This is a genomic window from Streptantibioticus rubrisoli, assembly GCF_024436055.1.
GTDB classification, from domain to species: domain Bacteria; phylum Actinomycetota; class Actinomycetes; order Streptomycetales; family Streptomycetaceae; genus Streptantibioticus_A; species Streptantibioticus_A rubrisoli.
In genome coordinates this window covers 56,311-169,641 of sequence record NZ_JANFNH010000004.1, presented here as the reverse complement: position 1 = coordinate 169,641, position 113,331 = coordinate 56,311, and the positions used below count along the sequence as shown (strand labels likewise).

Genomic DNA, 113,331 nt, shown 5'->3' with positions numbered 1-113,331 from the left:
GAAGTGGGCAGAACGATGACGACGCGGTCCGATTCCTCGATCCCGCACGTCTTGAGTCCGGCCACGGTCTGCCCGACGAGGTGGCACACGTCCGCGTAACTGAGTGCGAACTCCTCCCCGGACCGCTCGATCACACGGAACGCCAACCGGTCCGGAGCACGGCTCACGCTGTCGAGCAACGCATCGATGATGGTCTGCGATCGATGGGCCTCCGTCATCGAGCGTACACTTTCGTGAACTGCAGGTCGGTGCGCCTGGAGGACCGCGAGAGCCAGGTACGGAGCTCGCCGTAGCGCGAGTCGAAGTCGGCCTTCAACAAGTCCTCCTTCAGCGTCCCGGACGCCGTGTAATAGGGCCTCTCCAACTCCTCCAGGAAGCGGATGTGCCGCTCCATGCCGGCTCGGCCGCGTTCGACACTGCGTGAGTACGCCTTGAGGCGGGCCCGCCGCTGCGGTCGCTGCTCGATCTCGAACGCCCGCTTGAAGAAGATCCCGTAGCTGTCGAGGATGCCGCGTTGCAGTTCGCTGGGCCGCATGTGGCGCGGGAAGATACCGACGAACGAGTAGTGCTGATAAGTGGGCACTTCCATGATGATGCGGTGGTCTTCGACATCCTGGCGGGCCCCGTACAGCAGATCCTGGAACGGGTATTCCGCGAGGCACACGAAAACCGGGTGCATGATCCGTGCCTCGGCGCACCAGTACGCGGTGGCCTCGATCGCCCGGCGGTCCTGGACTTCCAGCCCGAAGATGATCGCCGAGTGGATGGCTATGTCGTTCTCCGCGAAGCGCAGCAGGCGCCGGGTCTGCTCTGAGGGATCGACGCGCTTGTTGAACGCCCGAAGGACACTGGGATCCTCCGACTCCACGCCCAGGCAGTACTCCTCGAACCCGGACCGCTTGAGGTCGAGGACCAACTCCATGTCATCGGCATGGTTGATCCGACTCATCGCGATGAACTTGTAGTCGCGGTCACGGAACGTCTCGGCGATCTCACGGCAATAGCTCTTGCGCGTGGTGAAGTTCAGATCCGTGACATAGAACCGGTTGCAGCCGGTCTGCTGGTAGATGGCGTCCAACTCGTCGCGCACGTCCTGTGCGGTCTTGGTCCGGAACCGCCGCCCGAGCAGCCGGACCGCGTAACAGAACGAGCAGTCGAACGGGCAGCCACGCGACATCGAGACCGTTGCCCAATGGAGCTGCGGCGCCCGCGCCAAGAACTTCGGGTTGATCGCGTTGGCGATATTGCCATAGCGGGCGACGTTGTTCAGCCTCAGCTCGCCGTTGGCGCCGATGTAGGCCAGGTTGTCGACATCGGTGACGGGCTCCCCAGCCTCCAGTGCCCTGATCAGTTGGACGGACGGGATCTCTCCTTCGGCGATCACCGCGTAGTCGGCGTAGCGTAGCGCCTCGTAGGGCGCGAACGCGGCATGCGGGCCGCCCGTGATCACCACACAGCCGGGACGCTTGTTGCGTTGGATCAGCTCCAGCGTCTCGATGTTCGACCAGAAGTGTGTGGCGAGTGCCGAGATCAGGATGTAGTCGTAGCTTGCCAGGGGAAAGTCCTCGGGCTTCTCGCCCCAGAGCATCTGGCACATCTCGACTCTCGCGTCCGGATACTCCTGCTGGACGAACGAGGCGACGTAGTAGATGCCGTCGTTGTAGGTGGTCGCCAACGTCGATGCGTCGGGGTAGGCCTCGTGGAACCCGAGCTGAACGCAGAGAATGTTGAGACTCTTCACGATCGGACTCCCCCTCGACCAACTCCCCCTTTCGGCCCGGTGATCATACGGTCGCGTCGGCCTGCGCCGACGATCCGGACGGGTGGAACTGCGCCGCATTGCGCCGGTGCGCGAGCTGCTTGCGCACCTTCTCCTTCATCTCCTGCTTGAGTTTGGCGGCAATGCGGGTCGGATCGTTGACCCGGCGCTGCCCCCAGGCGAGCAGATCCCGCGCTTCACTGCGGTTCATCTTCGGGTGCTTCCACACCAGATTGTAGAGATCATGCTTGCTGAGATCCGGCTCGTCGATCAGATGCTCCATCTGCCGGTAGAGACGGGTGCGGTGAAATGGCGTCAGTAGTGTCAACTGGCAGGCGAACAGCCCTTCCTGGTTGAGCTGCTCGATGTCGAACTGCATGTCCTCGATGCTGTCCTCAGCGAACCCGACCATGAACGTGCCGAGCGCCCGGCGTCCGTTGTCGATGAGCTCGCGGACCGTCTGCCTGACGTTGTAGACATCATCGCGCTTCTTCACATCGGCGACGTTCTTGTCACGGTAGGACTCGATGCCGACGATCGCACCGTCCATATAGCGGTCAGTGAGCTCGGGGATCCGGCCGCGGATCAGATCCGCGCGGGTCAGGCAGATCCACGGCAGTTCGCGCTCCGCCAGGGCGTCCACGACCTGCTCGGCCAAGTGGTTGGTGAGGAAGAAGCTCTCGTCGTAGATGATGACGTGTGCGACCTTCGCATCCCGGTACGCGTCGAGTGCCGCGTACGTGTCCTCCATGAAGATGGCTTCTTCTTTGGGGTTGAAGATCGGCGTCGAGCAAAAAGTGCAACCGATGTTGCAGCCGCGTTTGGAGTACAGGTATCCGACCGGAGAGCTGACACCACGGAAGCCGCTCACCCCCATCATCGCCGGGTGCCGTACCCGTGGCAGCGGCTTGCCGTAGACGTACTGGTGGAGCGGGGACTCCCCGGCGCCTTTCACCAGTCTGGTGAAGTGACGATCGATGCCGGGTGTGAGGACACCGTAGTTGCCGCCCCAGATCTCCTTTACGCCAGCCTCTCGTGCGGCTTTTGCCATCTCGACCGCGACCGGCGTGGACCAGGTGTAGAAGCTGATGCCCACCATGTCCCATGCTTCGGCCCGCAGTGCCGTCAGATATTCCTGCCAGGTCGGGTACTCAAGAATCTCAATGTCCGGCACATTGTGCTTGAGGAAGCGGAGACCAGTCGGTGGGCAGGTCACGGACAACCGGTCCTCGATATCGACCGCGCACGTCCACGCCATGTACGTATCGGTCCGGTCGTACCAGTTTCCGCCGACGCCGTTCGGCTCGACTAACGCCTCTTTTGGCGCCGTTGTCAAGAGCACTTTCTTCATCGCCGTCCCCCTCAGCTTCGGCGGAGTCGCCCTCTGCGAACAAGCAACCCACAAAGTCGCGCGTCGATCATGTTGGTAAGGGCCTGTTCGAATCTATGAGTGGCTCATCTTTTGTGTCAACCCACTTGCCCTGCTTTTGGCATGGCGGCCTCCGCACCACACCGCGTGCGCACCCGGGGGTCGGCAAGATCATTCCGTTCCGAGCAGCAGGTCTGCCCAATGATCGAACGCCGATAGAGTTGGCCGGAATTGGCCTGGCGGACCGCCCTGCTCCGCGACAGGCGACAGCACGCGGACCGCGGGACCGCCCGGTCTCCGGGCGGTCCCGCGGTCCGCGTGGTCGAACACTCACCTCAAGAGGGCAGTTTCCAGGACTGGTTGGCGCCTCCGGTGCAGTCCCAGATCTGCACCTGTGTGCCCGGGGTGGTGGACCAGTTGGTGTCGTCCAGGCACTTGTTGGACTGCGGGTTGTACAACGCCCCGTTGGCCTGCGGTATCCACACCTGGGATCCGGTGTTGTTGCAGTCGTACAGGTCCACCGGTGTGCCGTTGGCGGTGCCTGCCGCGCGGACGTCCAGGCACTTGCCCAGTACGTGCAGCGTGGTGCCCGCCTGCACGAAGGTCCACTGCTGGGCGCTGCTGCCGTTGCACGTGTAGACCTGAACAGGGTTGTAGTTGGCGGTACTGGCGGAGCGGTCGTCAAGGCACAGCCCGCCATAGCCGGTGATCTGGCCGCCCGAACTCCCGCCACTGGAGCTGCCGTTCGTCGTGTAGGCCGCGACGTAGCCGACGCTCATCGTCCCGCCGGGGCTGGTGGAACCGCTCGGTGTGGTGCAGCCGCACTGGCCGTTGGGGAATCCACCGCCCATGGCGAGGTCGAAGATGATCGACATGTTGTGGTCGAACGCCTGCTGCCAGGTGGCGGTGCCGACCTGGCTCTCGCTGACGCTGAAGTACTGGGAGCCGTCGAGGTAGAAGGTGATGGACTCGTTGGCGGTATTCGTCCGGTCCAGGATCATCGAGTACGTGTGGTAGCCGGTCTGGCAACCCGGGCAGGCGCGCAGGCCGCTGCCGATGCCGTTGCCCTCGTTGCACGGGCCGCCCGGGTCGGTACCGCAGTGGATGGTCCCGGCGACGTCGGAGAGCGCGTTGACGTCCTCCATGATGTCGATCTCGCCGTTCTCCGGCCACTGACCGGGGCCCAGCATCCAGAACGCGGGCCAGTAGCCGGAGCCGTTGGCCGGGGACGGCTGCTGGATCGACGCGGTGACCTCCAGCTTGCCTCCGGCGGGGGCGCCGACGTTGGGGCTCGTGGTCTGTATTCGTCCGGAGGTCCAGTTGCCGCCGTTGTTCAGCGCGGTGATGTCCAGATGCCCGTTGCCGTCGAGGTGGACGTTGTCGGGCGAGTTGGTCATGGTCTCGATCTCGCCGGTGCCGAAGTTTGAGCCCGGGCCGGTGTCGTACTTCCAGTTCGCCGACGGGCCGCTGCCCGCCGCGCCCGAGAAGTCGTCGCTGAACACGGTGGTCCACCCGGGGGGCGCCCCGGGCACCGGCACGGCGTCCGCCGCGGTCGGAAAGGCCGCGAACACGGCGAGCAGGCCCACCCCCAGCAGCGCCGCCTCCCGGCAGCAGTGTCTAAGCAGTGAACGTACGCGCCAACGGGCGCGCGGTACGGCGGTGTTCGATGTCATCTGCGGCTCCCAAAGATCCTCGACCGCCACACCTGGTCACCGGTGACCGCCGCCTAGGGCGGAGTTTCGCCGCATTCGGGCAGCACGACGCCCGCGCCAGGCATCGTCGTCGGGGTAGTGGGGTTCACCGGCAGCCGGGCGGGCGGAGCCCGGTAGTGCAGCGCGTTGAGTACACGAAGTGAAGCCCGGCGAACCGAGCTTCCGGCTCCGCTTCGGCAGTATGTGGTCTATGCCAATCGAGGGTCAAGGGGCGTGACACAGCGGCGAGTTGAGGATCATTCCGCGAACGCTGAGGCCAGCGCACCGTCTTGACTGCCCCGGAGTCGCGGGCAAGCGGAGTCGACCGTTCCCAAAGTGGTCAGGAGGTCATCGACTCTTGAACATATGCCGTGGCGGCTCGGCTCTGCGCGATGCCGCTGGCCAGAGCGCCTTTGCTCCGCACCGCGATTGACGGCGAGACCGGTGCCGCGGCCACGACTTGCGGCCAGCACCGAGACGGCAGCGACTGCAAGACCGCGCGAGCATCTTCCTCCCGCTCACGCCCCGGGCGCACCGGCGCGTAGCCCGTCCATGACGATGTCCAGCAGCCGCCCGGCGCGGGTGTGCCAGTCGCCCTGCGGATCTATCTGCCAGAGCCCGGCGATGGCGAGTACGAAGTCATCGGGGGTCACGCCCGGGCGGATGGTGCCCGCCTCCTCGTTCGCGTTGAGCAGCAGCGCCACGGCCTGGGTGACTGGGCCGTGTCCCAGTCGGGCGAGAGTGCCGTGCGCGCTGGTGGCCTTACGCATCGCGTCGGCCAGTCCGGCCTTGGCCATGGCGTACTGGGCGAGCCGGTCCATCCACTCCCGTAGCGCCTGGTCGGGGGCGCGGGTGGCGAGCAGTTGTGCGGCGGCGTCGGAGACCTGCTGGACCTCGTAGCGGTAGACCTCCAGCACGAGTGACTCACGGTTGGGGAAGTTGCGGTAGAACGTGCCCTGCCCGACGCCCGCCTTCTTCGCGATCGAGCTGAGCGGCGCGTCGGCGCAGCGGGTCAGCTCCTCCAGCGCGACTTCCAGGATCCGCTCGCGATTGCGTTGTGCGTCCGAGCGCAGTGGCGCGTCGTTCCTCTGCCGCAACTCGTCACTCCTTCCGGGAATCCCGGCCGGGCGGGTCTTGCTAACCGGACAACTGTCCGGTAGCTTCGCGACTACCGGACAGTTGTCCGGATAGGCCCCACCATAGCGACAGACGCCCGCCGCGCAACACCTACGCGAAGGAAGGCTGATCATGTCCCAATCGACGGCCAGCGTCATCACCCTGAACATCAACGGCGAGAAGCACACGCTGCCCGTCGACCATCGCACCACCCTGCTCGACGCGCTACGCGAGCGCCTGGACCTGACCGGCACCAAGAAGGGCTGCGACCAAGGCCAGTGCGGTGCTTGCACGGTGCTGCTCGACGGCCGCCGTGCCGTCTCCTGTCTACAGCTCGCCGTGGCCGCCGAAGGGCGGGAGATCACCACCATCGAGGGCGTGGCGGACGGCGAGCAACTCCACCCGGTGCAGCAGGCGTTCCTCGATCTCGACGGCTACCAGTGCGGCTTCTGCACCCCGGGGCAGATCTGCTCGGCCATAGCCATGATCGAGGAGCACGCGGCGGGCTGGCCCAGCGCCGTCACCGCCGACGTGCGCCCGGAGGCGGAGGCGGCACCGCTGACCGCCGAGGAGATCCGGGAGCGGATGAGCGGCAACCTGTGCCGTTGCGGCGCCTATGTGTCGATCGTGCGAGCGGTCGCCCGGGCGGCGCAGGCCGATGACGCCCAACAACCCCCTGTTTCCGATGAGTTGGCCCGCCTCGCGGGCTCCGAGCAGAAGGAGGGCGTGGCATGAGGGAGTTCGGCTATCAGCGCGTCTTCGACGTACCCGGCGCGGTCGCCTTGGGCGCCGATCCCGAGGCGCGCTATCTCGGCGGCGGCACCAATCTGGTGGACCTGATGAAGGCCAGCGTGGAGCGGCCCGCGTTACTGATCGACGTACGCGAACTCCCCCTCGACCGGATCGAGTCCACGGACGACGGCGGGCTCCACATCGGCGCGACCGTCACCAACAGCGATCTGGCGGCCCATCCGGAAGTGCGCCGCCGCTACCCGGCGTTGGCGCAGGCCGTACTGGCCGGAGCCTCCGGCCAGTTGCGCAACATGGCCACGGTGGGCGGGAACCTGCTCCAGCGCACGCGCTGCGCCTACTTCACCGACCCGGCACGGCCGTGCAACAAGCGCAATCCAGGAAGTGGCTGCGCGGCCGTCAAGGGCGAGCACCGCAACCACGCGATCCTCGGCGCCACCGAACACTGTGTGGCCGTCCATCCCTCGGACATGTCAGTGGCGCTCGCCGCCTTCGACGCCCGCGTCACCTATGAAACGGCCACCGGGCCGGGCGAGTTGCCGCTCACGGAGTTCTATCTGCCGGTGGGCGACACCCCGCACCTGGAGACCGCGCTACCGCCCGGCGCGCTGATCACCGGCATTACCCTGCCACCCGCTCCGGTGGCCGCCACCTCCCGCTACCGAAAGGTCCGCGAGCGTGCCTCCTACGCGTTCGCCATCGGTTCCGTCGCCGCCGCACTCGACGTCCAGGAGGGAGCCGTCCGCGAAGTCCGCCTGGCCTTCGGGGCGGTCGCGTCCCGGCCGTGGCGCGCCCGAGCGGCCGAGCGGGCGCTGACCGGCGCGCCCGCGACGGCCGAAGCGTTCGCGGCCGCCGCGGACGCCGAACTGGCCGCCGCCAAGGCGCTGCCGCACAACGGATACAAGGTGACGCTGATCCGCAACCTCGTCGTCGCCGTCCTGACCGAGCTCACCGAGGAGGCCGCCCGATGACCACGATGACGGGACCCACCCCGGTCACGGGGTCCGTCGGCACCGCGCACACCCGTGTGGAGGGCCGGGAGAAGGTCACCGGGGCGGCGCGCTATGCGGGCGACATCCCGTACGCCGAACTCGCCCATGGCTGGCTGGTGTTGTCGACCATCGCCCGCGGCCGGATCCGTTCGGTGGAGGCCGACCCCGTACTGGCGATGCCGGGCGTGCTCGCCGTCCTGCACCATGGCAACGCCCCACGTGTCAACGCCGACTACACCGGCCTGCTGGGTCGGCCCGACCCGACCGTCGCCGTCTTCCAGCACGACCGCGTGCCCTTCGCGGGCTGGCCGGTGGCGCTGGTCGTGGCCGAGACCTCCGAGCAGGCCAGGGAGGCCGCCGACGCGCTGGTGGTCAGGTACGACGAGGAACCGCACGACGTGGCGTTCTTCGCCGGGCACCCCGGTAGCTACACACCGGAGAACGGCAGGGCGCAGCCGGAGACCAGCAAGGGCGACATCGAAGCCGAACTCGCCGCGTCCGCCGTGGTGGTGGACGCGGAGTACACCACACCGCAAGAGCACCACAGTGCGTTGGAGCCGCATGCGGCGATGGCGCGCTGGGACAGCGGTCGGCTTGAGGTGGTCGACTCCAACCAGGGCAGCACCTGGGTAGCGGAGGAGCTCGCCAAGCTGTTCTCCCTCGACCCGTCCTCGGTGCGGGTGCGCTCCGAGCACGTGGGCGGTGCCTTCGGCTCCAAGGGGGTACGGCCGCACCAGGTGCTCGCCGTGATGGCGACGACGGTTCTGCACCGCCCCGTCCGGGTGGTGCTGACTCGGCGTCAATTGTTCTCGCTGGTCGGCTACCGCAGTCCCACAGCGCAGCGGGTGAGGCTGGGCGCCGATGCGGACGGGCGGCTGCGCGCACTGGACCACGAGGCGCTGAGCCTCACGTCGAAGGTGTACGAATTCCTCGAGCCCAGTGCCGCGGTGGGGCGGGTGATGTACGACGCCGACGCGCACCACACGGTCAACCGGGTCGTGGCTCTCGATGTGCCGACCCCGACCTGGATGCGCGCCCCGGGTGCGGCGCCCGGCTCGTTCGCGCTGGAGTGTGCGCTGGACGAACTCGCGGAGAAGTGCGGCATGGATCCGATCGCGTTGCGCGCCAGGAACGAGCCCAATGCCGGTCCGGTCTCCGGAGCGCCGTTCAGCAGCCGCAATGTGCTCGCCTGCTTCCAGGAGGGCGCCCGCAGGTTCGGCTGGGCCGACCGTGATCCGCGCCCGGGTCTGCGCCGGGAGGGGCGCTGGCTGCTCGGCACCGGTACCGCGGCGGCGACGCACCCCTCGGGCGTCGCCCCGTCCACGGCGTCCGTCACGGCGGAGTGCGACGGCACCTTCACCGTACGGATCACCGCGGCGGACATCGGCACCGGGGCGCGCACCGCGTTGACCCTGATCGCCGCCGAGGCACTGGAAGTTGAGCCGGAGCGCGTGCGGGTGCGGATCGCGGACAGCGACTTCGGCCCGGCGATGGTCGCGGGCGGCTCCATGGGCACCCGCTCCTGGGCCTGGGCGGTCACCAGCGCGGTGCGCGAGCTGCGCGAGCGGCTGGTCCCGGGCGGCGGCATTCCGCCGGAGGGCATCACGGCACGGTCGAACACCACCGAGGCCGTCGGCGCGCTGCCGATGCTCGAACGGCATAGCTTCGGGGCGCAGTTCGCCGAGGTCGCCGTGGACGAAACCACCGGCGAGGTACGGGTACGGCGGATGCTCGGCATCTTCGCCGCGGGCCGGATCGTCAACCCGCTCACCGCTCGCAGCCAGCTCGTCGGCGGCATGATCTGGGGGCTTTCCATGGCGCTGCACGAGGAGGCGGTGCGGGACCAGGCGTCGGGTGCCCTGGTCGGGGCCGACCTGGCCGGCTACCACTTCGCCGCGAACGCCGACGTACCGCTGGTCGAGGCGGACTGGGTGGACGACCCGGACGAGGAGGATCCGGTGGGCGGCATCAAGGGCATAGGCGAGGTCAGCATCGTGGGAGCGGCGGCGGCGATCGCCAACGCGGTCTGGCACGCGACCGGTGTACGCCACCGCCATCTGCCGATACGCCCCGACCGGGTCCTGCTGGCGGGGGCCGCGACCGCCTGAGCGGCCCTTGTGCCGGGGCAAGTCCCCCAGATGCTCAGGGACTTGCCCCGGCAGGACCAGTGCGCCCTACGCGTTGAAGCCCACATGAACATGGTCGTGGTGCGTGTCATCGCTGAAGAACTGGTTGGCGGTGGCTCCACCCGACAGCTGTACGGGCCCACCGACGTTGTACGAACCGGCCGCCGCGGCATCGCGCATGAAGGATTCGATCAGTCCGCGTGGGGTGGCCGGGTCAACCACCCTACGCCCGTTGATCCGCCACACGTCGAAGGCCCGGCTGAGCGGATGGTCGCTCGGCCGGTTGGTGCCGAACACGTACAGCGGATGGCCGGAGCGCACCACGCTGATGTCCATCCGATAGCTGCCCGCGAGGTCGAGCATGGCCCGCAGCGCGCTTTGGTGGATGGCGCCGCTGCGGATGTCCGCGGCCCCGGCGGGCGGCAGGGTGATGCGGGAGTCGGCCAGCACCCGGCGGGCCTCCTGCGGCAGCGTGGTCGCCGCCGCGCCCGGCTGAGCGGGATGCAGTGCCGTGACGTCCCACCGTGGCCGCGCCCGGCTCAGCCGTACGTCAACGGTCGTACCGCCCGCGGTGACGCCGCCGCCGCTGCGGGTCCACTGTCGGCAGACGACCAGCACACTGCCGGAGTCCGGCAGGATCCCGCCGTACTGCGCCTCGATCACCTGCAGTGCCGCCTCGTCGGCGTCGGGCAGCAGCGATCCGGCCTGGTCGGCCAGCGCGGGCGGCAGCCCGAGCGCTGAGACACGGTCCCGAGCCCGGGCCGCCCCGTTGCCGCCGGGTGGCCAGGCGCCCAGCGCCTCGATGAGCTGGGCGGCGCGCAGCTTGACGTCGGGGTCGATGTCGGCGGGACTCGGCCGCCACGGCGTGGTGCGCGGCAGCCCGGCGCCGGGCGGTGAGGCGGTGGTTCTCGGCGTCGGCCGGTGCGTCGCCGTCCCGGAGCATCCGGCGGCCAGCACGGCAGCGGCGGCACCGAGCAGGACGGTGCGGCGGCCGGTGCGGTCGGAGGGTTGGTGAGGGGCCATCATGAGCTCCGTGAGCCGGGACGGTGCCCGTCCAGTGTGCCCCGGACCGGGCACCGGCGCGCGGTGACACGGGTTCCGCGCGGTGGGTATCCACGGCGCGCCCGCAAGCACCCCGGCGCGGGCGCCAGTTGACGGACCTGGCATGTCGTCATGCGGCGACGGGGCTGGTTGTCAGTGCTCGCGGCTACCTTGGTTCACATGTCCCCGACGTCCCCGCCGCAGGCGACGCCTGTGCCCGCTTCCGTGCGTCTGGCACAGGCTCAGGCCGCCATTCGCGCGCTGACGACGCGCGGTGCCCTGACGCCCGAGGAGCGGCTGGAGTTGGCCCACTGGCAGCGGGAGTGGCTCGCCGCCTGGGGCGAGAACCGATACGTCATCACCGCTTGAGACCACGGCCGCGCGAAGCGGCACGCGAACGAGGAACGCCACGTGAAGGAAAGGAAGGAGGAGGCCACCTGGCTTCCGGACCGCGGCCCCGGTACTGGACGATCCCCCGCGTCGCCCAGTACCAAGGCGCGCCCGCCACCTCCAACCCGCTACCGCCCGGGTGCAGGAGGTACTGCGCTGAGTATATTGGCTCGGAGCCAGTCAACGCAGGAGTTACAGCATGTCCCCGCGAAGCGCATCGGTCAATGAAGAATTGCGGCGCCGTTCCCGCGAGCGGCTGCTGCAGGCGACCATCGAGCTGGTCGACGAGCGCGGCTACGAGGCCACTACCTTGGCGGACATCGCGGACCGGGCTGGTGCGGCACGCGGACTGGTCTCCTACTACTTCCCCGGAAAGCGCCCCCTGGTGCAGTCGGCGGTGCACCGGCTGATGCACCTGACGCTGGCCGAGGCACTGGAGCGCGAACCGCGCACCGAGGACGGCCAGGAGCGCATGGCCAGGGCGATCGACGCGATCTTGGGTCTCACCCGCACCCACACCACACTGATGCGCACACACATGGCCTCGATCCTGCAGAACGAGGGGTTCATCCAGTGCCCGGAGCAGCAGAGATTAGCCGCTTTGCTGGAGGACACGGTGACCCGCTGGGGCGCCGAGAATCCGCCGGAGGACTACCGCATGCTGCGCGCGCTCCTCATGGGCGCCGTCGTCGCGCTGCTGCTCCCGGGTGCGCCGATGCCGTTGGAGAGCCTGCGCGCGGAGTTGTTCCAGCGCTACGGGCTGGACTGGAAGCTCGGCGACCCCCCGGAGAACCCTCCGCCGCCGCACATCTGAGGTCCGACACAGCGGCGACGACGATCTGACACACCAGCGACGACGCACCGTCCCACCTACGGCTTGACAGTGCGATCCTTTAAGTGACCGGCAAGTGACCCACGGGTACGCGACCGGGCCGGTGCGCGACCGGCGGGCCTTGCGGTGGCTGACGGGAAGGAGCCGCAGGTGCTTCGAGTGGCAGTCGTGGGGTCGGGTCCCAGCGGGGTCTACACCGCGGAATCGCTGACCCGCCAGACCGCGCTGCCCGATGTGGCGGTGGACGTGCTCGACCGGCTGCCGTGCCCGTACGGCCTGGTGCGCTACGGGGTGGCGCCGGACCACGAGAAGATCAAGTCCCTGCAGGGTGCGCTGCGCAGGGTGCTCGAACAGCCCGGTGTGCGGTTCCTGGGCAATGTGCCGGTGGGCGACCCCGGGGTGTCCCCCGCCCGGTTGCTGTCGCTCTACCACGCCGTCGTCTACTGCGTCGGCACCTCCACCGACCGGCACCTGGGCATCCCCGGTGAGGAGTTGCCCGGCAGCGTCTCCGCCACCCGCTTCGTGTCCTGGTACAGCGCCCACCCGGACATCCCGCCGGACGGCTTCGCCCTGGACGCCCGGTCCGCCGTGGTGATCGGCGTGGGCAATGTCGCGGTGGACGTCACTCGCGTACTGGCGCGCGGCGCGGGCGAGTTGCGGCACACCGACGTACCTCAGACGGCGTTGCGCGCGCTGGACGCGAGCCGGGTGCGCGAGGTGCACATGGTGGGGCGACGCGGTCCGACACAGGCGAAGTTCACCACCAAGGAGCTGCGCGAGCTGGGCCAACTGCCCGGTGCCGATGTCCTGGTACGCCCGGACGAGCTGGCGATGGACCCGGGTGCGGCCGACCCCGCCGCACTGCCCGCGGTCGCGCGGCGCAATCTGGAGGTGCTGCGCGGCTGGTCGGAGCACACAACGGGGGATCTGCCGCGCCGCATCCAACTGCGCTTCTTCCTCAGGCCGGTGGCACTGCTCGGCACCGACCGGGTGGCGGCGGTGCGGCTGGAGCGAACGGTTCCGGACGGTCGCGGCGGTGTGCTGGGCACCGGCCGGTTCGAGGAGATCGAGGCCCAGTTGGTGCTGCGCTCGGTGGGCTACCGGGGCGTACCGCTGCCGGGGCTGCCGTTCGACGCGGAACGCGGCGTCGTGCCCAACGCCGCGGGACGGGTGCTACGGGACGGCGAGCCGTCGCCGGGTGAGTATGTGGCCGGGTGGATCAAGCGCGGTCCGACCGGGGTGATCGGCACCAACCGCCCCTGCGCCAAGGAGACCGTCAACTCGCTGCTGGAGGACGGCGACCGGCTGGCGGCCCGCTCGCTGCCACGCGAACCGCTGGACGGGCTGCGGGAGTCGGGGATCGACCCGGTGCCGTGGTCGGGCTGGCTGGGCATCGAGGCGGCCGAGGCGGCGCTGGGCCGGACGCTGGACCGCGGCCCGGTGAAGATCCCGGACTGGGCCGGGCTGCTGGCCGCCGCTCGGGGGGCGCACTGAGCCGGTCCGGGCGTCAGTGGGCGGCGGCGAGCCGCCGTTCCTCGCCTTCCGCGGCGGCGAGGACGCTGTCCAGCAGCCCCGGGAAGACCGCGTCGAGGTCGGCGCGCCGCAATCCGTTCATCTTCGATGTGCCACGGTAGGTCTGGCTGATGACCCCGGCCTCGCGCAGCACCCGGAAGTGATGGGTGCAGGTGGACTTGCTGACGTCCAACTCCACGTCCGAGCAGGCCATTTCGGACCCATGGGCGGCCAGCGTCCGCACCACGCGCAGCCGCATGGGGTCGGAGAGCGCGTGCAGCACCGCTTCGAGCCGGATCGCCGAACGGTCCGGGTGCTCCAGGACGCGGCTGGAGGAGGCCACGCTGGCGCTGGCACTGGGCTGTGACGACATGCCTCCATAATACGAGCGGCCTCGTAGTTTGACAGTTACCGTACTACGACGATTATCGTCGTAACCATGCCGGGGGAAGCCCCGCGCACCGGCTGAGCCCGACGACGAGGAGTGTGCCGTGAGCGCCCTGTTCGAGCCCTACACCCTGCGATCGCTGACCATCCCCAACCGGGTCTGGATGGCGCCGATGTGCCAGTACAGCGCGGCGACGGACGGGCCGGACACCGGCGCCCCCAACGACTGGCACTTCGCGCACCTGGCGGCGCGCGCGGTCGGCGGTACGGGGCTGATCATCACCGAGGCCACCGCCGTCAGCCCCGAGGGCCGGATCAGCCCGGCCGACCTCGGCCTGTGGGACGACCGGCAGCAGGAGGCTTTCGGCCGGATCACCCGCTTCCTCAAGGAGCACGGTTCGGTTCCGGGCATCCAGCTCGCGCACAGCGGCCGCAAGGCCTCCACCGATGCGCCATGGCTCGGCGGCGCACCGATCCCGCCGCAGCGGGGCGGCTGGCAACCGTACGGGCCCAGCGCGGTGCGGTTCGCCGACGACCACCCGACCCCCACCGAGCTGACCAACGCTCAGATCACTGGCATTGTCGAACAGTTCGCGGCCGCCGCACGACGCGCGCTGAAGGCGGGCTTCGAAGTGGCCGAGATCCACGGCGCCCACGGGTACCTGATCCACGAGTTCCTCTCGCCGTACAGCAACCGCCGCACGGACGCGTACGGCGGCAGCTTCGAGAACCGGATCCGCTTCGCCCTTGAGGTGGTTGACGCGGTGCGCGCGGTCTGGCCGGACGAACTCCCGGTCTTCTTCCGGGTGTCGGCCACCGACTGGCTGGAGGAGAACGGCCAGGGCCAGGGCTGGACCGCCGAGGAGACGGTACGGCTGGCGAAGGAACTGCAGGCGCACGGGGTGGACCTGCTGGACGTCTCCACGGGCGGCAACGTGGCCAAGGTCCACATTCCGGCCGCGCCGGGCTTCCAGGTTCCCTTCGCCACCCGTGTGCGGCAGCAGACCGGTCTGCCGGTCGCGGCGGTCGGCCTGATCACCGAGCCGGAGCAGGCCGAGCGGATCGTGTCGGACGGCCAGGCCGACGCGGTACTCCTCGGCCGTGAGCTCCTGCGCAACCCGCACTGGGCGCGCCACGCGGCCCGCACACTCGGCGCGGAGCCCCGAATCCCCAACCAGTACGCCCGCGCGTAGCAGCCCATCGCACCCCCGCCCGTCTTCGGGCACCGAGCCGCGGCGCCGAAATCCTCGCCCCCCGGACCGGCCCCGCGCAACGGCGCCCGAAGACGGGCGGCCAGCGAGTGGGCGGCCAGCGAGTGGGCGGGCAGGCAAAAGCCCCACCCAGCAGCGCGAGCGCCCCCGCAAACGAGTGGCCAGCCCCAAAATTCCCTACCCTCTGTGATACAGAACACATCCCGCACCGCAGAGGGAACCACCCATGGAAACCGTCCTCCTGGCAGTCGGCACCAAAAAGGGCCTCTTCCTCGCACACCGCCGCCGCTCGCGGCCAACCGCCGAGTGGGACCTGACCGGCCCCCACTTCCCCATGCAGGCCGTCTACTCCCTCTGCATCGACACCAGAGGCCCCCGCCCGCGCCTCCTGGCGGGGGCGGACAGCCCGCACTGGGGTCCGTCGGTCTTCCGCTCCGACGACCTCGGAGCGACCTGGCACGAAGCCAGCCGCCCGGCGGTGAAGTTCCCCGAGTACACCGACACCTCACTGGTGCGGGTCTGGCAGCTGCACCCGGCCGGACCCGCCGCGCCCGCCGTGGTGTACGCCGGGACCGAACCCGGCGCACTGTTCCGCTCCGACGACGGCGGTGAGACCTTCGACCTGGTCCGCAGCCTGTGGGATCACCCGCAACGCCCGCACTGGGGCGCCGGTTACGGCGGCCAGGCGGTACACACCGTCGTCACCGACCCGCGCAGCGCGGACACGCTGATGGTCGCGGTGTCCTCCGGCGGCGCGTACCGCTCGTCGGACGGCGGAGCGAGCTGGCAGCCGTGCAACTCCGGTATCAAGGTCGAGTTCATGCCGGACCCCTATCCGGAGTTCGGCCAGTGCGTACACAAGATCGCTCAGGACCCGACCGCCCCCGACCGGCTCTACCTGCAGAACCACGGCGGCGTCTACCGCAGCGACGACGGCGGAGCCCAGTGGTCCGAGATCGGCAAGGGCCTGCCCGCCGACTTCGGCTTCCCGATCGCCACGCATCCGCGCCGCGGCTCCGTCGCCTACGTCTTCCCGGTCAACGACGGCTCCGACCGCTACGCACCCGAGTACCTCTGCCGCGTCTACCGCACCGAAGACGCCGGAGCGAGCTGGACCCCCCTCAGCGGCGGGCTGCCCACCGAGCGCCACTACGGGATCGTGCTCCGCGACGCCCTGCGCACCGATGACAACGACCCGGCCGGGGTCTACTTCGGCACCCGCAACGGCGAGGTGTACGCGAGCGCCGACGAGGGCGACAGTTGGCGGCTGGTCGCCTCGCACCTTCCGGACGTGCTGTGTGTCCGGGCGGCGGTGGTCGCCTGAGCCCGATTGGGGTCGTCACGCTTTGAGCCACTAGAGTGACTGCCCGTGGCACGACCTTTGCACGAGATCGTTGAGGCGGGCTGGGCGAAGGCCCTTGAACCGGTGGCCGGACGGATCGCCGCGATGGGCGACTTCCTGCGCGCCGAGATCGCCGCGGGACGCACCTACCTGCCGTCGGGGCAGAACGTGCTGCGCGCCTTCCAGCAGCCGTTCGACGACGTCAAGGTACTGATCGTCGGGCAGGACCCGTACCCCACACCGGGGCACGCGGTGGGTCTGAGCTTCTCGGTCGCCCCTGAGGTGCGCCCGCTGCCGGGCAGCCTGCTGAACATCTACCGCGAGTACGGCACCGACCTCGGCCTCCCGCATCCCTCCAACGGCGACCTGACGCCGTGGACCCGCAACGGCGTACTGCTGCTGAACAGGGCGCTCACCACGGCCCCGCGCAAACCGGCCGCGCACCGCGGCAAGGGCTGGGAGGAGGTCACCGAGCAGGCCATCCGGGCGCTGGCGGCCCGCGGCAAGCCCCTGGTGTCGATCCTTTGGGGGCGCGACGCCCGCAACCTCCGTCCGCTGCTGGGCAGTTTGCCCGCGATCGAGTCGGCGCACCCCTCCCCCATGTCGGCCGACCGTGGCTTCTTCGGCTCGCGCCCGTTCAGCCGGGCCAACGAGCTGCTGGCGAGGCAGGGTGCGGAACCGGTGAACTGGCAACTGCCCTGACGGGTCCTCCGCGATAGTCTTGCCCGCCGTGACCACGCAATCGAATGTCCCCGCGGGCTGGTACGCGGATCCCCAGGGCACCCCGAACGTGCTGCGATGGTGGGATGGTTCGCGGTGGACGGAGCACACCCACGCCGATCCCCGCGCCGCCCAGCAGCAACAGGCCCCGCAGCCGCAACCCCATCTGCCCCCGCAGCAGGCCCACCCGGCACCGCAGCCGCAGCACGCCATGCCGCCCCAGCACACCGTGCCGCCCCAGCCGCCGAACGGCTCGCAGGGCGCCAACGGGTTCCACGATCCATCCAAGATCCAGCGCCAGGTCCAGCACCAGGCGGGCGTCGGCCCGACCGCGGGCGGCGGTGGCACGCTGTTCACCGAGCCGATCCTGGTGGTCAACCAGAAGGCCAAGCTGATCGAGATGGTCGACGAGTACAGCGTCTACGACCAGGCGGGCACCCAGATCGGCTCGGTGGCCGAGATCGGCCAGAGCGCCGCGAAGAAGGCAGTGCGCGCCCTGACCAAGTACGGCCAGTTCATGACGCACCGGTTGGAGGTGCGCGACGCACACGGTCAACCCTTGCTGTATCTGACCCGGCCCGCGAAGCTCCTCAAGTCGAAGATGATCGTGCAGCGGCCCGACGGCGCCCAGATCGGCGAGATCGTCCAGCAGAACGCCATCGGACGGATCCACTTCGCCTTCATGGTGGGCGACCAGAAGATCGGCGCGATCAAGGCTGAGAACTTCCGCGCCTGGAACTTCGCGATCGTCGACCACACCGACACCGAGGTCGCCCGGATCACCAAGACCTGGCAGGGGCTGACCAAGGCCATGTTCACCCATGCCGACAACTACGTCCTGCAGATCCACCAGCCGTTGCCCGACCCGTTGCTGAGCATGGTCGTCGGTTCGGCGCTCACCGTGGACGTCGCACTGAAGCAGGGCACCAACTGACCGCGCGGCGGCGGCCGTCGGCCGCGGAACAGTGGGTGCTGGGCGTCGACTCCGGCGGCTCAGGTGTGCGCTTCGCGCTGACGCGCGTCGCCGACGACGGTCGGCCGTGCCCGCCGGAGTTCAGCCACTCGGCCAAGGAGCCGGTGCGCACCGGCTCTGACGGGATCGACGCGGACCACCTGCTCGCCCAACTGACGCCCTTCATGGGGGACTTCGCGGGACGCGGCGAGGTCGTGGCCGCCTGCGTGGGTGCGGCCGGGATGGTGTCGCTCGGCGGGAATCTGCGCGACCGGCTGCCTGGCGCACTGCGCGCCGCGTTCGGGGTGCCACGGCTGGCGCTGGCCGCGGACGCGGTCACGGCCTACGCGGGCGCGCTGGGCATGCGGGCGGGCGCGGTGGTCGCCGCGGGCACCGGACTGATCGCACTGGGCACCGCGCTCGGCGACTCCGGTTGGCGGCGCGCTGACGGCTGGGGGCACCTGCTCGGTGACTGCGGTGGCGGTGCGTGGATCGGCCGGGCCGGACTTGAGGCGGCGCTGCGCGCGTACGACGGCCGCACGGGTGGTTCGGCCGCGCTGCTGGCCCGGGCGGAGGCGGTGTTCGGCCCCGTGGCGGGGCTTGCGGGACGGCTGTATCCGCGCGACGACCGGGCAGCGGTACTGGCCTCGTTCGCACCGCAGGTGGCCCTGTGCGCACAGGACGACGTGGTGGCGGCGGGCATCCTGCGGGCGGCCGCCCGGCACATCCTGGAGGCGGCCGCCGCCGTACTGCCCGACCCGCACGGCGGTGAAGTGGCCCTGACCGGCGGCCTGTTCAAGGTCGGCGAGCCGCTGCTGGGACCGTTGCGGGCCCAGGCACCCCAACTCCTGCCCGGCGCCCGGCTGTTGGCGGCCGAGGTCGACCCGCTGCACGGGGCGCTACGGATCGCGGCGGCCCTGTCGCGCGGCGAACTGCCACTGCCCGTCGACGGGACACTGCTCGCCATCGACTGAACCGGCTCATTAAGTGCCGCGTCCCCATTAACCGCTGTGAAGCGCCTCAAACCTCTCTTCCGGTTAACGGCATTTCCCCAGATCGACGAGGCAACTCCGCCAAACAGACATACCGTGACGGGAGGGTCGATGAGGTCACCCGGCCGAGCGGCGCTGCCCGGTGAACCGTTAGCATGCGACGCCATGAGCTCAGCCACTGGCCCCGCACCCGGTCTGCCCGTACGAATGCCGCGTCCACGTCAGCCCGGTCGGCACCGCAGGCCCGAGACCCTGTCCGTCCCGCAGGACGCGCCGCCGCTGGTCCTGGCCGTCCCCGGCGCGCCCACCGCCGCCGTTCGCGCCATCGTGGACGAGATCGTCAGCATCGCCCGTTGGGAGCTTTCGGGGCTCAACCCGCTGGTCGGCTACATAGAAAGCGGCGCGGAGGACGCCGACTTCCCGTCGCTGGCCGAGGTACTGGCGAAGTTCCGCGGCGAGGGGGCGGCCGAGGACCAGGTCGCCGCCGTGGTGGTACCGCTGCTGGCCGGTCCTGACGAGGCCGTGCTGGGGCGCATACGCCAGGCCGTCGCGGACAGCGGTGTCCGCGTTGACCTCACCGACGCCCTGGGCCCGCACCCGCTGCTCGCCGAAGCCCTGCACGTACGGCTGTCGGAGGCCGGTCTGGCGCGCGCCGACCGCGCCCGGCTGTTCACCGTGGCCACCGCGGCCGACGGCATTATCCTGGCCACCGTGGGCGGCGAGGAGGCGGTTCAGGCCGCGGGCGTCACGGGACTGCTGCTGGCCGCCCGGCTCGCGGTGCCGGTGATGGCGGCGGGCCTTGACATGGACGACGCGATCGCGCGCACCGCTGAGCAGCTGCGCGCCTCCGGCTCGTCCCGACTGGCCATCGCGCCCTGTCTGGTCGGCCCCGAACTGCCCTCCGGCCTGCTGGACAAGGCGACCGAGGCCGCGGACTGCTCGGCCGCCGAGGCGCTCGGGCCGTACCCGGCGGTCGGCAAGCTCGTGCTCGCCAAGTACACGACCGCCATTGGCATCGCCCCGCAGCAGCCCCAGGGCGCACCGCTGCGCTGACGCGTCGTCCGCTGGGTGGGGTCGCGGGGTTTGAGCCCGTCGGCCCCCACCGGCGTCTCAGCCGAACACGACACAGGAAGCGGCGGGAACCGGGAGCGAGCCGGTGCGCCGCGGGTGGCCGGTGGTCGGGTCCAGCTCGAACCAAGTGACGTCGCCCGAGCGCTCGTTGGCCGCGTAGAGGCGGCGCCCCGCGGGGTCAAGGGTGAGATGGCGGGGCCAGTGGCCGCCGCAGGAGTGGGTGCCGAGCAGTTCCAGTCGGTCGCCGTCCGCGTCAAGGGACAGTACGGCGATGCTGTCGTGGCCCCGGTTGGCGACCCAGGCGAACCGCGCGTCCGGCGAGATGACCACCTCGGAGGGATAGTTGGACTGATCCGCCGCCTCCTTGGGCAGCGTCGCCGCCGAGCCGAGCGGCGTCAGCACGCCCGCCGCCGCGTCCCAGGCCAGGACCGTGACCGAGGACTCCAACTCGTTGACCACGTAGGCCCGGTGGCCGCGCGGATGGAAGGCGAGATGACGCGGCCCGCTGCCCGCGCGCAGCACCGTCTCGTGGTGTATGCCCAGTTGGCCGCTGTCGCCGTCGAGCGCGCAGACCCGTACCGCGTCCGTCCCGAGGTCGACGGAGAGCACCCAGCGCCCACTGGGATCGGGCAGCACCGCATGGGCGTGCGGCGCTTCCTGGCGCTCCGGGTTCGGCCCGCTGCCGGTGTGCTGGAGTACGTGGCGCGGTGCGCCGAGCGTGCCGTCCGGGGCTACGGGGAGCACGCTGACGCTGCCGGAGGCGTAGTTGGCGGTGAGGAGGTGGCCTGCGGCCAGGCACAGGTGCGTCGGGGCGCCGCCGCCCACCGGTACGGTCGCGCCCAGCGGCGCGGGGGCGTTCGGCTCCCGCAGCGACAGCGCGGCGGCGCCGCCCTCGGGACGCTCGCTGACCGCGTAGAGCACGGCGCCGTCCGCCGCCACCGCCAGGAACGACGGGTCCGCCACGGCGTCCGTACGGCCGAGTTCGGTGAGCTTTCCGGTGTCGGGGTCCACGGCGGCGGTGATGACGCCGTGCCCGCCCGCCGAGGTGAACGACCCGATGTACGCCCGCTGCATCACCACTCCGTCCGCCGCCACGTCACAACGCGGACAACGCTATAGCGGCGTCACGGCGAACGGGGGTTACGGTGAGTCCGGCGGCGCCGAACCAGCCGCGGCCCCTTACGCCGCAACCCCCCGCAGCGGAGCCTCAAGCTGCGCCAACGACCGCTCCAGCCCGTGCAGATGGGCCAGCGCCTGCTCCGCCACGGAGCCGTCACCGGACGGGACCGTCTCCGGCACCGCCAGCGGTTCCGCACCGCGAAGCGTCAACCGCCGTACCGCCGCTTCGACGCGCGCGCACGCCGCGAGCAGCCGCTCGTCGTGCGAGGCGTGCGGATGCGCCACCACCTCCGCCAGCCCCCGTACCTGCCGTACGCAGTCATCCAGCAGCGCCAGCACCTGCCGGGCCCGCGCCTTGCGCGCCCGCAACGGATTGAGCGGGTGGACCAGCGGCGCCACGGACACCCGCACCCGCCCGAGGAGCGCGTCGAGTTCCTCGACGTGCCGCTCCAGGGACTGCTCCGCACCTCCGATGTGCCGCGCCGCCGCCCCGGTGGCGTTCCGCACCGCGAGCAGCGCGCGCTGGATCCACGCGTCGGTGGTCGCGTGCGTGGTCACCGGCAGCACCAGCAGCACCGCGAGCAGCGCGCCCGCCGCCCCGATCGCCGTCTCCTCAAGCCGCAGTACCAGCAGCGCGGGGTTCAGCACCCCCAGCAGCCCGTAGAGCAGTCCGGCCAGGACCGTCACGAAGAACATCATCCAGCTGTACGAGACGGCCGCCGTGTAGAAGATCCCGAAGACGCACGCGCCGACCAGCACCGCCGTGGGCACCGGCGCGCCGTTGACCGGCACCGCGATGCCGAGCCCGGCCACGATGCCGATGACGGTGCCCAGCACCCGCCGGAAGCCGCGCACCAGCGTCTCACCGCGCGACGCGGTGTTGACGAAGATCCACCAGGCCGCGGCGACCGCCCAGTACCAGCGGGCCTGAGACAGCAGTTCGCCGCCGACCACCGCGAACGAGGCCGCGGCCAACGCCTGGAACGCCTGCCGCGTGGTGGGCCTGCGCAGCCCGCCGGGCTGCTCGGGCGGCGTGACGGCGTGCGGCAGCGGCGCACGCCGCTCGTAGCACCACAGACCGAACCGGACGAGCGCCGCGCAGCCGAGCCCGATGGTGAGCGCCGCGTACAGCTCGGGTAGCAGCCCCGGCCCGGCGCGCAGGAACTGGGCGGTGAAGAACATCATGAACGCGAACACACCGAGCGCGTGCCCGCGCGCTCCCCAGCGGCGCGCGTAGACCCCGGCGAAGACCACGGCGAGGAAGGCCACGTCCCGTGCGACCACGTACGGATGCAGCCAGGCCGCCAGGGCCAGTACGGGGTAGCCGACCACCGGAAGCAGCGCGGTGGTCACGGCCTGCTGCGGAACGCGGGGATCGGCGACGGTGAACAGTGCCAGCATCGCGGCCAGCCCGCCCGCGATCATCGGGAGCAGCGGCAGCCCCGCGAACCCGATCGCTGTGACGGCGACCCCGACCCCCACGACCGCCCGCGCGGCGAAACGCAGCCGCGCCAGGCCCGGGTCGGGTGCGACGAACATCCTCTTCACCGGTGGCTTCCCCCAAGGTCGTCAGTGCACCGCCGAACAGGTTCGGCCGCACGACGGCGGCCGGATCCGCGCGCCGGTGCGCGGACCTCACGGCGAGGGCAGAAGGCATGAATCAGGGCGGTGCGGGGGAGACAGCGGCCTCGTCGCCGTACTGTCGCTGCCCAGCGCAACGCCATCGATGCGGCCAGGAAAGCATCCCGTGCCCTGACGGCTCAAGTGATCCCTTCGGGACTGTGCCATTGGTACAGTCGAGGCACTGTTTTGCCGACCGTGAGGAGGCCGCTGGCCCATGCCCGTGGACGCGTTGGACGCCCGGATCCTGCGGTTGCTGCTGGAGCAGCCGCGCACCAGCGTGCGCGAGTACGCCCGGATCCTGGGTATCGCCCGTGGGACGCTCCAGGCTCGTCTCGACCGGCTGGAGCGGGACGGGGTGATCACCGGGTACGGCCCCCGGCTCTCACTGGCCGCGCTCGGCCACCCGGTGCTGGCGTTCGTGCACATCGAGGTCACCCAGGGCCATCTCGAAGATGTCGGCACGCGACTGGCGGACATCCCGGAGATCATCGAGGTGTTCTCGATCACCGGCGGCGGTGATCTGCTGACCCGGGTCGCGGCCCGCGACAACGCGCATCTGGAAGACGTGATCCAGCAGGTGATCCGCATGCCGGGAGTGGTCCGTACGCGCACCGAGGTGGTACTGCGCGAACGTGTTCCGCAACGAACGCTGCCCCTGGTGGAGTCCGTCGGCCGAGGCGCCAGCGGCACCCCATGACAGCCATCCGCTTCAACGGCCCCACCCGCGCCGGGCATTGACCTCCGCCACCCGGGCCCGCAGTTCGTCCAGCGGGCTGGCGGGACGCACCGCGTCCCGCCGCACGTTCCACGGCTCCCCGCCGCCTGCGGGCCGCAGGCTTACGGTCCGGGCGTTGCTGCCCAGTACGACGCCCACCCGGTCCGTCCCCGTGTCCAGCACCACCGCACCCATCTGCGGCCAGTCCTCGGTCGCCATTCGCCAGTCGCCTTCCGTGACGTTTCGTGTTCCTAGCGTTGCGACCTGGCGGTACGGTGGGCAGGGGGAGCCGCCGGACAAGCTCCGTGTCCAGTGAGGGAGTTGTACGTGACCCAGCCCAAGTCGTTGGACGGTTCAGCGAACCCCCGTGCCTTCTTCGGAGCGGAGCTGCGGCGGCTACGGACCGCGGCGGAACTGACACAGGAACGGCTGGGCTCGCTGGTGTACCTGTCGGGCGACACGATCGCCAAGGTGGAGAAGGCGGTGCGGGTTCCTACGGAGGAACTGGCCCAGCGGTTGGACGCCGCGCTGGGGACGGATGGGCATTTTGATCGCCTGTTCAGGCTTGCGGAGAAGAGCAGCAAGCATCCGCAGTTCTTCGCGCTTCACGCCGAGTTGGAGCGTACGGCTCAGAGGATCGAGGAGTTCTCCCCGTATTTGGTGCCCGGATTGATCCAGACCGAGGGCTACGCGCGTGAGATCTTCCGTGCCTTCTGGCCGTACCTGCCAGATGAACAGGTCAACCAGAAAGTCAAGGCTCGCCTCGACCGAGCAGCCTTGCTAGACAAGGACGTTGAGTACTGGGCGGTACTGGATGAGATGGTGCTCAAAGAGCCAGGGCTGCCACCTAGTGTCATGCGGGAGCAGGTGCAGCACATCGTCGCCCTGATCAAAGATCATCGCGCCATCGTGCAGGTCCTGTCACGCTCTGCGGGCATGCATGCGCTGCGCAGCGGCCCGCTCACGATCCTGACCCTTCAGGACAGCACGCCCGTGGCATACGTAGAGGCCCCGCACACGGGCCAACTCCTCGACAGCGCAGAGCAGGTACATGCCTGCCGACTGTCTTACGATCTCGTACGGGCCGCCGCGCTGCCGCCTCCGGCGTCCCTGGAACTGATCGAGTCGACCTTGGAGGAATACGGCACATGAGCGACACCCGCGCTGCGCGCAAAAGCAGCCACAGCAGCGGTGACGGCGGCAACTGCGTCGAGGTCTATGGAGGTTGGCGCAAGTCAACCTACAGCGGCGGCGAGGGCGGCAACTGCATAGAAATAGCGGACGGCATACCCAACCTGATCCCCGTCCGGGACAGCAAGGACCCCCACGGCCCAACCCTGACCTTCGGCGCCGACGCGTGGGCCGCCTTCGTCGCCGGGATCAAAGCCGGGGAATTCAACTAGACCCCACCCCGTCACGTCCAAGATCCCGATCGAAGGCGAATGCGACTTACGTCGCATTTTCTGGCGAACTCTTCCACCGCTCCGCGGTGATTTGTTACACACGTCAGATTGATCCGCCCACGCGATCGGGAATCTCACCATGCATGACCGCGCCCCCAACGAAGACCTGCACGTGCTGGAAATAGACCTCACCCACGATGAGGCACGGCGCCGGGCCGCGGTCCTCGCCGCGCTGGGCGACAGCTGGGACCCGATCGCGGCGATGGAGGGCGAGGACGAGGCGCACCGCCTCCTCTACTCCGGCCTGGACGAGGAGCAGCAGGCGATATACCGCCAGCTCCAGGAGGCCGGTGTGCTGCCTCCCCAGGAGGGGGACGGGAATGCTGCCGATTGATCCCAGCGCCGACATAGGCCGCAGGGCGTGGGTTCCGTGCCCGCACTGCCAGGACCACCAGGAGTGCGACGCTTGCGCGGCCGGACGCGACTGCGCCGACCACTGGCGCTACCTGCTGTCCAACCAGGGCCGTCTGCTGCACCTGCAGTGCCCGAACTGCACCCACGTGTGGTCCTGGGACTCCGGGTTCGGCGCCCAACCGCCCACCCCGCACCACTGACACCGCCCGTCACTCACGGTTCAGCCAGGCTCACCGCCAGCACCGCGATGTCGTCCTGCCGTTTGCCCTCGGCATGCCGGGCCACATCGCCCAGCAGGGTGTCCACCAACTCGTCCGGCGAACCGAACCGCACTCCGGTGAGCCGCTCGACGGGGTCGTAGAAGTCGCCGGTACGGTCCCGGGCCTCGGTGATCCCGTCGGTCATGAACAGGAGCGTGCTACCGGGCGCCATCTTGACCGCTTCCGCCGGGAAGCCGCTTTCCCGCAGGTTGCCGAGGCCGAACGGCACATCCGGTTCCGCGGGCTCCAGTGCCCGTACGGTGCCGTCCCGCAGCAGGAGCGGTGCGGGGTGGCCGCGGTTCATGATCCGTACCAGGCCGTCGCCGGGGTGGATCTCCGCGACGACGGCCGTGACGAAATCTTCCAGCGGCAGCTCCCCGGACCGGCGGCGGGCCTCGCGCATCGCGGAGCCCTCAAGGCGCGCCACCATCCGCTCCAGCACCGGTTCGGTGTCGGCCAGTTCGCGGAACGCCCCCACGACGACGGCGACCGCGCTGACCGCGCCCATGCCCTTGCCGCGTACGTCGGCGACGACCAGCCGGACCCCGTACGGCGTCTCCTGCACCGCGTAAACATCGCCGCCGATCTGCGCCTTCAACTGGGCCGCCGCATAGCGCGCCGCCAACCGTAGCGGCCCCAGCCGAGTGGGCGGGTGCGGGAGCACTGCGCGCTGTGCGGCGACGGCCATGTCGCTCATCGTCACCAACAGCCGTCCCTGGCTGCGCAGTACGTGGTTGAGGTACACCGCGACGACGGCGATGATCACTACGTTGGCGATGTCGATCGGATGGTTGGCCAGTGGGTGGCCGACGGGCGTCATCCCCAGGATCACGTCCACCACCACGGCCACACAGCCGACAAGCACCGTTCCGCGTTGGGTCAGCAGTGCCGCCGCCACCGCCGGGGCCGCCGCGAGCAGCGGCGAGGAGGAGTACTGGGGCGGTGTGGCCACGTCGAAGATCACGCTGATGACGATCAGCGCCGCCGGGAGCCATCGCAGCTGGCGGACTCCACACGGCCCAGCCGTCGCGTCCGCCGCTCTCTTCATCCCGCCGGTGGACCCCATCGCCTCCAGCCTGCCGGAGACCGACAGGCGGTGCACGCCGAGTCACCGTCTCATCACTACGCTGAGCGACGATCGATGACTTAGCGCTGCTACGCGATGAACCGCCTGCGCACGACCCCACGGCCTTCAGACCATCCCCTTGACTGGCCGCTGACCAGCCTGCTGTCGGCGGAGCGGCGGGACGAACTGCACTCGCTCACCGATGTGCTGCTGCGCGTGGTCGACCCTCCTGAACAGGCGGCGATCCGGATCCAGCCCCTCCATCAACTGCAGGGAGAATCAACCGAGTTGCGCCGCCGCGCCTCCGGTGACGATCCGACCAGTGCCCTGATCGCGGTCCGCGACGAGGACGGCACGCGGCTGAGCGAGTCCGAACTCCTCGGCACCGTAGGCTCGGCCCTCAGCGGTCCATCGGGCGCCGCGCGGTCTCCGGAAGCACCAGGTAGCAGACCGCCGAGACCAGGCACAGCACGGACACGTACCACGGGAACCAACTCGCGTGCCCGGCCTGCTTGAACCAGGTGCCGACATAGGGCGCCGTGCCGCCGAACAGCGCCACGGTCAGCGAGTACGGGAAGCCGATCCCGGCCGCCCGCACCCTGGCCGGGAAGACCTCGGCGTTCACCGCCGCCGCGATCGCCGTGTATCCGGTGAGCAGCACCATGCCCGCGCACTGCACCAGCAGCAGCGAGAGGAAGGCGGACGTGACGCAGTGCAGCAGCGGCACGGCGAGCAGCGCGAAGCCCACCGAGAACCCGATCAGCAGGGGTTTGCGGCCGATCCGGTCGGAGAGTGCGCCGCCGAGCGGCTGGAGAACGGCGAAGAACGCCAGCGAGATCGTGCCCACCGTCAGCGCGTCGCCCTTGTTGAAACCCGCGTTCACCGTCGCGTAGGTGGGCAGATATGTGGTCCAGGTGTAGTAGGCGATCGTGCCGCCCACGGTGATGCCGCAGATCAGCAGTGAGGGGCGCGGATACCGGCGAAGCGCCTCGAACAGCGCTGGGCGCGGAGCCGCGCGCTGCTCCTCGCTCCTGGTCTCGACCGCGCCGCGCCGGATCCAAAAGCCCACCAGGCTGATCACGGCACCGAACAGGAACGGCACCCGCCAGCCCCAGTGCGCCATCTGGCCGTCATTGAGCAGGTGGGCCAGGAGCGCGGCGATTCCGGAGGCCACCAACTGCCCGATGGTGGTGGACACATACTGGAAGCTGGAGAACAGCCCCCGGCTGCCCGGCCCGGCCGACTCCACCAGGAACGTGCTGGAGGCCGCGAACTCCCCGCCCACCGAGAGCCCCTGCACCAGCCGGGCGACCACCAGCACGGTGGGGGCCAGCAGTCCGCTGGCCGGGTAAGTGGGCGTCAGCGCGACCAGCAGGCTGCCGCCGCCCATCAGCAGGATGGTGACGGTCAGCGCGGCGCGCCGACCGCGCCGGTCGGCGACCGCGCCCATCAACAGCCCGCCGACCGGCCGCATGAAGAAGCCGACCGCGAACACCGCGAAGGTGGACAGCAGCGGCACAAGGGAGTTGCCCGAGCCCTTGGGGAAGACCTGGTCGGCGAAGTAGACGGCGAGGAAGGAGTAGGCGTACCAGTCGTACCACTCGGCCGCGTTGCCGATGCAGGCGGCGACGAGCTGCCGTACGGGCGCGCGGCGCGGCAGCGGGATGCGCGCCGCCGCGATGGTGCCTGGATCGGTCATGTCGTACGCGTTCCTTCGTGCGGGCTCGTCGGCCAGGGCCTGGCAAGGTTGATCAACCGACTCTGCCCTTGACCTATGCCCGTCACACGCGTTGAAACATGGAATTCATGATCCGGCATTCATCGGATGTCTGCTTCACTCGGGTTGCCCGTTAGGGCACTATGGGCACGATCAACCGGCAGGCGAGCGCACCGGAGGCGGCACGTGCGGGTAGCCCTGTTCATCACGTGCGTCAATGACGCGTTGTACCCGGGAACCGGCCGAGCGGTGGTGACGCTCCTGCGGCGACTGGGTGTCGAGGTCGACTTCCCCGCCGAGCAGACCTGCTGCGGCCAGGTGCAGTACAACACCGGTTACCGCCGTCAGACCGAGCCGCTGGTGAGACGGTTCGCAACCGTCTTCACCGAGTACGACGCCGTGGTGACCCCGTCCGGATCCTGCGCCGCCATGGTGCGCGAACACTATCCGCGGATCGCGCGGCGCGCCGCGGACGAGGACCGGGACGGCGAACTGGCCGAGCTGACCGGCCGGATCGTGCCCAAGGTTTATGAACTGTCCGAGTTCCTGCTGGATGTGCTGCGCGTCGAGGACGTGGGCGGGTACTTCCCGTACACCGTCGCCTACCACCCGACCTGTCATTCGCTGCGCCTGCTGGGAGTCGGCGACCGGCCGACCCGACTGCTGCGCGCGGTCAAGGGACTTGACCTCGTGGAGTTGCCGGGCGCCGAGGAATGCTGCGGGTTCGGCGGCACGTTCAGCGTCAAGAATCCCGACGTTTCCGCCGCCATGGGCGCCGACAAGGCGCGGGCCGCCGTGGACAGCGGTGCGCAGGTGCTGTGCGCCGCCGACAACTCGTGTCTGATGCACATCGGCGGCACACTGTCGCGGCGCGGCGGCGGTCCCCGGGTGCTGCACCTGGCGGAGATCCTGGCCAGCACGGAGGAGAACGTCTCATGAGCGACGCCGCATCGTTTCCCCAGGCGGCCCGGATCTCCGTCCGGAACGCCCAACTGCGCGGCAACCTACGGCACGCCACCCGCACCATCCGGTCCAAGCGAGCCAGGGCAGTGGCCGAACTCGCCGACTGGGACCGGCTGCGCGCCGCTGGTGCCGCCATCAAGGACCGCACCCTGCGCCATCTCGACCAGTACCTGGAGCAGTTGGAGGCCGCGGTCACCGCGGCGGGCGGCACGGTGCACTGGGCGGTCGACGCCGACGAGGCCAACCGCATCGTCACCCGACTGGTGAAGGCCACCGGCGAGAAGGAGGTGGTCAAGGTCAAGTCCATGGCCACCCAGGAGATCGGTCTCAACGAGGCGCTGGCGGCGGCCGGTATCCGTGCCTACGAGACCGACTTGGCGGAACTGATCGTGCAGCTCGGCGCGGACCGCCCGTCGCACATCCTGGTACCGGCCATCCACCGCAACCGTACCGAGATCCGCGATATCTTCCGCCGCCAGATGGGAGCTTGGGGCCGACCGGCGCCCGAGGACCTGTCCGACTCCCCCGCCGAACTGGCCGAGGCGGCCCGGCTGCACCTGCGGGAGAAGTTCCTGCGCGCCAAGGTGGCGATCTCCGGGGCGAACTTCATGGTCGCCGAAACCGGCACCCTGGTGGTCGTCGAGTCGGAGGGCAACGGCCGTATGTGCCTGACCCTGCCGCAGACCCTCATCTCGGTGGTCGGCATCGAGAAGACCGTCCCCACCTGGCGGGACCTGGAGGTCTTCCTGCAGCTCCTGCCGCGCTCCTCGACCGCCGAGCGGATGAACCCGTACACCTCCACCTGGACCGGCACCACGGACGGCGACGGCCCCAGCGAGTTCCACCTGGTGCTGCTGGACAACGGGCGCACCGACACACTGGCCGACCAGGTGGGCCGCCAGGCGCTGCGCTGCATCCGCTGCTCGGCGTGTCTGAACGTCTGCCCGGTCTACGAGCGGGCGGGCGGCCATGCGTACGGCTCGGCGTACCCCGGGCCGATCGGCGCCATCCTCACCCCGCAACTGCGCGGAACGGCAAGCGCGTTGGACGCCTCACTGCCGTACGCGTCCTCGCTGTGCGGGGCGTGCTACGAGGTGTGCCCGGTGGCCATCGACATCCCCGAGGTGCTGGTACACCTACGGGAGCGGGTCGCGGAGGGCGGTTCCGTGACCCGTAACGGCGCCCGGGTCACCATCAGACCGGCGAAGGGCCATGCCGCCGAGCGGGTCGCGATGCGAGCCGCTCGCTGGGCGTTCGAGCATCCCCGGGCGCTGCGCGCGGGCGAGCGGCTGGCGGCGCGCACCCGTCGGGCGCATCCGGCACGGCTGCCGGGAGAGCCATGGAGCGCGAGCCGCGATCTTCCGGTGGTGCCGCCCGAGCCGTTCCGGGACTGGTGGCAACGCACCCACGGCGGCAAGGAGGCCAAGTGAGCAGCCGGGAGACCGTCTTGAACCGCATCCGGCGCGCGCTGGCCGACGTACCGGTCACCGAAGTCCCCCGTGACGTGCCCGTCGACCGCTGCTATCTGCGCCGCCACGGCGAACGCACTGATGAACAGAGCGCCGAACTGCTCGCCGAGAACCTGGCCGACTACCGAGCGGTGGTACACCGCTGCACCGATGCGGAACTGCCGTCCCGGATCGCCTCGTTGCTCGCCGCACACGGATCCCGCACGGTGGTCGCGCCAGCGGGCGCACCGGCGCGCTGGCTGTCCGAGAGCACGGGCGTCGAACGCGTTCCGGAGGACGTGACCGCTCACCAACTCGACACGGTGGACAGCGTACTGACAGGTTGCGCGGTCGCGATCGCCGAAACAGGCACCGTCGTCCTGGACGCCTCCCCGGACCAGGGCCGTCGCCGCATCACCCTGGTCCCCGACCACCACATCTGTGTGGTCCGCGTCCCTGAACAGGTCGTCGACTCCGTCCCCGAAGCCCTGGAACGCCTCTCCCCACAGCGGCCGTTGACCTGGATATCCGGGCCTTCGGCCACCAGCGACATCGAACTGGACCGGGTGGAGGGGGTCCATGGACCGAGGGAGCTCGAGGTGGTGCTGGTCACGTCCTAGCGGGTGGTCCGGGGTTCCGGAGGCGGTCCGACGAACGGCGGCAGGGCGGCGAAGGCTGGATCGGTCCGCACCGTGCTGGCCAGGCGTCCCAGCAGCCGCCTGGCCCTGGACAGCGGATGCTGCGGGAAGCGGGCGTCGTAGCAGGGGTCATCGGCCCGGTTGAACGGCAGCGGGCCACGCAGCTCGGGGGCGAACGGGTGCGGCAGGAAGGCCTGCTCGAAGCCCACTTCAAGGGCCACGGTGGACTCACGGATCCCGGTGGTGCCGAGTTCGACGGACTGCACCTTGACCACCACACTGCACGTCGCACGAGGGACCGTGAAACTGCCGAGGAAGATCAACCCGGTCTGCTGGTCGGGATTGCGGAACTTGTTGATCTGCACGAGCGCGGGAAGCCCACCGAACCACTGGACGTTGGCCTCCACCAACGTGCCACCGGCGCGGGCCGTGCCATGCGCCATCTCCCAACGCAGCCGGGGAAGGTCCTCAAGCGGTGCGGGAAGGTCAGGGGGCAGGCCGAAGTAGGAGACGGTGACCGCGTCCCCCTGGTCGTTCACCCATGTGCACGCGTCCAGCTGCCGGAAGTCCGGCAGGTCCACCCCGTGTATCGGTCCCATGGGCGATGATCTTGCCCCATGCCGCCGCATATCCGGGGGTTGGGGCTGGACACTCCACCGGTCGGCGTGAAGTCCGCTGCGGTTCGGTAGCGCCCCGAAGGGGCGCGAAGAACTGCGCGACCAGCCGCAGTGGGGCCGCAGACGATCGACGACGGCACATCGCCGAACCCCCCAGCGGAGCGCCTAGCACTCCACCATGGCCGCGCTGGTCGCCCCGGCTCCAGGGAGACCGCCAACACCCGGGTTCCCAGGGGGTGTTGGTCCTCGATGACGCGCTGCAGGGTCATGAGCACCCCTGTGGGGCGGCCGCATTCGATGATGCGGGTGCCGTGGCAGCCGAAGCGTTCACGGAAGCGGCGCTCCAGGGCCGGGGTTTCGGTGTGCAGGGCGACGCGGTCGATGCGCGACCAGGCGGTGCCAGCCTCCCGCAGGGCGCGGCCGATCAGCCGGTCCAGCTCCCGGTCGTCGGTGTCGCGGCCGGTGACCACGGAGCGGACGCGGTTGTGCGGCCAGTTCTGTTCGGCGAGGAGCACGGCGGCGGTGCCGCCGGTGGTGGGCGCCATCACCAGGCCCTGCCGCAGGGTGGCGTCGGTGATCAGGTGACCGGCCACCCTGGCCAGCAGGGCCAGCGCACTGGCGCCGCCCTCCGCCACCCGGTACGAGCAGGCGCGGCCGACACCCAGTGCGTCCAGGCCCTGGCGCGCGGCGAGTTGGGCCTGCGCTCCGCCGTCGTACCGCGTGCCACAGACCAGGTAGTAGGGCAGCACCAGTTCCGCCGCCGCCATAGAGGCCCGTGCCAGTGCGTCTTCGGTTGCCGCGCCCAGTCCGCTGGAGCTGCCCACCGAACGGATGCCTATCGCCGCTGCCTTCACGCCGCCCGCTCCTTTCCGCCTTGTTCACTTGGTGCGCGATGTTGTCGCTTGGTGCGCGATGCGGTCCGCTGTGGACCGCCGCGTATGTCAACCTATGCGGCGTGAAAGGGCATCTTGGGCATGTCGCGCCCGTATTGACTGGCCTCTGGCGTCCGAAAGGGCCATCTTGGCGGGGCGTTGATGTCGCGGCTTTGTTGATGCTCCTGTTCAGGCTTCGGGTACCGGCCGTGGCTCAGGGCCGACATAGCGGGCGTCCGGGCGGATGATCTTGCCGTCCTCCGCCTGTTCCAGGATGTTGGCGCTCCAGCCCACCACACGGGCGCAGGCGAAGGTCGGGGTGAACATCTCTCGTGGCAGACCGCACAGTTCCATGACCACACCGGCGTAGAACTCGACGTTGATGTGGAGTTCGCGGCCGGGCTTCAACTCGGCGAGTATCTCCTCGACGCGCCGCTCGACCTCGATGGCGAACTTTACGCGGGATCCGCCGAACTGCCGCGCGATCCCCTTGAGCAGCCGCGAGCGCGGATCCTCGGTGCGGTAGACGGCGTGCCCGAAGCCCATGATGCGCTCACCCGCCAGGACCCGTTCGCGGATCCACGGGGTGATGCGGTCCGGGCTGCCGATGGCGTCAAGGGTGTCCAGGGCGCGACTGGGCGCGCCGCCGTGCAGCGGGCCGGACAGCGCTCCGATCGCCCCGGTCAGGCAGCCGGCGAGGTCGGCGCCGGTGGAGGCGATGACCCGGGCGGTGAACGTTGACGCGTTGAAGCCGTGGTCAATGGTGGAGATCAGGTACTGCTCAATGGCGCGGGACTTGGCGGCGTCCGGCTCCTGGCCGGTGAGCATGTACAGGTAGTTCGCCGCGTACGGCAGATCGGCGCGCGGTTCAAGGGGCGCAAGGCCACGACCGAGCCGGTGCAGCGCGGTGACGAGGGTCGGCACCCAGGCGCAGGCGGCGAGCGCGTCCTCGGCACGCTGGGCGGGGGTGAGGTCGTACAGCGGCCGGAACCCGGCGGCCGCCCCGGCCAGCGAGAGGGCGGTGCGCAGTGCGGTGAGCGGTCCGGCGTCGGCGCACCCGCTGGCGATGGCGGGCAGGGCGGCGCGCACGGCGTCGGGCAGCGGGCGCAGGGCGGCGGTGCGGGCGGTGAAGGCGGCGCGCTGGTCGGCGGTCGGCAGCTCGCCGTGGAGCATCAGGTACCACCCGTCCTCGAAGGCGCGGGTGCGGGCCAACTCCACGGCTGGGTACTGCCGGTAGTGGTAGAAGCCCTCACGGCCACGGACCGCGCCCAGGGCGGTGTCGGTGACCACGACTCCCTTGAGACCGCGGGGCACGTCGACCAGGGTGTCGGCCGGGGCGGAAGCGGATGTGTCGTGGTGGGCGGTGCTGGTCGGCATGGTGTCGTCGTCCTCCGTCGGCCGTCTCTCAGCGCTTGGCGTCGCTCAGCGTTGGCGCCACTCAGCTTTTGGCGCCGCTCAACATCGCGTCGTACGCAACATTGATTTCAATGTCTATGGTTGACTAGTTGATGTCAATGTTGATTGAATCAATGTGAATGAAAAACGGGACGCCACGATGCGATGGGATGGGCCGCATGACGGAACGGGCGGCACAGCGGCGGAGACTGACCACCAAGGAGGCGGCGCAACGCCTCGGCGTCAAACCCGAGACGCTCTACTCCTATGTCAGCCGCGGACTGCTGAGCAGTGAGCGCGTCTCCGGCGGCCGGGGCAGCACCTTCGACGCGGCCGAGGTGGACGACCTGGCGCGACGCGGCCGTCGTGTACGCCCCACAGCGCCGGAGGAGCCGCAGGCCACCGCACACACCATGCCGGTGACCACCGGCATCACCCTCATCGAGGACGACCGCTACTACTTCCGCGGTGTCGACGCGGTCGAGTTGGCCACCCGGTTCGGCTACGAGGAGGTAGCCCAGTGGCTGTGGACCGGGACCCTGCGGCCGGGCACCCGTTTCAGCGCGCCCGGGGAGGCGCTGGCCGCCGCCGAGCGCGCGGTCGCCGCCCTGCCCGCGCACAGTGGCCTCACCGACCGGCTGCGCGCCGCGACCGTGGCCGCTGCCGTCGCGGATCCGCTGCGCTTCGACCTCACACCGAAGACGGTGATCGCCGCGGCCCGCGGCCTGATCGCCACCCTGGTCGACTCGCTCCCCCTGGCAGGCGACCGGTTCCACCGGCCAGGCGGCTCGATCGCCCACCGTCTGTGGTCCCGCCTGACCCCCAGCGAGGCCGACGCGGCGTCAATTAACGTCCTGCAAGCGGCACTTGTGCTGCTGATCGACCATGATCTGGCCGCCTCCACGGTCGCCGCCCGGGTCGCCGCATCGTCTCGCGCACACCCGTACGCGGTGGTCTCGGCAGGGCTCGGCGCCCTCGACGGCCCCCTGCACGGCGCCGCCAGCGGGCTGGCGCACCGGATGCTGACCGAGGTGCTGGAGCGCGGCAGCGCGGCAGCCGTCGTCTCCGACCATCTGCGCACCGGACGCACCGTGCCCGGACTTGGCCACCGGCTCTACCGGGGCGAGGACCCACGGGCCCGGGCACTGTTCGAGCTGCTGGCCCAAGTGCCGTCGGCCGAGCGGACGTTGGACGCCGCGCGGGCCGTGGTGCGAGCCGCCGCCCGGGACGCACCGGTGCATGCCAACGTCGACCTGGCGCTCGGGGTCCTGTCGGTGTCCGCCGGGATGCCGAGCGAGGCGGGCGAGGCGGTGTTCGCGGTGGCCAGGACGGCGGGGTGGATCGCGCACGCGCTGGAGGAGTACGGCGAGCGGCCGTTGCGGATGCGCCCGCGCGGCCAGTACACCGGCCCGCGTCCGCCCCAGCCACTGCCCTGAAGTCAGCCCGCGGCGTCCAGCGCCGCCAACTCCTGCTTCGGCGCGGCCGGTTCGGCATCCTGGGGTGCCAACCGCGCGTCGCGCCGGACCAGTTCGGCGTACCGGCCCCCCATGGCCAGCAGTTCGTCGTGCTTGCCGCGTTCCACGATCCGGCCGTGGTCCAGCACCACGATCTGGTCGGCGTCGCGGACCGTGGACAACCGGTGCGCGATGGTGATCGTGGTACGCCCGGCGGCGAGCGCGTCGATGGCGTCCTGCACGGCGTGTTCGGTGCGGGTGTCCAGGGCGCTGGTCGCCTCGTCCAGGATGAGCACCGGCGGATCGCGCAGGATGGTGCGGGCGATGGCCAGCCGCTGCTTCTCACCTCCGGAGAAGCGGTAGCCGCGCTCGCCGACCACCGTGTCGTAGCCGTCCGGCAGTGCGGCGATGTGGTCGTGGATCTGCGCGGCCCGGGCAGCGGCGGCCAACTCCTCGTCCGTCGCGTCCGGTTTGGCGAACCGCAGGTTCTCCGCGACCGAGGCGTGGAAGAGGTAGGTCTCCTGGGAAACCACCCCGACGGCGCGGGAGAGCGTGTCGAAGGACAGGTCCCGTACGTCTACGCCGTCGATGGTGACCCGGCCCGCGGTCACGTCGTACAGCCGCGGCACCAGATAGCTCAGCGTGCTCTTACCGGATCCGGTGGCGCCGACGATCGCGAGACTGCCGCCCGCCGGTACCGTCACGTCGACGCTGGACAGGTTGGGCTCGGACGCGTCGGCGTCGTAGCGGAAGTCGACGTTCTCGAAGCGCACATCGCCGCGCACCTCCTCCAGCCGTATCGGGTCGGGGCGTTCGGTGATCTCCACCGGCAGGTCCAGGTACTCGAAGATCCGCTGGAACAGCGCTATGGACGTCTGCACCTGCACCCCCGTCTGCAACAGGCTGACCGTGGGCCGGAACAGGCCCTGCTGCAGCGAGACGAACGCCACCAGCGTGCCTATGGAGATGGTGGGTCCGCCGAAGTGCAGCGCGATCCCGGCCGCCCAGTAGATCAGGGCGGGCATGGCCGCCATCACGATGCTGATGGTCGACATCCGCCAGCGTCCGGCCATGTCGGAGCGCACCTCAAGGCTGACGAGCTGCTCCGACTCGGCCTCGAAGGCGCGGGTGAGCGAGTCGGCGCGGCCCATGGTGCGGCCCAGCAGGATGCCGCTGACCGACAGCGACTCGGTCACTATCGCGGACATCGCGGCCATCTGCTTCTGCCGCTGGGCGGTAATCTTCCGGCGTTCGCGGCCCACTCGGCGGCTGATCGAGACGAAGACCGGCAGCAGCAGGAGGGAAGCGACGGTCAGGCGCCAGTCGAGGGCGAGCATCGCCACGATGGAGGCGATCACGCTGGTGGTGTTGGAGACGATCGAGGTGGCCGTGTTGGTGACGGTGGCCTGCATCCCGCCGATGTCGTTGGCGATGCGGGACTGCACCTCGCCGGTGCGGGTGCGGGTGAAGAACGACAGCGACATGCGCTGCAACTGCGCGTAGACGGCGGCCCGCAGATCGTGCATGACGCGCTGGCCGACGGTGGTGGAGATCAGCGTCTGGAGCACCCCGAAGACGCTGGTGATCACAGCGGTGGCGATCATGCCGAGGGCGAGCAGGCTGAGCAATCCGGTGCGGCCGTGCGGAATGGCCGTGTCCAAGATCGCCCGCAGCAGGAACGGCGAGGCGATGGAAACCAGCGAGGACGCCGCGACCAGCAGCAGGACGACGGTCAGCCGCCAGCGGTAGGGGCGGAACAGCCGGAGGATGCGCCGCACGTCGGCGGGCCGTTCGGGGTCCTTCGGCGGCGGGGTCCAGTCGATGTCACGTGAGTGCGGATTCATGTGCTCCTACGGAGTAGTTCGGAGACGGGTGCCCGGGCTGAGGGCACACCGCGCCACACCTCGGCACGGTGCCGTCGTATGCGAGGGTAGTTCATTGTTACCTATATTCACAATGAGTTTAGTCCTGATAGCCTGTGACCCATGACCACCGAGACCGGGGAAGCCACCGGAAACCTCGCCGACCAGTTGCTACGGCTGACCCGGCGGCTGCACCGCACGCAGAAGGAGCATCTGCGGCCACTGGGCATCACCCCCGCCATGGCACGGCTGCTGCGTACGGCAGCGCACAGCCCCGAGCCGCTGCGCATGGTGGACCTCGCCCAGCGCCTCGACGTGGTGCCGCGCGCGGTCACCTCACTGGTCGACGGGCTGGAGGCGTACGGGATGGTGCGCCGGGTGCCCGACCCGGCGAACCGGCGGGTGGTACGCGTGGAGCTCACCGACGACGGCCGGGCCGCGCTGGAACAACTGCGCGCCGCCCGCCGTGCCGCCGCCGAGGAACTCCTCGCCCCGCTCGGCCCGGAGCAACGCCGGCAGCTCGGCGATCTGCTCACCGCCCTGGTCGCCGACCCGGGCAGCGGCCGCGCGAACTGCGCGTGACCGTGGGCGCGTCAGCCGCCGACCAGGCCCAGCGCGGCGACGCAGCTCACTCCGCCGATGCCCATGAACAGCGGCATCAGCACCTTCATCTCCACCCAGCCACCGGCCTTGAAGCGCATGAAGTGCGGCGTGCCGATCGGGTACCAGCGCTTGCGGGCGATGGGCAGCGGCCACAGGATCGGGCAGCCGGAGACGGTCAGCGCGTCGCCGAGGCAGTGCACCAGAGCACCGAGGGCCACCGGCACCCCGATCCACAGGTAGTGCTGGTCGGGCTGGGTGAACAGCCAGGCCTTGCCCATCCCCGGATCGTCCAGGATCCCGGCGAGCAGCCACGACCCGGCGGCCCCGAGCAGCCAGACCAGCAGATGGTGGCCGCCCTTGACCTCCTTCCACAGCAACCCGTCCACGGCCAGCACCAGATGGACGAAGAGCACCGCGAGCACCCCCCAGCGGCCGCCGTAGGTGGCGATCGCCGACGCGCCCGCGCCGCAGCCCACCGCCCACACGAGGGTGTGGGTCAGCGTGCGGTGCCCCCCGTTGCGGTGCGGGTCGCCCTTCCCGCGGGTGGCGTTGTAGACGCCGAGGGACAGCTTCTCGACGATCTCGCACAGGCCGCGGGAGAGCGGCCCGAAGGCGCGGGATATCGTCGCGGGCTTGTGGTCCAGGTCCGGCGCGAGCGCGGCGCCCGCACAGATCAGGGCACCGGCGACCAGGGTCGGCCAGGGCATCGGATGGTGCACACCGGCGGCCACGGCGCCCACCGCCAGCCATGCCGCCGCTCCGGACAGTGAATGCGCCGGTCCCATCATGGTTGCTGCCCCGCCCCCTTCGGCCCGCCCACGGACGGGAGTTGATGCTTCTGCGGCCGCACAGCCTATCGGTACGTGATCTTCGTTCTGACGACCGGTTCCCGGTTGGGCGGCAAAGGCAGGCAAGATGGGTGGGTGACCCTCATCGATCAGCTCCCCGCGTCCCCCGATCCCGACAACCTCTTCGAGGCGTTCTCGTCGTGGACCCAGGAGCGGGGCATCGCCTTGTACCCGGCTCAGGAAGAGGCGCTGATCGAAGTGGTCTCCGGGGCGAACGTGATCCTTTCCACCCCGACCGGCTCCGGTAAGAGCCTGGTCGCGGCCGGAGCGCACTTCACCGCTCTCGCCAACGACCAGGTCACCTTCTACACCGCGCCGATCAAGGCGCTGGTCTCGGAGAAGTTCTTCGACCTGTGCAAGATCTTCGGCACCGAGAACGTCGGCATGCTCACCGGCGACGCGTCCGTCAACCCGGACGCCCCGGTGATCTGCTGCACCGCCGAAGTGCTGGCGTCCATCGCGCTGCGGGACGGCCGGGACGCCGACGTCGGCCAGGTGGTGATGGATGAGTTCCACTTCTACGCGGAGCCGGACCGCGGTTGGGCCTGGCAGATCCCGCTGCTGGAGCTGCCGCAGGCGCAGTTCCTGCTGATGTCGGCGACGCTCGGCGATGTGTCGAGGTTCGAGCAGGACCTGACCCGGCGCACCGGGCGGCCGACGGCCGTGGTCCGCTCGGCGACCCGACCGGTGCCGCTGAGCTACGAGTACCGGTCGACGCCGATGACCGAGACGCTCACCGAACTGCTGGAGACCCACCAAGCCCCTGTCTACATCGTGCACTTCACGCAGGCGGCGGCGGTGGAGCGGGCCCAGGCGCTGATGAGCATCAACATGTGCACCCGGGCCGAGAAGGACGCGATCGCCGAACTCATCGGCAACTTCCGCTTCACCACCAAGTTCGGCCGGAACCTGTCCCGGTTCGTGCGGCACGGGATCGGGGTGCACCACGCCGGGATGCTCCCCAAGTACCGGCGGCTGGTGGAGCGGTTGGCGCAGGCCGGGCTGCTGAAGGTCATCTGCGGCACCGACACCCTCGGCGTGGGCGTCAACGTGCCCATCCGCACGGTGCTGTTCACCGCGCTCACCAAGTACGACGGCTCGCGGGTGCGGGTGCTGCGGGCCCGGGAGTTCCACCAGATCGCGGGCCGCGCCGGGCGGGCCGGGTTCGACACCTCGGGCCTGGTGGTGGCGCAGGCGCCCGAGCACGTCATCGAGAACGAGAAGGCGCTGGCGAAGGCCGGTGACGACCCGAAGAAGCGCCGCAAGGTGGTGCGCAAGAAGGCGCCGGAGGGCTTCGTCAACTGGTCCCAGCAGACCTACGAGAAGCTGATCGCCGCCGAACCCGAGCCGCTGACCTCCCGTTTCCGGGTCACGCACGCGATGCTGCTGTCGGTGATCGCCCGGCCTGGCAACGCCTTCGAGGCACTGCGCCGCCTGCTGGAGGACAACCACGAACCGCGCGCGGCCCAGTTGCGGCACATCCGCCGCGCCATCGCGATCTACCGCTCGCTGCTGGACGGCGGAGTCGTCGAGCGCCTGCCGGAGCCGGACGCCGAGGGCCGTATCGTCCGGCTCACCGTGGACCTGCAGTCGGACTTCGCGCTCAACCAGCCGTTGTCCACCTTCGCGTTGGCCGCCTTCGACCTGCTGGACCCGGAGTCCCCCTCGTACGCGCTCGACATGCTCTCGGTGGTCGAGTCCACGCTGGACGACCCGCGCCAGATCCTCGCCGCGCAGCAGAACAAGGCACGTGCCGAGGCGGTCGCCCAGATGAAGGCCGACGGGGTGGAGTACGAGGAGCGCATGGAGCTGCTCCAGGACGTGAGCTACCCCAAGCCGCTTGAGGACCTGCTCTTCCACGCCTACGGCGTCTACCGCAAGAGCCACCCCTGGGTCGGTGACCACCCGCTGTCGCCGAAGTCCGTGGTGCGGGACATGTACGAGCGGGCGATGGCCTTCACCGAGTTCACCTCCCACTACGAGCTCGCCCGTGCCGAAGGCATCGTGCTGCGCTACCTGGCGAGCGCGTACAAGGCGCTTGAGCACACCGTGCCGGAGGACCTCAAGTCCGAGGACCTCCAGGATCTGATCGCATGGCTGGGCGAGATGGTGCGCCAGGTGGACTCCAGCCTGCTTGACGAGTGGGAGCAGCTGGCCAACCCGCAGGAGGAAACGGCGGACGAGGCGGCCGAGCGCGCCGACCAGGTCAAGCCGGTGACCTCCAACGCCCGCGCCTTCCGGGTGCTGGTCCGCAACGCGATGTTCCGCCGGGTGGAGCTCGCGGCGCTGGAGAAGTACGAGGAACTGGGCGAGCTGGACGCCGAATCCGGCTGGGACGCCGACGCCTGGGCGGACGCGATGGACGCGTACTGGGACGAGTACGAGGAGCTGGGCACCGGCCCCGACGCGCGCGGGCCGAAGCTGCTGCAGATCGAGGAGCAGCCGCAGCACGGACTGTGGAAGGTCCGCCAGGTCTTCGCCGATCCCGAGGGCGACCACGACTGGGGTATCAGCGCCGAGGTCGACCTTGCCGCGTCCGACGAGGAGGGCCGTGCCGTGGTGCGGCTCACGGATGTGGGCCAGTGGTAAGAAGCGGTGAAGGTACGCTGACGCCGCCCGAGTTCGCCCCGAGGGAGACCCGATGACCAATCCCGCAGAACGGCTGGTCGACCTGCTCGATCTGGAGAAGATCGAGGAGAACATCTTCCGCGGCCGCAGCCCGCAGGAGCGGTTGCAGCGGGTGTTCGGCGGCCAGGTGGCGGGGCAGGCGCTGGTGGCCGCGGGACGCACCACGGACGGGCAGCGTCCTGTGCACTCGCTGCACGCGTACTTCCTGCGGCCGGGGCGGCCCGGTGTGCCGATCGTGTACCAGGTGGAACGGGTGCGGGACGGACGGTCCTTCACCACCCGGCGGGTGGTGGCCGTCCAGGAGGGGCGCACCATCTTCAATTTGACCGCCTCCTTCCACCTTCCCGAACCCGGCTTCGAACACCAGCTACCGATGCCCTCGGTGCCGGATCCCGATCAACTGCCAAAGCTCCCGGACGAGTTGCGCTCCCACCTGGGCACCCTCCCCGAACCGCTGGAGAGGATGGCCCGGCGAATGGCCTTCGACATCCGGTACGTCGACCGGCTGCGCTGGACGGCGGAGGAGATCGAGGGCGCCGAACCGCGCAGTGCGGTGTGGATGCGGGCCGTTGGCCCGCTCGGCGACGATCCGCTGGTACACACCTGCGCCGTGACCTACGCGAGCGACATGATGCTGCTCGACGCCGTACGGGTCCCGGTGGAGCCGTTGTGGGGTCCTCGCGGCTTCGACATGGCCTCCTTGGACCACGCGATGTGGTTCCACCGCCCGTTCCGCGCCGACGAGTGGTTCCTGTACCAGCAGGAGTCGCCGATCGCCACCGGCGCCAGGGGCCTGGCCAGGGGCCAGATCTACGACCGCGAGGGCAGGCTCCTGGTCTCCGTCATGCAGGAGGGACTGTTCCGCAAGGTGGGCAACTGAACCGCCCTGCCTGGCGCAGCCCGACGCGCTGACTCAGCGCACGGCGATGGAGAAGGTCCGCGAGACCGTGTGCACCTTGGGGTGCTTGTCCTTCGGGGACGATCCCTCGACCAGCGCGCCGCGGAACTGCACGACGCCCCTGTGCTGGGCCCGTACGGTCATGTTCAGCCCTCCCCCGCCGTTGTAGTCGCCGTGTGAACACTTCAGCGTCCGCCAGCCACCGTGGCCGGAACGCTCCTGTATGCAGAACCTGTTGAACGTCGAGTTGTCGTCGTCGCCGTTGCCGGTGAGGTGGATCAGCCTGCCCATGCGTACGTCGTGCGGGCCCGCCGCGAAGTATATGTCGGACTTCGCCCAGGCCGAGGTGCTGGCCAGACCGATCGCGGAGACGCCAACGGCGGCGATGACAGCGGCACGCATGGTGCCGCGGTTACGGTTGAACATCAGCTTTCCCTTCGCTGAAACAGGTGGTCAAACGGACTGGGTAACGGCCAAGGCGTCATCCCCGTTGGCCAAGGCCCGCACCCGTGTGGTCTAGTCCGTGTAGCTACACAGACAGCGGAATCACAGCCTCCGTTGCGCTTCCTTCTGTCACCGTTCCGCAACAGGCCCCAGCGGTTCCTTACTTCGCCGCGTCCGCACGCGTCTGTCGCCGGTTCCATGCAACAGCCGCAGCCACGGCCGACGGGTCCGGTTCCGCCCCGGCGAAGCCGCGGGCTCCGGTGGCGCTGGCAGGTCCGGCGCCCAGGGCAGCGGGCGTAGGGTGCGCGCCCTTTCCAGCGCATGCCCCAGGCAGAGCGCGGCGAACATGATCTCGTCGGCGTCGTCGGCCAGCAGGTGGGCCTCGACCACCGCGCGCGGGGCGTAGATACCCGGCTTGCCGGGGGAGAGAGCCGGTAGCAGTTGGTGAAGGTGATCCCGCTCCCGCCGGTCCGGTGCCACCCGCGCCGTCTCCCGCGGGCCGAGCAGGGCCGCCCACACCGCCGCCTCCTGCCAGGCGTCGGTGGCGTCGGCGACCAGCCGCTCAACGCACCGGGACCGCCAACCGCGCGCCCGTAGATCACCGCCCGACTCGATGCGCGCCCGCAGCCCACTCGGCAGTCGCCGCGCCAGCAGATGGGGGTTGAGCGCGCCGAACTCCCGTACCTCGCGGGCGAGATAGAGCCACACCACGGCCTGGTACCGGTTGACGTACCAGCGTGCCGGGCGGAAACAACCCGCTCTGGCCAACGTGCCGAACCGGTCCCGGCTGACGCCTAGCGCCTCCGCGCCCGCCACCGTGCCCACCAGACGGATCCGGTCACGCAACGTACCGGGAAAACCGTCCTCGGCCCGCAGCCGCTCCACCTCCGCGCGAGCCACCATTCGATGCTCACCCACCGCACCGCGGAGCTCGCCCGGTACGGTACGCACCTCTCCAAGCTGCACCGCCAGCTCGAACTCCCGCTGCTCTAGCCCGAGTTCGGCCCGTGCCGCCGACAGACCGCAGGCTACCTGCGGCCACTCCTGCGTGATCCCGATCTGCCGCCCCATGACGCCCATGACGACTCCCCCTTCTAGTCCGGCCACTTCCGACCGACCCGTCGATCACTGTCAGTAATCACGATAGACCGACGTACGGACAGTGGAGTGAGCCTGTGGATAACTCGGATCCGGCGCGACCCGAAGGGGGAGACGCTTGCGAACGGGCAGGCGACAGCTTCGCTGACACGGCCGAACGCCCTGCGCCTAAAGAGACTTCAACCCGTCGATGACATGCCGCAGCACGCCGACGTCCGGCGCCTCGCCCGAGACAGCCGGTGACACCACGTGGATGCGCCCCGCATCCAGCAGGTCGCCGAGCAGGACGCGGACCACGGCCACCGGAAGGTCCGTCTGCGAAGCCAGTTCGGCGACCGAGCGCGGATGGCCCTCGCAGCGCCGCAGCAAGGCGAGATGGTCCTCGCCGAGGGCGTCGCCACACGTCTCGGGATCGGCGCCCGGCTCGGCGGCGAGGACCGTGATCAGTTCGATGTCGACCGCGGCGGCGTCGGGCCGGGTGCGCCCGCGGGTGACGGTGTAGGGGCGGACCATCGGCCCGGCCTCGTCGTCGTACCAGAGCGCGCCCGATTCACCCGGCAGCCGGTCCACCTGCGGTCACGTCCCGGCGGGGTCGTCGGTGGCTCGGGGAGCGACGCCGAGATGCTCGCCGACGCGGTGCACCAGCAGCGTCATCTCGTAGGCGATCTGCCCCACGTCGGCCCCGGCACCGGTCAGTACCGACAGGCAGCTTCCGTCGCCCGCGGCGGTGACGAACAGGAATCCACCATCGAACTCGACCATCGTCTGACGCACCACCCCGGCCCCGAAGTGCAGCCCGGCGCCCTTGGCCAGGCTGTGGAACCCAGACGAGACCGCGGCCAGGTGCTCCGCGTCCGCTGCCTCCAAGTCGCGGCTGGCGCCCGTCACCAGCCCGTCGCTAGACAGGACCAGGGCGTGCTTGACGGACTCGACGCGATCGGTCAAGTCGTCCAGCAGCCAACCGAGTCCGGCCCGGTCCCCCGAGGTGGTGGCACTGTTCACGGTGATCCCCCGTCTTCCTCTCTCGACTTCTGTGCGGCGGCCAGCCCCGAGCGCCCACGGGCCAGGCCTCGTGCGTAGGCCGCGTAAGTGGAACGGGCCGCCTCTGGCGATCGTTCCCTGTCCGTCCCGACTGTCACGTCTTTCCCGTCCACCCCAACTGTCCTGTCTGTACCGTGCCCTTGGGACGCCTCGTCGGCCGTCCCAAGGTGGTCGTGCACGGTTCGCTCATGGGTGGGCGGCTCGTCGTGCAGTCGCCGTGCCGGGCCGCGCTTGGGGGCCCGCCCCCTGGGTACCCGTAGCGGAAGCCCGGCCGCGGTGGTGGTGCGGGTGTCCGGTGCACTGGCCCGGGGCGCGGTCGGCACGGCCACCGGCTGACGCTCCCCGCCCTTGCGTGCGCCGTTCCTGACGCGGCTCGTGCGATCACCCTCCCCACCGACGCGTTCGCCCTCCCCTACGACAACTTCCCCCGCGCCACGCTCTTTCACACGACCCGCGCGCACACCGACCGTTTCCAGCCGCTGCGGCGGACCGTCCGGTTCCTCCCGGTGCTCCTCGACCGGACCGAGCAGTTCCACGGGCAGCAGGACGACGGCGGCGGTGCCCTGCCCGTCGGCGCGGTGCAGAGCGACCCGCACGCCGTGGCGGGCCGCGAGCCGTCCGACGGTGAACAGGCCGAGCCGGTCGGTCTCCGGGAGGTCAACTGTGTCGGCGGCGACGCGCAGTTCGCGGTTGGCCTCGGCGATGCGCTCCTCGCTCATGCCCAGGCCGTGGTCCTCGATCCGGATGGCGAGCCCGTCGGGCACCTCCTCGCAGCCGACCTCGACGCTGGTGTCCGGTGGTGAGAACGCGGTGGCGTTCTCCATCAACTCGGCCAGCAGATGGAGCACATCGGCGACCGCGCCGCCCGCCAGCGCCACCCTGGGCAGCCGGTGCACCACGATCCGCCGGTAGTCCTCCACCTCGCCGACCGCCGCCTGGACGACCTCCACCAGCCGCACCGGACGCCGCCACGCCCGCCCGGGGGCGTCGCCGGAGAGGATCAGCAGGCCCTCGGCGTGCCGCCGCATGCGGGTCGTCATATGGTCGAGCCTGAACAGGTCGGCCAGTTCCGCCGGATCCTCGGTACGCCGCTCCATGGCGTCCAGCAGCGTCAACTGCCGGTGCAGCAGCACCTGGCTGCGCCGGGCCAGGGTGGTGAAGACCGCGGACACCCCGCGGCGCAGCCGGGCCTGTTCGACCGCCGCGCGCACCGCCGCCCGCTGTGCCACCCCGAACGCCCGTCCCACCTGGCCGATCTCGTCATCGCCGAGTTCGTCGTCGGTGAACTGCCCGGTGTCCGCGAAGCCGGTCACGTCATCGACGGGGACGCCCTCCCGCAACCGCCGCATGACCTCCGGCAGCCGCTTGCCCGACAACTCCTCGGCCGCGTCCCGCAACGCGGTGAGCCGCCCGGCGATCTGGCGGCTGATCCGCAGCGAGATCAGCAGTGAGCCGATGACCGCGCCCAGCCCGGCGAGGCTGACGCCCGCGGCCTTGGCCAGCACGGTCATGCCCTGGGTGTGGGCCTCGTCGCCGACGTGCCGGGCGGCCTGGTCGTCGATGGTCTCCAGCTGCGCCAGGGCGGCGTTGGCGGTCTGCCGCCACTGCTGGACACCGAACCCGGTGGCGACGGTCAACGGGGTCGCGGTGCGGGCCGACTCCTCAAGGGAGTACAGGGACCAGCCGACGCTGCCGTTCTCGAACTCCTGGAGCTTCGCACTGTCGGCGGGCGGCAGTTCCGGTGCGTAGATCTCGTGCAGCAGTTGGCGGCCGTCGATGGTGCCGATCAGGTCGCGGTACTGCCCCTCGGTCATGCCGTTGGCGGCACGACCGCCGGCCACCATGGCGTCCTCGCGGGAGAGCAGTTCGCGGGCCCTGGCGAGTTCGACCACCACCGCGCCCATCCGGGCCACCTCCCCGGTCTGGAGTTCGGTCAGCGAACCGCACAGCCGGAAGGCGGGGGCGATCACCGCCGAGTAACGATCAAGGATCTGCGACCAGTTGGTGCGCCGGACGGTGACCTGTTCACGTAACCGGTCCAGTCCGTCCACGCCCTTGAGCAGGTCGTCGACGCGCGCCTTCTGGTCGGCGGTCAGGGTGGGGCTGTGACGGCGCCACCGGGTGTGGTCGCGCAGCACGGCGAGGCGCTGGTCGGTCACCCGTTGCGCCGCGGCCAGTTCCGGGCGGCCCCTGGTACCGCCGGAGGCCACGTATTCCACGGCGGTGCGACGCTCCTGTTCAAGTCCCTCGACGAGTTCGGCGGTCGGCGTGCCGTAGTAGCGGTACGCCGCGGAGACCCGGATGAGCGCCCAGGCGCCGCGGACGGTGGTGAAGGAGCTGTACGTCCACAGGGCGGCGAGCGAGACCATGGGCACGAGGAGCAGTACCAGGAGCTGCGTGCGGATGGTGCGGGGGCGCAGGCGCATGGTCGGGAGGATCCTCGGTCGCTGATGGCACGCGGAACGAGCGGAGCCGCCGCCCCACGGGTTCTTCGCGGGTTCATCACAGACCCGACACAGGCCGGGGTACCGCGTGCGGCACCGGGTCCGGTGCGGGACCCGCACAGTCTGGTACGCGCTCCCCCGGCGGACCCGGCGACTGTGACATGTCACAACTGAGCGTCTCGTCGGCAGGACCCGTCACACCCGCCCGAACGTGTTCGGGTGGCGCGTGATCATGACAGCATGAGGCCCGCCGCCGACCGTGAGGAGCCGACCGCCATGCCGCACGACATGAACAACGACCCGGCGAGCGTTCGGGCATTCTTCGGCGGCAAAGCCGACACCTGGGACAGCAAGTACCCGGACGACACACCCGCTTACCAGGCGGGCGTCGCCGAACTCGGGTTGCGCGCCGGTCAGTCGGCGCTCGACGCGGGCTGCGGGACCGGCCGCGCGCTGCCCGCCCTGCGCGCCGCCGTCGGCCCGCACGGCACGGTCATCGGCGCCGACCTCACCCCCGAGATGCTCCGCGCCGCCGTACGGGCCGGGCGCGACAGCGCCGCGCTGCTGGTGGAGGCGGACGCGGCCCGGCTGCCACTGCGCGACGGCTGCCTGGACGCGGTCTTCGCCGCCGGGCTCGTGCACCATCTGCCCGATCCGGCCGCCGGGCTGCGGGAGTTCGCCCGGGTCTGCCGCCCCGGCGCCCGGCTCGCCCTCTTCCATCCCATCGGCCGCGCCCCTCTGGCCGCCCGCCGCGGACACCGCCTGTCCGACGACGACGTACGCGCGGAACCCAACCTGCGCCCGCTGCTGGCCGCCACGGGCTGGCGGCTGACCGAGTACGACGACGCCGAGGAGCGCTACCTCGCGCTGGCCGTCCGGCTGGGCGAGTGACGCCTCACGGCTCCCGGCAGGCCAGGGCCCGGGCCACCGGCGTACCGGTGGCGGCGGCGTGGGCGAGCCGGACACGCACCTCGCGCGGGGTGCGCGGACGGTAGCCGGGGCCGCTCCCGAGGCAGTCCGAGGTATGGAAGCGCAGGCCCGCTTGGAGTACGGCGGCCAGCGCCCGCCAGGCGGCGGCGTCCGAGCGGCGCGGCGAACGCGGTGCCCGCGTCGATCAGTTCGGCGCCGCAACGCGGACAGCCGCCGTGGCGCGCCCACCCGCGGTCGGGTGCCTTCTTGACACAGACCCGGCACGGCAGGCAGACGAAGTGGCTACGGCGCGGCATGACCGGCAGGGTAGCCGTGGCGGGACACGAGGGGCGAACGGTTTCCCTGGGGGCGCGTAAGGCGGCGCATTAACCCTCGACTCCGCCGTTACCTGCTGGTTAAGGTGCGCGCACGACTCTGGCGGACGGACCACGACCGGGAGACTCAGGTGTCCGGAGACGACGACGCGCTCTATGTGCTGACGGCCGTGCTGTTGACGCCCGCGCAGTTCCCCGGCGCGCTTGGCGACGACTACCCGGCGGCCTGCGCGGCGCTGGATCTGCGGCCGGTCACCCGAGGCTACGGGCTCGTGCTGGGCCAGGACGGCAACGGTGCGCGGTGGACGGTCGTGACCCGGGACACCGCGCTGGTCGCGCTGGCCATCGCCACCTGGGACTGCGGACTGCCGTACGACCTGTCGCCCGGCGAACGGGACATCATCGACTCGCTGCCCGGTTGGCCGCTCGCGCTGGCCGTCGCGGCGCCCGGACTGCCCGAGCCGCACGACCCACCGGAGGAGGAGGGCGGCCGTCCGCCGCTCACGCCGCCGGACACCGAGCGGTGGGGGCCCGCCCAACGCCGTCTGGGCGCCGACGAGGTCGCACTGCAGTGGCGCACCTGGCGGGCACAGGTGGACGACGCGAAGGACTTCGCGGCACCGGGCGAGGGCGACGGCCATCCCGCGGTACGCCGGGTGCTCGCGGAGGCCGAGGCGTACACGGACGACCCACCACCGCCAGGACGCATCCGGTCCTCCTACGCGGAGGGCGGGGCGCGGTCGCTGCGCGTGGACGGGCCGGGTTGGAGCATGGTCGCCAGGACGGACGACATCGCCTTCGTGCTGCTGGACGAGGAGCCGGGCGAGGTACTGCCGATCGGGCGGGGGCCCGAACTGCCCGCGCTGCTGGAGGCGTTGGACAAGCTGGCGGTACGGCTCGACTGACCCCGGAGCCTCCCTCCGATCTTCCGTTCAGACCACATGAGGGCCGCATGGCGAACTCCGCCTGGATCGCGGCCTGTTCAAGGCGCCGGACCCCGTCACCGGAGTAAGCGCTGGCGAGAAGCCGCCCTTCGACACAGCCCACATGGCTGACGCGCATCACCCAACCACGCGCAAGATCAGCCGCGCCGATACCTGACCCGATGTCCGAATCGGTGTACGTTCGCCACGGCTCAAGCGGAGCCGTTCGATCCGGCTTACCGTCAGGCCACCTGCCGGACACCTGGTCAACACGGTTCCGCCACATGTCGACCACGCCGCAGAGTTGTCAGGTAAACGTCAAGTGAATCCTCCCGCGAGACACTTTCACGTCACGCATACGCCACACCACACTGGCCATATGCGAATGCCTCTACGCGCGTTGCTTTCTCGTGGTTCCGCGATGATCCTCGCCGGAACGATCATTATCGGCCCCGCCACCGCGCTGGCCGGACCCGCGCAGGCCGCCACCGCCGCGCCCGCCGCCTCGGCCCTGGCCGTACAGCCCTTCGACGTCGGCACCGTGTGCCAGTCCGCCCTGCCCAGCCAGGCCGACGACACGCTCAACCTGATCGCCCAGGGCGGGCCGTTCCCGTTCTCCAAGGACGGTGAGGTCTTCGACAACCGGGAGGGCGTCCTCCCGTCGGAGTCGTACGGCTACTACCACGCGTACACCGTCATCACCCCCGGCGTGAGCACCCGTGGCGCCCGCCGCATCGTCACCGGTGACGACGGCACGGACTACTACACCGCCGACCACTACTCCTCGTTCAGCCAGATCGACCCGAGCTGCTGAACCCCCTGTCCCCCCACACGCCCGAACGGGTCCGCCAACCTGATGGAGATCAGGCGAACGGACCCGTTCCGATGAGCGGCCTCACTTGTCGGCGGTGAGCTTCCCACCCGAGCCCCAGCTGTCGGCCGGGGTCTCCTGGATCCAGACAGACACGGTGTCGACCGGAATCTGGTAGGCGTCGACGAACGCGTCGGTGATCCGGCGGACCAGGTCGCGCTTGAGCTCGACGCTGCGGGGACCCTGCTGCACGATGACGTTGGGCATGACGCACTCCTTCAACTCCCCGGCGGGGTCCGGCCGTTCCGGACCGCTCACCGGCATGTCCCCAGTTCACCGCGGCGGGCGACCCGCACCAAGGCGCATCCGCCACTCACTGCGATCAGCGAACGTGATCGCCGGTCCACCGCACCCGCGCCCGTGCACACGCCTCCAGCAGTTCCCGCGCAAGCCGTGGTGGCCGGGAGCGGTGCAGCGCGAGTGAGGTGGTGATCGTCAATCCCGGCACGCGGAACGGCACGAACGCCACCCTTGAGGCCCTCAACTGGGCCGCGTGCGCGGCGTACACAACGGTCCACATGGGTGTGCCGGAGCCGATCGCCGTCAGGGTGTCCTGCAGTGCGGTACTGGGTGGTCCCGGTACCGGCTCGAAGCCCGCGGCACGGCACGCGGACAACACCAGGTCCACCAGGGGTGGGTTGTTGCGGCGCGGGGTCAGCCGCAGCGGCAGCGCGGCCAGCTCCGCCAGCGGCAACTCATCGCGGGCGGCGAGCGGATGCGCCGCCGGAAGGACGGCGAGCAGCGGCTCCTGCCATACCGGGACGATGCGCAACCGCTCGTCCTCCTCCTGCTCTCCGCGTACGAACGCGGCGTCCAGCACGCCCTGCGCCACCTGTTCAAGGCGCTCCCGGGTGGGCACGTAGCGCAGCTCGACGGCGGCTTGCGGGATGAGTTCGGCGAACGCGGTCAGCACATCGTCCAGCCGCTCCCCCATGCCCGTGCTGGTGCCGACGCGCAGGCTGTCGCGCTCCGCCGCCAACTGCTCCGCCACGACCGCCCGCGCCCGTGCCACCGCGGCCAGTACCGCTCGCGCCTCCGGCAGGAGCCGGGTACCGGCGGGGGTGAGCCGTACGTGCCGGGACGAACGGTCGAAGAGTTCGACGCCGAGTTCGCGCTCCAGGCGGCGGATCAGCTGGCTGACCGCGGGTTGGCCGATGTGCAGCCGTTCCGCCGCGCGCCCGAAGTGCAACTCCTCGGCGACAGCGGTGAAGTACTGGAGCTGGCGTATTTCCACGGTCGCGTCCTTGGGTCAACGGCTGGTCGGTGCTTGGCTACCGGCGAACCGCGCCGGATGCACCGACCGTACGCGCCGAAGTTGCGCCGACCGCGGCGGGCGCTCTGCTTGGATGGCGTCATGGCTGACGAGGGACGCTCGGCGGACGAGTTGCTGGACATCGTGGACGAGAACGACCGCGTGACGGGTCAGGCGCCGCGTGGTGAGGCGTACCGCAAGCGGCTGCGGCACCGATGCGTCTTCGTGCTCGCCCGCGACCCGCGGGGGCGGATCTTCGTGCATCGCCGCACCCCCGACAAGCTTGTCTTCCCGTCGCGTTACGACATGTTCGTCGGCGGGGTGGTCGGCGCGGGCGAGAGCTACGACGAGGCGGCGCTGCGGGAGGCCGAGGAGGAACTGGGCGTGCAGGGGCTGCCGCGGCCGACGCCGGTCTTGCGGTTCCTGTACGAGACCCCCGAGCACACCTGGTGGTCGAAGGTCTACGAGGTGGAGTGCGCGCTGCCTGTTCATCCGCAGCCGGAGGAGATCGCCTGGCACGCCTTCGTCACCGAGGAGGAACTGGAGCGCAGGCTCGGCGAGTGGGAGTGGGTGCCGGACGGGCTGGAAGCGTACCTGCAACTCCAGGCCGTACGCAGTGGAGAGGGCACCGTCGGCGGCAGCGCTGACTGAGCGGGCTAGCGGGCGGGTTCCTCGGCGGTGCGCGTACCGTGGTCCCACTTCTCCTCGATGCGGGCGAACTTCCACACCGCGAGCGCCACGGCCCAGGTGACCACGAACAGGCCGACGATCCAGAACCCCACGGTGTTGAGGTCGACGGAGCCGACCCAGTCCCAGAACGGGCCGGTGAGCGAGAGCTTGTCGCCGATCAAGCCGAGCAGTTCGATGCCGCCGATGATCAGGGCGACGGCGATCGACAGTCCGGTGATGGTGAGGTTGTAGTAGACCTTGCGGACCGGCTTGGAGAAGGCCCAGCCGTAGGCGAAGTTCATGAACGAGCCGTCGATGGCGTCCAGCAGCGACATCCCGGCGGCGAACAGCACCGGCAGGCAGATGATCGCGTACCAGGGCAGCCCGGAGGCGACCGAGCCCGCGGCCATCACCAGCAGGCTGACCTCGGTGACGGTGTCGAAGCCGAGGCCGAACAGGAAGCCGATCGGGTACATGTGCCAGGGCTTGCGGACCGCGCCGGTGGTCCGGCCGAGGATCCTGTTCATCAGGCCGCGCTTGTTCAACTGCGCTTCCAGTTCGGCCTCGTCGTACTCGCCGCGCCGCATGCCGCGGAACACCCTGACCAGGCCCATCAGCACCACCAGGTTGATGGCGGCGATCAGCACCAGGAAGAAGCCGGAGACCAGTGTGCCGATCAGGCCGCCGACGTTGTGCAGTTGGGAGTTGGCGTCGGCCAAGCCGGTGCCGACCGCCTTGATGCCCAGCGCGAGCAGGAAGGTCAACCCGAAGACCACGGAGGAGTGGCCGAGCGAGAACCAGAACCCCACCGACAACGGCCGTTGGCCGTCGGCCATCAGCTTGCGGGTGGTGTTGTCGATGGCCGCGATGTGGTCGGCGTCGAAGGCGTGCCGCATGCCCAGGGTGTACGCGGTCAGGCCGGTGCCCAGGCCGAAGGCGCCGGTCCCGAGCTTGTAGTGCCCGGGGACCACGAAGGCGACCAGGACACCGAAGCCGACGATGTGCAGCAGCAGGATGAAACCGGCCATGCCGCCCAGCCGTGACCACTCGGCGCGGGTCAGCGACTGGCGTATCTGGCGTGTTCGGCTGAGCGCCGGAGCTGGCTGGATACCGGTCGTGGCCATGGGTCGGGTCCCCCTGTGCGTCGGTGCGTACGGTGCGCGGGCGCGGCTCCCGCACAGCTCGGCTGCCGTCAGAGCGCTTTCGGCATTGAACCGCTACTGCACATTACATGCAATAACGAGCTACTGGCAGCACAAGGGGCGCGTCGGAGCAGTATCAGGGCGCGAGGATGTCCAGCTCACGTAGTGCGCCGACGCAGATCTCCCGCATCAGCCGCTCCGCGGCCTCGGCGTCCTGGGCCCGTACCGCCTCGGCGACCTGGACGTGCAGGGTGACGGCCGCCGGGTCGGGGGCGCTGAACATCAGGTGGTGCTCGGTGCGGCCGGTGAGCACCTCGGCGACCACATCGCCGAGGCGGGCGAACATCTCGTTGCCGGAGGCCTCCAGCACCACCCGGTGGAAGGCCACGTCGTGCACCAGGTACTCCTGCAGGTCCCCGGCCCGGCCCGCGGCGGCCATCTCGGCGGCCAGCGCGGTGAGGCGGCGGCACTGGCCTGGGTCGGCGGCGACGGCGGCGAGTGAGGCGGCGACCGGTTCGACGGCGGTGCGCAGCATGGTCAGTGAGCGCACTTGGCGCAGCCGGTCCGGTCCGGCCAGCCGCCAGCGGATCACCGCCGGGTCGAAGACGTTCCACTCCTCGGTGCGGCGCACGGTGATACCGACCCGGCGCCGGGTCTCCACCAGGTGCATCGCCTCCAGGACCCGGACCGCCTCGCGGACGACGGTGCGCGAGACGCCGTAGCGCTGTTCCAGTTCGTCGATGCGCAGCACGGTGCCCGGCGGATACTCCCCGGAGGCGATGGCCGGGCCGAGTTCGGCCAGTACGCGGGCGTGCAGACCGCCTTCGCCCTGCCGGGCTTCCTGCTGAGGCATGGGGCACAGCTTATTCCGCCCGCACTCTCATATGACTTTTACATCACAGACTCTTGAATAAGTAGTACCTATGGCGTTTATTGAACGCGTCCTTCAGAGGAAGAGGTCTCAGCGGATGTCACACCTGGTCGTCGTCATGGGGGTGTCCGGTTCGGGCAAGTCCACGGTGGGCGGACTGCTCGCGGAACGGCTCGCGGTCCCCTACGCCGAGGCGGATGACTTCCACCCGCCCGCCAACATCGCCAAGATGTCGGCCGGTCATCCGCTGGACGACGCCGACCGGGCGCCCTGGCTGGACGCCATCGCCGCCTGGATCACCGAGCGCGGGGGCAAGGGCGGCGTGATCAGCTGCTCGGCGCTCAAGCGCCGCTACCGCGACCGGTTGCGGGCCGCCGCGCCGGACCTCTTCTTCATCCACCTCGACGGGCCCGAGGAGTTGATCGCCGCACGGCTCGCGGCGCGCATGGAGCACTTCATGCCCGCCGGGCTGCTGCGCTCCCAACTGGAGGCGCTGGAGCCGCTGGAGCCCGACGAGGCCGGTGCCGTGATCCCCATCGAGGGCGGCCCGGCGCAGATCGCCGAGCAGGCGCTCGCCGCACTGCCCGACTAGCCCCACCTCTCCCCCCGTCCCCGCGTCCTACGGAGTTCCCATGCCCGCACTCAGCGTCGAGCTGCTGGCCGCGACCCCGGCCCCGCCGCCGATCACCCACGCAGGTGGCACCCAGCTCGGCATCGCCGCGCTGGTCGGCATCGCCGTCATCGTGCTGCTGATCACCCGCTGGAAGATGCACGCCTTCCTGGCGCTCACCATCGGCTCCGGCGTGCTCGGCGCGGTCGCCGGGGCACCGCTGGCGAAGGCGGTCACCAGCTTCACCACCGGCCTCGGCGCGACGGTCGCGAGCACCGGTGTGCTGATCGCGCTGGGCTCGATACTGGGCAAGCTGCTGGCCGACTCCGGCGGCGCCGACCAGATCGTCGACACCATCTTGGCCAGGACCGGACAGCAGCGACTGCCGTGGGCGATGACGCTGATCGCGGCGTTGGTCGGGCTGCCGCTGTTCTTCGAGGTGGGGATCGTGCTGCTGGTCCCCGTGGTGCTGCTGGTCGCCCGGCGCGGCAACCAGTCGCTGATGCGGGTGGGCGTTCCGGCGCTGGCGGGCCTGTCGGTGATGCACGGTCTGGTGCCGCCGCACCCCGGGCCGCTGGCCGCCGTCGCCGCGATCCACGCGGACCTGGGGACGACGCTGGCGCTCGGCGTGCTGGTGGCGATCCCGACGGTGGTCATCGCCGGACCGCTGTTCGGGCGGCTGGCCGACCGCTGGGTCAAGGCGGTGCCGCCGGAGCGGTTGACGCCCGCCCGCGCCCGCGACGAGCTCACCCGGCGGCCCGGCTTCGTGCCGACGGTGTGCACCATGCTGCTGCCGGTGGTGCTGATGCTGGCCAAGGCGCTGGTCGACGTGCTGGTGAAGGACCAGAGCAGCCTGGTCTACCGGGCGTTCGACGTGATCGGCACTCCCATGGTGGCGCTGCTCGCCGCGGTGCTGCTGGCCATGTTCACGCTGGCGCGGCCAGCCGGGTTCTCCAGGGAGCGGATATCGGCGGCCGTGGAGCGGTCACTCGCTCCGATCGCGGGCGTCGTGCTGATCGTCGGCGCGGGCGGCGGGTTCAAGCAGGTGCTGGTGGACGCTGGTATCGGCCAGATGATCCTCAACTGGTCGCACAGCTGGCACATTTCGCCGCTGCTGCTGGGGTGGATGATCGCGCTGCTGGTCCGGGTCGCCACGGGTTCCGCGACGGTGGCCACCATTTCGGCGGCCGGACTTGTCGCCCCGCTGGCCACGGGGATGACCACCACGCACACGGCGCTGCTGGTGCTCGCGGTGGGCGCCGGTTCGCTGTTCTTCTCCCATGTGAACGACGCGGGCTTCTGGCTGGTCAAGGAGTACTTCGGGATGGACGTCCCGCAGACCCTGAAGTCCTGGTCGGCGATGGAGACGGTGATCTCCGTGGTGGCGATCGTGTTGGTGCTGGCTCTGTCGGTGGTGTTGTAGACCCCGAAGGCCTGCCGCCCCGGACTACCAGCGCGGTACGGCCGGGGTGGCCCAGGCCGGGTCGGCCCTGCGCATGGCGGCGGTGTCGTCGCGGTCGCGCAGGGTGCCGTCGTCGTCCAACCACCGCCAGTGCAGGGCCTCCAGGGCGGTGCGGTCGAGTTCCACACCGAGGCCGGGCGCGTCGCCGACGGTGAGACGGCCGCCCTGGAAGGTGTGCCGCGCGGTGATGACGTCCTCGGTCAGCCAGGGATAATGCGAGTCACAGGCGTGGTCGAGGTTGGGGAGGGTGGCCGCCACATGGGTCATCGCGGCCAGGCTGATACCCAGATGGGTGTTGGAGTGCATGGCCAGCCCCACCCCGAACGCCCGGCAGACGGCGGCCAGTTCGCGGGTGCGGCGCAGCCCGCCCCAGTAGTGGTGGTCGCAGAGCACCACCTGGACGGCGCCCTTGGTGAAAGCCTCCGGGATCTCCGCGAACGTCGTCACGCACATGTTCGTCGCCAGCGGCATCCCGGCGCACCGGGCCAGCCGCGCCATACCGGCGGTACCGCTCGTCGGGTCCTCCAAGTACTCCAGCACCCCGGCGAGTTGCCCCGCGACGTACCGCGCGGTCTCCACCGACCAGGCACCATTGGGGTCAAGGCGCAACGGGTGTCCGGGGAACGCCCGGGCCAGCGCCCGCACAGCGGCGATCTCCTGATCAGGTGGAAAGACGCCGCCCTTCAGCTTGAACGAGGTGAAGCCGAAGTCGGCCGCCAGGCGCCGGGCCTGGGCCACGATCCCCTCCGGGTCGAGCGCCGCACCCCAGTCGTCCAACGGCGCACCACTGACCGGGTGTTCGGCCCAGCGGTAGAACAGGTACCCGCCGTACTCCACCCGGTACCGGACCCGCCCGCCGAGCAGGGCGTGCACGGGCAGGCCGAGGGCCTTGCCGAGCGCGTCGAGGCAGGCCACCTCGAAGCCGGAGACAACGGACAGGCGCAGCTTGTCGGCGGTCCGCACCCCGCGCAGCCCACCGCTGTCCACGGACTCGGACACCCCGTCCGGCTCGCCGCACACGCTCTCGGCCAAGGTGAACAAGCCGTTCAGATCGGTGACCGAGCGTCCGGGCAGCGCCCGGGCCAGCGGGCGGGCCAGGTCCAGGTAGCAGGTGTCGCCGTACGTCTCCCCGACGCCGGTGGTGCCGTCCGCCGTGACCACCTCGATGACCAGCCGCGGGGTGTACGGCTGGTGGACGCCCTGGGTGTTCAACAGCGGCGGATCGGCGACCAGCACCGGGGTCAGCCGTACCTCGGCGATGGCGAGCGCCGAGGCACCGCCGACCACCGTTCCCATAGGTGAATGACGTTCACCCACAGAGTCAGAGGCTAGGCGTCCGCCAAAGTGGGGGTCAATGGCGCCCACCTGGTGGGGCCGCCCGGCATCTGGGTTCGCGGAGCACGCAACGCCCTACATGTGCGTGCCGCCGTCCACCCTGATCTCGGTGCCGGTGATGAAGGCACCGTCGTCGGAGGCGAGCATCGCGATGACCGAGGCGACCGTCTCCGGTGGCGCGAAGCCCTCGCCGATCGCCGGGAGCAGCTTGGACAGCAGGCTCCAGTCGGTGTCCTCCGGCAGTCCGGGGTCGGCGGTCATACCGGACTGGATGCTGCCAGGCGCGACACAGGCGGCCCGCAGGCCCTGCTTGCTGTACTCCAGCGCGAGGGCGTGGGTGAAGGACTGGATGCCGCCCTTGCTGGCCGCGTAGGCGGCCATGTACGGGTGCGCGAACGAGGCCGAGGTGGAGCTGAAGTTGATCACCACACCCCGGCCGCTGGCCAGCAGCGAGGGCAGTGCGGCGCGGGTGACCAGGAAGGTGCCGGTGAGGTTGACCCCGATGATCCGGTTCCAGAACTCCAGGGTCGTGAGGTGGGTGTGCGAACTGCGCAGGATTCCGGCCGCGTTGACCAGCACGTCCAGGCCGCCGAGACCGGACACGGCGCCGCCGACCACGCGCTCGACGGCCGCCTCGTCGGCGATGTCCAGGGCGGCGGTGGTCAGTCGCGCCGCCAGCCCCTCGGCGTCGGCGCGCTCCGCCGTCCGCTTCAGGCCCTCCTCGCTGATGTCGGCGGCCACCAGGGTCGCCCCCTCGCCCAGCAGCCGCAGCGCGGTCGCCTGCCCGATGCCTGATCCTGCGCCGGTGACCAGCACTTTCCGTCCGTCGAATCGATTCATCGTGTTCCCTCCCTGTGGCCGGTCGTCGGCCACCCCGATCGGTTCGATCTTGATCGCGGCACGAAGGTAGCGGATGCCCGCGAGACTTAGAACGCGTTCTCTTCGTCGCCCTTGCGGCGATACCCTCTGGACTCCATACCGACTGGTCGGCATGATGGTCGGATGACCACGACTGACAATCCCCCCGGCCTGGATCTGGAGCGGTTGCGCACCTACGTGGACCGCGAGCGGCCCGGCCTCGTCAGCGGACCGCTCACCGGGCGGCTGATAGAGGGCGGTCGTTCCAACCTCACCTACGCCGTGACCGACGGCTCCTCCCGCTGGGTGGTGCGCAGGCCGCCGCTCGGGCACGTACTGGCCACAGCACACGACATGGGACGCGAGTTCACCGTGCTGGCCGGGCTGTACCCGACGCCCGTACCGGTGCCGCGGCCACTGCTGCTGTGCCGCGACGAGACGGTGATCGGGGCGCCGTTCTACGTGATGGAACACGTCGACGGGGTGCCGTACCGCACCGCCGGGCAGCTTGCCGGGATCGGTCCCGAGCGCACCCGCGAGGTGGTCCTGGGGCTGGTCGACACGCTGGTCGATCTGCACGCGGTGGATCCGGCCGCGGCCGGGCTGGCGGACTTCGGGCGCCCGGAGGGCTTCCTGGAACGGCAGTTGCGCCGCTGGGACAAGCAGCTCGCCGCCTCCCGCAACCGCGAACTGCCCGGCATCGACGCGCTGCGGGACCGGCTCGGCGCCCGGCTACCGATCTCCGGCCCGCCCACCGTGGTGCACGGCGACTACCGGCTGGACAACGTGCTCGTCGGCCCGGACGACCGGATCCGCGCGGTGCTCGACTGGGAGATGTCCACCCTCGGCGATCCGCTCACCGACCTCGGCCTGCTGGTCATGTACAGCGAGCGGCTGCCCGTCGCCGACTCACCGGTCGCCACCACCGCCGGCGCGCCCGGTCATCCCGAACCCGCCGAGCTGGTCGCCCGTTACGCCGAGCGCTCCGGACGGGACGCCTCCACGGTCGGCTGGTACACCGCGTTCGCCTACTTCAAGCTCGCGGTGATCCTGGAGGGCATCCACTACCGCTTCACCCTCGGCCAGACGGTGGGCGCGGGCTTCGACCGCATCGGCACCCTGGTCCCGGCCTTCATCGACCGCGGCCTGAACATCCTCAACACGAAGGACTGAACGGCATGGACTTCGGATACGACGCCCGCACCGAGGAGCTGCGCCAGCAACTGCTCGCCTTCATGGACGAGTTCGTGTACCCGGCGGAGCCGGTCTTCGCCCGGCAGCGCGCCGAGGCGGACGACCCCTGGTCCCCGCCACCGGTGGTGGCGGAGCTGAAGGCCGAGGCCCGTAAGCGCGGACTGTGGAACCTGTTCCTGCCGGGCGAGAACGGCGCCGGGCTGACCAACCTCCAGTACGCCCCGCTCGCCGAGATCACCGGCCGCAGCCCGCACCTGGCGCCTCCGGCCCTCAACTGCGCGGCCCCCGACACCGGCAACATGGAGGTGCTGAACGAGTTCGGCACCCAGGAGCAGCGCAAGGCGTGGCTGGAACCGCTGCTCGCGGGCGAGATCCGGTCGGCGTTCGCGATGACGGAACCGGACGTCGCCTCTTCTGACGCGACCAACATCGAAACCCGAATCGAGCGGGTCGGTGACGAGTACGTCATCAACGGCCGCAAGTGGTACATCTCCGGGGCGATGAACCCCGACTGCCGGATCTTCATCGTCATGGGCAAGACCGACCCGACCGCGGACCGGCACCGCCAGCAGAGCATGGTCCTGGTGCCACGGGACACCCCCGGTGTCGAAGTACGGCGCGGAATGCGGGTGTTCGGCTACGACGACGGGGACCACGGCGGACACGCCGAGGTGGTCTTCCACGACGTACGGGTGCCGGTCGCGAACCTGGTCGGTGAGGAGGGCGGCGGCTTCGCCATCGCCCAGGCCCGGCTCGGCCCGGGGCGGATCCACCACTGCATGCGGCTGATCGGGATGGCCGAGCGGGGCGTCGAGTTGATGTGCCGCCGCGCGGTGGCCCGGACCGCCTTCGGCAAGCCCATCGCCGCGCAGGGGGTGGTACGGGAGTGGATCGCCGAAGCGCGGGTGGAGATCGAGCAGTTGCGGCTGCTGGTGCTGAAGACGGCGTGGCTGATGGACACGGTGGGCAACCGTGGGGCGCACACCGAGATCCAGGCGATCAAGATCGCCACGCCTGCGGCGGTGCAGCGGATTCTGGATCGGGCGATCCAGGTGCACGGCGCGGGTGGGGTCAGCCAGGACTTCCCGCTCGCCGAACTGTGGGCCGCGGCACGGACGTTGCGGCTCGCGGACGGGCCGGACGAGGTGCACAAGCGGTCGCTGGCGCGGCGGGAGTTGCGGCAGTACGTGTGATTCCCGCCCGCCCGGCCCCTCCGGGGGCTTCGCCCCCGGGGCCCCCGGTTTGCGCCGCTGGCGCGGCTTGTCCTCAATCGCCGGACGGGCTCGATGCGGGCCCGTCCGGCGGCTGGGGGCGTCGTCAGGCCGGGCTGACGACCAGGCGGCCGGTCGTGGTGCCGTCGGCCACGCGCTGTACGGCGGCTGCCGCTTCTGCCAGTGGCAGCCGCTCCGTAACCAGTGGCTTGATCCTCGACTCCGCGGCCAGACGGGTCAGTTGCTCGTGGCAGTGGTGGATCGCGGCCGGGTCGTGGGTGTTGTACAGGCCCCAGTGCAGGCCCAGGATCGAGTAGTTCTTGACCAGGGCGTGGTTGAGGGCGGGAGTGGGGATGGTGCCGCTGGTGAAACCGACCACCACGATGCGGCCCTCGAAGGCGACGCACTTGGTGGAGCGGGTGTACGCGTCGCCGCCCACCGGGTCGTAGACCACGTCCGCCCCGCGGCCGCCGGTCGCCTCCTTGACGACGGCAACGAAGTCCTCCGAACGCCGGTCCACCACGATGTCGCAGCCCAACTCGGCGGCCACCGCGGCCTTTTCCTTGCCCCCCACCACGCCGATCACCGTGGCGCCCGCGGCCTTGCCCAGCTGTACCGCGGCACTGCCGACGCCGCCCGACGCCGCGTGCACCAGCAGGGTCTCACCGGCGCTCAGCGCGGCCCTGCGGTGCAGCCCGAACCAGCCGGTCTGGTAACCGATGTGCAGCGCGGCGGCCTCGGCGTCATCGAGGGCGTCGGGCGCGGGCAGTACGGTCGCCGCCGGGACGACGACCAGCTCGGCGAACGCCCCCCGGGGCGGCGTGACCGGGGCGATCACCCGCGCGCCCGGCTGGAGTCCGGTCACGCCCGGCCCCAACTCCAGTATCTGGCCGCACATTTCGACACCGGGGGTGAACGGCGGCTCGGGGCGGATCTGGTACTGGCCCCGGCACAGCAGTGCGTCGGGGAAGTTGACGTTGGCGGCGCGCACCCGCACCAGCACTTCACCGGGTCCTGGCACCGGGTCGGGGACCTCTTCGAGGCGCATCGCCTCGCGCGGCTCCCCGGTCTCGTGTACGCGCCATGCCTTCACAGGGGTTCTCCGTAACCTCAGGGCCGCCGTACCGAGTACAGCAGCAGATCTGCGAACTCCTTGGCCACCTGGGCGGCGGACAGCGGTCCGCCCGCGCGGAACCAGGTGCCCAGATGGTGGACCGAGCCGAAGAAGTAGTCCACGACGAGGTCGGGGCGCAGCTCGGGGCGGAAGGTGCCCTCCCGCTGGCCCTCCTCGACCAGTGCGCGGAACCGCTCGTGGTAGCGGCGGCGTTCGGCTCGTACCGCCTTCTGCTTCTCCGGGCTGAGCTGGTGCATCGACCGGAAGAAGATCTTGGTGTCGTCCAGGTTCTCGATGCTGGTCACCACGACGTCGGCGGCGGCGCGGTGCAGCCGTTCGGCGACCGTCCCGGCGCCGGAGGCGATCTCCTCCAGCCGTTCGGTCTGCAGCCGCAGCACCCGCGCGTAGACCTCGTGCAGCAGGTCGTCCTTGCTGCCGAAGTAGTGGTAGAGCGCGCCCTTGGTCACCCCGGCGGCCTCCACGATCTCCTGGACGGAAGTGCGGTCGAAGCCCCGGTCGGCGAAGAGGCGGGTGGCCTCGGCCAGCAGCCGTTGCGGAACCGTCGCCGCCTGGGTGTTGCCGCCGTCTGCCATGGCCGTCGTTCCCTTCCTCTTGGTACAGCTCCCCCATGGTGGACTGCCAGCGTACCGACCGGTACGTCGCTGAACGCTCCGCTGGGAGTGCCGCGATGTGCCATCGATCGTGCGCGGCACGATGGTGGCTGGTCGCGCGGTTCCCCGCGCCCCTTCAAGGGCGCTGCCGGACCGCAGCGGACTCGGCCCGATCTGCTTAGCCGGTTCGTTGCCCCGGCAGCCCGCGCAGCTCGCGGCGGAGGATCTTTCCGCTGGTGTTCTTGGGCAGTTCGGCGAGGAACTCCACCTCGCGCGGGTACTTGTACGCCGCGAGCCGCTCCCTGCAGTACGCCATCAGCGCGCGGGAGTCCACCGAGGTACCGGGTCTGAGGCTGACGTACGCCTTGACCGTCTCGCCACGGTAGGGGTGGGGTACGCCGACGACCGCCGCCTCCCGTACGGCGGGGTGGGTGTACAGCACGTCCTCGACCTCGCGTGGCCACACCTTGAAACCGGAGGCGCTGATCATGTCCTTCTTGCGGTCGACCACATAGAGCCAGCCCGTCTCGTCCATGAACCCGATGTCGCCGGTGCGCAGTTCACCCTCCGGAAGCGTGGCGGCCGACTCCTCGGGCCGCCGCCAGTAGCCGGGCACCACCATGGGGCCGCGCACCGCGATCTCACCGTGCTCGCCGAACGGCACGTCGGCGCCGCTCTCGTCGACGATCCGGATCACGGTGTCAGGTCCGGGCACACCCACCGCCAGCGTCCCGGAGACCGGGTCGACCGGGGCCTGCCTGCCGGGCGGCACGCTGGCGCAGGCACCGGTGCACTCGGTGAGCCCGTAGCCGTTGCGCAGGTAGTGGCCGAACCGCCGCTGGAACTCCTCGACCACGGCGGGCGGCAGCGGTGCGCCGCCGGAGCTGAGCCACTTGAAGGAGGCGAAGTCGTCGGCGCTGGCGTCGGGCCTGGCCATCAGCGCGATGTAGGCGGTGGACGGGCCCACCATGTACCCGGGCCGGTGCTCGCGGATGGCGTCCAGCACCGCACCCGCCTCGAAGCGGTACGCCATCGCCAGGGTGGAACCGCCGGTGATGGCGGCGGCGAGTTGCGAGACCATTCCACTGATGTGGAACAGCGGCGCCAGCGCGAAGACGGTCGCGCCGTCGGGCAACTGGAGGACCTGGCACTGGCGTTGTGCGTTGTAGGCCATGTTGCCGTGGGTGTTGAGCGCGCCCTTGGGCATGCCGGTGGTACCGGAGGTGTAGGTGAGCAGCGCGGCGTCGTCGGGGCCGAGCCCCGGATCGGGCACCGGCGCGCCCGCCGCAGCGCGGGCGGCGGCCAGCAGGTCGTCGCAGTCCTCGGGGCGGGTGCGGGCGTCGGGCGGCAGCACCCGGTGGTCGTCGCGGCTTTGCAGGTCCGACTCGCTGGTGGTGAGCGCGATGCTGACCGGTGAGTCGGCGACGGTCTGGCGGATGTACGAGGTCCAGCCGCGCTCGTGGCAGACGACGGCCGTCACCTGGGCGTCGCGCAGCACGTGTTCGAGCTCCCGGCCCTTGTACATCGGGCTGACCGGCACCGCGGTGCCGCCCGCCTTCCAGGTGCCGAGCAGCGCGAGGACGAACTGCGGGGTGTTCTGCAGCACGATCGCGGTGCGGTCGCCGGGCCGGAAGCCGTGTGCCAGAAGGTGGTTGGCGATGCCGTCGGAGAGCGCGTCGGCCTCGGCGTAGCTCACTCGTCCGTCGAAGTAGGCGAGTGCGGTGCGGTCGGGGACGCGGCGGGCCGAGGCGCGGAACGCGTGCAGCATGGTGGGCGGCGGATCGACCGGTGCGAGGTGTTCGGGGCTGAGGTGCTGGAGCCAGGGTTTGTCGGCGTACCTCACGCCTTGCCGTCCTCAAGTCGCCGCTGCAGCTTGTTCATTCCGCCCAGCCAGCGGTCGGGTTCGCTGGCCCGGTTGGCGTAGAACTCGGCGACTTCGGGGTGCGGCAGGATCAGGAAGCGTTCGTCGGCGATTCCGGCGAGCACGGCGTCGGCGACCTTCTCGGGTTCGATCGCGGTGGGGGTGAGCACCAGTTGCCCCGCGGCGCCGGTGCCGTCCAGCATGTCGGTGCGCACGCCCTGCGGGCAGACCGCGTGCACATGGATGCCGCGGTGCCGGTAGGTCAGCGAGAGCCACTCGGCGAAGGCGAACGCGCCGTGCTTGGTGACGGAGTAGGGGGCCGCGCCGATCATGGTGAGCAGTCCGGCGGCGGAGACCGTGGAGACGAACCGGCCCTGGCCGCGCTCCAGCCACTCGGGCAGCAGCGCCCGGGCGGCCCGCACATGGGCCATCACGTTGACCTCCCACGCCTGCGCCCAGTCCGCCTCCGGCGCCTCGGGCCCGCCGCCGGTCGGTACGCCCGCGTTGGCGCAGTAGACGTCCACCGGCCCGTCGAGCGCGGTGCGGGCCTTGCTGATCAGCTCGCCCACCCCGTGCTCGCTGGCGGCGTCGCCGGGGACGGCCACCGCGCCCAGTTCGTCGGCGACGGCCCGCGCGGCGTCGGCGTCCAGGTCGTTGACCACCAGGCGGGCGCCTTCGGCGGCGAATCTGCGGGCCAGGGCGGCCCCGATGCCGCGTCCTGCGCCGGTGACCACAATCCGTGTGTCCTGGTGCGCGCCCACGCCGGAGTCCCTTCGGTTGGTCGGATCGTCTCCGTCTGCGACTAGGGCGCATACTAACCGGTCGGTATGACCTCGGGAAGGGGTGAGATTCTCGGACAGCTGGCCGGAACAGCGTCTTCCGGCGGTGATGGGTGTAGCTCACACTGGCCGGGGGGACGCTGGGGGCGGCGGGGAAGAACGGCAGGGGGGCATGCCGATGGGGGCCATGGGGGTCGATCCGTACTGGACGGTGACCATCGACGCGGAGGGCAGCGCCGATCCCGAACAGCGGGACCGGCTGATACTGGGCGCGGCCGGGAGCGGGATCACGGACCTGATCCTCTTCGCACACGGCTGGAACAACGACCTGCCCACCGCGATCCGCGTCTACCGCCGCTTCTTCACCCCCTTCCCCGCGTTACTGGAACGCGGCCGCAAGGACGCGGTGGTGGGCTACGCGGGTGTGTACTGGCCCTCGTTGCGCTTCACCGAGGAACCGCTGGTGGACTACCGGCCGTCGATGCTCGCGGAGCAGGCGGCGAACCTGGCGGTCCAGCGCGGCCTGGACAAGGACACACTGGACGGTCTGCTCGCTCTGTTTCCGTCGCGGTCCCACGAGATACGGCGCATGGCGACGCTGCTGCGGGAGCGACCGGCGTCACCGGGGCGGCTCGTCGAGTTCATCGAACTGGCCCGCAGGTTCGCCCCCGAGGCCCGGCTGGCGATACTCACCGGTGATGCCGAACGGATCTGCGAGGAGTTCGCGGCGGCGCTGGAGAGCACCGGCGCGGAAACCGTTCCGATGGCCCGCGAGAACGCGCCGGACGCGGCCTCCTTCCGCCGGTGGAGCGGCGCCCGGGAGGTGCTGCGCCAACTCGTCTACTACCGGATCTGCCGCCAGGCCGACCTGATAGGCGAGATCGGGCTCGCCGAACTGCTCGACCAACTCGCCGACGTGGCCCCCAGGGTGCGGGTCCATCTGCTCGGCCACGGGTTCGGCGCCCGCCTGGCGCTCTCCGGGGTGCGGGCGGCCGGGGCGATCGCCGCCTCGGTGACGCTGCTGCAGGGCGCGGTCACCTCGCACGCGCTGCGCGGCACCCGGCAACGGCTGGGCGGGCCGATGGTGGTGTGCCATTCGCGCTACGACGACGGGCTCGGCACGCTGTACCCGCTGGCGTGGCGGACCTCGGGCAGCACCGGAAGCCCGGCCGCGGTGGGGTACCACGGGCTGCCCACCGCGAGCGACGCCGTACGCCTGACGCTCGCCGACACCGCGCCGTCGGCCGGGCGGCACTTCCCGCGGTCCGGGCTGGTGAGCGTGGACGTCTCCAGTGTGGTGCGGCGCGGCTATCCGCCGATGGGCGCGCACATGGACATCTGCCACGCCGGGCTGGCCCGGCTGGTGCTGCTGGCGGGCCGGATAGCGCATTAGGCGGCCGGTTGCCCGGTGGTGTGCGCTCCCGTGGTCGGCGGGAGCGCACACCATCTGCGGTGAACTCCTAGCGGTGGCTGGGGAATTCGACCACCTGCTGGTAGGTCGGGCGGTTCTGCCAGGAGATGCGGTCGTCGCTGATGCCGCCGAGCGGCCGCTGCACGATGGAGTCCGCGCACCACTGGTCACCCGCCGCGCACCCGGTGCCGTCGCCCGGATAGAGCTGGTCGGCCGGGGTGGCCACCGCTTGCTTGAGGGTGGTCAGCAGCATCGACTGGCAGGCGGGCAGATCGCCGCCCCCACAGTACTTCTCGGCCAGGCCGCCCTGGACCGGCCTGCCCAGCACCGCGCGCAGGTCCTTGTCCGCGTACGACCACCAGCCGAGCTGGAAGGAGCTTCCGGCGTGCGAGCCGGTCGGCCCGTGCCCTGCCGACGGTGATTCGTCCACGCCGAGGTTGGCGGTCAGCGCGTTGTACAGGTCGCTGCCGAGCCCGGGCTCGAACTCGCCCTTGACGAGCAGCGGCCACCAGGCGTCCATGATGCGGATCGCGTCGGAGTCGGCATAGGTGTGCGAGCCGGGCGAGTTCTCCTTGCGCTTGGCGCCGTCGTTGCTCCAGTTCGCCAGTTCCGCTACGGCGCTGGCGAGTTGGGGGTCGGTGATGGGCTTGCCGCGCAGTACCGCGAGCAGTTCGGGCAGCACGTCCTCGCCGCGCAGGTCGGTGACGGCCGCGTCGGCCATCGCCTGGGTGAGCGCGGCACGGGTGACTCCGCCCTGCTTCACCAGGCGCTTGACCCGGTCGTCAAGCAGGTTGGCGCGGTGCACGGAGCCGTCGCCGAACCCGGACGAGCTGTAGTCCTTGGCTTGCTTGTTGTTCCAGGAGACGTAGTAGTCCTGGTCGATGGACTGCGGGTGCTCGGACGGCGGGGTGTCCGCCGAGGTGTTGTCGGCCGGGTTGAAGCCCTGCCACTCGTAACTCTGCTCCGCGAGCACCGGCAGCGAGGGGTCGACGTCCGCGGCGCGCACCGGGTTGGTGCCCGAGTTGTAGTAGGCGATGTCCTGGGAGTCGGCGTAGAACCAGTTGAAGGTGTAGTCGATGTGCTGCACCGCCTGCTGGAAGCTCCTGGCGTCATGGACGAAGCCGGGGTCGTTGAGCATCTGGAAGCCGATGATCGAGTCGGCCTCGTGCTGGTAGGAGCTGCGCAGCGAGGTGTACGCGACGGGCTTGCCGCCGACCGTGGCGCGGGCGGTCACCAGACCGTACCTGGTGCGGTAGACCTGCATCCGGTACGAGCCCGCGGCGGTGGAGTCGGCGATCGTCGGCGACCAGGAGTCGGTGCGCTCGATCTTCTCGAACGGCACACAACTGCCGTGCCACAGGTAGGAGTCGGACTCGATGGTGGGCGTCTTCCCACTGGGGTCGCACAGTTCGACTGCATAGGTGTCGGTGACGTCCTGCCCCGCGGAGGTGGCGCTCCACGCGTAGTCCTGGCCGCGGCCGAGTTCGACGTACATGTTCAGGCCCGCGAAGGCCGCGCCCCGGGCGCTGATCCCGGGTCCCCGCAACTCCTCGCGCATCAGCAACTGCGGGGCGAAGTAGCCGGTCTGCGGGCCGAACACGGCGACGGGGTGCCCGCTGGCGGTGTACTTACCCGAAACCAGCAGTGCGTTGGACATGCCCTTCCTGGGCGTGGAGAGCAGGTTGCCGGGCAGTACACCGTTGTCGAAGATGCCCTGGAGCGGCCGCAGTTTCGCCGGAACGTGTAAGGGGGTACGCGCCGGGGCCCTGCTGCTGGAGGCGGCGGAACCGGTGCGGTCGTAGACGAGCTGCTCCGGGACGACAGAGCCCGGGTCGGGCAACGCCTCGCCGCGCGGATGGGCGGGCTGGTCGGCGTAGGGGAAGGTCTGCCCGTCGTGCACGGTGAGCACGGCTTCCGGGTCGTTGCGCTCCCGGAACGCCTCCCAGACCTGGGTGCCCTTGACCACCCCGTACTTGTTCTGGGCGGCCTGGAGAGCGAGCGCCGACTGGACCTGGCCGCCGCCGCCCGAGCCGAACAGCGCGCCCACCACGGCGCCCAGCGCGATCAGGTCGGTGAGCTTGAACGGTTCGATCTCCCCGGCGTTGGTGATGGCGTTGATGTGGCCGGTGAGGTCGTACTCGCCGGGGAAGTACCGGCCGGGCTTGGCCTGGCCGATGTAGGCGTTGATGCCGTCCACGTACGACTGCGCGTCGGCGAGCGCCTGCTGGCCGCGGGCGCCGTTGGTGCTGGCGATCCGGTCCACCTGGGCCTGCAGATCGGCCTCGGTGTAGGGGGCGGCGCTGAAGAACTGCTGCTCCAGGCCCTGGTTGGCGGCGGCGCCGCCCGCGAAGGAGGTCAACTCACCACGGCCGACGTGCCGGAAGAGGTCCATCAACCACAACCGGTCCTCGGCCGCTGCGTATCCGGCGCCGAACTCGGTGCCGGAGCGGGTGGTGCCCTGGATGTGCGGGACGCCGGTGGACCTGTCACGGGTGACGGTGACGTCGGAACGCGGGTGCTGCACGGATTCGATCTGGTCGGGCGGGACGCCGAACGACGAGCTGTTGTAGTAGTCGCCGAGTGTGGCGTCGGTCAGCGAACCGTAGCCGCCGGGCAGTGCGCCATAGGTGCCGAGTTGGTCCTCGGTGTGCGCGGGATGGGTGCCGAACAGCTTGTTGCCGAGGATGTCGGCGAGGGTGGCGTTGCCGTTCTCACCGGGCGGAAGGATGTCGTCGCACTGGCCCTGGCAGTAGTCGTCGCCGGGGTCGGCGGCGACCGCCGAGTGAGGTACGGGTCCGATCACGGTGACGCCCAGCGCGAGTAGCGCGGTCGCCGCCGCGGTTCTGAGAGTGCGGGTGCGTCGTCGCATTCCTGCTCCTCCCTGGGGGGAATGCGACGGACGTTACCGTCGGTAGGGCTATGCGGGAAGATGAGCCGCCGTCATGTCTGCGATCTCGGCTGGATCTACGGCCCTCGTCTCCACAACTCCTTCACGCCGGGAGCCGATCGAAGGGCCGGTACGTCCATTCCATAGCGCCACGAGGTGATGTGGTCCGCTGTGGTCCACTGTGACGGAGGTGGTACGAGATGGCCGGGTTCCGCAGTCTCGCGAGACGGGTACGCGACCCCCGTCTGATAGACGCCGAGCAACGCACCTCACTACGCCGGTGCCTGGAGCGCTTCGCACCGTACGGCCACCGGGCGACCTGGCACCACCTGTGCCTGCGCGCCGGATTCGCGCCGGACGACCGACATCCGCGCCAAACACAACTGATGGCGGCACTGGAGGAGTTGGAGGAGGCGCGGGCGGTATGGCTGGCCTACGAGGCGCAGTTCGCCGCCCGTCGCAAGCGTGAGAAGCACGACGGCATTCGCCGTCCCACCAGCCTTGACGACTGGCACCGCCGCACCTGGGGCGGCAACGGCGTCGCGTGGTGCGACGATCCGGCCGTCCATCCGACGGGGCGGCTCGCCGAGGTGCTGCGCCGACTGATCACCGCCCTCGACTCGGCGCCCGGCGACTGCTGCCCGGTCTGCGGTGCCACGCGCATCGTGTGGCGGGAAGGGTTGCGCCACGATCCGGCCGCGGGGCCGGTGTGCACGGAGTGCGGCATCGTGGTGCCGGTGCCGGTGCTGTCCGCCGAGGCTCTCGCGGCGGCCCGGGCCGCCGCGTGGGAGAGCCGGTACGCGGTGCGGTGAGCCCGCAGTCGGGCGCGGCCGGTGCGGGCCGCCGCTGTTGAGCCGTCTCGCCGTCGCGGGCGGGTCTGCATCGCGGCGGCGAGCGAACACTTCGGCCACGTTGACACGCGGCCTCCGGCGAACCATGCTGAGCAAGCGCTTAGACAGCAATCGCTCCGGCACCCAAGCATGTGGGAGGCAACAGATGTCGCAGGCCAGGGTCTTCACGTCGGTCGACGAACTGCGGGCGGCCGTCGGGGAGGAGCTCGGCCACTCGCCGTGGATCGAGATCGACCAGAAGCGGATCGATCTGTTCGCGGAGGCGACCGGCGACCACCAGTGGATCCATGTCGACCCGGAGAAGGCCGCGCGGGGTCCGTTCGGCAGCACCATCGCGCACGGGTACCTGACGCTCTCCCTGATCCCCTCGCTGATGCCGGAGCTGATGCGGGTCGAGGGGGTGCGGATGGGGGTCAACTACGGTGTGAACAAGGTGCGTTTCCCCGCTCCCGTGCCGGTCGGCTCACGGCTGCGGGCGTCCGCGGTGATCGCCGAGGTGAGCGAGGTGGCGGACGGGGTGCAACTGGTCACCCGGGTGACCATCGAGCGGGAGGGCGGGGACAGGCCGGTGTGCGTGGCGGAGACGGTGGCCCGGTTCTACCTGTGAGGCGCCCGGGGCCACCCGGCGGCAGGCGGCTAAGCGGTTGCTCAGGGTGGCGGTAAGGTGTCCGCATGGATGCTCAGGCGATGGAGACCGAGGTGTGGGGTGACATCACCCCGGATGCGGCGAGACGGCTGGTGGTTGCCGCGGTGGAGGCCTTCGCCGAGCGGGGGTACCACGCCACGACGACGCGCGACATCGCCGGGCGCGCCGGGATGAGCCCGGCCGCGCTCTACATCCACTACAAGACCAAGGAAGAACTGCTCTACCAGATCAGCGGCGTGGGTCACCGCCGCTCCCTCACCCTGCTCCGGCAGGCCGCCGAGGGCGGTGGTACCCCGGCCGGCCGGCTGCGCACCGCGGTGCGCTCCTTCGTCCGCTGGCACGCCGAGCACCACACCACCGGCCGGGTGGTCCAGTACGAGTTGGGCGCGCTCGGCCCGGAGCACTACGCGGAGATCGTCGAACTGCGTCGGCGCAGCGAGGCGACGATGCGCTCGATCATCGAGGACGGCGTGCGCTCCGGCGACTTCGACGTCCCCGACGTCTCCGGCACCACGCTCGCGGTGCTGTCCCTGTGCATCGACGTGGCCCGCTGGTTCAACCCGGACGGCCGCCGCACCCCCGACCAGATCGGCGAGTTGTACGCCGACCTTGTGCTGCGCATGGTCCGCCCCGGGTAGCGGACCCGGCGCTACCGGCCCGTGCCTAGAAGGCCGACACGCCCGTCAGAGCACGGCCTATCAGGAGCTTGTGGATCTGGGTGGTGCCCTCGTAGAGGGTCATCACCCGTGCGTCGCGCAGGAGTTTGCCGACCGGGTACTCGTCGATGTAGCCGTAGCCGCCGAAGACCTGGAGGGCGTTGTTGGCGCAGCGCACCGCCGCCTCGCTGGCGTGCAGCTTGGCGATCGAGGACTGGGTGGCGAACGGCAGGCCGCGGTCGATGTGGTCGGCCACCTGCCAGGTCAGCAGGCGGGCGGCGGCCACGTCCACGGCGATGTCGGCGATCAGCTCCTGCACCAACTGGTGCTGGGCGATCGGCGCGCCGAACTGCTCACGCTGCCCCGCGTACGCCACCGCCGCGTCCAGGCAGGCCTGCGCGATCCCCACGCACCCGGCCGCCACCGACATCCGCCCCTTGGCGAGCGCGGACATGGCGACCGCGAACCCCTTGCCCTCGGGGCCCAGCATCGCGCTGGCGGGCACCCGGGCACCGTCGAACACGATCTCCGCGGTCGCCTGGCCGCGCAGCCCCAACTTGCCGTGCACCTCCCGGCGTTCCACACCGGGGGTGTCGGTGGGCACCAGGAACGCGCTGATTCCCTTGTGCCCGGGCTGCGCGCCGGTACGGGCGAAGACCAGGACCACGTCCGCCCACGTCCCGTTGGTGATGAACATCTTGCCGCCGGTCACGGCATAGCCGTCACCGTCCCGTACCGCCCTGGTGGTGAGGTTGGCCGCGTCCGAGCCGGTGCCCGGCTCGGTGAGGCCGAAGCAGCCGACCGCCGCACCGGAGCACAGTCGGGGCAGCCACTGCCGCTTCTGCTCCTCACTCCCCCACGCCGCGACGGACTTGGCCACCAGGCCCAGCGAGACCGAGACGATCCCGCGCACCGAGGAGTCACCGCGCCCCAACTCCTCGGTGACCAGGCAGTACGCGAGGTGGTCGCCGCCCGAACCGCCGTACTGCTCCGGGATCGTCATGCCGAGGAAGCCCAGGTCCCCCAGCTTCTTGACGATCCCGCGGTCCACCCGCTCCGCGCGGTCCCAGGCCGCCGCGTAAGGGGTGACCTCGCGCTCCACGAAGTCCCTGGCGAGCTGCCGAACCGCGGCCTGCTCCTCGTTCAGCTCAAGGTCCACGGCGCACCCCTCATAAATTAGCGCTGCTAGTTTTCCATGGCGGCCTCTACTATGTGCCGCATGGCACGCCCCCGCAAGCCCCTGCTCAGCCGAGAGCGCATCGTCGCCACGGCGCTGGCGCTGGTGGACGCGGAAGGGCTGCAGACGGTCTCCACCCGGCGGCTCGCCGCCGAACTCGGCGTCAGCGGGCCGTCGTTGTACAACCACTTCCGCACCAAGGACGAGATCCTGGACGCGGTCGCGGACACCGTCGTCGCCCAGGTGGACCTGTCGATGTTCGACGACGGCACGCCCTGGCCGGACGCTCTCGTGCGCTGGGCGCGGTCGTACCGCGCGGCGCTGGCCGCGCATCCGCACATCGTGCCGTTCCTGGCCCAGGGGCCCGGCCGCCGACCGGCCGGACTGCGGCTGGCCGACGCGGTGTTCGGCGGCATGGTGGCCGCGGGCTGGCCGCCCGCGCACGCCACCCGGATCGGCGCGATGATGCGGTACTTCGTCGCCGGATCGGCGCTCGGCTCCTTCGCCCGGGGGTTCGTGGACGATCCGACCGCCTACGACCCGGCCGACTATCCGCACCTCGGCCAGGCCCATCTGCTTCCGGAGCACCAACGCCGCGTGGACGAGGGCGCGTTCGAGGCGGGCCTGCGCGCCCTCGTGGACGGCCTGGCCCTGCAGTACGAGCGGCTCCGCTGAGCGCTCCGCCGGGGGTACGGCGACATTCCGTCGATCGGCTGCGGCGCCATTGTGGCCGACCGCGCAGTCCTGCGCGCCCTTTCGGGGCGCCGCCAGCGTCTAGAAGACCACCAGCGCGCGCCCGCCGCGGCCCTGGAGCATCGCGTCGAACGCCTCGGGGATCCCGTCCAGGCCGATCCGGTCGGTCACCATCGCGGACAGGTCGAGTCCGCCGGTACGGACATGTTCGGCGAGGACCGGGAGGTCCCTGGCCGGATCGCTGTTGCCGTAGACGCAACCGGTCAGGGTGCGGGCGAAGTGGAAGATCTCCAGGGCGCTGAAGGTGACCTGCTGCTCCTTGCCGCCGATGCCGACCACCGTCGTCCGGCCGCCGCGCCGGGTGGCGGACCAGGCGGTACGGATGGTGTCGGCGCGCCCGACGCACTCGATCGCGGCGTCGGCCCCGTACCCGCCGGTGAGCTGGCGGATCCGCTTGGCGGTGTCATCGGCGGCGAGCACGAAGTCGGTGGCACCCGCGGCGCGCGCCAACTCCTCCTTGCCCGGGGCGACATCGACGGCGATCACCGCACCGGCCCCGGCGATCCTGGCCGACTGGAGCACCGCGAGCCCCACCCCGCCGACGCCGAACACGGCGACCGTCTCCCCCGCCCGCAACCGGGTGGCGTGGTGCACCGCGCCGTACCCGGTGAGCACCGCGCACCCCAGCAACGCGGCCTCGGTCAGCGGCACCCCGTCCGGCAGCGGCAGCACCGCGCCCGCGGCGACCACCGTCTCCTCGGCGAAGACGGCGGTGCCCAGCCCCGGGTACAGCTCGGCGCCGTCCGCCGCGCACACCGCGTACGGAGCCGCCGCACCCGCCGCGGCGTTGGCGCACAGCCAGGGCTCGCCCAGCCCGCAGAAGTGGCAACCGCCGCAGGACGGCGCCCAGTTGAGCACCACCCGGTCCCCCACCGCGACACCGGCGACGTCCTCGCCCACCGCGGTGACCGTGCCCGCGCCCTCGTGTCCGAGCACCGCGGGAACGGGTTGCCGCAACGTCCCGTTGGCCAGCGACAGATCGGAGTGGCACACCCCGGCGGCGGCGAGCCGGACCCTGACCTGACCGGGGCCGGGATCCGGCAGGCCGATCTCGACGATCTCCAACGGCGCACCCACGGCGGGCAGTACGGCGGCGCGGACCACGGTCTCTCCTAACGAACGCGACGACGGATGATCAGAACTGCAGGGACTTGGTCTGGAGGAACTCCGCCAGCCCGTGGGCGCCGAGTTCCCGTCCGACGCCGGACTGCTTGTAACCGCCGAACGGCGCCAGGGGGTTGAACCGGCCGCCGTTGATGTCCACCTGGCCGGTCTCCATCCGCCGGGCGAACGCCACCGCCGCCGCCTCGTCCTGCGACCACACCGCCCCGGCCAGGCCGTAGACCGTGCCGTTGGCGATCTCCAGGGCGTGCTCCTCGTTCTCGTACCGCATGATCGACAGCACCGGCCCGAAGATCTCCTCCTGGGCGATGGTCATCTGCGGTGTCACATCGGCGAACACGGTCGGCCGGACGTAGTACCCGCGCTCGCTGCCCTCCGGCGCCTCGGGGCCACCCGCCACCAGCCGCGCGCCCTGTGCCAGACCGCTGGCGATGTAGCCGCGCACCCGCTCCCGTTGTGCGGCGCTGACCAGGGGGCCGAGCCGGGTGTCCGGGTCGGTGGGGTCACCGGGTACGTACTTGGCGACCGCGGCCCTGGCCAACTCGACCGCCTCCTCGTAGCGGTCGGCGTCGACCAGCATCCGGGTCCAGGCGCTGCACGTCTGGCCGGAGTTGGCCATGACGTTGGCGACGCCGATGTTGACCGCGCGGGCCAGGTCGGCGTCGGGCAGGATGACGTTGGCGGACTTGCCGCCGAGTTCCAGCGCCACCCGCTTCACCGAGCGGGCGGCGGTGGCCGCGATCAGCTTGCCGACGGCGGTCGATCCGGTGAAGGAGACCAGGTCCACGCCCGCGTGCTCGGCGAGCGCCTGGCCCGCGACCGGGCCGAGCCCGGTGACCAGGTTGAACACCCCCGCGGGGAAGCCCGCTTCGTGCACCGCCTCGGCGAACAGCCGGGCCACCAGCGGGGTGTCCTCGGCGGGCTTGAGGACGACCGCGCACCCGGCGGCCAGCGCGGGCACCACCTTGGCGACGATCTGGTGCAGCGGGTAGTTCCACGGGGTGATCGCCGCGACGACGCCCACGGGTTCGTGGTGGACCACGGAGTTGCCGACCTTCTCGGTGAACTCGTAGCCCTCCAGCAGTTGGGCGTAGGAGGCGGCGACCGAGATCGGCATGGCGGTGTGGACCCTGCCGCTGAAGGTGTGCGGTGCGCCGAGTTCGGCGGTCACGGTCCGGGCGATCTCCTCGCGCCGGGCGGTGAGCCGTTCGGCGAGCGCGGCGATCCGGGCGGCACGCTCGGCGGGCGGTGTCTCGGCCCAGCCTCGGAAGGCGGCACGGGCGGCGCGCACCGCGCTGTCCACGTCCTCGGCGGTACCGGCCGGCACCGAGGCGATGGGCGTCTCGTCAGCCGGGTTGACCACCTCGATCCGGTCCTGGCCCGCGGCGCGCCGCCACTCGCCGTCGATGTACATCCCGTCGTGAGCCTGCACGTCGTCGTCCTTCCGAGCCGGGTACGGCTGCCTGCAGACCTCAAACTAACGGCGCTAGTTACCGGGGCACCAGCATGCCGGGGGTGATTGACGGCACGCCGCTGGAATCCTATGTTCGGGCATAGGATTCCAGCACTCGGAGGTCGGGAGCACGCCATGGGCAGCACGCGGGACGGGGCAGGGGACAACGGCGTGGAGGCGGCCCGCAAGGCCGCCGAGGCGCTCACGTACTCCTCCGGCTTCGGCAACGAACACGTCAGTGAGGCGGTACCGGGCGCACTGCCGGTCGGCCGCAACTCACCGCAGCGCGCACCCCTCGGGCTGTACGCGGAGCAGCTGTCCGGCACCGCGTTCACCGAGCCGCGCCACCACAACCGGCGCAGCTGGCTCTACCGCATCCGGCCGTCGGCCGCACATCCCCCGTTCCACCGCATCGACAGCAGGCACCTGCGCAGCGCGCCGTTCACCGAGACCGTGCCGGACCCCAACCGGCTGCGCTGGAGCCCGCTGCCGGTGCCGCAGGAGCCCACCGACTTCCTGGACGGCCTGGTGACCGTCGGCGGCAACGGCGACGTACTGCAGCGCAGCGGCATGGCCATCCACTGGTACGCGGCCAACCGCTCGATGACCGACCGGGTCTTCTCCGACGCCGACGGCGAGCTGCTGATCGTCCCCCAGCACGGCGGGCTGCTGCTGCGCACCGAGTTGGGGCTGCTGCGCGCCGAGCCGGGGCACATCGCGCTGGTTCCGCGCGGAATGCGGTTCCGCGTGGAGCTGCTGGACGCCGAGGCGCGCGGCTACGTCTGCGAGAACTACGGCCAGCCGTTCCGGCTGCCCGACCTCGGCCCGATCGGCGCCAACGGGCTCGCCAACGCACGGGACTTCCTGGCACCGGTCGCCGCCTACGAAGACGACGGAGACCGCCAGGTCGAGGTGGTGAACAAGTTCGGCGGCAACCTGTGGACCGCCACCTACGACCACTCCCCGCTGGACGTCGTCGCCTGGCACGGCAACTACGTGCCGTACGTGTACGACCTGCACCGGTTCAACGTGATCGGCTCGATCTCCTACGACCACCCGGACCCGTCCATCTTCACCGTGCTCACCTCGCCGACCGACACCCCGGGGCTCGCGAGCGTGGACTTCGTGGTCTTCGCACCGCGCTGGCTGGTGGGCGAGGACACCTTCCGGCCCCCGTACTTCCACCGGAACGTGATGAGCGAGTTCATGGGCCTGGTGGAGGGCGCCTACGACGCGAAGGCGGAGGGCTTCGTGCCGGGCGGCTCGTCGCTGCACAACATGATGTCCGCGCACGGCCCCGACCGGGAGACCTTCGACAAGGCGAGCGCCGCCGAGCTCAAGCCGCAGAAGGTCGACGACGGCCTGGCGTTCATGTTCGAGACCCGCTGGCCGGTGGTGCCGACCGCGCAGGCGCTGCACGCGGACCACCGCCAGCAGGACTACGACGCGGTGTGGCAGGGTCTGGAACGTCACTTCAGGGCGTAGCCCGCCCACGAACCCACGTACGCCGGAGCGGACTTGACCTCATTCGCCCCTGATTCGCTCACCCTGAACCGCAAACTCCCGTTGTGGTACCAGGTGTCGCAGTCACTGCGCGCCTCCATACTCGGCCGCAGCGCGGACGCACCGCTCCGGCTGCCGACCGAGGACGACCTGGCCGCGCACTACGGCGTCAGCGTGCTCACCATGCGGCAGGCGCTGAAGTCCCTTGAGGAGGAGGGGCTGATCAGCCGCCACCGGCGGCGCGGCACCTTCATCGAACCGGGGGCCCGGCGGGCCGCACCGGTCCGGCTGCTGGGTTCGGTGGACGCGATCGTGGCCCAGCAGTCGGGCATGCGGGCCACGATCCTCGGCCACGGCACGGTGCCGGTGCCCGCCGAGATCAGTGAGCACTTCCCCGGCGCGGCCGAGCTGGTCTCCTACCGCAGGCTGCGCCGGGACGACAGCGGTGAGCCCACCAACTGGGCGGAGAACCACGTCCTGCCGGAACTGGCCGACCGCATCGACCTCGCCGATCTCGAACACTGGCCGATGACCAAGGTGCTGCGGGACCGGCTGGGGGTGCGGATCAGCCGGATCACCGACACCGTGGAGGCCAGGCTGGCCGATCCGGAGACCGCGCGTCTGCTGGACGTACCGCTGTGCAGCCCGATCCTGCACTACACCGGGGTCACCTACGACGCGGACGGCCGGGCGGTCGACGTGGCGCGCATCCACTACCGCGGCGACCGGTTCACCTTCTCGGTCACGATGGAGGCGCGGTAGTGATCCGCCTCGCGGCGGCGCCCAGGGTGGGTGTACCGGCTGGGGGGCATCCCCCGGGAAGGCGCCGCCCGGTCCCACTACCATGCGTGCGGTGAGCGACGACGCGCCCCTGCTCGACGACCTGATGCCATGGTCCACCGCACCGCCTCGGTTCGGCAGGGGCTGGGTGATGGCCCCGGACTCGAAGTCGCTGCGGGCCCGTTGGGACGCCCTGCTGCGCGGCGAGCGCGAGACGCTGTTCTGCCCGAGCCGCTCCCGTACCGTGCGCAGCGTCGTGGCGCAACTGCCCGGGCATCCCGCGCCGTCGGGCACCCTGGCCGACGAGCGGGGGCCGTGCCCCGATCCGGTGCGGGTGCTGCACGGGCCGTACGACCAGCAGTGGCTGATTCCCGACAACCGGTTGCTGGACGCCGCCCGCCCTCAGTTGTGGCGGGTCGCGGACCATCGGCAGGTCTTCGCCGTTGAGCAGGATTCCGGCTCCGCGGTGGTGTGCACCGCGCTGCTGCCGGACGGGCCGGGCCGGATCCGTCCGCTGTACCGCCGCCCCGGCGGGGTGGAGCCCAATGTCGCGCCCGGACTGCTCGACCATCTCGGCAAGCGTTGTGAACGGGAGGTCCGTGCCGAGGACCTGCTGGCGTGGATCACCGCGTTCTGCGCGGGCCGGGTGGTGCCGCTCCCGGCGAGCGGTGAACTGTGGGACGCGGGAGTTGAGTTGGGCCGCGAGATGCTGGATGTCCACACCCGTGGCGCGCGCACCGGTACCCGGCCACGGCTGCCCGGCGGGCGGCGACCGTATGTACGCGCGCCGTTGCCCGACCGGCCGGACTCGCTGCGGTACGACGACCAGGAGGAGGCCCTGTTCGTGGGTGAGGGGCGCATCTCGCCGGTACCGCGCGAGGCTTGGGACTTCCACGCGGGCGGAGTACGCGTGCTTCAGGCGTGGTTCGACGCTCGTAAGGGGACGGAGCAGGCCGGTGCGCTGGCGGCGATCGGTCCCGCCGCGTGGCCGCAGGAGTGGACGTCGGATCTGCTGGAGCTCATCACGGTGCTGGCGCTGCTCTCCGAACTCCGGGCGCGGCGAACGGAGTTGGCCGCCGCCCTGGACGCGGGTCCGCGTACCGGCGCGGCGGAGCTACGTGCCGCGGGCGTACTCCCGGTGCCCCCCTCGGCACGGCGGCCCGCCTCCGTACTCGACCACCCGGAGGAGGGGCCTGGCGGCCAGTTCGCCCTGCTGTGACGCGGGCCGCGGTGGGATCGACACCGCCGAACCCCACCCCCGTGGTCGCTCGCCGCCGCGGACCCTTCCCCGGGCGAGCCCGCGGTCCTACGCCGCGTACCCGTTGAGGATCCGCCCGAGGACGCGGTCGAAGGTGGCATCCGGGTCCGTGAGCGCGGGAGCGCTCCCCAGCGCCGCCGCCAGGCGGGGGTACTGACCGCCGCCCAACTCACGTGCCAGATAAGCCATGCGGGTGGCCACTTCCTGCGGGGCGCCCTCACCCATCGCCAACTCGTTGGCCACGTACGCCGTGACCAACCCGTTGATCACCCCGATCAGCTCCATCTTGGTCCCGGAGTCACGGTCCAGACTCTCCAGCACCCACAGGCAGTACTCGGAGTACCGCAGCACGTTGGGGCCCAGTATGTAGCGCTGCGACAGCACCTTGGTCAGCCAGGGGTGCCGGTGCATCAGGGCCCGGGTCTGGCGGGCCAGTGCCAGCAGGTCGGCGCGCCAGTCCCCCGACGGCCGGTCGGGGAAGACGTACTCACCGCTGACCGCGTCCACCATCAACTCGTACAGGTCCTCCTTGCCCGCCACGTAGTTGTAGAGCGACATCGTGCCGCAGCCGATCTCCGCGGCGACCTTGCGCATCGAGACCGCGTCAAGCCCGTCCGCGTCCGCGACCCGGACCGCCGCGTCGGCGATCTCCGCACGGCTGTGCGCGGGCCTGGGCCCACGGGCGGCACGCTCCGGGCGCTCCCAGATCACATCGGGTACGTCCGAAGACTCACTGCCTGGCATCGCTCATCACCTGTCGTCGCGCTTCCCTCGTCCCACCATCCTAGTTACGTACACCGTACGTAGTGGGCTATGCTGCGGGCCATGACTACGTACGCTGTACTCAGTGAGGGGCTGGAGAAACACTTCGGCAAGGTCCACGCGCTGCGCGGGCTCGATCTGGCCGTCCCCGAAGGCACCGTGTGCGGACTGCTCGGCCGCAACGGCGCGGGCAAGACCACCGCCGTCCGCGTGCTGACCACGCTGAGCCCCCCGGACGCCGGTACCGCGCGGGTCGCGGGCCACGACGTGCGCACCGAGCCGCACGCCGTACGGGCCGGCATCAGCGTCACCGGTCAACACACCGGCGTGGACGGTGACTTGACCGGGCGACAGAACCTGAGGCTGTTCGCCCGGTTGCACCGGCTGCGCGGTGCGTCGGGCCGGGCCCGGGCGGACGGGATGCTGGAGCGGTTCGGCCTGGGCGAGGCCGCGGACCGGCCGACCCGTACCTACTCCGGCGGTATGCGCCGCCGACTGGACCTCGCCGCCTGCATGCTCAGCAGGCCGCGGGTGCTCTTCCTGGACGAGCCGACCACAGGCCTCGACCCGGTCAGCCGGGACGGGATCTGGACGGCGGTCCGCGAACTCGCCGACTCCGGCACGACCGTGCTGCTGACCACGCAGTACCTGGAGGAAGCCGACCGCCTGGCCCACGAGGTGGTGCTCGTCGACGAGGGACGCGCCACCGTGCGCGGCACCCCAGCCCAGCTCAAGGCCGAGATCGGTTCCTACGCCGAGGTGGTGGTCGAGCACGAGCGGGCGCTGACCGCCGCGGCCGACGTGCTCACCGCGCTGACCGGCTCCGCGGTCGTGGTCGACGCGGAACGCCGCACCGCCGGTGCGGTGGCCACCGATCCGACCCTGACCCTGCCGCTGGTCGTCCGCGAACTCGACGCCGCCCGAGTCCCGTTGATCGACGCCACCTTGCGCCGCCCGACATTGGACGAGGCCTTCCTACGCCTCACCAACCCCGCTGAGGAGACAGCCGCATGACCACTCCCTCCGTCGCAGTCGACCGCCCCGGCCAATGGGCCTACGACGGCTGGGCGATGATGATCCGCCATCTGCAACGGCTGCGCAGCGCACCGAGTCTGATCGTGCTCACCCTCGCCGCACCCATCCTGATGCTGCTGTTGTTCGGGTATGTCTTCGGCGGTGCGATGGCCCTGCCGGACGGCGCGGACTACCGCGCGTACCTGGTGCCGGGGCTGTTCGTGTCGATCGCCGCGAACGGCATGATGACCGGCATGATCACCGCCGCCTATGACGCGCAGCGCGGGGTGATGGACCGGTTCCGCAGCCTGCCGGTGAGCCGTAGCGCGGTACCACTGGGGCAGGCGCTGTCGGAGGTGTTCGTCGCCGCCGTCGCGATGGTGCCCATGGTGCTGGCGGGCCTGGCGGTGGGCTGGCGCATCAGGGGCGGTGCGGCGAGCGCGCTCGGCGCGCTGGGGCTGGTGCTGCTGTTCCGGTTCGCCGCCGGATGGATCGGGCAGTACCTGGGACTGCTGCTCGGCAACGAGGAGGCGGCGGGCCAGCTCAGCAGCCTGATCTTCGCGCTGACGCTGATCTCCAACACCTACGTGCCGCCGACCAGCATGCCCGGCTGGCTGCGCACGGTGGCCGAGTGGAACCCGATCAGCGCGGTGGTCGCCGCCTGCCGCGACCTGACCGGCAACGCGCTGCCACAGCCCGGCGCGGCCTGGCCGGTGGCGCATCCGGTGGCGGGCGCGCTGGTGTGGTCCCTGGTGCTGCTCGCGGTCTTCGTGCCGCTGGCGGTACGGCGGTTCGCGCGCAGCGGTCGCTGACCGGCGCGAACGGGAATCACCTTGGTGATGTCCGCACCGCACGGTGTCGGCGCCCCCTGCCGGGTTGGGGCGCCGGATGGCCTCGGGGAAGGGTGCGCCGGGTGGACCGAGGGGCACGGGGGTCCCGTCGGTCCAGGCGGCGTCAGGTCAGCCGCGGCTACCGAACAGCGACCGGCGCAGCCGGCGCAGCGGTGCGAACAGCGAGACGCGGGCGCCGCGGTTCTCCCTGGCCGGGCAGGTGTCCCGGGCCGTCAACTCCCGCATCAGCAGCGTCGCGTCAGCCGTCTCGCGCGGCGGCACGGCGGGGCCGCCGAGCACCGCCAGATGACGGTCGAGGCGCGCACTGGTCGCGCTGCTCCCGCAGTTGATCGCAGGCACACGCGGCCTGCTGCGCACTATTTGCTCCATTACTTCTCCCCACCCGTACGAGGCACCCGGCCCGGGCAGCGTAACCCTACCTCCCCGCCGCGTCACCCGCGCATCCACAGCCCTCGGATTCACCTGCCGAACAGGCGTGTTGCCCCCGACACCACGGGTACGCACGGTAGTTGGCCGAGTGCCGAGGCGAACGTCAGATGGCGGCCGCGGTGAACACCGGAAGGTACCCGCGCGACTGTCCCACCGCGGTCGGGTGGTACGAGTCACCGAGCGGAACGGTCACGCTGTGCAGCCAGGGGTCCCGGCCGCAGATCTCGTGGGCGGCGAAGGCGCCGCGTACGTCACCGAAGACGAAGCCGTGCGCGGCGGCGCGCTTGGCGATGACGGTGTCCAACTCGTCGATCGCCGTGTCGATGGCCACGCGCTTGGCCTCCTCAAGCCCGGCCAGGCAGCCGCCGTCGAGTTGGTAGAAGCGCGGGTAGCCGAGCACCACCACCCGCGCGCCCGGCGCCCGGTCACGAATCGCGGAGTAGAGGGCGTCCAGCCGCCCCGGCAGGGTGTCGCGCACGAAGCCCCGGGCCCGGTCCACCCGTGGCAGACACAGCAGGCCGGTGGGCACCGCGCAGGTGGCCATCACATCGGCGAAGCCCGCGTCGTCGCCGCCTACGGTGATGCTGACCAGACCGGTGGCCGAACTGAGCTGGTCCAGTTGGCCGTTGAGGACGTCCGTCGTGGTGGCCCCGTCGCACGCGGGGAAGCCGAACGACGCGGGGGCGGTCCGCACGGCCCACAGCCGCGGATAGGCGTTGGTGCTGCGTCGGCAGCTTCCGCTGGACGCGATGGTGCCGCCCGCGCCCACCCCGGCGGAGTACGAATCGCCGAGCGCCACATAGCCGGGCGGCCCCACCGCGTCCGCGCTGCTTGGGCCCCACAGGGTGAGGGCCGCGAGGAGAGGCAGGGCGGACAGGGTGACGACAAGCCGGGTGAGCCTCATGGGACCTCTCTTGGTGGGATGTGCGTGGCCGTGTGCGTGGGATGTGCGTGGGTTTGCGTGGGGTGTGCTGCCGCGTACGTCGTAGCAGCGAACGGCCCACCGGGTGGGTAGGCGCCCGGAGATTCCCCCGATCGGTGGTGGTGTGTCGCAAGGTGTCCGGACTGCTTGACGGGCTGCCGTGACTGCGCGACATTGAAGCCGGGGGGCAAGTCGCCAATGCATCCAATTGCCAAGGAATCTCTGCCACTTCTCGCTGGTGCCGCCGTCGGCACGGGAGTGGCCGGTGCCGCACTCGCTCTGGCCGACATCAGTTCGCCGTTGCGCGCGCCGTTCACCTTCTTCTTCATGATCGCCGCGCCCGGGGCCGCGCTGGCCAGTACGCTGCGCGGCCTTGATCCGCCGACCCGGGTGGTGGTCGCCGTCGTCGGCTCGATCACGTTCGACGTGCTGGTCGGCCAGGTGCTGCTGATGCTGCACCTGTGGTCGGTCCGCGGTGGGGTGGCGGTCGTCGCGGCGTTGAGCGCGGCGCTTTTCCTGCTGCCGCTGGGCGTCGGTAGTTACGGAAGCGCGGTGCGAAGGCGCGATCCTTGAGACCGCGAATACGTGTGCTGCGCCCGGCCGAGTTGACCGAGTCCGACCGCGCGGCATGGACCGGCCTGCAGTCGCGGGCCTGGGTGTGCGGCAGTCCGTCGCTCGCCAATCCCTTCCTGTCACCGGAGTTCACGCTGGCGGTGGACCGCTTCCGGCGCGGGGTGCGGGTGGCGGTGGTCTACGAGGACGGCGCGCCCACGGTTCCCGCGGCGTTCTTCCCGTTCCAGCGCACCGCGTTGGGGGTGGGCCGGGCGGTGGGTCTGGGGTTGTCCGACTGCCAGGGGCTGGTGCACCGGCCCGGCTTCCAGTGGGACGCCCAGGAGTTGCTGCGCGCCTGCCGGTTGGCGGTCTGGGAGTTCGACCATCTGCTGGAGGGCGAGAAGCCCTTCGAGATCGGTGCAACCGGCTCGTACCCCTCACCGGTGATCGACGTGGAGCAGGGGTACCAGGCCTATCTGAGGTATCTGCGCGGGCACGCGCCGAAGTTCGTCCGCACCACGCTGGCCAAGGAGCGCAAGCTGGACCGGGACGCGGGTGGGGTGCGGTACGTGCACGACGAGCGCGATCCGACGGTGCTGCGCACACTGATGGCCTGGAAGTCGGCGCAGTACCGCAGGACGGGCCGCAGCGACCGGTTCGCCCGGCCGTGGATCGTGCGGTTGGTGGAGCACCTGTTCCACACCCGCGGCACGCAGTTCGCCGGACAGTTGTCGGTGCTCTACGCGGGTGGGCGTCCGGTGGCGGCGCACTTCGGTTTGCGTTCCGAGCGGGTGCTCGCCTGTTGGTTCCCGGCGTACGACAGCGCGTTCGGTAAATACTCGCCCGGTCTTGCGTTGCATCTGAGAATGGCCGAGGCGGCTGCGGCGAACGGTATCTCCTATCTCGATCTAGGCCGCGGTGAAAAAGAATACAAAGAGTCGCTCAAAACCCGTGAACTTTCGGTGTCCGAAGGCTGGGTGACACGGCGCCACCCGGTCGCGGTTGGTCATCTGCTCAGGCGTGCGCCGGTGCGGGCGGCCCGCAACGCGGTGCTGGCGCGCCCCCAACTCCACAGCAACGCCGATCAGTTGCTCAAGCGGCTGGGTCGGCTGCGGACCGGACGCTGACGCGCCCCAGTGCGCCCGTTCGCACCCGGCGCTCCTTCGCGCCGGATCACGGCCGCTTCGCGTACAACGCGGCAGCCGGTCCATTTTCCCTACGAGCCGAAAGGAATGGCTCGTTTCCTCGCAAGTTCGATCACCAATGCAAGATCAAGAAGACAGCTCGGTAGTATTTTCTGCCAATTATGAATCACGGCGCCGGGTCTTGCCTTAGAGTCACAATCATCAATACCGTCGGACATCCACCCGCACCAGCCATCAGGGAAGGGCGGCCCCAGGAGACCTCAGGGGAGGGGGCTCACTAGGCCGCGATGGCACGGTGCGGGGCGCGGTAGGGGGGTGCCGTGCTCGGACACTGCGCATGTGCCGGGCCGCGCACCGCGCGGCCGGTCACATACGCCAACTCACCAGGTTCGCAAGGTGTGTTCACCCATGGGCGGCAACGCCCTGGGCGAAGACGGCACGGACCAGGTGAGACCCCCCTTTCGAACCGGACCCACGACACGGGCCGCCCGGCGCGGGCGGTCGACCGGACGAGAGGGAAACGGATTCATGAGCTCTTATGTTCAACCGGCCGTACCCGGCCCATCGCTGAGTTCCAGCCCACCAAAGGACACCGTCACTGAGGCGCGCTTCCGGCCGATCTCCTCGCACCTGGCGATCACTCCGCCGGTCAGCGTGGTCATTCCGGCGATGAACGAGGCGGAGAACCTTCCGCATGTGTTCGCCACGCTGCCGCCCTGGATCCACGAGGTCATCCTGGTCGACGGGCACTCCACCGACGACACCGTGAAGGTCGCCCGTGAACTGTGGCCCTCGGTGACCGTCGTCGAGCAGCGCGGCAAGGGCAAGGGCGACGCCCTGATCAGCGGATTCGCCGCGGCCACCGGCGAGATCATCGTGATGGTGGACGCCGACGGCTCGGCCGACGGCAACGAGATCGTCAGCTATGTCTCCGCCCTGGTCTCGGGAGCCGACTTCGCCAAGGGCTCGCGCTTCGCCAACGGCGGCGGCACCGACGACATGACGCCGATCCGCAAGCTCGGCAACTGGATACTTTGCGCACTGGTCAACGCCAAGTTCGGGGCCCGCTACACGGACCTGTGCTACGGCTACAACGCCTTCTGGAGACACTGCCTGGACCACATCGCGCTGGACTGCGCCGGTTTCGAGGTGGAAACCCTGATGAACATCCGGGTGGTCAAGGCTGGCCTGAAGGTGCAGGAGATTCCCAGCCATGAACATCTACGCATCCACGGCGCCAGCAACCTACGAGCGGTACGCGACGGTCTGCGCGTGCTGAAGGTCATCCTGCGGGAGCGCGGAACCCGTCGGCTGCGCTCCCGCCCGGCGGTGCTGCCCGCCAGCGCCAACCTGGGGGAGGGTTCTTGAGCACGGAGACCGTCTCCGTGGTGATCTGCGTCTACACCGAGGACCGCTGGGGCGACATCCTCGCCGCGGTGGCCTCGGTGCGGGCGCAGTCCCTCCCGGCACAGGAGACACTGCTCGTGGTGGACCACAACGCCACGCTGCTCGCCCGGCTGCGGAAGCAGTACGCGGACGACGACACCGTCACCGTGCTGCCCAACGCGGGGCCGCGCGGCCTGTCCGCGGGCCGCAACACCGGAATCGCCGCGTCCAACGGAACCGTCATCGCGTTCCTGGACGACGACGCGGTGGCCGAACGGGACTGGCTGCGGCACTTCGTGGCGGCCTACGAGGACCCGCGGGTGATGGCGGTGGGCGGCAGGACCATGCCCGCCTGGGCGTCCGGCCGCCGCCCGGCGTGGTTCCCCCGCGAGTTCGAGTGGGTGGTGGGCTGCACCTATCTGGGCCTGCCGCCCGGCCGGGTGCCGGTGCGCAACGTGCTGGGCGGGAACGCCTCGTTCCGGCGCACCGCGTTCGACGCCGCGGGCGGCTTCGCCACCGGGATCGGGCGGGACGGCGACAAGCGCCCGCTGGGCTGCGAGGAGACCGAGCTGTGCATCCGGCTGCGGCGGGCCCGCCCGGACGCGCTGCTGCTGATCGACGACCGGGCGGTCATCCACCACCGGGTGCCGCCCGCACGCGAGCGGTTCGGCTACTTCCGCACCCGCTGCTACGCCGAGGGGCTGTCCAAGGCGCTGGTGGCCCGCAGCGTGGGCGCCGAGGCGGGGCTCTCGGCCGAACGCCGTTACACCACAAGGGTGTTGCCGTCCGGGGTGGCCCGCGGCGTACGCGACGCGCTGCTCGGACAGGTCGACGGGCTGGCCCGGGCCGGTGCGATCGTGGCCGGGCTGGCCACGACGGCGGCCGGGTACGCCGTCGGCACCGTGCGCTCCCGGCGCGGCGGCCGGTTCGTGATCGCCACGACGGCGGCCGGGTCCGACGCGCCCCAGCAAGCCGAACACAACACGAAGCACAGACCGGGAGCGGTGGCATGATCGCAGGTGGGGTGCCCATCTTGATGTACCACGCGGTCGCCGACACCCCGGCGAGGGCGGCGCGCGGGCTTTCGGTGACACCGTCAGCCTTCGCCGAACAGATGGAGTTGCTGGCGCAGCGCGGCTTCACACCGCTGACCACGCGTCAGTTGGCCGCCGTCTGGCGGGACGGTCGGCGTGCGCTGCCCGCACGGCCGGTGCTCATCACGTTCGACGACGGATACGAGGGCGTACACCGGCACGCGCTGCCGGAGCTGCGGCGGCACGACTTCCCGGCGACCCTGTTCACCTCGACCGGCTGGGTGCTCGGGCGGGCCGCGCAGGACCAGGCGCCGGGCGCGCTGGACATCATGCTGCACTGGGACCAGGTGCGTGAGCTGGCGGCGTCCGGGGTGGAGATCGGCGGGCACAGCCACAGCCATCCGCAGTTGGACCAGCTCTCCGACGACCGGCTGTGGTTCGAGGTGCTGCGCTGCAAGGAGATCCTCACCGAGGAACTGGACGCCCCACCGGTCTCCTTCGCCTACCCGTACGGCTACTCAAGCCAGCGGGTGCGGCGCATGGTGCGTACCGCCGGGTTCGGCATCTCGCTCGCCGTCGGCAACCGGCTGGCCTCCCGGGCGCAGGGGCCGTACGCGCTGCGCCGGGTCACCGTGCGGCGCTCCACCTCCATAACCGAGTTCGAACGACTCGTCGAGGGCCGCGCCGTCGCCCGGAACTTCGCCAAGGACCGGGCACTGACGAAAAGTTATGCCATGGTGCGCAGAACCCGCCGAGCACTGGGGAAGGTACGCGGAGCCCGTGTCTGAGACGACCACCCAGGAGACATCCGGTACGAGCACGACCGGCCAGCGGCCACCCGGCCGCACGGCGGTCTCCGGCGTCGCCGAACGTCCGCCCAGACGCGGCCGGTTGCGGCTGCCGGGGCGGCGTGGCGGGGGCGATCCGCTGTTCCGCAACGCCTATGCGCTGATGCTCAACACCGGGGTCTCCGCGGTGCTCGGGGTCGGCTACTGGCTGGTCGCCGCCCGCTACTACACCGATGACGCGGTGGGCCGGGGCTCGGCCGCGATCGCGGCGATGAAGTTCCTCGCCGGGATCACCGCGGTCACCCTCACCGGTGCGCTGGCCCGGTTCATCCCCGTCGCGGGCAGGCGCACGGCGCGGCTTATCTCCGGTACCTATCTGGCGAGTTCGCTGGTGGTGGCGGCCGCGGCCGGGCTGTTCCTGCTCACGCTGGGGTGGTGGGGTCCCTCGTACCACTTCCTCAGCGGGGTGGTGCCGGGGCTGGCGTTCGTCGGCTCGGTGGTGGCCTGGTCGGTGCTCACCCTGCAGGACGGGGTGCTGACCGGGCTGCGCAGCGCGGTGTGGGTGCCGTTCGGCAACACGGTGTTCTCCACCGCCAAGCTGGGCCTGCTGATCGCGCTGGCCACGGTGATCCCGGCGACCGGGGTGTTCGTCTCCTGGGTCGCGGCGATCGCGCTGTCGGTACTGCCGCTGGGCTGGCTGGTCTTCCGCCGGCTGATCCCGCGCCATGTCAAGGCGACCCAGGACAAGACCGATCCGCCGTCCACGCGGGAGATCGGGCGGTTCCTGGCCGGGGACTACACCGGGTCGCTGTTCGCGCTGGCCGTGCTCTACCTGGTGCCGGTGATCGTCGCGGCGCGGATCAGCGCGGAGAACAACGCCTACTTCTACATCACCTCCACCATCGGCGGCACGGTCGACCTGCTGGCGATCAACATGGGCGCCTCGCTCACCGTGGAGGGCGCGCACGATCCGTCGCGGATCGCCGAGAACTGCCGCGCGGCGCTGCGCCGGATGGCCCGGATCATGGTTCCGATCTGCATGACCCTGGTGGTCTTCGCACCGCAGATACTGCATGTCTTCGGTGCGGGGTACGCGGCCAAGGGTGGGCCGCTGCTGCGTTTCATGGCGGTCGCCTCGCTCACTCGGGTGCTGTTCGAGGCGTACTTCGGCGTGCTGCGGGCACAGAGCCGCACCTCGCGGATCGCGATGCTCCAAGGGCTGCTGTGCGTCCTGGTGCTGGGGTCGACGCTGCTGCTGCTACCGCCGCTGGGGATCGTCGGGGCGGGAGTCGCGGAACTGTCCAGTCAGACGGTGATCGCGGTGATCGCCTGCTTCGGGCTGGCCCGGATCCTGCGGACCCCGGCGCCAACCGCCGCGCCTGTTCAGGCGGAGCCGTCGGAGCCGGTGCCGTTGGACACCGACACGCTGGTGTTCGGCACCAGTTGGGCGCTGCGCGCCGCGGTCGACCAGGACACCCTGCCGCTGGGCGTCCGACTGGACTTCGACCACATGGAGCGGCGCCCCTACGTTCCGGCGCATGCCCAGACCCACCAGGAGTCCCGTGCCGAGGGTCCCACCCCGCATCCGGTCTCCGCGCCACCGCCCGCGCAGCCGGTCGAGCGCTCGCGGGTTCCGCTGCGCCAGCGGATCGCGGGCTGGTCCTGGGCCGGGCTGGGCGGCTGGCTGGCGCTGGTCGTGGCGCTGACGCTGTACTGGCTGCCGCTGCGCGGCATGGGCGACGCCTCGCTGGACCGGATGAACGGTCTGGGACTGGTCTCGGTACTGCCGCACCTCACGCTGGTGGGCGCGGCGTTGCTGGTGCTGGCGTTCTGCTGGGCGCTGTCACTGCCCGGCTGCCGTCCCTGGCTGCTGCTGGCCGTGCTGCTGGCGACCGTGGTGTCGCTGCACGCCGTGCCCGCCGTGCTGGAGTCGCAGCCGCGCTTCCCGACCGCCTGGCAGCACGCGGGGTTCATCGAGTACATCGGCCGAACCGGCCATGTGGTCCCCTACCTTGACGCGCGGTTCTCCTGGCCGGGGTTCTTCGGGGGCGTCGCACTGGTCACCAAGGCGTGCGGGGTCACCGATCTGACCGAGGTGCTGCGTTGGTGGCCACTGGCGGTCGAACTGCTCTACCTGGCACCGCTGATGCTGCTGCTGCACGCGGTCCGGGCCGGGTGGCGGGCCAAGTGGTGCGCCGCCTGGTTGTTCGTGCTGTGCGGCTGGGTCGGCCAGGACTACTTCTCACCGCAGTCGGTCAACTACCTGTTCTACGTCATGTTCGTGGCCGTACTGCTGGTCTGGTTCCGCTCGCCGCGTCCCGGGGACGGCAGGCGGCTGCCGGGTGAGGCTCAGGTGCGTCCGGCGGGCCGGGCCGACCGGGCGGTGCTGCTCGGTGGGGTGCTGGCGCTGTTCGCGGCGTCCGTGGTCAGCCACCAACTCACCCCGTTCATGATGCTCGGGGTGGCGGCGGCACTGGTGGTCTGGAAGCGCTCGACGCTGTACGGGCTGCCGCTGCTGTGCGGGGTCATGGTGGTCGCCTGGGTGGGTTTCCTGGCCGAGCCGTACTGGTCTGGGCACTTCAACGAGCTCTTCGGCGGCCTGGGTTCGCTGGGCGGCAACGTCTCCTCCAGCGTCTCGGGACGCATCCAGGGCGGCTCGCCGATCCACAAGGTGGTGCTGTACTCAAGGGTGTTGCTGGCCGCGGGGGTGATGGCGCTGGCCGCGTTCGGCTGGCTGCGCAGGCGCCGGGCCGGGATCAGTGACCGGGCGCTGCTGATCCTGCTGCTGGTGCCGTTCCTCGGGTTCGGCATGCAGTCCTACGGCGGTGAGATGGCGCTGCGGGTCTTCCTGTTCGCGCTGCCGGGGGCGTGCGTGCTGGCCGCGTTGGCGTTCTTCCCGCGCACCTCGCCGGAGCGCCGTTGGGCCGCGCTGGTCGTCCTGCCGCTGGTGGGCCTGGCGCTGACGGGCGGCTTCCTTGTGGCCCGTTGGGGCAACGAGCCGTTCGAGCGGGTGCGCACCGGCGAGGTCGCGGCGCTGGACTACGTCTACGGCCATGACACGCCGTCCGCCCGGCTGCTGTGGCCCAGCAAGGACCCGGCCAACGATCCCACGCCCAACCTGCCGTGGATGGCCCGGGACATGGAGAAGGTCAACTACCGCGGAGTGCTGGCGCCGCGTGATCCGTCGCGGGTCGGCGGCATGGTCGCCGATCTGAAGGCGGCGGGCCCGCAGTCGTACCTGCTGATCAGCTCCGGTACCGCCAGCTATCTGCAACTGGACGCGGGCTACCCGGCCGACTGGCGCTCCCGTGTGGTGGCCGCACTGGACGCCCGTAAGGACCTGCGCGAGGTGATGTCCAACCAGGACGCCGCTGTGTACCAGTTGGCGGCGCTGCCCAAGGGCGCGGTGCCGCGTCCGGTGGTCGGCAAGGTCGGCCCGGTGGTGACGTGGACGCCGTGGACGGTGGTGGGCGCCGTCGCGGCGGTGCTGCTGCTGGTGCTGCTGGGCACCCGCGAGGTGGTACGGGTCGTGGTGCCGGAGCCGCGGCGGCGGCGCGGTATGAAAGTGTCCTTCTACCTGGCGCTGCCGTTGCTCGCGGTGTTCCTGGCTTCCCTGGTGGACCGCTTCGCCACGTTGAGCTGAGGTGGCGGGCGGGTCACCGGGTGGTCCAACTGACCGCGTAGGGTGCCAGGTTGACGGTCGTGCCGTCGATGCGGGCAGTGATCTGCCGGTCGGTGGTGTTCACCGCCAGCAGCGTGCGGCCGCTGGCCAACGCCCTTACGTTGGCGTTGTCCACGGCGGGGGTGCGCAGTGGGGCGCCCGGTGGGAACGCGGCGGCGAAGCGGCGCAGCAGGCTCAGCATGGGCAGCGGGGTGCCGCCCTGGTCGTCGGCCTCGGTGCCGGTCCACAGGCAGCCGGAGCAGTCTCCGCTCTCGGATTCGGGGTTCCAGTAGAAGGCGGTGTCGGTGCCGCCCAGGGCGAGCTGCGTCATGGCGGTGGCCTGCACCGCCATCAGCTGTTTCTCCGGCCAGACGGTGTGGTCGGGCTTGACGTACCACTCGGCCCACCACAGGGGCAGACCGGTGTCCTGGCGCAGCCACCTGCTCAGGTCGTAGAACTTCTGCGTGGCGTTGAAGTCGTCGGGCACCAGGGCGCCGTCATGGGTGGTGCTCGATCCGTCAACCACCAGGAAGTCGGCGCCCGCCTTGTTGCGCATCCAGTAGTCGAGGGCGTCGAGCACCCGCTGGTCCAGACTGCCCCAAGGGCCGCTGACCGACGAGGCGTTGTCCTTGGTTCCTGGTGCGACGCTGTCCATGTTCAGGTACGGGCCGCCCACCAGGTTCTGCGGATTGACGGCTTTCACCGCCCGGTAGACCAGGTTGTACAGGCGCGTGTAGTCCTCGTAGTTCCAGCGGCCTGGGCTGTCGTTCCAGAAGCCCTTGAACTCGTTCCAGACGACGAATTCGTGCACGTCCGGATAGCGCCGGGCGATCTTGGCGGCCAGGTCGGCGAAGTCGGCGTAGTGGCCCGGGGTGGGCGCGGCCTCGATGCGTGACCAGTCGGTGGTGCCGGGGGCGCCGCCCTTCATCCAGTCGGGGGCGCAGCACAGGGTGAGCACCGGTGTGCCGCCGGTCCTGCGGATCAGGGCGATCCGGCTGTCCAGGCCGCTGAAGTCGTACCGGCCGGGCGAGGGCTCGGGGTTGTCGGAGCCCCAGCCCATGATGGCCTGGTTCTGCGGCAGCGGCTGGGCGGCCAGCAGTTTGTCGGCACTGCCCTCGGCGGCCGCGGTGCCCCGGTCGGCGCTGTACTCGGTGTGGGTGAAGCCCCAGCCGAGCCGGACGCTGGGCGGCGCACCGGTGCCGGGGGTGCCGTAGACGCCGGGCGCGGCGGTGCCGGTGGACCGGCTCCCTGCCCCGTGACCCGTGGTGCCGAACATGGTCAGCAGCAGGCCGAGTCCGGCCATCGCGACGACGAACAGCACGATGACGCGTTGCCAGCCAGCACGTAAGAGGCCGAAACTCCCGGCCGCGTGACGAGCGCTCACCTTGGCACTGTAAGGCCGAGAAGCGCGCGTAACGACCGTTTTGGTGAACCCTGTGAGGGTTTTCCTTGCCGATCACCCCGGAAAATACCGCGCGACCCGACCCGTTCTGGCAGATCATGGGCGTCATGTCCACGATGCACCCGACCGATGACCGCCTGCCTGACGCGGCGCTGCCGATCCGGCTGAACACCGCGGGCAATGACTCGCCGTCCGACATCGTGGACGCCATGCTGCTCGGCCGGTTCGCCTCCGGCGCCCAGCCGTACGCGCGCGGCCACTCGGTGCAGCGGGTCAGGTCCGGGGCGACGCTGCTGCCGGGCGGCGCCCGGGTGCTGCGGCAGGCCTGCGAGAAGGACCGCCGCTCGGTGCTCGCCGAGGGGGACGGCTGGACGATCCTGGTCTCCCGCTGGAAGCGCGGCGCGGACATCACGGTCACCGCGGTGGAGGACGAGTTGGCGCGGTGGGTCCTCGACCAGGCGCTGGACGGCGCGGAGGATGAGCCGGAGCCGCGGCCGGAGTTGGTGCAGATGGGCTTCTGGCACTTCTCCCACCGCCGCGGCCCCGTCCGGCACACCCGCGCCATCAGCGCGTCGAGTTGGCCGGAGGTACGGGGCAACTACACCGCACCGGTGGCCGAGGCGATGGACGCGCTGATGAAGCTGACGCCGCAGGACATCACCGGTCGGCTACTGCTGCTGCACGGCCCGCCGGGCACCGGGAAGACCTCGTGCCTGCGCACCTTGGCACGCTCCTGGCAGGAGTGGTGCCAGGTGGACTGTGTGCTCGACCCCGAGCGGCTGTTCAACGACCCCGGCTATCTGATGGACCTGGCCATCGGTGAGGACGACCACGATCCGCACCCCGAGAGCGCGCCCCGCTGGCGGCTGCTGCTACTTGAGGACTGCGACGAGCTGATCCGCGGCCAGGCCAAGCACGCCGCGGGCCAGGCGCTGTCCCGGCTGCTCAACCTGACCGACGGGCTGCTGGGTCAGGGCCGCAACGTGCTGGTCGGCATCACCACCAACGAGGAGTTGGAGCGGCTGCATCCGGCGGTGGTACGGCCCGGCCGCTGCCTGAGCCGGATCGAGGTCGGCTCGCTGACCCGCGAGGAGGCCATCGCCTGGCTCGGTACGTCCCAGGGCGTCGGCCGGGACGGATCGACCCTGGCGGAGCTCTACGCGCTCCGCCGCGGCACCCCGCCCCTGCTGCCCAACCAGGCCGAGGCGGCGGACGGTCTGTACCTGTAGGGCGGCGCCATTGCTGACCGGAGCATGATTGCCGCATGACACATGATCCTCAGGAGGCCACCGGGCAAGCCTGGTCCGCCCTCGGCGGCGCCCCGCGGTTGCTGGAGCGGGTGTCGTACGGCAGGCCCGGCGCGGGGCTGCCCGCGCGGCTGCCGGTACGGGAGCTGGCCCGGGCGACCGTCGCCGTCTGCTCGCTGGCCGCCGCGGAGTTGGCGGCACGCCGCACCGGCCGCCCGGTGCCCGCGGTACGGGTAGACGACGGCGCGGTGGCCACCTCGTTCACCAGCGAACGGCATCTGCGCATCGGCGGCCGGGAGCCGGTCAACTTCGCGCCGCTGTCGGGCTTCTGGCGCGCCGCCGACGGCTGGGTGCGCACCCACGCCAACTACCCGCACCACCGCGCTCGTTTGCTGGCCTGCCTCGGTATCCGCGACAACGGCCAGGACACGGAGCTGGCCGGTCAACTCGCCGCGGTCGTCGGCGAGTTGCCCGCCGAGGAGATACAGGAGCGGGTGTACGCGGCGGGCGGCCTGGCCGTCGCCGTGCGCACCGCCGAGCAGTGGGCCCGGCATCCGGCGGGCCGCGCGGCGGCGGCCGAGCCGCTGGTGCGCGCCCGGCGGTTGGACGGCGCACCTCGGCGGCCGGCGCGCCCACTGCCCGACGGTGCGCTGCTGCCCGGCGCGGGGGTCCGGGTGCTGGATCTGACCCGGGTGATCGCCGGGCCGGTGGCGGGGCGGACGTTGGCGCTGCTGGGTGCGGATGTACTGCGGATCGACTCGCCCCGGCTGCCCGAGTCGGCGGACGCCCACGCGGACACCGGCTTCGGCAAGCGGTCGGCCCGGCTCGATCTGGCACACCAGCCGGACCGCGCGGTCTTCGACGAACTGCTCGACACGGCGGACGTGGTACTCCTCGGCTACCGTCCCGGCGCGCTGGACCGGCTCGGCCTGTCGGCGGCGGCGCTGCTGGAGCGCCAACCCGGGCTGGTCGTCGCCGAGTTGGGCGCCTGGGGACATCAGGGGCCGTGGGCCAGGCGGCGCGGATTCGACAGTCTGGTACAGGCGGCGACCGGCATCGCCATGGCGCAGGCCGGGCCGGACGGCCGTCCCGGTGCGCTGCCCGCCCAGGCGCTCGACCACGGCACCGGGCATCTGGTGGCGGCCGCCGTGCTGCGCGCGCTGACCGAGCAGCACGACACGGGCGGCGGAGCGTGGCTGCGGTTCAGCCTCGCTGCGACGGGGCACTGGCTGACGCACGGGCTGAGCGCGCGGGCGGCGGACGACGAGGACGGCTACGAGCCGTACGATCCAGCGCGCCATCTGGCGCGGGCCGATGCGCCGATCGGCCGTCTTGTCCATGCCCTCCCCCCGGTGTCCTTCGTTGGCGGTCCGGCCAACTGGGCTTGCCCGCCTGGCCGTTGGGGCGCCGACCAGCCGGTCTGGGTCCAGCCGCTCTCCCGTATCCGTTATCCGTAGACGGCACGCAGCGCGTCGTCGATGGCAGCCAGCGCGGCGGAGCGGTCCAGGCCGAGGCGGTGGGCGCGCTGTGCGTACTCCGCCGCCGCGGCCGCCGCCTGCCGCTGCGCGGCATCGCCCGCGGCGGCGATGAAGGTGCCGTGTCGGCCGCGGGTTTCGATCACCCCGTCCGCCTCCAGCACCCGATAGGCCTTCGCCACCGTGTTGGCCGCCAGCCCGAGTTCCTCAGCCAGACCGCGTACGGTGGGCATCCGGTAGCCCACCGGGAGCGCACCGCCGCGCGCCTGGGCGGCGACCTGTTCCCGTACCTGCTCGAACGGCGCGGCGGCCGAATCGGGATCGACGCTGATCTTGAGTGTCACGTACGGTCTCCAGCTGGCTGTGACGGTCGTGTGTCGGGTTCATTGTGCGGCAACACCACCGCCCGGCCCGGGCTTCGGGGTCGGTAGCCGATCGAGTCGCCCGGGTGGTGCCAGTGCAGCACGAAGCGATCCCCTGCCCGGTAGGCGTCGACGCCCGCTCTGCAGTAGGCGACCATGTCGTCCGGCAGCGCGTCCAGTTCGAACCACTCGATGCCCGCGCACTTGTGCGGCTCGCGGTTGACCGCCTTCCCGCTCCACCGGAGCGCCTCGAAGAACCATCCGGTGCGCGCACTCCCATTCGGCGCCCGGTGCTGCATCACCAGCGCGACCCGCAGATCCGCCGGATCGATGACCACACCGATCTCCTCGTACGCTTCCCGGATCATCGCCGTGCGTACGTCCTCGCCGTCCTCGACGTGGCCACTGGGCGCGTTCCACAGCCCGTCCGCGTAGCCGGTGTTGGAGCGGCGAGCGAGCAGGACGCTGTCGGCTCGGCGCAGTATGAGGTGTACGTCCACGATCTCGGCGTGCCGTCGTGGCGGCGCTGGGTGGATCACGGCGGCGTAGTGCGCGTCCGCCGCCCGGCCCTCGCCGGACCGCGGATCACGGCCCAGCTGTTCGACGTGGGTGTACGACGCGAGCGATGCGGCGAGTTCGGCGAGGGCGGCGGCTGGGACGCCGCCGGGACCGCCCTCTTCGAGCACCACCAACCGTCCCGCGGGCCGCACCAGCTCCGCCCAACGGCTCAGCGCCGCCGCCGGATCGGCCACCGTGCGCAGCACGCTGTGGGCCAGCACCGCGTCGAACCGCCGCTCGGCGAGCGGTGGTCGGGCCGCTTCGCCGACCACTACCCGGACACCCGTCCCGACGGGTACGGCGGTGCGGGAGAGCGGCTCGACCACCGTCACCCGGTGCCCCAACTCGGCGGCGAGCAGCGGTAGATCGGCCGCGCCGCACCCGAGGGCGAGCACATCGCTCGCACGGTCCGGCAGCCAGCCGCGCAACCGTGCCGCCCACGCCCGCCGTACGGCAGGATCACTCATTCCGTTCGTTCCATTACTTTCTGTAGTCATGCCGAGATCTTGACACCCCCCACTGACAACCGCCTCTGACCTGCGAGTTCACCCCAGCCCCAGGCTTCGGTAGCGGGCCCGGCGGGCGGCCAGCCGGGCGGCGGCGTCCATCGCGCGCAGGGCGCTGAGCTCGGCGTCGAGAACGCGGCCGAGCTCGGCGAGGAACGGTTCGGGGGCGTCGGCGGCGTCGGGGGTCTCCTCGACGATCCGGTCCACGATGCGGTGCGACCGAAGGTCGGCGGAGCGGACGCCCTGCCGGTCGGCCACCTCGTACGCGCGCTCGGTCGTGCGGTACAGGATCGCCGAGGCGCCCTCCGGCGGGAGCGGGGAGAGCCAGGCGTGCCTGGCCGCCAGCACCCGGTCGGCGGGCAGCAGGGCGAGCGCGCCGCCGCCCGCGCCCTGTCCGAGCAGCAGGCACAAAGTGGGCGCCGGGAGGGTCACCAGGTCGGCGAGGCAGCGGGCGATCTCTCCGGCGAGGCCGCCCTCCTCCGCCTCCTGGGAGAGCGCGGCACCCGCGGTGTCTATGACGGTGAGCAGCGGAAGACGCAACTCGGCGGCGATCCGCATTCCGCGCCGCGCCTCGCGCAGGCCCGCGGGGCCCAACCGCGGCCCGTCCGGGCCGTGTCGGTCATGGCCGAGCACCACGCAGCGCGCCGAGCCGAACCGGGCCAGCGCCAGCAGCAGCCCGGGGTCGCGCTCCCCCGCGCCGGTGCCGCTGAGCGGGGTGACGGCGCGCCCGGCGGTGCGCAACAGGGCGCGCAGATCAGGGCGTTCGGGGCGCCGGGAGCGACGGATCGATTCGGCGGTGGGCGGCACGGAGGGCAGGGGGGACTGCGTCGCCCCCGGTTCTACGCCAGGCGCTCCGCTGGGAGTGCGGCGATGTGCCGTCGTTCGCCTGCCGCGCCATTGTGGCTGGTCGCGCAGTTCCCCGCGCCCCTTCAGGGCGCTACCGAACCGCAGCGGACTTCGCGCGACCTGCTTGACTCCCGCCTGAGACACCCCCGCTTCCTCCGCACGCCGGTGCGCACCACCCCCGCCGGTCTCGACTCCCCCGCACAGCACGTCCAGCGCCCGTGCTGCCACTCCCGCGAGTTGCTCGGCCGGAAGGACCGCGTCCAGCAAGCCGTGTGCGAGCAGGTTCTCGGCGACCTGGACGCCGTGGGGGAACTCCTCCCCGTAGAGCGCCTGATGGACCCGGGGGCCGAGGAAGCCGATGAGCGCACCGGGCTCGGCCGCGGTGACATGGCCGAGTGACCCCCAGGAGGCCAGCACTCCCCCGGTCGTCGGATGCCGCAGGTAGACGAGGTAGGGCAGGCCCGCGGCCTTGTGGTCGGCGACCGCGGCGGCCACCTTGACCATCTGGAGGAAGGCGATGGTCCCCTCCTGCATGCGGGTCCCACCGGAGGCGGGGGAGGCGAGCAGCGGCAGCCCCTCGCGGGTGGCCCGTTCCACCGCCCTGACCAGCCGCTCCCCCGCCGCGACCCCGATCGAGCCGCCGAGGAAACCGAACTCGCAGGCCATCAGGGCGACCCGGCGCCCCTTGACGCGCCCTTCGCCGGTCACCACCGACTCGTCAAGACCGCTGCGCTGCCGGGCCCGCTCCAGGTCCGCCCGGTAGTCCGGGTCAGCGGAGGCGGGGACCGCCACCGGCTCGTCCCAGCTGTGCCAGGTCCCGGGGTCGAGGACGGTCTTGAACAGGTGCAGTGCGGTCATGCCATCACCCTGCCACGACCGCGCACCATGGCGCCTAGAGTGAGCGGCATGTACTGGCGGGGGCGCCCGGGGTGGGCGCGGTGGGTGGCGACGGGATACGTCATCGGGCTCGCCGAGGGTACGGCGGCGCACGCCTACTTCCTGGCCGCGGGTGGCCCGCACGCCTACGACTACGCGCCGCTGCCCGTCCAACTGTTCTTCCACGCACTGTTGTTGCTCGACCCGGTGTCCGCCGTGCTGGTCGCCCGCGCGCATCCGATGGGGCCGCTGCTCGGAGCGGGCGTCATGGCGGTGGACGTCGCCGCCAACTGGTGGGTGCAGTGGGGTGCCGTACTCGCGCGTCCCGCCGACTTTCTGCGCCCGGTCGGGCTGTTGCCGATCACCCTGTTCGGGCTGTTCGTGCTCGGCACGGCGCCTGCGCTGCGGCGGGCGCTCATCCGTTCCTGTGTGCCCGCTTAGCGGCGCCTTAACGGGTCCGTAAGCCGGGATTCCGGCGGGCTTGCGGCAGCTAGCGTGCAGGTCTCTCCCATTGCGCCGCCGTGCCAGGGCGGCGTCCCCCACCGACAGGAGAAGCCATCATGCCGCTACGCCGTAAGGCCACCGTCGCCGTTGTCATCGGGTCGCCGTTACTGTTCATGGCGTTGACCGCGACACCTGCCAGGGCGCACGGTTCGATGCAGAGCCCGGTGAGCCGGGTGCTCGCCTGTTACCAGGAGGGACCGGAGCATCCCACCTCCCCCGCGTGCCGGGCCGCGGTGGCGGCTGGCGGTACGCAGGCGTTCTATGACTGGAACGGGGTGCGGCTCGCCAACGCGGGTGGCCGCAGCAGGCAGCTCATCCCGGACGGGAAGCTGTGCAGCGCCGGTGCGGACGAGTTCAAGGGGTTGGACCTGGCGCGCGACGACTGGCCCGCGACGCCCATGAGCAGCGGCCGGTTCACGTTCTCCTACAAGGCGACGGCCCCGCACAAGGGCACCTTCGCGCTGTACATCACCAAGGACGGGTACGACCCCGGCAAGCCGCTGAAGTGGTCGGACCTGGAGGCCCAGCCGTTCGCCACCGCCACCAACCCACCGCTCAGCGGCGGCAGTTACACCTTCACCGGCAATGTGCCGCAGCGCACCGGGCGGCAGCTCATCTACAGCATCTGGCAAAGGTCCGACAGCCCGGAGGCCTTCTACACCTGCTCTGACGTGGTGTTCGGTGGCGGCAAGCAGAGCGGCCCGGCGCCGACGGCCTCCGCGCCGAGCGACGCCCAACTCGCCGCGGGGGCCGCCAAGTCCTCGATGAAGGACATGCCGGGTATGCGGCCCGCCGCCAACGCACCCGCCCCGGACGGCTCGGCTTCACCGGTGCGCGACCAGGCGCTTGCCGAGACCGGGAGTTCCAGCCTCACCGTGGCGCTGGGCATCGGTGGCGCCGCCGCCGTCGCCGTCGGCTGCGGGGTCGTGCTGACCGGTGCCCGGCGCAAGGCTGTCGGCCGGAACCGCTCGTAGCGGTTCCGCCCGACGGTGGCCACCGTCACCCGGGTGTCACGACAGGCAGTTGGTGGGGGTGGCGTGTGCGGGGTCGAGGGCGTTGGCGGTCTCGTGGAACGCCACCCGGTCCATCAGGCCGATCGCCACATGCTCGGAGATGTCGAGCGGACACAGGTCCTGGACCAGGACGTTGTGTACGTCGGGGCCGTTGAGGAACTGCGAGGTGTACGGCGTGACGACTTCGTCGTACCGGGTGGCGATCACGGTGTAGTGCACTCCGGGCACGGTGTCGCCGCCCGCGTTGAGCTTCTGGATGAACGGCGACCCGGCCACCTGGTCGGTCAGCCCCGGAGTGTTCTCCTCCAACAGCTTCGCGGCGCCGGGGAAGTAGGGCAGCAGCTTGGTCAGGCCGTCCAGGGTGGTGCCATGGTTGGAGGGGGCGATGCCGACCAGGGTGTTGACCTTCGGGGCGCCGCCGAGGAACTTCAGGTAGTACCGCGGCATCATGCCGCCCTGGGAGTGGCCGACCAGGTCCACCTTCTGCGCGCCGGTGGCGGCCAGCACCTTGTCGACCTCGTCGGCCAGTTGCTGGGCGGATTGGGCGATCGGTCCCAGTCCGTCGAAGACGGGTACGCCGGATAGTTGTCCGTAGTCGAAGGAGAAGACGCAGTACCCGCGGTTCACCAGGTACGGCGCCAGCGCCAGCCAGTTGTCCGTTCCGTTGCCCAGGGTGCCGTGCACAAGCACGACCGGCCGCGGGTGGTCGGCCGAGGGTTTGCAGTCGTAGTTGTTCCATCCGCTGGTCGGTGCGTCGTCCGCCGCCGCGGGGGAGGCGACGGCGGTGGCCGCGGCGAGCACCAGTGCCGAGATGAGGCCTACGGCCCGGCTCCGCCGCTTCAGGGGCAGCTTCAACGTGGTCTCCTCACATTTCAGGCAGGGCTGAGGCTGGGAGCAACTCCCGAGTTGGCGCTTGTGATCCGGACCACAAGATGCTGCGTGAAGCTCAAGTTACGAGCAAGTAACAACACTCGCTAGTTTTACGTCGGTAAAGAATTGGCCACGGCTTAGTGGAACTGTCACCACTACTTGGTGCCTCCGGCGGTCAGGGCGCCGGGTATTCGCAGGCTGCGGCGGTCGTGTGAACGCGACGGGGGTCAGCCGCCTCCGGCCGTGGGCGCCGCCACGCACCCCGGCGTCACGCCACCCCGAGCACCGCCGCCGGGCCGAGCACACCCGCGCCGAAGCGGGCGCGGGCGCGGTCGGTGACCTCCTCGATGCGGCGGGCCCTGTCGTCGCCGGGGTCCAAGGTGAGCTGGTGGGCGGCGAGTTCGGCGTCCGTCAGCCCTTCGGCGCGCAGCGCCACCGCCCGCACCCGGGCGCGTTGCAGCCCGAGCGCCGCGTACATCCGGTACGCGGTGTCGGTGAGCGCCGCGGTGTGCCCGGTCGGCTCGGGCAGTGCGCGGGTACGGGTGGTGGTCGAGCGGTCGGCGTAGCGGACGGTGAGGGTCAGCGAGCGGGCGACCTGGCCCGCGCCCCGTAGCCGCGCGCCCAGTTCGTCGGTGAGCGACAGCAGTGCGCGGCGGTGCCGTACCGGGTCCAACTCGTCGCGGTCGAAGCGCCGTTCGCCGCCGATCGAGCGGGCCGGAGCGTTCGGGGTGACCGGTGTCGGATCGAGGCCGCGGGCCCGCTCGTACACCCGCCGCCCCGCGCTCGCGCCGAGGATCCGTTGCAGGGTGCCCAGCGGTACGGCGGCGATCCGGCCGACGCTGTCCAGCCCGTAGTCGCCGAGCAGCCGCGCGGTGGCGGGCCCCACGCCGTGCAGCGCGGCGGCGGGCTTGCCGGCGAGGAAGGCGGCGATCGCCTCCGGCGCGGCGGACAGCGTGCGCACCGCGCCCTGCGGACCGTCGTACGCGACCATCCGGGCCAGCACGGGGTTGACGGCGACACCGATGGTGCAGTCCACGCCGTAGCGGACCAGCGCCCGCACCCTGATCAGGTCGGCCAACTCCTCGGCGGTGCGCCCGAAGTAGCGCAGGCTGCCCCGTACGTCGAGGAGCGCGGCATCGGGCGGCAGCGCCTCCACCACCGGGGTGATCTCACCGAGCAGGGCGAGCAGTGCCCCGTACGACTCCTCGGTCAAGGCGGCGCCCTCGGCGGGGTGCAGATGGACGTACAGCACATGCGGTACGTCCCGCGCCGCGGTCACCAGGGTGAGCCGTCGCGCGGCGCCGGTTCCGGGCGATTCGGTGAAACGGGTCACCACATCGTATACCTGACGCCTGGTCATCCCGCGCTCCCCGGACTCGAGTGCCACAGCTTGCGGCCGGTGGCGGCGCCCTCGCCCGGCGGCTGGAGGTCGGCCCACGGGTGCAGCTGGTAGCCGGTGGGCAGGTGGAGGCGGCGGCCGTCGGCACCGTCCGTGCCCTCCTGCGGCCCCGCCGCCACCGCGGCCAGCCGCTCCGCGACCGCCGACAGCCCGCCCGCCCTGCGCAGTTCGGCGAGTTCCGCGAGGTTCCACGCGGCGGAGCCGACCACGCTGAGGCTGCGCGGGCCGCGCCGCTGCACCACCCCGCGCACCAGCAGCAGCCAGGAGTGGAAGACGGTGTGCGCGCAGGCGGCGTGGCTGTCGTCGAAGAAGGCGAGGTCGACCAGGCCGGTGCCGTCGTCCAGGGTGGTGAAGATGACACGGCGCCCGGAGCGGACCGGCGGGGTCTGGGTGGCCGCCTTCGCCCCGGCGACCAGCACGGTCTCACCGCCCCGAACCACGCCCAGCCGGTTCGCCGGGGTCACCCCCAACTCCCCCAGGAACGCGCGGTGGTCGTCCATCAGGTGGCGGGAGGCGTCCATGCCGAGCACCCCGAGTTCGGCGCCCAGTCGCTCACCGTCGTCCATGTCGGGCAGGCCGCTGCGGGCCGGGCCGGACACCATCTCACCGGTGGGCAGCGGGAGTTGGCCGTCCCGGGCGGATTTGCCACCGCGGTGCAGCTCGGCGGTCTGCAGCAGCAGGTCGCGCCGGTTCGGGCCGAAGGCGTCCAACGCGCCCACCCTGACCAGCCGTTCGGCGACCGGGCGGCTGGGGCGGGCGCGCTGCCACAGGTCCGACAGCGAGGAGTACGGCTGCCCGGCGACCAGCCGGGCGGCCTCCTGCTCGCTGATGCCCTGCACCTCGGACAGTGCCAGCCGCAGCCCCCATTTACCGGACACCAGTTCGATCCGATAATCCGTGCCGGACCGGTTCACATCCAACGGCAGCACCGGCACCCCGCGCCGCCGGGCGTCGGCGAGCAGCAGCCGCTTGGGATACATACCGGGATCGTGGGTGAGCACTCCGGCGTAGAAGGCCGCCGGATAGTGGGACTTGAGCCAGGCGGACTGGTAGGTCGGTACGGCGAACGCGACCGCGTGCGCCTTGCAGAAGCCGTAGGAGCCGAAGGCCTCCAGGATCTCCCAGGTGTGCCTGATGACCTCGGGCGAGTACTTCCGGCCGCGCGCCCGCGCGGTGAACCAGGCCCGCACCCTGCCCTGGAGGTCGGGGTCGGACAGCGCGCGCCGCTTCTCGTCGGCCTCGGCGCGCCCGCAGCCGGTCATGATCCGGATGATCTCGATCACCTGTTCATGGAAGACGACGACTCCATAGGTCTCCTTCAGCACTTCCAGCAGGTCGGGATGCGGATAGCGCGGCTGCCTGCGGCCGTGCCTGGCCTCGATGAAGGGACGCACCATGTCGGCGGCCACCGGTCCCGGCCGGAACAGCGAGATGTCGACCACCAGGTCGTGGAAGGTGCTGGGTTGCAGCCGCCCGATCAGGTCGCGCTGACCCGGCGACTCGATCTGGAAGCAGCCCAACGTCTCGCTGGACCTGATCAGTTGATAGGTCGCGCGGTCGCCGGGCGGCACCGCGTCCAGGTCGATCCGCTCGCCCGAGGCGCGCTCCACCTCCTTGACCGCGTGCGCCATCGCGGACTGCATCCGCACCCCGAGCACATCGAGCTTGAGCAGCCCGAGCTCCTCCACGTCGTCCTTGTCGAACTGGGACATCGGGAAGCCCTCGCCGCTGGTCGGCATGACCGGGGTTCGGTCCAGCAGCCCGGCGTCGGAGAGCAGCACTCCGCACGGGTGCATGGCGACCCCGCGCGGCAGCCCGTCCAGCGCCTCCACCAGCTCCCACATCCGCCCGTACCGGTCCGCGTCGATCCCGCGCAGCTCGGGCAGTTCGGCGAGCGCGGCACGGGCGTCGCGGGCCCGGATGTGCGGGAAGGACTTCGCCAGCCGGTCGGTCTCCATCGGGTCCATACCGAGGGCGGCGCCCACGTCCCGCACGGCGTGCCGGACCCGGTAGGTCTCGGACATGGCGACGGTCGCCACGCGGTCGGCGCCGAAGCGATCGAAGATCGCCCGGTAGACCTCAAGGCGCCGGGCGGACTCCACATCGATGTCGATGTCGGGCAGCGCGGCCCGGCGGTCGGACAGGAACCGCTCCATGAGCAGACCGTGTTCGACCGGGTCGGCATTGGCGATCCCCAGCAGGTGGTTGACCAGACAGGACGCGCCCGAGCCACGGGCCGCGACCCGGATGCCGAGAGCCCGTGTGTCGTCCACGACCTGGGCGACGGTGAGGAAGTACCCGGCGTAGCGCAGCCGTTGGATGATGCCCAGCTCGTGTTCCAGCCGGTCCCAGTGCTCGCGGCTGCGGTCGTATCCCTTGACCACCATGGCGGCGGCACAGCGGGATCGCAGCACCCGGTCGGCGCTGCGCCTGCCCGCGCCGACCAGGTCCGGCTCGGGGAGGTGCACCTGCCCCATCCCGAGGTCGTCCACCGGGTCGACGGCGCACAGCGCGGCGGTGCGGGCCGTCTCATCCAGCAGCCGGTACGCGACGGCGCGCCGGTATCCGGCGGCCTCGGCGATCCGCTCGGCGATCCTGACCATGGACGCGGTGTCCTTGAGCCAGCGCTCTCCGCTGTCCAGCGACTCCTGCCTGCGGGTGTCGATGGGTACCAGCAGTCGCGCCGCGTCCAGCACGTCGGCGACCTCGCCCTGGCCGGGGTCCGCGTACCGCACGGCGTTGCTCAGCACCGGCCGCACCCCCTGTGCGGCGGCGAAGCCGAGGGTACGGGCGGCGAGCCGCAGTGAGCCGGGGCCGGTGCCGTGCCGTCCGTGGTACGCGGCCTCCAGGCGCAGCGCGTCCCCGTACACCTCCCGCCAGGGCGCGAGCAGCCGCGCGGCCCGGTCGGGCCGTCCGGCGGCCAGTTCCCGGCCGACCTCGGACTCGGCGCCCAGCAGGACGGTCAGCCCTTCGCCGGTCAGGTCCTGCCAGGTCAGCCGGGGGCGGTCGGGGGCGCGGTGGGCGGCGGAGACCAGTCGGCACAGCGCGGCCCAACCGGCCGCACCGTCCCGGGCGAGGAAGATCGCGCGGGGCACCGACTCGTCGATGAAGGCCCCGCCCCGAACCGGCGCGGGCCGCCGCACCGCGCCGCTCCCGGCCGCCTGCTCCGGAGCCTCCGGCACGGCGAGCCCGGCCCCGAAGACCGGGCGCACCCCGACCTTCCGGCACGCCACGGCGAACCGCACCGCCCCCGCGACGGTGTCCCGATCGGTCAACGCCAGCGCGTCCATCCCCCGCTCGGCGGCGCACTCGGCCAGCCGCTCCGGGTGGCTGGCCCCGTACCGCATGGAAAACCCGGAGAGCGCATGCAGGTGTGTAAAGCCAGCCATACACACCTCCCGCCTCCCACGCGCCCCTCCCTTCGCTTCCGCCCCTTCGGGCCTTCTCAGGTCCACCTTAAACCAGATCTTCGAATACTCGTTCGAACACAGTGTCACAGTGCCCGTAAGTCGCAAAAGGGGTAAATCCCCTCCCGTCCCGCCCCAGGGGCTGCGCCCCCGAACCCCACTGGGGCTGTGCCCCCGAACCCCTGGGGCTCCGCCCCAAGCCCCCGCCGGAGCTGCGCCCCTGAACCCTGGAGGCTCCCGCCCCCAAGCCCCCCACTGGGCTGCGCCCCTGGCCCCGCGACTCCTCCCCCAAGCTCTCGCCGGGCTGCGCCCTGGCCCCCGCGACTCCTCCCCGGCCCGGTCGGGGGTCCCGAACCCTGCGGGTTCCACGGCGGCCCGGGGCACCGCTCTCGCTCCGGGCCGCCGACGGATCGGCGTTGTCAGAGCCATGTGGTGTGATCTCTCACAAGGACGGCGATCGAACGGGGGTGGCGAGATGGTGGAGCGGGCTCGCGGGGTGCGGGTGGAGATCGAGCCGTGGGGCGATGGTGATCTCCAGTTGCTGCGGCGGCTCAACGCGCCGGAGATGACCGAGCACGTTGGAGGCCCGGAGAGCGAGGAGCAGGTTCTCGCGCGGCACGAGCGGTATCTGCGGATCGGCGGGATGTTCCGGGTGGTACTGCCGGAGGGCGAACCGGTCGGCGGCGTCGGCTACTGGGAGCGGACGTGGCGCGGGGAGACCGTGTACGAGACCGGTTGGGGGGTGCTGCCGCCCTTCCAGCGGCGGGGCATAGCGGCGGCGGCTGTGACGGCCGTCGTGGAGCGGGTCAAGGCGGAGCGAAAGCACCGGTATCTGCACGCTTTTCCGTCCGTCGGCAATCCGCCGTCGAACGCCCTGTGCCGGAAGCTCGGTTTCTCGCTCCTCGGCGAGTGCGACTTCGAGTACCCGCCCGGCAGCACCATGCGGTGCAACGACTGGCGCCTGGACCTGGCCGCCGGGTGACGCCCCGGCGGGGAACCGCCGTCCGCCGCCCGCACGTCTGGACGGCCATGGACACGACGACCATCAGGACCGCGGCCATCGATGATCTGGCCGCCATGGTGGAGGTGCACACCCAGGCGCGCACCGCCTACTACCGCGCGGGCGGGCTGGCCGAGGCGGAGTTGGCCGACCCGGTCGAGCACGCGGAGCGAACTGCCGGATGGCGACGGGCGATTGGCGGCGAGCGGCACATCGCGTTGTGCGCGGTGCGTGGTGATCGGGTGGTCGGAGTGCTGTCGATGGGAGCGCTGGAGGAAGGGGTCTGCGAGCTGTACCAGCTCCATGTGCGGCCCGGAAGTTGGGGGTTGGGGATCGGCAGTCGGCTGCACGCGGCGTATCTGGCGGCGTTACGGGACGCCCTCGTGCCGTACGGGCGGCTGTGCGTCTGGGAGCGCAACGGCCGCGCCAGGGAGTTCTACGTTCGCCACGGCTGGCGGGCCGACGGGCACCGAACGCCCGGGCCGGGCGGCGCTGACTACCTACGGACGCGGCTGCGCGTCGGGTGACTCCTTCTCCCACAGGGGGTGTTCGCGTCGCGCCCACGCGCGCGACACCCAGCCGGTGCGCATGCCGCGGCGGGCTTCCGGGTCGCGCGCCGCCATCCAGATGTGCCCCAGCACCAGGACGGCGATGGCCAGCGCCAGCCAGTCGTGCACGAAGGTGGCGCCGGTGCGCCACACCAGCGGGGCGAGATGGGTGAACCACATGAGCAGGCCCGTGCCGAGCATCACCAGCACCGCCCCGGCGGTGAAGGCCGCGTACAGCTTCTGCCCGGCGTTGAACTTGCCCGCCGGGACCGGCCGCCCGACGGTCCGGTGCCGCAGTGCGGCGCTCAGCCAGCGCCGGTCGTGCGGGCCGAAACGGTTGAGGCGGCCCAGGTCGGCGCGGACGGCCCGGAAGGCCAGACCGGCCAGCAGGGGCAGCGGCAGCAGCAGCCCCGTCCACTCGTGCACGCTCACCAACAGCCTGCGGCGGCCGACCAGTTCGGCGAGCGCGGGCAGGTACAAGAAGGCGGCGGTGAGCAGCGCGACGCCCATCAGGACGGCGGTGGTGCGGTGGATCCAGCGCTCCGCGGTGGTGAAGCGGCGCATGGTTTCAGGACGTTGGCGCATCGGTGCGTCCGTTCGACCGGCCCACCCAGGCGTCCATGTCGTAGCCGTAGTGCTCCCAGTAACCGGGCTGGACATGGTCGGTGAGGGTGATCCCGGACAGCCACTTGGCGGACTTGTAGAAGTACATGGGCGCGGCGTACAGCCGCACCGGACCGCCGTGCGCGGCGGTTACCGGCTTGTCGTCCATCTCGTAGGCGACCAGCATGTCGGGCCGTCTGGCCTGGTCGAGGGTGAGGCTCTCGCTGTACACGCCGTCGAAGCAGGTGAAGCGGAGCGCCTTCGCCTCCGGCCGCACGCCGGCCTGCGCCAGCAGGTCGGCGAGCCGCACCCCGGTGAACGCGTAGTGCGGCACCCGCCAGCCGGTCACGCACTGCACGTCCCGTACCAGCCGGGTCCGCGGCATCGCCCGCAACCGCTCCAGGGTGTAGGTGGTCGGGCGGTCCACCAGGCCGTCCACGGTCAGCCGGTAGTCGGCGGCCGAGCGGTGCGGTACCGAGTCCGCCACCGAGTAGAAGCGGAAGCCCTGGCCGCCGGGCAGCAGCCCGGACAGCCCGGTCGGGTCCTTGGCCGTGACGGACGCCAGCAGGTTGTCGAGACCGCTTTGCAGGTACCCCCCGGCGGCCACCCCCGCGGCGCCGAGCCCGAGCATGCCGAGTACAACCCGCCGTCCGACGGGTGCGCCGGTACCGTCCTTGCCCATGTTCCGATTCGACCACCGGTACCCCCTCGCTGACCAGCGGGAACGGCCGCCGTCACGGATCCGTAAGCTCCGGGCCGCAGGCGGCGGCCGTCCCGGCACGCCGAAGGCCGCCCGCACAGGGTGCGTACGGACGGCCTTCGACGGGTGGGGGGATCACGAAGGTTCGGGGTTGGTGCGGGTGGTTACGGAATGGTCGCGCCCTCGGCGCTGAGTGCCGCCGGGACCGGCTGGAAGAACGTCTCCCCGCCGGAGCTGCAGTCACCGCTGCCGCCGGAGGTCAGTCCGAGGGCCGCGTCGCCGTCGAAGAGCGCACCGCCGCTGTCACCAGGCTCGGCGCAGACGTTGGTGTCGATCAGGCCGTTGACGGTGCCCTCCGAGTAGTTGACGGTGGCGTCCAGACCGGTGACCGAACCGCCGTGCAGGCCCGAGGTGCTGCCGCTGCGCTGGACCTGTTCGCCCACGGTCGCGTCGGCGGCGTGGGTGATCTGCTGCTGGTTGCCGTCGTAGGTGTCGACCGCGCTGGTGTGGTCGCTGTTCGGGTCGTCGTACTGCACCAGCGCGTAGTCGGTGCCGGGGAACTGCGAGTCGACGGTCTGCCCAACCTCGGATCCGCCCTGGCTGTCGGACCAGGTCTGCGAGGCGTTGCCGCAGTGTCCGGCGGTCAGGAAGTACGGGGCGCCGTCCTTGGTGACGTTGAAGCCGAGCGAGCAGCGCACCCCGCTGCCCCAGATGGCGTCGCCGCTGAGGATGTACGGCTTGAACGGGGACTTCGTCCGCCGGAACGTCACCTTGTCGCCGAGTGACGTGACGGCCTTGTCGAGCTTGGTGCGCTTGGCTCCGGTGACGGTCGGGTCCGCGGTGACCACGACCTTGTCGCTGCGCGGGTCCACCGACCAGGCGGTGCCGGGGATGCGGGCCTGCTTGTTCAACGTGACGGTGGCGGCGTGCAGTTGGGCTGTCGAGTACTTGACGGTCCTGGGCACCGCGCCGGCGGCACGCACCGCGTCCGCGTCCGACGGGTCGGTGACGTTGACGATGAGCCGCTTGGCCTGGGCGTCGTAGTAGGAACCGGCCGCGCGGTCACCGAGGTGGGTGGCGAGGGTGGAAGCGAGCTTGACGGCGGTGGCCTGGTTCAGACCGGTCGGGGTGGCCGTGGCCGCGTTGGCGTTGGGCAGCAGGATGGCGCTGGCCGCGAGCGCGGCGACACCCGCGCCCGCGAGGGCGGTACGTCTGGTGGTAGTGCGCCGGTGCGTCAACTCGGGTACCTCCTGTGGGGGTTGGGCCGACCTGGTGGCCGGACCTGGAGGAGCTGCAGGGGTGAGTCGTGTGCATGCCAATCGGCGCCGACGAGTATCCCGATACCACTAGATGGCGGGCAAGGTCCAATTCCGGTCTAGTCCACTACCGGAATCCCCCACCATGGACGCGCGATTCGCCCCCTGTACACCTTTTGGGCATGCGAAAGCCCCGCCCCGACCACCACGAATCGGCCATCCATGAAGAAGCTGTGAGGATCCTGTGACAGTAAGCGCTGTCCTATAACCGCTGGCCGTGTCCGGTCAGCGGTCACCAGTCAGGCGACAGGGCCTACTTGCCGTCCTCCGCGGCGGTTCCGGCGCCCGGTTCGACCTCGTCCAGCCGGACCTCGGGCAGCTCGCCGTCGGACAGTTCGGTCGACGGCACGTCAACCGACGGCTCCACACCGGGCGGTTCGCCGGGGATCTCGTTCGCCGTGGACGGCTCAGGCATCACGACGGACGACGCGGCAGGTGCCGACGCGGGCTCCTCGGGCGTCGGGGCGGCCGGGGCCGCCGAGGTCAACTGCGGGTTCTGCGCGGCTCGTTCCAGAAACCTCAGCAGTTCCACCGGGAAGGGAAGCACCAGCGTCGAGTTCTTCTCGGCGGCCACCGCCGTCACCGTTTGCAGCAGCCGCAGTTGGAGGGCCGCGGGCTCATGGGACATCGCCGCGGCCGCCTGCGCCAGCTTCTTCGACGCCTGCAACTCCGCGTCCGCGTTGATCACCCGGGCCCGCCGGTCCCGGGCCGCCTCGGCCTGCCGGGCCATCGACCGCTTCATCGTCTCGGGCAGCGACACGTCCTTGATCTCCACCCGGTCGATCTGGATGCCCCAGCCGAGCGCCGGGCTGTCGATCATCAGCGCCAGACCCTCGTTGAGCTTCTCGCGGTTGGACAGCAGATCGTCCAGATCGCTCTTGCCGATGATCGAGCGCAGCGAGGTCTGCGCCACCTGGAGTACCGCGAAGCGGTAGTCCTCGACGTTGATGATGGCATCACGCGGGTGGATGACCTTGAAGTACACCACCGCGTCCACGCGCACCGTGACGTTGTCCCGGGTGATGCCCTCCTGGGCCGGGATCGGCATCGTCACGATCTGCAGATTGACCTTCCGCAGCCGGTCGATGATCGGCACGATCATGGTGAAGCCCGGCCCGCGCAACCGCTCCTGCGCATGGCCGAGCCGGAACAGCACCCCGCGCTCGAACTGCTGGACAACGCGGGCGCCCGCGAGGAAGTACACCGCGCCGAACGCCAGCACCGCCGCCACCAAGTCCACGACCATCACGGCCCCCTGCCGTCGCCGTACCAGCCAATCGCGGGCATCGTGAGATGTCCTCCTACCTCACGGTACGCCTCACGGGAGCAGCCGTCAGTGGGCGCACCCACCGAGACCGGCCGACCACAAAGCGTAGCCGACCGGTCGATGATGGTCGTGCCCGCTAGCCGATGCTCACTCCGTAGTGGGCCAGCGCCCCGGTCACCGGCTGGTAGTAGGTGGTACCGCCCAGCAGGCAGTTCCCGCTGCCGCCGGAGGTGAGGCCCAGCGCGGTGTTCCCGGCGTACAGGGCACCGCCGCTGTCGCCCGGTTCGGCGCACACATCGGTCTGGATGAGGCCGGAGACGACATCGCCGCCGCCGTAGTCGACGGTGGCGTTCAGCCCGGTGACCGCACCGCTGTGCACACCGGAGGTACTACCCCGCCGCTTGACCGGTTCGCCGACGTACGGGTCGGCGGCCTTCGTGAAGGCCTGGCCGCTGGCCGAAACCGATGGGGACGGCCCGGGGTTGGCGTACCTGACCAGGGCGTAGTCCTGGCCGGGGAAGGTGTAGTCAACGGTGGTGCCCACCACCTTGGACTGCAGGG

105 protein-coding genes (2 of these 105 cut by a window edge) are annotated in these 113,331 nt (G+C 70.9%); 54 read left to right on the top strand and 51 right to left on the bottom strand.

Features of this window, described 5'->3' with window-relative positions:
• The 5 genes from NON19_RS07295 to NON19_RS07275 all read right to left on the bottom strand — a co-directional run.
• Positions 1-218: the beginning of an AMP-binding protein gene (locus NON19_RS07295; RefSeq protein WP_255925826.1), read on the bottom strand. 1,492 nt of this gene lie to the left of the window's left edge; the window shows 218 of its 1,710 coding nt (coding positions 1-218); the start codon lies at positions 216-218; the stop codon falls past the left edge of the window.
• On the bottom strand, positions 215-1,741 hold the full coding sequence (locus NON19_RS07290) for a B12-binding domain-containing radical SAM protein (protein WP_255925825.1): 1,527 nt from the start codon (positions 1,739-1,741) through the stop codon (positions 215-217). The genes NON19_RS07295 and NON19_RS07290 overlap by 4 nt, the downstream gene beginning before the upstream one ends.
• A 43-nt stretch (positions 1,742-1,784) precedes the next feature.
• On the bottom strand, positions 1,785-3,110 hold the full coding sequence (locus NON19_RS07285; RefSeq protein WP_255925824.1) for a B12-binding domain-containing radical SAM protein: 1,326 nt from the start codon (positions 3,108-3,110) through the stop codon (positions 1,785-1,787).
• A gap of 353 nt (positions 3,111-3,463) precedes the next feature.
• Complete coding sequence (locus tag NON19_RS07280; RefSeq protein WP_255925823.1) at positions 3,464-4,801, bottom strand: ricin-type beta-trefoil lectin domain protein; 1,338 nt, start codon at positions 4,799-4,801, stop codon at positions 3,464-3,466.
• Between the two features lie 536 nt (positions 4,802-5,337).
• Complete coding sequence (locus NON19_RS07275; RefSeq protein ID WP_255925822.1) at positions 5,338-5,916, bottom strand: TetR/AcrR family transcriptional regulator; 579 nt, start codon at positions 5,914-5,916, stop codon at positions 5,338-5,340.
• A 151-nt stretch (positions 5,917-6,067) separates the two neighbouring features.
• Between NON19_RS07275 and NON19_RS07270 the strand changes: the two genes are divergently transcribed.
• Genes NON19_RS07270 through NON19_RS07260 form a run of 3 tightly spaced genes read left to right on the top strand, consistent with a single transcriptional unit; the run spans position 6,068 to position 9,785 of the window.
• Complete coding sequence (locus NON19_RS07270; RefSeq protein ID WP_255925821.1) at positions 6,068-6,670, top strand: (2Fe-2S)-binding protein; 603 nt, start codon at positions 6,068-6,070, stop codon at positions 6,668-6,670.
• The gene (locus tag NON19_RS07265; RefSeq protein WP_255925820.1) at positions 6,667-7,656 is read left to right on the top strand and encodes an FAD binding domain-containing protein; all 990 of its coding nucleotides are present in this window, start codon (positions 6,667-6,669) and stop codon (positions 7,654-7,656) included. The genes NON19_RS07270 and NON19_RS07265 overlap by 4 nt, the downstream gene beginning before the upstream one ends.
• Positions 7,653-9,785 (top strand): xanthine dehydrogenase family protein molybdopterin-binding subunit, encoded by a 2,133-nt coding sequence (locus NON19_RS07260; protein ID WP_255925819.1) that lies wholly within the window; start codon positions 7,653-7,655, stop codon positions 9,783-9,785. The genes NON19_RS07265 and NON19_RS07260 overlap by 4 nt, the downstream gene beginning before the upstream one ends.
• A 66-nt stretch (positions 9,786-9,851) precedes the next feature.
• Here the strand turns inward: NON19_RS07260 and NON19_RS07255 are convergent, their stop codons facing one another.
• The gene (locus NON19_RS07255; protein ID WP_255925818.1) at positions 9,852-10,826 is read right to left on the bottom strand and encodes a hypothetical protein; all 975 of its coding nucleotides are present in this window, start codon (positions 10,824-10,826) and stop codon (positions 9,852-9,854) included.
• Positions 10,827-11,024: 198 nt separating this feature from the next.
• On the opposite strand from NON19_RS07255, the gene NON19_RS07250 reads away from it, so the two are divergent.
• The 3 genes from NON19_RS07250 to NON19_RS07240 all read left to right on the top strand — a co-directional run bounded on the left by NON19_RS07250 (position 11,025) and on the right by NON19_RS07240 (position 13,560).
• Positions 11,025-11,213 carry a hypothetical protein gene (locus tag NON19_RS07250; protein ID WP_255925817.1) on the top strand — a complete coding sequence of 63 codons (189 nt, stop codon included), beginning with the start codon at positions 11,025-11,027 and terminating at the stop codon, positions 11,211-11,213.
• A 220-nt stretch (positions 11,214-11,433) separates the two neighbouring features.
• A complete protein-coding gene (locus NON19_RS07245) occupies positions 11,434-12,048 on the top strand; it encodes a TetR/AcrR family transcriptional regulator (protein WP_255925816.1) in 615 nt (204 codons plus the stop codon).
• Positions 12,049-12,216: 168 nt separating this feature from the next.
• Positions 12,217-13,560 carry an FAD-dependent oxidoreductase gene (locus NON19_RS07240; RefSeq protein WP_255925815.1) on the top strand — a complete coding sequence of 448 codons (1,344 nt, stop codon included), beginning with the start codon at positions 12,217-12,219 and terminating at the stop codon, positions 13,558-13,560.
• Positions 13,561-13,573: 13 nt separating this feature from the next.
• Here NON19_RS07240 and NON19_RS07235 read toward each other — a convergent pair whose 3' ends face one another.
• Positions 13,574-13,951, bottom strand: a complete 378-nt coding sequence (locus NON19_RS07235) for an ArsR/SmtB family transcription factor (RefSeq protein WP_255925814.1) — start codon at positions 13,949-13,951, stop codon at positions 13,574-13,576.
• Positions 13,952-14,069: 118 nt separating this feature from the next.
• Between NON19_RS07235 and NON19_RS07230 the strand changes: the two genes are divergently transcribed.
• The 6 genes from NON19_RS07230 (at position 14,070) to NON19_RS07205 (ending at position 20,235) form a co-directional block, all read left to right on the top strand.
• Positions 14,070-15,158 carry an NADH:flavin oxidoreductase/NADH oxidase gene (locus tag NON19_RS07230; RefSeq protein WP_255925813.1) on the top strand — a complete coding sequence of 363 codons (1,089 nt, stop codon included), beginning with the start codon at positions 14,070-14,072 and terminating at the stop codon, positions 15,156-15,158.
• A 244-nt stretch (positions 15,159-15,402) separates the two neighbouring features.
• A complete protein-coding gene (locus NON19_RS07225; protein WP_255925812.1) occupies positions 15,403-16,500 on the top strand; it encodes a WD40/YVTN/BNR-like repeat-containing protein in 1,098 nt (365 codons plus the stop codon).
• Positions 16,501-16,539: 39 nt separating this feature from the next.
• On the top strand, positions 16,540-17,220 hold the full coding sequence (locus NON19_RS07220) for a uracil-DNA glycosylase (RefSeq protein WP_308213663.1): 681 nt from the start codon (positions 16,540-16,542) through the stop codon (positions 17,218-17,220).
• Between the two features lie 28 nt (positions 17,221-17,248).
• A complete protein-coding gene (locus tag NON19_RS07215; RefSeq protein WP_255925811.1) occupies positions 17,249-18,172 on the top strand; it encodes an LURP-one-related family protein in 924 nt (307 codons plus the stop codon).
• Between the two features lie 35 nt (positions 18,173-18,207).
• Positions 18,208-19,164 (top strand): N-acetylglucosamine kinase, encoded by a 957-nt coding sequence (locus NON19_RS07210; RefSeq protein WP_308213660.1) that lies wholly within the window; start codon positions 18,208-18,210, stop codon positions 19,162-19,164.
• A 183-nt stretch (positions 19,165-19,347) separates the two neighbouring features.
• Complete coding sequence (locus tag NON19_RS07205; protein ID WP_255925810.1) at positions 19,348-20,235, top strand: sirohydrochlorin chelatase; 888 nt, start codon at positions 19,348-19,350, stop codon at positions 20,233-20,235.
• 57 nt (positions 20,236-20,292) lie between these two features.
• Here NON19_RS07205 and NON19_RS07200 read toward each other — a convergent pair whose 3' ends face one another.
• Together NON19_RS07200 and NON19_RS07195 are read right to left on the bottom strand one after the other, a co-directional pair.
• Positions 20,293-21,327 (bottom strand): lactonase family protein, encoded by a 1,035-nt coding sequence (locus tag NON19_RS07200; protein WP_255925970.1) that lies wholly within the window; start codon positions 21,325-21,327, stop codon positions 20,293-20,295.
• Positions 21,328-21,432: 105 nt separating this feature from the next.
• On the bottom strand, positions 21,433-22,911 hold the full coding sequence (locus NON19_RS07195) for an FUSC family protein (RefSeq protein WP_255925969.1): 1,479 nt from the start codon (positions 22,909-22,911) through the stop codon (positions 21,433-21,435).
• 298 nt (positions 22,912-23,209) lie between these two features.
• Here NON19_RS07195 and NON19_RS07190 point away from each other — a divergent pair, with 298 nt between their 5' ends.
• Positions 23,210-23,692 carry an Lrp/AsnC family transcriptional regulator gene (locus NON19_RS07190; RefSeq protein WP_255925809.1) on the top strand — a complete coding sequence of 161 codons (483 nt, stop codon included), beginning with the start codon at positions 23,210-23,212 and terminating at the stop codon, positions 23,690-23,692.
• Positions 23,693-23,704: 12 nt separating this feature from the next.
• Here NON19_RS07190 and NON19_RS07185 read toward each other — a convergent pair whose 3' ends face one another.
• Positions 23,705-23,929, bottom strand: coding sequence for a hypothetical protein (locus tag NON19_RS07185; RefSeq protein ID WP_255925808.1), 225 nt, complete (start codon positions 23,927-23,929; stop codon positions 23,705-23,707).
• A gap of 108 nt (positions 23,930-24,037) precedes the next feature.
• Between NON19_RS07185 and NON19_RS07180 the strand changes: the two genes are divergently transcribed.
• From NON19_RS07180 to NON19_RS07165, 4 genes are all read left to right on the top strand, one after another.
• On the top strand, positions 24,038-24,862 hold the full coding sequence (locus tag NON19_RS07180; RefSeq protein ID WP_255925807.1) for a helix-turn-helix domain-containing protein: 825 nt from the start codon (positions 24,038-24,040) through the stop codon (positions 24,860-24,862).
• The gene (locus NON19_RS07175; RefSeq protein ID WP_255925806.1) at positions 24,859-25,113 is read left to right on the top strand and encodes a DUF397 domain-containing protein; all 255 of its coding nucleotides are present in this window, start codon (positions 24,859-24,861) and stop codon (positions 25,111-25,113) included. The genes NON19_RS07180 and NON19_RS07175 overlap by 4 nt, the downstream gene beginning before the upstream one ends.
• Before the next feature lie 139 nt (positions 25,114-25,252).
• Complete coding sequence (locus tag NON19_RS07170; protein ID WP_255925805.1) at positions 25,253-25,507, top strand: DUF6400 family protein; 255 nt, start codon at positions 25,253-25,255, stop codon at positions 25,505-25,507.
• The gene (locus NON19_RS07165; RefSeq protein ID WP_255925804.1) at positions 25,494-25,727 is read left to right on the top strand and encodes a phage terminase large subunit family protein; all 234 of its coding nucleotides are present in this window, start codon (positions 25,494-25,496) and stop codon (positions 25,725-25,727) included. Before NON19_RS07170 ends, NON19_RS07165 begins: the two co-directional genes overlap by 14 nt.
• 13 nt (positions 25,728-25,740) lie before the next feature.
• Here NON19_RS07165 and NON19_RS07160 read toward each other — a convergent pair whose 3' ends face one another.
• Positions 25,741-26,889, bottom strand: coding sequence for a PP2C family protein-serine/threonine phosphatase (locus tag NON19_RS07160; protein ID WP_255925803.1), 1,149 nt, complete (start codon positions 26,887-26,889; stop codon positions 25,741-25,743).
• A 364-nt stretch (positions 26,890-27,253) separates the two neighbouring features.
• A complete protein-coding gene (locus tag NON19_RS07155; RefSeq protein ID WP_255925802.1) occupies positions 27,254-28,552 on the bottom strand; it encodes an MFS transporter in 1,299 nt (432 codons plus the stop codon).
• Between the two features lie 204 nt (positions 28,553-28,756).
• Here NON19_RS07155 and NON19_RS07150 point away from each other — a divergent pair, with 204 nt between their 5' ends.
• The 3 genes from NON19_RS07150 to NON19_RS07140 are packed head-to-tail and all read left to right on the top strand — an operon-like array spanning position 28,757 to position 31,601.
• Positions 28,757-29,509, top strand: coding sequence for a (Fe-S)-binding protein (locus NON19_RS07150; protein WP_255925801.1), 753 nt, complete (start codon positions 28,757-28,759; stop codon positions 29,507-29,509).
• Entirely contained in the window at positions 29,506-30,963 is a 1,458-nt protein-coding gene (locus tag NON19_RS07145; protein WP_255925800.1) for a lactate utilization protein B, read from the top strand. The genes NON19_RS07150 and NON19_RS07145 overlap by 4 nt, the downstream gene beginning before the upstream one ends.
• On the top strand, positions 30,960-31,601 hold the full coding sequence (locus NON19_RS07140) for a LutC/YkgG family protein (protein WP_255925799.1): 642 nt from the start codon (positions 30,960-30,962) through the stop codon (positions 31,599-31,601). The genes NON19_RS07145 and NON19_RS07140 overlap by 4 nt, the downstream gene beginning before the upstream one ends.
• Here the strand turns inward: NON19_RS07140 and NON19_RS07135 are convergent.
• From NON19_RS07135 to NON19_RS07125, 3 genes are all read right to left on the bottom strand, one after another.
• Positions 31,598-32,218, bottom strand: a complete 621-nt coding sequence (locus tag NON19_RS07135; protein ID WP_255925798.1) for a hypothetical protein — start codon at positions 32,216-32,218, stop codon at positions 31,598-31,600. The two genes, NON19_RS07140 and NON19_RS07135, sit on opposite strands and share 4 nt — an antisense overlap.
• Positions 32,155-33,090, bottom strand: a complete 936-nt coding sequence (locus NON19_RS07130; RefSeq protein ID WP_255925797.1) for a hypothetical protein — start codon at positions 33,088-33,090, stop codon at positions 32,155-32,157. The genes NON19_RS07135 and NON19_RS07130 overlap by 64 nt, the downstream gene beginning before the upstream one ends.
• Before the next feature lie 207 nt (positions 33,091-33,297).
• A complete protein-coding gene (locus tag NON19_RS07125; protein ID WP_255925796.1) occupies positions 33,298-34,485 on the bottom strand; it encodes a citrate synthase/methylcitrate synthase in 1,188 nt (395 codons plus the stop codon).
• Between the two features lie 197 nt (positions 34,486-34,682).
• Between NON19_RS07125 and NON19_RS07120 the strand changes: the two genes are divergently transcribed.
• Positions 34,683-35,939, top strand: a complete 1,257-nt coding sequence (locus tag NON19_RS07120) for a citrate synthase (RefSeq protein WP_255925795.1) — start codon at positions 34,683-34,685, stop codon at positions 35,937-35,939.
• A gap of 2 nt (positions 35,940-35,941) precedes the next feature.
• Here the strand turns inward: NON19_RS07120 and NON19_RS07115 are convergent, their stop codons facing one another.
• Positions 35,942-37,801, bottom strand: coding sequence for an ABC transporter ATP-binding protein (locus tag NON19_RS07115; RefSeq protein WP_255925794.1), 1,860 nt, complete (start codon positions 37,799-37,801; stop codon positions 35,942-35,944).
• 141 nt (positions 37,802-37,942) lie between these two features.
• On the opposite strand from NON19_RS07115, the gene NON19_RS07110 reads away from it, so the two are divergent.
• On the top strand, positions 37,943-38,401 hold the full coding sequence (locus NON19_RS07110) for a MarR family winged helix-turn-helix transcriptional regulator (RefSeq protein WP_255925793.1): 459 nt from the start codon (positions 37,943-37,945) through the stop codon (positions 38,399-38,401).
• A gap of 11 nt (positions 38,402-38,412) precedes the next feature.
• Here the strand turns inward: NON19_RS07110 and NON19_RS07105 are convergent, their stop codons facing one another.
• On the bottom strand, positions 38,413-39,210 hold the full coding sequence (locus NON19_RS07105) for a metal-dependent hydrolase (RefSeq protein ID WP_255925792.1): 798 nt from the start codon (positions 39,208-39,210) through the stop codon (positions 38,413-38,415).
• A gap of 135 nt (positions 39,211-39,345) precedes the next feature.
• Here NON19_RS07105 and NON19_RS07100 point away from each other — a divergent pair, with 135 nt between their 5' ends.
• Together NON19_RS07100 and NON19_RS07095 are read left to right on the top strand one after the other, a co-directional pair.
• Positions 39,346-41,859, top strand: coding sequence for a DEAD/DEAH box helicase (locus NON19_RS07100; RefSeq protein WP_255925791.1), 2,514 nt, complete (start codon positions 39,346-39,348; stop codon positions 41,857-41,859).
• A gap of 52 nt (positions 41,860-41,911) precedes the next feature.
• Positions 41,912-42,778: an acyl-CoA thioesterase gene (locus NON19_RS07095; RefSeq protein ID WP_255925790.1), complete on the top strand. Its 867-nt coding sequence runs from the start codon at positions 41,912-41,914 to the stop codon at positions 42,776-42,778.
• Between the two features lie 33 nt (positions 42,779-42,811).
• Here the strand turns inward: NON19_RS07095 and NON19_RS07090 are convergent, their stop codons facing one another.
• The 5 genes from NON19_RS07090 to NON19_RS07070 all read right to left on the bottom strand — a co-directional run bounded on the left by NON19_RS07090 (position 42,812) and on the right by NON19_RS07070 (position 47,805).
• Positions 42,812-43,222 carry a hypothetical protein gene (locus NON19_RS07090; protein WP_255925789.1) on the bottom strand — a complete coding sequence of 137 codons (411 nt, stop codon included), beginning with the start codon at positions 43,220-43,222 and terminating at the stop codon, positions 42,812-42,814.
• Between the two features lie 147 nt (positions 43,223-43,369).
• Positions 43,370-44,320, bottom strand: coding sequence for a DUF6397 family protein (locus tag NON19_RS07085; protein ID WP_255925788.1), 951 nt, complete (start codon positions 44,318-44,320; stop codon positions 43,370-43,372).
• A gap of 186 nt (positions 44,321-44,506) precedes the next feature.
• Positions 44,507-44,908 (bottom strand): DUF742 domain-containing protein, encoded by a 402-nt coding sequence (locus NON19_RS07080; RefSeq protein ID WP_255925787.1) that lies wholly within the window; start codon positions 44,906-44,908, stop codon positions 44,507-44,509.
• A 6-nt stretch (positions 44,909-44,914) separates the two neighbouring features.
• Positions 44,915-45,340, bottom strand: a complete 426-nt coding sequence (locus NON19_RS07075) for a roadblock/LC7 domain-containing protein (RefSeq protein WP_255925786.1) — start codon at positions 45,338-45,340, stop codon at positions 44,915-44,917.
• Positions 45,337-47,805 carry a sensor histidine kinase gene (locus NON19_RS07070; protein WP_255925785.1) on the bottom strand — a complete coding sequence of 823 codons (2,469 nt, stop codon included), beginning with the start codon at positions 47,803-47,805 and terminating at the stop codon, positions 45,337-45,339. Before NON19_RS07070 ends, NON19_RS07075 begins: the two co-directional genes overlap by 4 nt.
• 258 nt (positions 47,806-48,063) lie before the next feature.
• Here NON19_RS07070 and NON19_RS07065 point away from each other — a divergent pair, with 258 nt between their 5' ends.
• The 3 genes from NON19_RS07065 (at position 48,064) to NON19_RS07050 (ending at position 50,804) form a co-directional block, all read left to right on the top strand.
• A complete protein-coding gene (locus tag NON19_RS07065; protein WP_372514025.1) occupies positions 48,064-48,714 on the top strand; it encodes a class I SAM-dependent methyltransferase in 651 nt (216 codons plus the stop codon).
• A 484-nt stretch (positions 48,715-49,198) separates the two neighbouring features.
• A complete protein-coding gene (locus tag NON19_RS07055; protein ID WP_255925784.1) occupies positions 49,199-49,972 on the top strand; it encodes a hypothetical protein in 774 nt (257 codons plus the stop codon).
• Between the two features lie 397 nt (positions 49,973-50,369).
• Entirely contained in the window at positions 50,370-50,804 is a 435-nt protein-coding gene (locus NON19_RS07050; RefSeq protein ID WP_255925783.1) for a ribonuclease, read from the top strand.
• 81 nt (positions 50,805-50,885) lie between these two features.
• Here the strand turns inward: NON19_RS07050 and dmpI are convergent, their stop codons facing one another.
• Together dmpI and NON19_RS07040 are read right to left on the bottom strand one after the other, a co-directional pair.
• Positions 50,886-51,068, bottom strand: a complete 183-nt coding sequence (dmpI, locus tag NON19_RS07045; protein ID WP_255925782.1) for a 4-oxalocrotonate tautomerase DmpI — start codon at positions 51,066-51,068, stop codon at positions 50,886-50,888.
• 115 nt (positions 51,069-51,183) lie between these two features.
• Positions 51,184-52,095, bottom strand: a complete 912-nt coding sequence (locus tag NON19_RS07040) for a LysR family transcriptional regulator (RefSeq protein WP_255925781.1) — start codon at positions 52,093-52,095, stop codon at positions 51,184-51,186.
• Between the two features lie 120 nt (positions 52,096-52,215).
• Here NON19_RS07040 and NON19_RS07035 point away from each other — a divergent pair, with 120 nt between their 5' ends.
• Entirely contained in the window at positions 52,216-52,764 is a 549-nt protein-coding gene (locus NON19_RS07035) for an NUDIX domain-containing protein (protein ID WP_255925780.1), read from the top strand.
• Positions 52,765-52,769: 5 nt separating this feature from the next.
• On the opposite strand, the gene nicT is transcribed toward NON19_RS07035, so the two are convergent.
• Both nicT and NON19_RS07025 read right to left on the bottom strand, forming a co-directional pair.
• Positions 52,770-53,906, bottom strand: coding sequence for a Nickel transporter NicT (gene nicT, locus NON19_RS07030; RefSeq protein WP_255925779.1), 1,137 nt, complete (start codon positions 53,904-53,906; stop codon positions 52,770-52,772).
• Between the two features lie 154 nt (positions 53,907-54,060).
• On the bottom strand, positions 54,061-54,777 hold the full coding sequence (locus NON19_RS07025; RefSeq protein ID WP_255925778.1) for a FadR/GntR family transcriptional regulator: 717 nt from the start codon (positions 54,775-54,777) through the stop codon (positions 54,061-54,063).
• A 115-nt stretch (positions 54,778-54,892) separates the two neighbouring features.
• Between NON19_RS07025 and NON19_RS07020 the strand changes: the two genes are divergently transcribed.
• Together NON19_RS07020 and NON19_RS07015 are read left to right on the top strand one after the other, a co-directional pair.
• Positions 54,893-55,387: a gluconokinase gene (locus tag NON19_RS07020; RefSeq protein WP_255925777.1), complete on the top strand. Its 495-nt coding sequence runs from the start codon at positions 54,893-54,895 to the stop codon at positions 55,385-55,387.
• 40 nt (positions 55,388-55,427) lie between these two features.
• A complete protein-coding gene (locus NON19_RS07015; RefSeq protein ID WP_255925776.1) occupies positions 55,428-56,828 on the top strand; it encodes a GntT/GntP/DsdX family permease in 1,401 nt (466 codons plus the stop codon).
• A gap of 24 nt (positions 56,829-56,852) precedes the next feature.
• On the opposite strand, the gene NON19_RS07010 is transcribed toward NON19_RS07015, so the two are convergent.
• Positions 56,853-58,163, bottom strand: a complete 1,311-nt coding sequence (locus tag NON19_RS07010; protein ID WP_255925775.1) for a glucarate dehydratase family protein — start codon at positions 58,161-58,163, stop codon at positions 56,853-56,855.
• Positions 58,164-58,277: 114 nt separating this feature from the next.
• Complete coding sequence (locus NON19_RS07005; RefSeq protein ID WP_255925774.1) at positions 58,278-59,042, bottom strand: SDR family NAD(P)-dependent oxidoreductase; 765 nt, start codon at positions 59,040-59,042, stop codon at positions 58,278-58,280.
• A 162-nt stretch (positions 59,043-59,204) separates the two neighbouring features.
• Here NON19_RS07005 and NON19_RS07000 point away from each other — a divergent pair, with 162 nt between their 5' ends.
• Together NON19_RS07000 and NON19_RS06995 are read left to right on the top strand one after the other, a co-directional pair.
• A complete protein-coding gene (locus tag NON19_RS07000) occupies positions 59,205-60,233 on the top strand; it encodes a phosphotransferase family protein (RefSeq protein ID WP_255925773.1) in 1,029 nt (342 codons plus the stop codon).
• A 5-nt stretch (positions 60,234-60,238) separates the two neighbouring features.
• Positions 60,239-61,447, top strand: coding sequence for an acyl-CoA dehydrogenase family protein (locus NON19_RS06995; protein ID WP_255925772.1), 1,209 nt, complete (start codon positions 60,239-60,241; stop codon positions 61,445-61,447).
• Positions 61,448-61,571: 124 nt separating this feature from the next.
• Here the strand turns inward: NON19_RS06995 and NON19_RS06990 are convergent, their stop codons facing one another.
• The 4 genes from NON19_RS06990 to NON19_RS06975 form a co-directional block, all read right to left on the bottom strand.
• Positions 61,572-62,558, bottom strand: coding sequence for an NADPH:quinone oxidoreductase family protein (locus tag NON19_RS06990; RefSeq protein ID WP_255925771.1), 987 nt, complete (start codon positions 62,556-62,558; stop codon positions 61,572-61,574).
• A gap of 17 nt (positions 62,559-62,575) precedes the next feature.
• On the bottom strand, positions 62,576-63,172 hold the full coding sequence (locus NON19_RS06985) for a TetR/AcrR family transcriptional regulator (protein WP_255925770.1): 597 nt from the start codon (positions 63,170-63,172) through the stop codon (positions 62,576-62,578).
• Positions 63,173-63,368: 196 nt separating this feature from the next.
• Positions 63,369-65,033 carry a class I adenylate-forming enzyme family protein gene (locus tag NON19_RS06980; RefSeq protein WP_255925769.1) on the bottom strand — a complete coding sequence of 555 codons (1,665 nt, stop codon included), beginning with the start codon at positions 65,031-65,033 and terminating at the stop codon, positions 63,369-63,371.
• Complete coding sequence (locus tag NON19_RS06975; RefSeq protein WP_255925768.1) at positions 65,030-65,812, bottom strand: SDR family oxidoreductase; 783 nt, start codon at positions 65,810-65,812, stop codon at positions 65,030-65,032. The genes NON19_RS06980 and NON19_RS06975 overlap by 4 nt, the downstream gene beginning before the upstream one ends.
• Before the next feature lie 205 nt (positions 65,813-66,017).
• On the opposite strand from NON19_RS06975, the gene NON19_RS06970 reads away from it, so the two are divergent.
• Entirely contained in the window at positions 66,018-67,223 is a 1,206-nt protein-coding gene (locus NON19_RS06970) for a hypothetical protein (RefSeq protein WP_255925767.1), read from the top strand.
• A 67-nt stretch (positions 67,224-67,290) separates the two neighbouring features.
• On the opposite strand, the gene NON19_RS06965 is transcribed toward NON19_RS06970, so the two are convergent.
• Entirely contained in the window at positions 67,291-70,110 is a 2,820-nt protein-coding gene (locus tag NON19_RS06965; protein WP_255925766.1) for a penicillin acylase family protein, read from the bottom strand.
• A 218-nt stretch (positions 70,111-70,328) separates the two neighbouring features.
• Here NON19_RS06965 and NON19_RS06960 point away from each other — a divergent pair, with 218 nt between their 5' ends.
• From NON19_RS06960 to NON19_RS06950, 3 genes are all read left to right on the top strand, one after another.
• Positions 70,329-70,940, top strand: a complete 612-nt coding sequence (locus tag NON19_RS06960; RefSeq protein WP_255925765.1) for a hypothetical protein — start codon at positions 70,329-70,331, stop codon at positions 70,938-70,940.
• Between the two features lie 184 nt (positions 70,941-71,124).
• On the top strand, positions 71,125-71,586 hold the full coding sequence (locus tag NON19_RS06955; protein ID WP_255925764.1) for a MaoC family dehydratase: 462 nt from the start codon (positions 71,125-71,127) through the stop codon (positions 71,584-71,586).
• 65 nt (positions 71,587-71,651) lie between these two features.
• The gene (locus tag NON19_RS06950; protein ID WP_255925763.1) at positions 71,652-72,263 is read left to right on the top strand and encodes a TetR/AcrR family transcriptional regulator; all 612 of its coding nucleotides are present in this window, start codon (positions 71,652-71,654) and stop codon (positions 72,261-72,263) included.
• A 25-nt stretch (positions 72,264-72,288) separates the two neighbouring features.
• Here the strand turns inward: NON19_RS06950 and NON19_RS06945 are convergent, their stop codons facing one another.
• A complete protein-coding gene (locus NON19_RS06945) occupies positions 72,289-73,440 on the bottom strand; it encodes an acyl-CoA dehydrogenase family protein (RefSeq protein WP_255925762.1) in 1,152 nt (383 codons plus the stop codon).
• A gap of 60 nt (positions 73,441-73,500) precedes the next feature.
• Between NON19_RS06945 and NON19_RS06940 the strand changes: the two genes are divergently transcribed.
• The gene (locus NON19_RS06940; RefSeq protein ID WP_255925761.1) at positions 73,501-74,133 is read left to right on the top strand and encodes a TetR/AcrR family transcriptional regulator; all 633 of its coding nucleotides are present in this window, start codon (positions 73,501-73,503) and stop codon (positions 74,131-74,133) included.
• Between the two features lie 99 nt (positions 74,134-74,232).
• Here NON19_RS06940 and NON19_RS06935 read toward each other — a convergent pair whose 3' ends face one another.
• Positions 74,233-75,315 (bottom strand): zinc-binding dehydrogenase, encoded by a 1,083-nt coding sequence (locus NON19_RS06935; protein ID WP_255925760.1) that lies wholly within the window; start codon positions 75,313-75,315, stop codon positions 74,233-74,235.
• A gap of 31 nt (positions 75,316-75,346) precedes the next feature.
• A complete protein-coding gene (locus NON19_RS06930; protein ID WP_255925759.1) occupies positions 75,347-76,765 on the bottom strand; it encodes an aldehyde dehydrogenase family protein in 1,419 nt (472 codons plus the stop codon).
• A gap of 156 nt (positions 76,766-76,921) precedes the next feature.
• Here NON19_RS06930 and hmgA point away from each other — a divergent pair, with 156 nt between their 5' ends.
• The 3 genes from hmgA to NON19_RS06915 all read left to right on the top strand — a co-directional run bounded on the left by hmgA (position 76,922) and on the right by NON19_RS06915 (position 80,288).
• Positions 76,922-78,271: a homogentisate 1,2-dioxygenase gene (hmgA, locus tag NON19_RS06925; protein WP_255925758.1), complete on the top strand. Its 1,350-nt coding sequence runs from the start codon at positions 76,922-76,924 to the stop codon at positions 78,269-78,271.
• Between the two features lie 33 nt (positions 78,272-78,304).
• Positions 78,305-79,051 (top strand): GntR family transcriptional regulator, encoded by a 747-nt coding sequence (locus tag NON19_RS06920; protein WP_255925757.1) that lies wholly within the window; start codon positions 78,305-78,307, stop codon positions 79,049-79,051.
• 82 nt (positions 79,052-79,133) lie between these two features.
• Positions 79,134-80,288 (top strand): type ISP restriction/modification enzyme, encoded by a 1,155-nt coding sequence (locus tag NON19_RS06915; RefSeq protein ID WP_255925756.1) that lies wholly within the window; start codon positions 79,134-79,136, stop codon positions 80,286-80,288.
• 87 nt (positions 80,289-80,375) lie between these two features.
• Here NON19_RS06915 and NON19_RS06910 read toward each other — a convergent pair whose 3' ends face one another.
• Positions 80,376-81,071: a TetR/AcrR family transcriptional regulator gene (locus NON19_RS06910; protein ID WP_255925755.1), complete on the bottom strand. Its 696-nt coding sequence runs from the start codon at positions 81,069-81,071 to the stop codon at positions 80,376-80,378.
• A gap of 81 nt (positions 81,072-81,152) precedes the next feature.
• Between NON19_RS06910 and NON19_RS06905 the strand changes: the two genes are divergently transcribed.
• Entirely contained in the window at positions 81,153-82,103 is a 951-nt protein-coding gene (locus tag NON19_RS06905) for an ATP-binding cassette domain-containing protein (RefSeq protein ID WP_372514022.1), read from the top strand.
• A complete protein-coding gene (locus tag NON19_RS06900; protein WP_255925753.1) occupies positions 82,100-82,915 on the top strand; it encodes an ABC transporter permease in 816 nt (271 codons plus the stop codon). The genes NON19_RS06905 and NON19_RS06900 overlap by 4 nt, the downstream gene beginning before the upstream one ends.
• 147 nt (positions 82,916-83,062) lie before the next feature.
• Here NON19_RS06900 and NON19_RS06895 read toward each other — a convergent pair whose 3' ends face one another.
• Positions 83,063-83,323, bottom strand: coding sequence for a hypothetical protein (locus NON19_RS06895; protein ID WP_255925752.1), 261 nt, complete (start codon positions 83,321-83,323; stop codon positions 83,063-83,065).
• Between the two features lie 163 nt (positions 83,324-83,486).
• Positions 83,487-84,287 carry an SGNH/GDSL hydrolase family protein gene (locus NON19_RS06890; RefSeq protein WP_255925751.1) on the bottom strand — a complete coding sequence of 267 codons (801 nt, stop codon included), beginning with the start codon at positions 84,285-84,287 and terminating at the stop codon, positions 83,487-83,489.
• A 165-nt stretch (positions 84,288-84,452) separates the two neighbouring features.
• On the opposite strand from NON19_RS06890, the gene NON19_RS06885 reads away from it, so the two are divergent.
• The 6 genes from NON19_RS06885 (at position 84,453) to NON19_RS06860 (ending at position 92,853) form a co-directional block, all read left to right on the top strand.
• Positions 84,453-84,878, top strand: coding sequence for a hypothetical protein (locus NON19_RS06885; RefSeq protein WP_255925750.1), 426 nt, complete (start codon positions 84,453-84,455; stop codon positions 84,876-84,878).
• Positions 84,875-85,984 carry a GNAT family N-acetyltransferase gene (locus tag NON19_RS06880; protein ID WP_255925749.1) on the top strand — a complete coding sequence of 370 codons (1,110 nt, stop codon included), beginning with the start codon at positions 84,875-84,877 and terminating at the stop codon, positions 85,982-85,984. Before NON19_RS06885 ends, NON19_RS06880 begins: the two co-directional genes overlap by 4 nt.
• Positions 85,985-86,530: 546 nt before the next feature.
• A complete protein-coding gene (locus NON19_RS06875) occupies positions 86,531-87,370 on the top strand; it encodes a glycosyltransferase family 2 protein (RefSeq protein ID WP_255925748.1) in 840 nt (279 codons plus the stop codon).
• Positions 87,367-88,401, top strand: coding sequence for a glycosyltransferase family 2 protein (locus tag NON19_RS06870; protein WP_255925747.1), 1,035 nt, complete (start codon positions 87,367-87,369; stop codon positions 88,399-88,401). The genes NON19_RS06875 and NON19_RS06870 overlap by 4 nt, the downstream gene beginning before the upstream one ends.
• Complete coding sequence (locus tag NON19_RS06865) at positions 88,398-89,210, top strand: polysaccharide deacetylase family protein (protein ID WP_255925746.1); 813 nt, start codon at positions 88,398-88,400, stop codon at positions 89,208-89,210. The genes NON19_RS06870 and NON19_RS06865 overlap by 4 nt, the downstream gene beginning before the upstream one ends.
• Complete coding sequence (locus tag NON19_RS06860) at positions 89,203-92,853, top strand: lipopolysaccharide biosynthesis protein (protein WP_372514021.1); 3,651 nt, start codon at positions 89,203-89,205, stop codon at positions 92,851-92,853. Before NON19_RS06865 ends, NON19_RS06860 begins: the two co-directional genes overlap by 8 nt.
• A 13-nt stretch (positions 92,854-92,866) precedes the next feature.
• On the opposite strand, the gene NON19_RS06855 is transcribed toward NON19_RS06860, so the two are convergent.
• Entirely contained in the window at positions 92,867-94,174 is a 1,308-nt protein-coding gene (locus tag NON19_RS06855; RefSeq protein WP_372514031.1) for a xylan 1,4-beta-xylosidase, read from the bottom strand.
• Between the two features lie 197 nt (positions 94,175-94,371).
• On the opposite strand from NON19_RS06855, the gene NON19_RS06850 reads away from it, so the two are divergent.
• Complete coding sequence (locus tag NON19_RS06850; RefSeq protein ID WP_372514020.1) at positions 94,372-95,502, top strand: DUF5925 domain-containing protein; 1,131 nt, start codon at positions 94,372-94,374, stop codon at positions 95,500-95,502.
• Between the two features lie 35 nt (positions 95,503-95,537).
• Positions 95,538-96,977 (top strand): CoA transferase, encoded by a 1,440-nt coding sequence (locus tag NON19_RS06845; protein WP_255925743.1) that lies wholly within the window; start codon positions 95,538-95,540, stop codon positions 96,975-96,977.
• On the opposite strand, the gene NON19_RS06840 is transcribed toward NON19_RS06845, so the two are convergent.
• The 3 genes from NON19_RS06840 to NON19_RS06830 all read right to left on the bottom strand — a co-directional run bounded on the left by NON19_RS06840 (position 96,968) and on the right by NON19_RS06830 (position 100,125).
• Positions 96,968-97,339 (bottom strand): GntR family transcriptional regulator, encoded by a 372-nt coding sequence (locus tag NON19_RS06840; RefSeq protein ID WP_255925742.1) that lies wholly within the window; start codon positions 97,337-97,339, stop codon positions 96,968-96,970. The genes NON19_RS06845 and NON19_RS06840 overlap by 10 nt on opposite strands.
• Entirely contained in the window at positions 97,336-98,382 is a 1,047-nt protein-coding gene (locus tag NON19_RS06835; RefSeq protein ID WP_255925741.1) for an NUDIX domain-containing protein, read from the bottom strand. The genes NON19_RS06840 and NON19_RS06835 overlap by 4 nt, the downstream gene beginning before the upstream one ends.
• Before the next feature lie 78 nt (positions 98,383-98,460).
• Positions 98,461-100,125, bottom strand: coding sequence for a carboxyl transferase domain-containing protein (locus NON19_RS06830; protein WP_255925740.1), 1,665 nt, complete (start codon positions 100,123-100,125; stop codon positions 98,461-98,463).
• A gap of 48 nt (positions 100,126-100,173) precedes the next feature.
• Here NON19_RS06830 and NON19_RS06825 point away from each other — a divergent pair, with 48 nt between their 5' ends.
• Both NON19_RS06825 and NON19_RS06820 read left to right on the top strand, forming a co-directional pair.
• Complete coding sequence (locus NON19_RS06825; protein ID WP_255925739.1) at positions 100,174-100,584, top strand: hypothetical protein; 411 nt, start codon at positions 100,174-100,176, stop codon at positions 100,582-100,584.
• A 119-nt stretch (positions 100,585-100,703) separates the two neighbouring features.
• Positions 100,704-101,621 (top strand): lytic polysaccharide monooxygenase auxiliary activity family 9 protein, encoded by a 918-nt coding sequence (locus NON19_RS06820; RefSeq protein ID WP_303653418.1) that lies wholly within the window; start codon positions 100,704-100,706, stop codon positions 101,619-101,621.
• Positions 101,622-101,657: 36 nt separating this feature from the next.
• Here the strand turns inward: NON19_RS06820 and NON19_RS06815 are convergent, their stop codons facing one another.
• The 3 genes from NON19_RS06815 to NON19_RS06805 all read right to left on the bottom strand — a co-directional run bounded on the left by NON19_RS06815 (position 101,658) and on the right by NON19_RS06805 (position 107,318).
• Positions 101,658-102,515: an esterase/lipase family protein gene (locus NON19_RS06815; RefSeq protein WP_372514018.1), complete on the bottom strand. Its 858-nt coding sequence runs from the start codon at positions 102,513-102,515 to the stop codon at positions 101,658-101,660.
• A gap of 283 nt (positions 102,516-102,798) precedes the next feature.
• A complete protein-coding gene (locus tag NON19_RS06810; protein ID WP_255925738.1) occupies positions 102,799-103,890 on the bottom strand; it encodes a DNA polymerase Y family protein in 1,092 nt (363 codons plus the stop codon).
• Complete coding sequence (locus NON19_RS06805) at positions 103,887-107,318, bottom strand: DNA polymerase III subunit alpha (RefSeq protein ID WP_255925737.1); 3,432 nt, start codon at positions 107,316-107,318, stop codon at positions 103,887-103,889. The genes NON19_RS06810 and NON19_RS06805 overlap by 4 nt, the downstream gene beginning before the upstream one ends.
• 493 nt (positions 107,319-107,811) lie before the next feature.
• Here NON19_RS06805 and NON19_RS06800 point away from each other — a divergent pair, with 493 nt between their 5' ends.
• Both NON19_RS06800 and NON19_RS06795 read left to right on the top strand, forming a co-directional pair.
• Positions 107,812-108,318 carry a GNAT family N-acetyltransferase gene (locus NON19_RS06800; RefSeq protein ID WP_255925736.1) on the top strand — a complete coding sequence of 169 codons (507 nt, stop codon included), beginning with the start codon at positions 107,812-107,814 and terminating at the stop codon, positions 108,316-108,318.
• 47 nt (positions 108,319-108,365) lie between these two features.
• The gene (locus tag NON19_RS06795; protein WP_255925735.1) at positions 108,366-108,863 is read left to right on the top strand and encodes a GNAT family N-acetyltransferase; all 498 of its coding nucleotides are present in this window, start codon (positions 108,366-108,368) and stop codon (positions 108,861-108,863) included.
• Here NON19_RS06795 and NON19_RS06790 read toward each other — a convergent pair.
• The 5 genes from NON19_RS06790 to NON19_RS06770 form a co-directional block, all read right to left on the bottom strand.
• Positions 108,837-109,448, bottom strand: coding sequence for a cytochrome b/b6 domain-containing protein (locus NON19_RS06790; protein WP_255925734.1), 612 nt, complete (start codon positions 109,446-109,448; stop codon positions 108,837-108,839). The genes NON19_RS06795 and NON19_RS06790 overlap by 27 nt on opposite strands.
• A gap of 4 nt (positions 109,449-109,452) precedes the next feature.
• Positions 109,453-110,169 (bottom strand): molybdopterin-dependent oxidoreductase, encoded by a 717-nt coding sequence (locus NON19_RS06785; RefSeq protein ID WP_255925733.1) that lies wholly within the window; start codon positions 110,167-110,169, stop codon positions 109,453-109,455.
• A gap of 182 nt (positions 110,170-110,351) precedes the next feature.
• Positions 110,352-111,425: a S1 family peptidase gene (locus NON19_RS06780; RefSeq protein WP_255925732.1), complete on the bottom strand. Its 1,074-nt coding sequence runs from the start codon at positions 111,423-111,425 to the stop codon at positions 110,352-110,354.
• 331 nt (positions 111,426-111,756) lie between these two features.
• A complete protein-coding gene (locus NON19_RS06775) occupies positions 111,757-112,749 on the bottom strand; it encodes an SPFH domain-containing protein (RefSeq protein ID WP_255925731.1) in 993 nt (330 codons plus the stop codon).
• Positions 112,750-112,906: 157 nt separating this feature from the next.
• On the bottom strand, positions 112,907-113,331 hold the final stretch of the coding sequence (locus tag NON19_RS06770; RefSeq protein WP_255925730.1) for a S1 family peptidase. It continues 667 nt past the right edge of the window; the window shows 425 of its 1,092 coding nt (coding positions 668-1,092); its start codon lies off the right edge, out of view; it ends in the stop codon at positions 112,907-112,909.

Coding starts and splice junctions, on each gene's coding strand:
- NON19_RS07285 (WP_255925824.1), bottom strand. CDS start 3,110: ATGAAGAAAGTGCTCTTGACAACGGCGCCAAAAGAGGCGTTAGTCGAG.
- NON19_RS07280 (WP_255925823.1), bottom strand. CDS start 4,801: ATGACATCGAACACCGCCGTACCGCGCGCCCGTTGGCGCGTACGTTCA.
- NON19_RS07270 (WP_255925821.1), top strand. CDS start 6,068: ATGTCCCAATCGACGGCCAGCGTCATCACCCTGAACATCAACGGCGAG.
- NON19_RS07265 (WP_255925820.1), top strand. CDS start 6,667: ATGAGGGAGTTCGGCTATCAGCGCGTCTTCGACGTACCCGGCGCGGTC.
- NON19_RS07260 (WP_255925819.1), top strand. CDS start 7,653: ATGACCACGATGACGGGACCCACCCCGGTCACGGGGTCCGTCGGCACC.
- NON19_RS07255 (WP_255925818.1), bottom strand. CDS start 10,826: ATGGCCCCTCACCAACCCTCCGACCGCACCGGCCGCCGCACCGTCCTG.
- NON19_RS07250 (WP_255925817.1), top strand. CDS start 11,025: ATGTCCCCGACGTCCCCGCCGCAGGCGACGCCTGTGCCCGCTTCCGTG.
- NON19_RS07245 (WP_255925816.1), top strand. CDS start 11,434: ATGTCCCCGCGAAGCGCATCGGTCAATGAAGAATTGCGGCGCCGTTCC.
- NON19_RS07235 (WP_255925814.1), bottom strand. CDS start 13,951: ATGTCGTCACAGCCCAGTGCCAGCGCCAGCGTGGCCTCCTCCAGCCGC.
- NON19_RS07225 (WP_255925812.1), top strand. CDS start 15,403: ATGGAAACCGTCCTCCTGGCAGTCGGCACCAAAAAGGGCCTCTTCCTC.
- NON19_RS07205 (WP_255925810.1), top strand. CDS start 19,348: ATGAGCTCAGCCACTGGCCCCGCACCCGGTCTGCCCGTACGAATGCCG.
- NON19_RS07200 (WP_255925970.1), bottom strand. CDS start 21,327: ATGCAGCGGGCGTACATCGGGTCGTTCACCTCGGCGGGCGGGCACGGC.
- NON19_RS07195 (WP_255925969.1), bottom strand. CDS start 22,911: ATGTTCGTCGCACCCGACCCGGGCCTGGCGCGGCTGCGTTTCGCCGCG.
- NON19_RS07190 (WP_255925809.1), top strand. CDS start 23,210: ATGCCCGTGGACGCGTTGGACGCCCGGATCCTGCGGTTGCTGCTGGAG.
- NON19_RS07185 (WP_255925808.1), bottom strand. CDS start 23,929: ATGGCGACCGAGGACTGGCCGCAGATGGGTGCGGTGGTGCTGGACACG.
- NON19_RS07175 (WP_255925806.1), top strand. CDS start 24,859: ATGAGCGACACCCGCGCTGCGCGCAAAAGCAGCCACAGCAGCGGTGAC.
- NON19_RS07170 (WP_255925805.1), top strand. CDS start 25,253: ATGCATGACCGCGCCCCCAACGAAGACCTGCACGTGCTGGAAATAGAC.
- NON19_RS07165 (WP_255925804.1), top strand. CDS start 25,494: ATGCTGCCGATTGATCCCAGCGCCGACATAGGCCGCAGGGCGTGGGTT.
- NON19_RS07155 (WP_255925802.1), bottom strand. CDS start 28,552: ATGACCGATCCAGGCACCATCGCGGCGGCGCGCATCCCGCTGCCGCGC.
- NON19_RS07145 (WP_255925800.1), top strand. CDS start 29,506: ATGAGCGACGCCGCATCGTTTCCCCAGGCGGCCCGGATCTCCGTCCGG.
- NON19_RS07135 (WP_255925798.1), bottom strand. CDS start 32,218: ATGGGACCGATACACGGGGTGGACCTGCCGGACTTCCGGCAGCTGGAC.
- NON19_RS07125 (WP_255925796.1), bottom strand. CDS start 34,485: ATGCCGACCAGCACCGCCCACCACGACACATCCGCTTCCGCCCCGGCC.
- NON19_RS07120 (WP_255925795.1), top strand. CDS start 34,683: ATGACGGAACGGGCGGCACAGCGGCGGAGACTGACCACCAAGGAGGCG.
- NON19_RS07115 (WP_255925794.1), bottom strand. CDS start 37,801: ATGAATCCGCACTCACGTGACATCGACTGGACCCCGCCGCCGAAGGAC.
- NON19_RS07110 (WP_255925793.1), top strand. CDS start 37,943: ATGACCACCGAGACCGGGGAAGCCACCGGAAACCTCGCCGACCAGTTG.
- NON19_RS07105 (WP_255925792.1), bottom strand. CDS start 39,210: ATGATGGGACCGGCGCATTCACTGTCCGGAGCGGCGGCATGGCTGGCG.
- NON19_RS07095 (WP_255925790.1), top strand. CDS start 41,912: ATGACCAATCCCGCAGAACGGCTGGTCGACCTGCTCGATCTGGAGAAG.
- NON19_RS07090 (WP_255925789.1), bottom strand. CDS start 43,222: ATGTTCAACCGTAACCGCGGCACCATGCGTGCCGCTGTCATCGCCGCC.
- NON19_RS07085 (WP_255925788.1), bottom strand. CDS start 44,320: ATGGGCGTCATGGGGCGGCAGATCGGGATCACGCAGGAGTGGCCGCAG.
- NON19_RS07070 (WP_255925785.1), bottom strand. CDS start 47,805: ATGCGCCTGCGCCCCCGCACCATCCGCACGCAGCTCCTGGTACTGCTC.
- NON19_RS07065 (WP_372514025.1), top strand. CDS start 48,064: ATGAGGCCCGCCGCCGACCGTGAGGAGCCGACCGCCATGCCGCACGAC.
- NON19_RS07050 (WP_255925783.1), top strand. CDS start 50,370: ATGCGAATGCCTCTACGCGCGTTGCTTTCTCGTGGTTCCGCGATGATC.
- dmpI (WP_255925782.1), bottom strand. CDS start 51,068: ATGCCCAACGTCATCGTGCAGCAGGGTCCCCGCAGCGTCGAGCTCAAG.
- NON19_RS07035 (WP_255925780.1), top strand. CDS start 52,216: ATGGCTGACGAGGGACGCTCGGCGGACGAGTTGCTGGACATCGTGGAC.
- nicT (WP_255925779.1), bottom strand. CDS start 53,906: ATGGCCACGACCGGTATCCAGCCAGCTCCGGCGCTCAGCCGAACACGC.
- NON19_RS07025 (WP_255925778.1), bottom strand. CDS start 54,777: ATGCCTCAGCAGGAAGCCCGGCAGGGCGAAGGCGGTCTGCACGCCCGC.
- NON19_RS07020 (WP_255925777.1), top strand. CDS start 54,893: ATGTCACACCTGGTCGTCGTCATGGGGGTGTCCGGTTCGGGCAAGTCC.
- NON19_RS07015 (WP_255925776.1), top strand. CDS start 55,428: ATGCCCGCACTCAGCGTCGAGCTGCTGGCCGCGACCCCGGCCCCGCCG.
- NON19_RS07010 (WP_255925775.1), bottom strand. CDS start 58,163: ATGGGAACGGTGGTCGGCGGTGCCTCGGCGCTCGCCATCGCCGAGGTA.
- NON19_RS07005 (WP_255925774.1), bottom strand. CDS start 59,042: ATGAATCGATTCGACGGACGGAAAGTGCTGGTCACCGGCGCAGGATCA.
- NON19_RS07000 (WP_255925773.1), top strand. CDS start 59,205: ATGACCACGACTGACAATCCCCCCGGCCTGGATCTGGAGCGGTTGCGC.
- NON19_RS06995 (WP_255925772.1), top strand. CDS start 60,239: ATGGACTTCGGATACGACGCCCGCACCGAGGAGCTGCGCCAGCAACTG.
- NON19_RS06985 (WP_255925770.1), bottom strand. CDS start 63,172: ATGGCAGACGGCGGCAACACCCAGGCGGCGACGGTTCCGCAACGGCTG.
- NON19_RS06970 (WP_255925767.1), top strand. CDS start 66,018: ATGGGGGTCGATCCGTACTGGACGGTGACCATCGACGCGGAGGGCAGC.
- NON19_RS06965 (WP_255925766.1), bottom strand. CDS start 70,110: ATGCGACGACGCACCCGCACTCTCAGAACCGCGGCGGCGACCGCGCTA.
- NON19_RS06960 (WP_255925765.1), top strand. CDS start 70,329: ATGGCCGGGTTCCGCAGTCTCGCGAGACGGGTACGCGACCCCCGTCTG.
- NON19_RS06955 (WP_255925764.1), top strand. CDS start 71,125: ATGTCGCAGGCCAGGGTCTTCACGTCGGTCGACGAACTGCGGGCGGCC.
- NON19_RS06950 (WP_255925763.1), top strand. CDS start 71,652: ATGGATGCTCAGGCGATGGAGACCGAGGTGTGGGGTGACATCACCCCG.
- NON19_RS06940 (WP_255925761.1), top strand. CDS start 73,501: ATGGCACGCCCCCGCAAGCCCCTGCTCAGCCGAGAGCGCATCGTCGCC.
- hmgA (WP_255925758.1), top strand. CDS start 76,922: ATGGGCAGCACGCGGGACGGGGCAGGGGACAACGGCGTGGAGGCGGCC.
- NON19_RS06915 (WP_255925756.1), top strand. CDS start 79,134: ATGCGTGCGGTGAGCGACGACGCGCCCCTGCTCGACGACCTGATGCCA.
- NON19_RS06910 (WP_255925755.1), bottom strand. CDS start 81,071: ATGCCAGGCAGTGAGTCTTCGGACGTACCCGATGTGATCTGGGAGCGC.
- NON19_RS06905 (WP_372514022.1), top strand. CDS start 81,153: ATGACTACGTACGCTGTACTCAGTGAGGGGCTGGAGAAACACTTCGGC.
- NON19_RS06900 (WP_255925753.1), top strand. CDS start 82,100: ATGACCACTCCCTCCGTCGCAGTCGACCGCCCCGGCCAATGGGCCTAC.
- NON19_RS06895 (WP_255925752.1), bottom strand. CDS start 83,323: ATGGAGCAAATAGTGCGCAGCAGGCCGCGTGTGCCTGCGATCAACTGC.
- NON19_RS06890 (WP_255925751.1), bottom strand. CDS start 84,287: ATGAGGCTCACCCGGCTTGTCGTCACCCTGTCCGCCCTGCCTCTCCTC.
- NON19_RS06875 (WP_255925748.1), top strand. CDS start 86,531: ATGAGCTCTTATGTTCAACCGGCCGTACCCGGCCCATCGCTGAGTTCC.
- NON19_RS06865 (WP_255925746.1), top strand. CDS start 88,398: ATGATCGCAGGTGGGGTGCCCATCTTGATGTACCACGCGGTCGCCGAC.
- NON19_RS06855 (WP_372514031.1), bottom strand. CDS start 94,174: ATGGCCGGACTCGGCCTGCTGCTGACCATGTTCGGCACCACGGGTCAC.
- NON19_RS06850 (WP_372514020.1), top strand. CDS start 94,372: ATGGGCGTCATGTCCACGATGCACCCGACCGATGACCGCCTGCCTGAC.
- NON19_RS06845 (WP_255925743.1), top strand. CDS start 95,538: ATGACACATGATCCTCAGGAGGCCACCGGGCAAGCCTGGTCCGCCCTC.
- NON19_RS06835 (WP_255925741.1), bottom strand. CDS start 98,382: ATGAGTGATCCTGCCGTACGGCGGGCGTGGGCGGCACGGTTGCGCGGC.
- NON19_RS06830 (WP_255925740.1), bottom strand. CDS start 100,125: ATGACCGCACTGCACCTGTTCAAGACCGTCCTCGACCCCGGGACCTGG.
- NON19_RS06825 (WP_255925739.1), top strand. CDS start 100,174: ATGTACTGGCGGGGGCGCCCGGGGTGGGCGCGGTGGGTGGCGACGGGA.
- NON19_RS06820 (WP_303653418.1), top strand. CDS start 100,704: ATGCCGCTACGCCGTAAGGCCACCGTCGCCGTTGTCATCGGGTCGCCG.
- NON19_RS06810 (WP_255925738.1), bottom strand. CDS start 103,890: ATGACCAGGCGTCAGGTATACGATGTGGTGACCCGTTTCACCGAATCG.
- NON19_RS06805 (WP_255925737.1), bottom strand. CDS start 107,318: ATGGCTGGCTTTACACACCTGCATGCGCTCTCCGGGTTTTCCATGCGG.
- NON19_RS06800 (WP_255925736.1), top strand. CDS start 107,812: ATGGTGGAGCGGGCTCGCGGGGTGCGGGTGGAGATCGAGCCGTGGGGC.
- NON19_RS06795 (WP_255925735.1), top strand. CDS start 108,366: ATGGACACGACGACCATCAGGACCGCGGCCATCGATGATCTGGCCGCC.
- NON19_RS06790 (WP_255925734.1), bottom strand. CDS start 109,448: ATGCGCCGCTTCACCACCGCGGAGCGCTGGATCCACCGCACCACCGCC.
- NON19_RS06785 (WP_255925733.1), bottom strand. CDS start 110,169: ATGGGCAAGGACGGTACCGGCGCACCCGTCGGACGGCGGGTTGTACTC.
- NON19_RS06775 (WP_255925731.1), bottom strand. CDS start 112,749: ATGGTCGTGGACTTGGTGGCGGCGGTGCTGGCGTTCGGCGCGGTGTAC.